Genomic DNA, 115,343 nt, shown 5'->3' with positions numbered 1-115,343 from the left:
GTATGTTCTCCATCGGGTAATTCTGTGTCTACTTCTGGGAGAGTAACTTCTCCTCCCCGGTTTAAAGCTACAAAACACAGAGAGTCACGATAGCGGCGTACATAACAGTAAATATCAGGTGTTAAGTATTTTTGCCAGTGACTACCCATTGAGATGGCTGGATTCAGTCGCCGTAAGCCAGATAGCAACCTGATGCAACGATAAATCTCACTCTCAGTATCCCAATTTTCCATCATCGGGCGGTTATACGGGTCGTTACCGCCATCGGTGTCGTCATGCAAATACTGTTCTGTACCGTAGTAAATGCAAGGAATACCGCGACATGTCATAATCAAGGCGATCGCCACTTTCAACATCGCTGGATCAGGATTCAGCGATTGGAAGCGGCACATATCATGGTTATCGATGAAGGTGATTAACTCTGTTGCCCCGTTGTAACGATAATCCTGGTCAAAAATGTATTGAATTGTTTGGAATCCCATTTCTGAACCTTGCCCTAGTGCGGCTCGAATTGCTACACACAGTCCAAAGTCTAGAAGTGTCATGCCTGAGTGATTGGCAAATTCTACGGAGCGATCGTCACTAGGATTACTGTAAATCCATTCACCAAAAATAAATACATCTGGTTTGTGATTGGTCATCTCGCCAGTGAATTCTTGCCAAAACCAGATCGGCATGTGCTTGACAGTATCCACTCGTAGTGCATCCACACCCCGGTCTAGCCATTGTTTAATAGCTGACTTAATATACTCCCGATATTCTGTATTGTTTTCATTAAAGGTTGCTAGACCAGCTAGTTCACAATTTTGCACTTGCCAATCGTCTTCCCAGTTTTGCACTTCACCATAGTGGTGATACCAATGATTGACATCATCATTGAAGTCAGCAATTTTCACACCATCATCAAATAATTCCCCTTTGCTACCGCTGGTATCAGGGCTGCTATGGTTGCAGACAATATCTAGCACCAGCTTCATATTGCGCTTGTGCAGTTCTGTAATTAACCGATCAAAGGTCGTATTTTTTTCTTCTTGGGTAGCATTTAAAGAAGGATTCTCTCCATCCGCAATGTAGCGAGGATTAATCCGTTTAAAATCTTTTGTCCAATAGCCATGCATCGCGGCATTGCTAATAAATAACTCTTCTACTTGCTCAAATAGTGGAGTCAGCCAAATGGCTGTCACTCCCATGTTTTTAAGATAGTCTAATTTGTCGATGACACCTTGCAAGTCGCCACCCCAGTACTTACCCCAATCTTGTCTATTTGGATCATACAGTTCTGAGTTTGCACCTTCGCTGTTATCTGGATCGCCATCATAAAAGCGATCTACTACAAGAAAGTAAATAGTTTCCTGACGAAATTCAATATCTCTGGTGTAAAGAAACTCTAAGTCAATCTCAGTTTCTGAGGGTGGGCTTTCTATAATAGCTTCTACTTTTTCTTGTGCAGAATCAACTTTGTATTGATCCGGTGAAAACTGGGATGGAGGGGTTTTTACCATAAAAAAACTCAAAATTTCATGTAATTCACAGTTGTAGAAACAACAGTACAACGTTTTGAGTATTGTGTGTCGCTACAAACTTCGGTATTGTGACATCCTGCCTACGGTGTAGGTATCTATCGTTAGCTAGTTTATAATTCTATCGGTAGACATAATTCATCTGCTAGAGGATAAAAACAAAGGAATATAGCAATTATTAACGGTAATCGCTTGATAACAAAAATTTACAATATCTAGTTAAAGTGACTTGTAGTAAATATTGAGCCTAGCTCGTGTTTAAGTGTACATTCGACAACAGATTTTAGAACATCTCAACCTTTCTGTGTTGAAACCAGAATTTGTACTGCCAAGTCAACACCTGGTTAATAACCTGATATAATGCAAACTCGATCAAGTTCACCCTGTCAATTACTACCATTTGAAAGACCCGATTAGCGGTCACTTGAATTACTATGAAATATCAGGCATCCTGGGCCCGGATTTCTCACTCATAGTGTGGGGAGTGTGGGGAGTAAGGACACCAAGGTTACTGCTTAGATTCAAGTTTTTACAAAAATATCGCGATCGCTTCCTGTCTGTCTCAAATCATGAGAGGGTAAGTCAGGAGTTTGTGGAGTGGATTACAGCAAGGCTTAATTGGCGCTGGAGATTAGCTGTCAACAAGGTTTCGTTACACCTGAACAATACCAAGTAAACCAGATATTAGCGAACTTTTTCTCTAGAAGATTTGCTTCATTGGTGAAGAGTGCTGAGTTAAAAAACCACCACGCCACTTGCTTATGGGGAAAACTCTCAAACCTTACTCAGCACTCAGCACTGAGTAAGGTAAACTGACCATTGTCACTTTCAATCTATTATTACTATCAACCCATTAATTTAGGTAGCAATTATGACCAAATATGACAAGGTTTTTAACTCACCAAAGACATCAAAAGAATCACTCAGTCCAGAAGAAGCGGTGGCGGCGATCGCAACTGTCACTGCGATCGCTGATTCATCCATTGAAGATGTAGATGCAGAAAGTTTAGCGGGTATCCTTTGGGAATTCGAGGTCTTTGAGGAATACTCAGAAGATGAAATCGCAGAAATAGTTGATAGACTCCTCGCCATTGCAGAAGAAGAGGGAATTGGGCCTTTGTTTAATGTCGCCAAAGTATCTCTTTCTGATGAATTAGTGCTGGATGGTTTTGCTGCTGGGGTAATCGTGCTTTTAGATGATGAACTTGCCATCCCCAAACCGAAACAAGCCTACCTCAAAAAGCTACAAGCAGCCTTGGAACTTGAGGATGAAGAAGCAGAGGAAATCATCAAGGAGGTAATTGCAGCCTTTCAAGAAGCAGAAGATGAAGAATATGCAGACGACGATGAAGACGAAACAGTGGTCATAGAGGATTTTAGTGAACAGATATATCAATCTCCTTTAGGTAATTTTACAGTGCCGATTCCAGTTGATCCGCAGCAAGGCGGTAGAATTCAAAGCCAGGAAGGAGTAGTTGGCTTTTCTGATGACGTTGGTACTTTGCTAAGAATCGATTATTATCCTTTCCCTCTAGAACAGTTAGAGGAACTGGAGTCTGTTGGACAAGAAGAATATTTACAAACAATCTTAGTAGACAAGTATGTACCCCAAGCGATTTTTGTCAATGTACCAGATGCTTCTGTGGAGTATACCGAATATCTAGAAAATACTTTGCGAGGCGCTTACTATGTGTTAATCGATATGCCCAAAGGTTCGACGATTTCTAAGCAAGAAAATAATGGAACTGCAATCAGATTAGATGCATATCGGGGATTGCTCACCTTTATCAGTGGTGAGTTTTTGTATATAGTGAGTAGTCAACACAGTTTTCTCAACGGCGAAACTCCCGATTCCATTGAAGAAGAAGCCGAAGACATTAAGGAGAGTATTTTAGAGTTTGTTGAAACTATAGAGTTCACTTAGTACAACATTTCATTAATTTGTCGCAAATCAAATTTGGCAATACTCTGCATTTTTAATGCATTTACCTGCATTAAAAACATTATGCTTGTACGCAAATTTCACCCCAAAAAAGGGCCAAAAATAGAAGAACATACTTTTAAAATCGGCGGTTATAAACCGCTTTTAGACAAGCAAAACCCACCTCCGTGGGTTTCAAACCCTTAATTTTTCCTTAATAGGTATTGAGAACGGATGGCATCCTCAATTCAAAGTCCATAACTCACCAACTTATCTGATGTACATTTGGAAAGGGCGATGTCTGACGACAAGCCCGGAGAAAACAGAAAATCTCTGGCTTCGCACTGGGTATCTACACTTGTAATTTTTCATGACAATAACCCTGCTGAACAATCGCTATCAAATTATCCAGGTTATCGGCGCTGGTGGGTTTGGCGAAACCTTTCTAGCAGAAGATGTCCACATGCCTTCTCGCCGTCGCTGTGTGATCAAGCAACTAAAACCGATAACCAATAATGACCCGCAAACCTACCAACTGATCCAACAGCGGTTTGAACGGGAAGCAGCAACCTTGGAATATTTGGGTGAAAGTAGTCAACAAATTCCGAAACTCTACGCCTACTTTTCTGAAAACGGGCAATTTTACCTTGTCCAAGAATGGATTCACGGTCAAACCCTGACAAAAATTCTCGAAGCCAAAGGATTTGAGAGTGAAGCTGCTGTCCGGGAAATTCTCTTGAGTCTGCTTTCAGTCTTAGATTATGTTCACAGTAAAGGCATTATTCACCGGGATATCAAGCCAGATAACATTATTCTCCGTTCTGTGGATGGTAAGCCAGTTTTGATTGATTTTGGTGCAGTTAAAGAAACAATCCGTTCAGTGGTGAATTCTCCAGGACAGCCGACGCGATCGCTTGTCATTGGTACGCCTGGATATATGCCTAGCGAACAAGCCGTTGGCCGCCCAGTTTACGCCACTGATATTTACAGCTTAGGCTTAACGGCGATTTATCTACTGACTGGCAAACACCCGCAAGAACTAATAACCGATCTGAAAACTGGGGAAATACTTTGGCAGCAACACGTCCCTAATGTCTCTTCCCAATTGGCGGCGGTACTCAATCAGGCAATTAAGCCTCATGCTGGCGATCGCTACAGTACTGCCAGTAAAATGCTACATGCCTTGCAATCTGGTGATAGTATACCTCCTGAGTTAGCTGCAAATACTCCCACAGTCAGTTTTTCTCCCTCTGCTGCATCGACTCAACAAACCCAGGCATTGTATTCCCCACAAAAAAATTCTGTGATTCCAGGGTCTTCTACTCCTGGAAACTGGCAAAAACCTGCTGTGATTGTTGGTACTTTGCTGGTAGGCAGCTTGCTTGGTGCAGTCGCCATTTCTAGTATGACTCGTCAGCAACAACCAGAAACAACTATTGCGACAAGTCCCACGCGATCGCTAGAATCTTTGCCTACCGATCCGGCATCTCCCGAACCATCTGTTTCTTCTCAAACTTCTCCAGTTCCAGTCGTACCCACTTCACCATCACGACAGCCAGTAATTGCCGATCCTTTGCCAATCTTTAATCCCCCAGTTGTATCTAAACCACAGCCAGAAAAAGAGCCTGTAACTTCAGATACACCAGCAGCAGAAGTGCGTTCTACACCACAGCCAGAACCAGAGAATATTACACCTCCCACACCAGAAGCACCTCCGCCACCACAGAAGAATGATGAGCCGCCGAGTAAATTAGCTGCCACTAACAGCAGCCAAAGTGTTCCCGCATTTCCTACAGGTACATCAAGAAGCACGGTAGAAGCTACTCTCGGCAAACCAAATCAAGATTTAAGAGGCGCATGGGGCAAGACTCGTGCCGTTGTTTACAAACTAGTGCCAAACAAAATTGACCTTGGCTACCTATTTGATCGTAATACTAAAGTGCTGCGTCAAACTGAGGTATCTTTTGCCCAATCGGTAGATCCACAGGTTATGGAGACTACCTTGAATGGAATGTTAAGTGGGCAAGCCACTGAAGAGATTAAGCAGGGACTCAAAAAGGTACAAAAGCGCCAGTCTGATAATTTTAGTTTTCAGAATGGCTCGGTTAAAGGTCAGATAATCCGTCAACAATGTGATTTTATTTACATCAGCATTTGGGATGAAGATTTACATGATTTTGTGAATCCATCTACAGGCAAAAGATGTTAATGTCCTGGGAAATACTGTTCTCAAAAGTTAGATTTTTGTATTCCCTAATACAGATTTAGGATTCAATATAGTTATTAGAAAACTGTCTTTATTGCTCTACAATAGACATCTTGCAAAAGTAACTTTTACAAGATGTTGGGGAAAGGTTAAAGGTTAAAGGGAAAGGGAAAATTCCATCCTTTCACCTTTCCCCCCTTCCCCTTTACCCACTTCTGCAAGAAGTCTAATCAAGACAGTTTCAGTCTTCACAATCACAAAAACCCAATTTTTAGAATTAGTGCATTTGTTTTCTAGGTTTTGCAACTAAACCCATGCCCAATGCCCAATGCCCGTTTTCCAACTAAGTTTTAAATTCTTAATCTTCATAAAGTTATAAATATGATTATTAAGTTTTTAATAATACTTGTCTCAGCTTCTACATTCATGTCGTAAAGTGCGATTGGAATTGTGTAATCTGAAGACAGCAAAGCTAAATTATTCAATTGAGGTCTGATGACTCCTACAATTATGCGTCAGCTTTGGTCAGTGGTTGAAACTGCCCAAGCCAAGCTCCTCTTGCAACTGGATGATGCTAGCTTGGTGCAGTGGTTAGTGAAACAAACCGAAACGCAAGTGTTGTTAGATTCTAACGAAACTGATTTTCTATGCAACTACATTCAATCTCGGCTAGTCCTTATACGTGATATGGCCCATGAACGTCAGTGTTCATGATGCCTACGGCGGGCTACGCCAACATAAAATCACGCTGAATTGATTGATAGTCAAGTGTTATTACTATTGACTATTGGCTTTTTGGGGAAAATAACCTTCTACTAAGCAGTCAGAGCCGACTACACGCCAACGAACACGTTCTAGGGACAACGCCTCAGTCATGGTGGTAAAACCTAAATCGCCCACAGGTGTGGGAGCAATGCTACCACCAATGATTTTCGGGGCGATAAATGCTAGAACTTTTTGCACTGCTCCTTGAGCGATCGCACTAGCAGCTAAAGTACCACCACACTCCCACAACACGCTACAAAAACCCCGTTCATATAAGTACGCCATTGCCTTATCTGGTGTAAGTGCTGTTAATTCCACCACTTCCACCCCCTGCTTGAGCAACAGTTTTTGGAAGTCGGGATTAGCACCCTCTTGTGTCAACACCAAAGTTGGAGCATCCGCAGTTTGCCACAGATGGGCACTTTCCGGTAAGTTGAGATGGCGACTCATCACCACCCGCAGGGGATTATGTGCCTCCACCTGATGGCTGGTTAAGTAAGGATTATCTTGTCTGACTGTGTTACCACCGACAATTATGGCATCGCAACCCGCCCGCAACTGATGTACTTCATTGCGGGCCTCTTGGCTTGTCACCCAAGCACTATGACCAGAGGTAGTAGCAATTTTGCCATCTAAAGTCATGGCATATTTTAAAATTCCCAAAGGTCGTTTGTAGAGGATGCGATGGACAAAAGCTTCATTTAGTTGACGACAAGCTGACTCTTCTACTCCTACCAACACTTCAATCCCCGCCGCACGTAAACGAGCAATTCCACCTCCAGCTACCAGGGGATTGGGATCAACCATACCCACTACTACTTTTGCCACCCCTGCTTCGATCAATCCTTCCGAACAAGGGGGAGTACGTCCGTAGTGATTGCAAGGTTCGAGTGACACATAGATTGTTGCACCACGAGCGCGATCGCTTGCTGCTTTCAAAGCAAACACTTCTGCATGAGGCTCACCTGCGCGGGGATGAAACCCTTCGCCGACAATCTCGCCATCCTTGACAATCACCGCTCCCACTAGTGGATTCGGCGAAGTACGCCCTAAAGCACGGCGAGCAAGTTCCAAACACCGCAGCATCATGCGAGAGTCAAAGTCACTTCCTACCTTTTCCTTCGGTGGTGAATTCGATCCAACTGCTGACTCCACTAGATGTATATTTTCCTGAGTGTGATTTGGTAAAGATGCATCTGCTTGAGCGACCACTGGGAAATTATCCATAATTTTAAGCAATACTGTAAATATTCTGCACGCGATCGCCCAGCCTTTCCACAGGAGAATCGCGTTTTAATCCTCCTGATATAAACAGTAATATCCAGACAGGAGTACGGAAAAGTGGAACAAATGCTCTCTACGAAAGGTTTCGCTATCGCCGCGTAGCAGCCATACCGTGTAGAATCTTGCGAAAAATTATTGTCTGCGACACGCTACGCGATCGCAAAATCTAAAATCCAAAATGGTATGAGATGGGTTACTTACTATGTTCGCCGATTAACCAGGGTAGCGCTAGCTTGGTCAACAGGCATCAGCACAACTTCATTAATATTGACATGGGGCGATCGCGTCACGCAGAAAAATATCACATCAGCCACATCATCTGCTGTTAGGGGTGTAACTCCCTGGTAGACTTTGTTGGCGCGTTCAGTATCTCCGTGAAAGCGCACCTCGCTAAATTCTGTTTCTACCATACCAGGATCAACGGAAGTTACACGTACCCGCGTTCCCAAAAGGTCTTGTTTTAAACCTTCAGAAATTGCTCTTACAGCAGCTTTGGTAGCACAGTAGACATTGCCACCGGGATAAGTTTGATGTCCAGCAATGGAACCTAAATTTACCACATGACCGCGATCGCGACTTACCATTCCAGGGACGATATAGCGAGTTAGGTAAAGTAAACCCTTAACGTTAGTATCAATCATTTCTTCCCAGTTTTGAAAGCTGCCCTCATGTAACTTGTCTAAACCGCGACTTAGACCAGCATTGTTAATGAGAATGTCGATATCAGACCAGGCGGGGGGTAGAGTAGCAATGGCTTCTTCTACAGCGCTGCGATCGCGCACATCTAACTGTAATAAATGAATTTCAGTACTAAAATCTTTATTGAGAGTATCTGCTAGCTGCTGCAAACGTTCCAGCCGTCGTGCGGCTAAAATAAGTTTTGCACCCGCACCAGCGAAGATTCTCGCACAAGCAGTACCAATACCACTACTTGCACCAGTAATCAAAATGATTTGATTTTGTAGGGAAGTCATTGTTACTCAATATTCAAGAGTCCAGTGTTAATTTAAATACAAAATTTAGCAATTTAGCAAGTTACTGAGTCCTATATTTGTTTTTTGGTGAGTTTAATCTTACCAACATAACTTCTTATATTTATCGAACATAATTCAGGAGTCAAAAGTCAGAATTCAGTTGGGTATTTTGACCGAAAAAGCGGTGCTTCACAGCACTAGCGAGTATTTTCGAGTCGCGTCTGAATAACCGGCGTTTTTGCACCCCCAGCAAATCTACGATTGGGTGGTCTTGATTTTGATTCCTGAATTCTTCAATATATCTGCTTTAATTTCTGTGAAACGTGGGTTTAAAAACAGTTATACAGACGTTGAGTTACAACGTCTGTATATCCAGATTCATCTCTCGATTCAGCAATACCCAATTATTGTATAACCTATAAAAAATTCCATTATATATTTTAAGGTGAAGTAACGCCTAATTGCATTCTTTTTAATCCTCCTTCACTTGTGCAGTCTTCCATTTCGCCAAGAAATTCTGGATAATATTCTGTATTTCTAATTAACCAGTCACCGCTACGGACTCTAGCATTAGTCTGAAATTTACCAGACACCGATGATAGTTCATTTTTTTTAATTGAAAGAAAACTTTCTACTCTGCCTGAAATTCTTACATTACCATTATTTCTATTGATAATTTTAAATCCAGACATTTTCGTAATTGAAATACCTGGGTTTAAAGAGCAAGCAGAGCCACTTTGCATATTCGCAGCGATCAATAGTTTTTCACTAGTAATAAAAAACCTCATGTTTTTACTTGTTGAATCTGAAACTTGAGCATTTGCAGAAAATGATGATATGGTGAGGCTTGCAAGAGCAATAGAAATGTTTAATAATCTTTTCATTGTCTTCAACACAAGCTTCTTTTTTAGTTCTCTCATAATCATTGATGTAAGATTGATTGTTAGTCGTTTAGCAGCCTATTATTTAACAAGTTATAAAAGTTATGTTTTATAACCACTCTTCTAATATCCATAACTTTAACTGTTAGTACAATGGCAGAATCAACGATATGAACATCAAGATTTTATAAAGAGAAATGCTATGGCGGTTCTCAATTACATAGAATACATACCTAAAATCAAGATTTTTAGTACGCTAGGGGTAGCGTAGCGCACTAACTTCCAACTCCTAACTACTTCTTCACCACTTGCAGCCGTTGAGTTACCATCGTCATCCCATTACCTCGTAGAATGACGGCAGAAACCCATTGGCTACCAGGGGTAGATGGTGCTTGTCCAACTTTAAACAGTCCACCAGATGTTAGTAGTTGCAAATCCACAGATGTCGGGTTGAGAAATTTATCTGGTTTGATGGGTTCCTCTAGCGCTGTTCCTAGTAGAAAATCATCACCAAGTGGCTCTTGGACGATCGCATCAAAACTATACTTCTGACCAACTTGTACCTGTTGTGGTAATTTGATATCAATTTGGGGTGGCTTACTGCCAGAGGTAAGTAGGGTGCGTTCCGACAAAATGTCTTGGCGGACGATTTTGCCGCCTTGAATGCGCTGACGCGATGTAATCGTGGCATTGAGAGCCAACTTATTACCGTTACCGGATGGTAAACCAGTTATCTTCGTTTCTGTTTCAGCAATAATTCCATTGCCTTCAGGTTTTGAAGAGAGCAGTTTCGTACTGTATTGCAATTTGGGATATCGTTGCCAAAGTGAAGTCAAAGATTTTTCCAGGGTTTGGAGGTTTAACCCATCCCCATGAGTGAAATTGGGGCTGTAGAATTGCAACACCCCTTTGACATCGCCCCGGTTGGCAGCTGCATCAACTTGTGTCAACAGATTGTTCAAATTGGTTGGTGCATTTTGGGGTGTAGTGGCTTGGGATAATTGCTGCGGTGTCGTAGCTTGAGTGCGTTGCCAACCACTTGTTAAACCAAGGGTTAGCAGGAACGTAACCAGCCAGATATTTGCTGTAAATTTGAGTTGGCGTCTCACTAAGGTGCTAATAATGTTAGTCATTGGTAAGAATTTACTGATTTGATTAGAGAAGGTAAGGAAATTGTTTTATCTTAGTTAAGCTAGACGCTAAACGGTAGAGGTTTGATGGCAAACGCACCGATACGATTATTAATAGCTGCCAGTGGGACTGGTGGACATTTGTTTCCAGCGATCGCACTGGCACAAAAACTGCCAGATTATCAAATAGAATGGCTGGGAGTACCCAATCGGCTCGAAACTCAACTTGTTCCTCAAGAGTATCCCTTGAATACTATTGCAGTTGAAGGGTTTCAGCAAGGGTTTGGACTCTCCTCGATTCGGATTTTGGGTAAACTCGCCCTTTCGATTCTAGAAGTTAGACGAATTCTCAAACAGGGGAATTTTCAAGGGGTATTTACCACGGGGGGTTACATTGCCGGGCCAGCAGTGATTGCGGCACGTTCTCTCGGTTTACCTGTGGTTTTCCACGAATCTAACGCCTTACCAGGTAAAGTAACTCGCTTTTTTGGCCCTTGGTGTAGTGCGGTAGCCTTGGGATTTGAAGTAGCTGCTAAGTATTTGCCCCGTGCTAAAAATGTCTGCGTTGGCACACCAGTAAGAGGGCAATTTCTTGATGGGGCAATTGATGCACCACTGGATTTAGCTATTCCTGATGGTGTTCCTTTAATTGTCGTCTTTGGTGGTAGCCAGGGTGCAGTTGCGGTCAATAAGTTGGTGCGTGAATCTGCAAAAGCTTGGTTTGATGCTGGTGCTTACATAGTACATTTAACTGGCGATCGCGACGAGGAAGCAGATACTCTCAAACATCCGCAGTACATAGCCTTACCTTTTTACAACAATATGGCGGCGTTGTTGCAACGAGCAACTCTTGCTATTAGTCGTTCTGGCGCGGGTAGCTTGACAGAATTGGCGGTGTGTGGGACACCCGCGATTTTGATTCCTTACCCCTTTGCCGCAGAAGACCATCAATCTTACAATGCAGACGTATTTACAAAAGCTGGGGCGGCGTTAACACTGAAGCAATCGGAGTTGACGACTGAAGTATTGCAAAGTAATGTGTTGAATTTGTTGCAATCACCGGATGAGCTAGCAAAAATGGGGGAAAACGCCAAAGCGATCGCAGTTCCCGATAGTGCCGAAAAATTGGCGCAATTAGTGCGTGAGGTGATAGAAACTTAAAAGATTCAAAATTTAAGATAGTAAAAGACAATAGGAATTTATTCTCCAGGTTATGAAAATTTTATTTAACCAAAAATTCCGCCTCACAGTAGGTTGTGTGGCCTTATTACTTGCAAGTTTAGCCAGTAGCTATCTATATAGTCAGTCAAAAACTAAACAGCTAGCCCAACAAGATCAGTCTTTGACTGAGCAAGAAAATTTTGCCCCACTTCAATCACAAATTTCCCTCACCTCAAATCAATTTGTTGATCAACAAACATCTGATGAAACCATAGGCCAGGAAAATGCTTTTTCATCTCAGCAGGATTTGTTAGCAGCATCTACAGCTTATCCAGTTGTCGATGAATTCAAAAAATATAAATTTAGTATTAATGGCAGCCAGGTTGTTACTCCAGTCAAACTGCCAAGTAGTAAGGTGAACTTCAATCAAGGAGATTTATTAACCGTTCTCGTTAATACTAGAAAATATTTTCAAGATCATGGTTCAAAAGACCCAGATATTCTGCGTACAGGAATACTTGCTACTCAAGGAGTTACTGTAGCAGATGTTCTCAAAACTTTGGACTTCATGATTGTTGTTTTAAAGGAAGATATTGCTAATAATCGAGCGACTCGGTTACAAGACCCGAAGTTTATTAATAACAATTTTAGAGTTATCAAGTGGACTGCCCATAACCCAAAAAACAAAAAACAAAAGCAATTACGAATTACCAAATATGCTGTATTTACTCACACTGGTTCTCGCAAAAAAAACTCTACTTACAATACACCAATTTATAGCCTAAAAGAAAACTCAATTACTGATAAGTTCTATACTAGATATACAAAACAGGATGTTTTATCTGGGATTTACGAACCAGGTGGTAGAGAATTTGGTAAAGTTCAAAGTCTCGCTTATCTAACCAGAACTGGCTTAGAAGAGGCACTGATGCAAGGAACAGTTCTGATTAACTTTACAGATGGTTATAAGGCATTTTTTAATGTAGATAGAAATAATGGAATGTCTTATATCCGCGGATTGAAAGCAACAGCACAAAAGCGTTATTGGTATTTTAGAGAGGTTGATGCCATTAAAGGCTATGGATACAAAATAGATGCAAAAATCTCCATTAAACCAGGAGTAACCTTTGCTGGAGATGTGCTGAATATTGGTTTAGGTAAAGTGATTATTATTGAACATACTAAAGGTGGTCGCAAACATCTGCAAATGGGAGTTATGGCTGATACAGGTGGAGCCTTTTTACCCAATCTTTATCAACTCGATTTTTTGGCAGGTATTTTTAAGAGTCAAAAAGAATTTAGCCAGAATATCAGCCAATTGCCTGAGTATGCTACAGCATATTTTTTAGTAAAAAAGTAATGCATTAAAAATTCGTAATACTCGTTTGTGGCAAGTATTACGAATTAGTAATTATTTGGTCAATAATTCTAAGTTATGACCATTGGGATCATAAAAATAGAATCCACGACCTTCCTTCCTGTGGTTAATTTGTCCTTTATTCTGATGCATCGGGTCGCTACTGTATTCAATACCCGCCTCTTTAATGCGTGTAAAAATTGCATCAAATTCCTCATCGCTGACATGGAACGCATAATGATGCGACTCGAATCTTTCAGCGTCAGCGAAGTCTAGCGTCAGCACATCATTAATATGTACAGCAGCAAAGTGACCAACGGGAACCTCGACCTCTAAGCCAAAAATTTTTGCAAAGAACCTTGCTGATGCTTCTTTCTCATGTGCGGGCACTATGGTGTGATTTAGAGTAATTGTCATGCACACCTCCCCTCCTTATTTTGGTAGTAATCAACATCAACTCTTTATTCAGAGTTAATAACAATAATGTTCCTTTCTATTTTATCTTTTGGGCGCTAACACCAGAGAGTTAAATAAGCAAAACTAATAACTCACATCAGGTTTACTGAAGTAATAAAACTTGATTACAAATTGTAAAGCAGTGTAAAGTAGTTCCACAGGCAAAGACGAAACCGCCTGATTCATAAATAACTAACCGCACTTATAAAACAATGACAACAACCTTACAACGTCGCGAAAGCGCCAACGTATGGGATCGATTCTGCGAATGGATCACCAGCACCAACAACCGGATCTACATCGGTTGGTTCGGCGTAGTAATGATTCCAACCTTGCTAGCCGCAACCGCTTGCTTCGTAATCGCCTTCATCGCTGCTCCTCCCGTTGACATCGATGGTATCCGTGAACCAGTAGCAGGTTCCTTAATCTACGGAAACAACATCATCTCCGGTGCAGTAGTACCTTCCTCCAACGCTATCGGCTTGCACTTCTACCCAATCTGGGAAGCAGCTTCCTTAGATGAGTGGTTGTACAACGGCGGTCCTTACCAACTAGTAGTTTTCCACTTCCTGATTGGCGTATTCTGCTACATGGGTCGTGAATGGGAACTATCCTACCGCTTAGGAATGCGTCCTTGGATTGCGATCGCATACAGTGCTCCAGTTGCAGCAGCAACCGCAGTCTTCTTGGTATACCCAATCGGACAAGGTTCATTCTCTGATGGTATGCCCTTGGGTATTTCTGGAACATTCAACTTCATGATCGTGTTCCAAGCAGAACACAACATCTTGATGCACCCCTTCCACCAACTAGGTGTAGCTGGTGTATTCGGCGGAAGTTTATTCTCTGCAATGCACGGTTCTTTGGTTACATCTTCCTTGGTTCGTGAAACAACCGAAACCGAATCACAAAACTACGGTTACAAATTCGGTCAAGAAGAAGAAACATACAACATCGTTGCAGCCCACGGTTACTTCGGTCGTCTAATCTTCCAATACGCTTCTTTCAACAACAGCCGTTCACTGCACTTCTTCTTAGCAGCATGGCCTGTAATCGGCATCTGGTTCACCGCCTTGGGTGTAAGCACAATGGCGTTCAACTTGAACGGTTTCAACTTCAACCAATCAATCATTGACTCTGAAGGTCGTGTGATTGCAACTTGGGCAGATGTAATCAACCGCGCTAACTTGGGTATGGAAGTAATGCACGAGCGTAACGCTCACAACTTCCCTCTAGATTTGGCTGCTGGCGATTCTGCTCCTGTAGCTCTTACCGCTCCTGCTATCAACGGTTAATCATAATCTGAGATACTCTCTTCATCCTTATCTATAAGTAAAAGACGCTCTCCCGAAAGGGGGGCGTTTTTTTATTGGGTTAGTTGATACGTTGAACATGCCACTGAAAAATTTTTTTGAAGTGCAAAAATATTGATAATCAAAATTAGACCGCTATAGTTGAAAATTGAGGGAATAATTATCAAAAAGTAAATTTTACGGGTAAAAATTACTCACAGCGCCGATAATTGCCTCAAAGCTCAAGTATAAGGAGAAGTCGAGAATGATTTTACATCGTGGGCGGAGGGTAGTAGCTGCTTTGTTGCTGTCAGTCATGTTACTGACAACAGCCTGTGCGCCAGCAACACCTGGACGTTTTGACCAAGCGCAAAAAGAAAGCACTCAACAAAAAAGAGGTCAATCGGTAGCTAAAACCGCAACTCAGGGTAGCGAATTTAATAAATTTTTCCCAAATGCGGGTGATGGCTACCAGCGCGTCTATACCCAAGAGAAAAAAGGCTTTGCGGAAGCGAAGTTGAAAAAAGGCGGTAAAGATATAGCGGTGCTGTCTATTTCTGATACTACCAGCACACCTAGTGCAGCAGCAAAGTTCTCGAATAGTACCAAAAAAATTGGCGGTTATCCCGCAGTAGAAGTTGGTAAGACGCAAACTGCAATTTTAGTAGGAAAGTACCAAGTAAAAGCACTTTCCCGCGATCCGTCATTTACAGCTAGCGATCGCGCAGATTGGCTAGAGAAGTTTAATCTTAATGGTCTGGCTAAACTGAAATGATTTGCACTACGAACATTCAGATAACAAAACCTAAATAAGGAGATTTTTATGGGCAAATCGATTGTTGAGTTGGTTGATCAATTGCCAACTGGCGGCTTGACTGTTTCTATGTTAAAATCACTCGATTTTGTTGCTCCTGGTCAGTGGCAAAATACTGTTGGCTTTGTCAACACCATTAAGACTGTCACTGGTGAAGACGACGAAGATTTAATTCAGCAAATTGGCGAAAGAGCAATTTATCTATTCAACGACAAATCCCAAGGATACCAAACAGCTTTGTGGCTTTATCAAACCGTTGATGCTACAGATAGAGCGCTTGGTGCAGCAGCTTTAGCTAACAAAGTTGGCGAGAAAATTCCTTTATTAGGTTTTTTAAACTCTGTCACTCCCAAACCTGATAAAGCCCAAACCATCGATCTGACATTGAAATTAGTAGCTGAGTTAGTAGCCTTCTGCCAAATTAACGGCATTCCTGGAGATAGCATTGGGGATTTTGTCGCCTCTTTAGGTGAGTATAGTGGTGAGTCACTCATCCGCATGGTGGCATTAGTTTGTGTTGATGGTTTGATCCCTTTGGGCCCAGACTTCATCAGCAAAGCAATATCTGGGATTAATCAAACAAATCCACAGGAGTTAGAACAAAACTCGACTTTCCAAAACATCAAAGACGTAATTCCAGGAAACAATGCCGGTAGTAAGCTTAACTTTATCGGTGAGAGCTTTGACTCAGTTAAAGGTTGGATGAGTGGGTTAGTTAGCGCTAATAATTTAACGCCACAAAAGGTAGTTAGCAATTTGCAAAGTTTTGTCGATATTGCTGATGACAAGTTAGACTACCTCGCGGCGTTCCTGGATGTATCAACAAATTATTATGAACACACTGGTACGCAAACTTTGGCACATCGCTTGATTGAACGAGCGGTAGCTGAGATTTAGGTTGATGGGTGATTGAAGAAGGTTACAGGTTACAGGGGACAGATTATTCCCTATTACCTGTAACCTGTAACCTCCTAACCCAAGGCCTATTGGGGTAAACGCAGATCAGATGCGATCGCATATAAGTAAGGTTGAAAAATAGCCAAGTTTTCCAGTTTTTCAAATTTACCTGTTTGCGTACCTGTGTCAAATGCAGTGGTAATTACGTAAAGTTTACTGCCATCAAAGGCAACATGACCGATGTGTTGCTCTTTTACTCCACCTTGTTCCTTGAGTCCAGCGAACCCATAGCGGATTCCCTGAAGCTTACCAATGGGTACTGGTTGCGGTGGGTAGGCTGAGAAAGTAATCTCTTTGCCATATTCACCCTGACGATCTTTCGCAAACGCAGTATAGTGATCTACAACCCAAGTCTTAAGTACTGGTAATACCTGGGTTTGGTATTTGGTACTTTGGTAGTCCACTTGGGAAGCAGTTGGAATACCCGCTGCTACGAGTTCATTTCGGAAATCCTCATTATTTGCTAGTGGGTAAATGTTAATCTCAACTGTACCCAAACGTTTCCCTTTAGAGGAGACACACAACAGGGGTGCATTTCCCTCACAAGCAGAAACTTGCCAGTTAGTTGGAGCAGTAGTATTTCCCAGGATTTTCTGCCAGATATTTCCCTCATTCTGATTAGGAAGTTTTGTAACGGCAGAGGATTTTATGACTTTAGGTGGAGAAAATTGGGGGAGAACAAATTTGGCTCCCAGCGGTATTGACACCAACAAAATAGAACCTAGTAATAAATGATAAAGTCGTAACATTTTTTTTAAATCCAGAGCCAACTATCGCAGACGCACCATATCTACAATACTTTATCGGTATGGAGTAACATAGATATATTTATATTGCTACAAGTTCCACAAATGGAACAGAGGGTATGTTTAATTATGCCTAGTAGCGCTGAAAATTAATACAGCGCTACTACGAACAGTGTTATTTATTGATTGATGTTGATGTATGCCTAATTACTTGTGACTTGGCAAAGATATGGCAACAATGAAGAGATGCTGGCTAGATGTGAAATCGAAGGGCAAATTTGCTTGGACTTTTTAATTGAAGCGAGAACGTTGTTGACGACGTTGCTTGTGCCTAGCAATTGCTTTACGCTTCTCTTTTTCTATCGGCGTCTCGAAGTGACGCTTTTTTCTCATATCTTGGAAAATTCCTGCTTTAGAAACTTCCCGCTTAAATCTTCTCAAGGCTGATTCAATACCTTCATTCTCCCCTAAAACTACTTGTGTCATTCTCATTCCTCCTTAATATGGATGAATAGTGGATGAATAGTTCAAGACTAGATACCAAATAAAATATTCCAGCAGAGTGGAGCCTTTGGCTTTATCTGCTGGAGACTCTAAATGTGAAACTTTAACGAATCGACTTAGTAGCGATCATTGTTGCGGCGGGCATTACCGCCACCCCAGCTACCACGAGGAGAACTGCTTCTTTCCTCACGAGGTTTAGCTTTGTTCACTTTCAAGTCACGCCCCATCCATTCCGCACCATCAAGTGCATCAATGGCAGCTTGTTCTTGTGTGTCTGATTCCATTTCCACAAAAGCGAACCCACGCGGCCGGCCTGTTTCCCGATCTGTGGGTAGTTGAACACGATTTACTGTTCCGTATTCTGCAAAGGCCTGCTTTAGATCCTCTTCTGTAACCTGATAGGACAGGTTCCCGACGTAAATTGACATAGAAATCTCCGAATTCAGGGAGTGTAGAGAGTTAAATTCGGAGAGACGGTTTTTAGAAATCAAAACTAGTTACTCAACCGAAAATAATCTTTATGTCCATGAGTGTAACACAGCCTTTAGCCTTTGAATATCGTCTTATAGTGAATTTTATTCACAAATCAAACCTTTAGGGGAGGTTTGCAGACTTCTCCATTGACTGGCTTTTGTTGCTTGTACTATAAAAGTTACACTTTTAACAGGAAATCGGAATTAACTAGCGATCGCCCAGATATTTAGTGTTTTGAAAATTAAGCTGTGGACTAAAAGGTAAAGATTATTATCGGCAGTGGGGCAATTATACCATAACTAACTGCTTTAAAAGCAAATTCAAAAATATTCATCCTCAAGTGCGCGATTAGCTATGGTCAAACTGCGCTAAGATTCCTTCTGCTTTCTTACACAGTAATTCGTGATATTCACCGTTACTAGCGAACAAACCTCCCCATTGATTGATATCACCAGTGTTATACTGCAACGGAGCGCCGTCAAAGTGGGTAAATTTACCACCTGCTTCGGTTAATATAAGTTCTGGGGCTGCCATATCCCAATCTTTGGGCGCAGACTTGCCGGAAAGAGAAATGTAGATATCTGCCTGTTGCTCGACAATGGTGGCGATTTTGCAGCCTACACTACCCACAGATTTATGATTTTGACAGGGTAGGTGTTGTAGTAAGTGATCTAAGCGTTGGTTACGGTGAGAGCGACTCACGACTAAAGTTAAGTCCTCAACTCTTTTACCTGATGACACTTGCAAAGGAACAGATTTACCACGGGTTTCTACAAATGTCCCCCCGCCTTTGGTAGCGTAATACAATTTTTCCGCCTCTGGTACTGCCACTACTGCCAACACTGGGCGCATTTCCTTGACTAAAGCAATGTGAACCGCATAGTCTCCAGTTTTTTCGATAAAGTCTCGTGTGCCATCCAAAGGATCAATTATCCATACCCAAGGGGCGGAAGGCTGTGCGCCCGTAGTTGGCGATTGATAGGTTTCTTCACTGATGTAAGCAAAATCTTCATTACCCAAAGTTGCTTGTAGCTTCTGCAAAATGTATTGACTCACAGCTACATCGGCAACGGTAACAGGCTCATTCTGTTTATATTGAACTTCTAAATTAGGGTCTTTTGCAGTGCCGTGGTAATACGATCGCAGTATATCTGCTGCGCCCCAACCAACCTCACGAGCGATCGCTAATATTTCTTGTAAGTCTTTCATTAAATTTGGCCTATCTAAAAATATGTATAACGTGATTAAGGGCGCACAGCGATACTTAGTTTAACTAATTACGAATTACGAATTACGAATTACGAATTATCTTAAGTTCATCCAGCGCCGTGTGCCAAAAAATTTACATGAATCAGCAGCAATATTAGCTGCCAGTGCCAGCGCATCAATAAAACTTTCCCTTAAAATGTAATGACAGAAAGCACCGTGAAAAATATCTCCAGCCCCTAATGTATCAACTGCTTGAATCTGCGGCACATCTACGATACCAGTTTTAGTGCAACTCAAGTATTCAATTGGTTTTTGTCCGTGGGTAATGGCAATGTGAGGAATGTCAAATCCACTAAGATAGCTAAAAACGTCTTCTCCAGTCTGGCAGTTCGGGGGATAAAAATTTGCTGAACAGATAGCGTAATCTACAAATGGCAGAATTTGCTCAAATCCAGGCTTCCAACTACCACCATCAATTACTACTGGGATATTCTTAACTTTAGCCATTTGGGCTATAGGATAACTAATCGCCATCTGATGTCCATCAATGAGGACGATATCGACATTTTGCAAAATATCTGGCGGGATAGATGCGGTGCTGGCTTGAGTTTTGACAGCATTGATGGAAACCACCGCTCGTTCACCTGTGGTTTGGGTGACAATGATTGAGGAAACAGGCGGTGCTAAATCAGTGGTAGGCTCAAGGTCTGCGATCGCAACTTTGTAATTTGCCAAGTCACCTCGAATTAGCTGCGTCATTGCGTGAGAACCCACTATCCCCAAGACTGTGGCCTGATTATTACCTAAATAATTGAAGGTTACAGCCGCGTTTGTTGCTGGGCCCCCTGCCGCTACAGTATAGTCAATAGCGACAATTTTCTGATTATTCTGAGGAGGGGAGTCAGCAAGGTAGATTAAATCTAAGGTTATTAAACCTACAAATAACCCACGATCCGATTTTTGATTTTGAATTTTGGATTTTAGATTATCCATTTCTCATCTATATTTCGTAATTATTTTCAACTCTTGTACAGACGCGATTCATCGCGTCTCTCCTGCAAAGACGCGATGAATCGCGTCTCTACAAACTCCTATCCGATGAATCGCGTCTCTACAAAATCCTAATTTTCCCTCATGCAAACTGATCCAAAACCAGGAACACTTTATGTTGTCGGTACACCAATTGGCAACCTGGAAGATATAACCTTTCGGGCGGTACGAATTTTGCAAACTGTGGATATCATTGCTGCGGAAGACACCCGTCACACGGGAAAACTGCTACAGCATTTTCAAGTTAAAACTCCCCAGGTGAGTTACCACGAACATAATCGTACCAGCCGCATCCCAGAATTATTAGAGCATTTAGTTAACAATAAAGCGATCGCTCTGGTGAGTGATGCTGGAATGCCAGGTATTTCCGATCCTGGATATGAACTGGTGAAAGCCTGTATTGAGGCGGGAATTCCAGTAGTTCCCATTCCTGGCGCTAGTGCAGCAATTACCGCTTTGAGTGCAGCTGGATTACCAACGGATCGGTTTGTTTTTGAAGGCTTTCTCCCAGCTAAAACTCAACAGCGACAAGAACATTTAGAATCTCTGCAAACAGAATCTCGGACATTGATTTTCTATGAATCGCCCCATCGATTGCGAGATACTTTGCGAGACTTAGCAGAAGTTTGGGGAAGCGATCGCCAAATTGTGCTAGGGCGGGAGTTAACAAAATTGTATGAGGAATTTTGGCGAGGGACAATTGCCGATGCGATCGCTCATTACAGCCAACGAGAACCCCAAGGTGAATATACATTAGTTGTGGCAGGAATTCCAGCTAGTCAGCCCCAATTGACAGAAGAGGAACTGAAAGCCGAATTGAGACAGTTAATTAGTCAGGGAATATCGCGATCGCAAGCTAGTCGTCAATTAGCAAAATTTACCTCCCTTCCTCGTCGCCAACTCTATCAACTAGCTCTTTCTTTAGTCCTGACTCCTGAATCTTAAATATCTAATACCGCTTTTTAAAACTTCAAAATCAAAAACTAAATTTCAGGTATGTAAATAATTAAATATTTTTCTGATTACTTATTTTAATAAAATAAAAATAGCGGTTCTCGTTTGTATGCAATACATCTTGATCTCTCTCCAAACCTCTATCCTAAAAGAAGAGAGGCTTTGAATCTTACTCCCCAACGCTAGAAGGGAAGGGGCTGGGGTTAGGCGTAGTTTTTTCCAAAATACAACTGGTTATATGCAAAATAATCTGATTACAAACAGCTTCCAAAAATCGCCAATCTTTTTTTTGTTAACTCTAGCTATAGCTATCAGAATTTATAATATCAATTCGCCCATTATCGGTATTCATTCCTGGCGTCAGTCAGATACAGCAGCAATGGCCAGAAATTTTTATGAAAATGGTTTTAATTTATTTTATCCTCAAATTGATTGGGGAGGTAATTCTCCTGGCTATTGTGAAACCGAGTTTCCAATTTATTCGTTTATCGTTGCTCTTATTTACAAAGTTTTTGGAGTCTCAGAATTTTGGGGTAGACTATTATCAATTATTTGTTTTTTGATAGCATCCTACTTCTTATATCAATTTGTTAGCAAGATTCTAGATAAGAAAGTTGCATTTTGGTCTTGCTTATTTTTTATAATTCTACCTTTAAATACTTATTACAGTAGAACTTTTCAGCCAGAGTCTATGCTGCTGATGTGTTCAATTATCGGCATATACTATTTTAATAATGGGCTTGAATCAGAAAAATGGCGAGATTTAATCCTATCAGGTAGCTTTGTAGCCTTGGCATGTCTAATCAAAGTTTTACCAATAATATATTTAGGAATTCCACTTTTTTACTTAGCGTGGACTAAATTTGGTATCAAAGTTTTTTCTCAACTATCTCTGTGGATTTATAGCATATTGATCCTAGCATCTGTAGTTTTATGGTATTACCACGCTCATCAACTATTCTTGGAATATGGTAATACTTTTGGCTTTTGGTCAGGCTCAACAAATAGATATAACTATAATATTGTACTCACCTTACATTTCTGGACAGAAATATTATTTAGAACTGCTGTCAGGCATTTTGCTATTTTTGGCTTACCCATATTTTTACTAGGATTGTTCATTACTAGAAAAAGTTCAAAAGAATATGTATTAGATATTTGGTTAGTTTCAGTAATTTTAACTTGGATTTTAGTACCAGTTACTAGCTTAGTACATGAATATTACCAACTCCAATTTATGCTTCCAGGAGTGATATTTATGGGTAAAGCTTGTAGTCAATACTTCGATAACAATGCTCAAAAATTGAATCAGAGAAAAATTATAGTAGTCTTATTATGTCTAACTTTAGCTGCTGGTTCTGTCATTTACAGTATTGATTATATGTTCAAAGAAAGAATAGATAAATCTGCTGTTTTTCAACTGGCACAGCAAGTAAAACAAAATACTGCACCTGATTCGCTAATAATTGCTACTACAGGGAGTGATCCAACATTACTCTATTTATCACATCGGAAAGGATGGCTGGTTAGCCACAATGATGTAACTGAAAACACTATTTTATCTAGAGTTAATTTGGGGGCTAAGTATTTAGTAGGAAGCTTTAATTTTGTCGAAAGTTATAATTTATTTGTAGATGATAATCAAAAGCAAAAAGTTAATAGCTTTCTCCAGAAATATCCTAATACTCTCAAAGATCCTATGAACTTTATCGCTAAATTACCATAAATTAGACAGCTTTTAAGAAGAATACAAAATACAAAATTGATAACAAGAAAATGGGGATAACCTCTGCGGTAAGCAAGCGATAGACATTTGTATAGCCAATGCAGCAATTGGATTGCTAGTAGCTTCCGAATTCTCTATGGCTTCCGTAACGCAACACCAGTCTGCTCAAGTTGGGAAACCCACCTACGCGGCTGGCTCCCCTACATATACTTAGATTTTTTCAGAAATCAAATCGGATTGCTAAAAAACTTAGTACATATTTAGTTGGCGTTATTTCTTATACAAGTAATATGAGGAATCCAATCGAGTTCCTAATCGTTCCTAATATTGATCCCTGAATACGGCATAATGAATATTCAAATGATATCTAAAGATTTTTGATATTAGTTCTCTAGATAGATCAGGAATTTTGCAGGCAAACTTTAAGATGAAATAGTCAAAAGTAAACAAAGTAGGTTCTCACGAAGGAGAAATTCACATGACTAATATTATTGCTTGGCTGGTTTTAGGTTTAATTGCAGGTGCATTAGCTAAGTTATTTTATCCAGGAACTCAAGGTGGTGGTATTCTCTCCACAATTATATTAGGAATTCTTGGAGCCGTAGTTGGGGGTTATTTGGGTCAAGCTTTGCTAGGTAGTAGTTCAGCCGCCGCTGCATCTGTGGGAGCATTATCTCTAGGAAGCATCTTATTTGCTGTTCTTGGTGCTATGCTACTGATTTTCCTTTGGGGTTTGCTGAGTCGTCGAGCTGTATAATTAGCTCAAATTAACAGTTTTGGGAATCACTTCTAGCTGCAATAAACCGATAAAATGACATTAGAAAAAGAGCGAAGAACTATAGGAGTTTTCGCTAGATGTTCGGATGCACAATTGGTACTTCAGGAACTAAAAGCTTCTAATTTTCCAATGCAAAAAGTTTCTGTAATTGCACGGAATGCAGAAGAAGAAAGTGATATTGCTGGTGTTGATGTTAAAAAGCACACTGGCAATACATCTGAAGAAAATGCTGCTGGAGCCTTTACTAGTAGTACTTTAGGCGGTCTTGATGGTTTAGTATCCGGTCTAGCTCTCAGGGCAATTCCTGGTATAGGCTCAGTTATGCTAGCCGGAGCAGATGCAACTGCGATCGCTACTACTTTAACAGGTGGTCTGCCTAGTATATTGCTAAGTTTAGGGATTTCTGAAAATCAAGCACAGGGTTACAGCGATCTTGTCTGTAAAGGTTACTATTTGGTGATAGTAACCGGCATAGATATAGAAATTCGTATTGCTAAGAGAATTTTTAATCGCTGTGATACTCAACAGTGGAGCGTTTCTGAGCCATACTCGACCCCAAATAGTCGCTATAAATACGCAGTTGGTGTTTTTAATACGCGCCAACATGCAGAAAGAGCGCTGACTGAACTAAGAACCGCTGGCTTTCCCATGAGTCAAGTATCAATAGTTGCTCAAAATACAAGCTGTCTAAGTGATATTCTTGAGGAAAACATTAGCAGTTCCCAAGATAACTATACTAATTTAGGAATTCCTGATGATCTAGCCGGATATTATGAACATCAGGTGACTCTTGGCCACTACTTAGTAGTCATCAAAGGCACTGATATTTACATAGCAGGTGCGAGAGCTATTTTAGAGAGTAACAATATCCAACATTTGAGTATCTATAGCCAATCTGAACTTGATGTGTCTAGGAGCGATCGCCAGGTTATTACGAACTTATAGCTAAACGTCAAGTTAATATCAAGATTACAATGGCATTGATGTAATACAAGTAGTCAGACACAATTAAATTCATTGGTGGAGATAGGGAACAGGTTACAAGAAAAAACTTGCGTAATTAATTCTGTCTGATTATTTATAACAGCAAAAGCCACTATATTTAGTGTTTCTAGAAATTGCGTTTTTTCGATAAACTTAATTTTTACTATCCAGCCTTTTTATTAAGTACAAAATTTGTTTAACCTTGAATAAGAATTTATAAATCAGAATTCAGGAGCGGAGCCGGAGACGTTTCTGTTAGCTCCGGTCAGAATTAAGACGTTCTCTACGAGACGCTAGCGCGAACGCGGACTCGCTAAAGCTGCGCTATCCGCCACTCGTACAAAATTCATTCTGAATTCTGACTCCTGACTCCTGACTCCTAAATTCTGTTTCGATCACAATAAAATATTAAATATGTGTTGATTTTTTGATAAAAATGTCATGTCAACATAAAACCTAAGCGACAAGATGGTAGTCTTCGAGTAAAATAATATCTGTTTCAAATAGTAAAATAGTAGCTTCATAACCAATCCTACCCATTTCTGGTTCTGAACCTATTTCCATTTCTATAAGATTTGAATACCTGCCTGGAATAATGTTGAACCGTTTGAAGATTGGAACCAAAATTGGAATAAGTTTTGCCCTGAGTTTGGCCACTCTGACCACTATTGGTCTAATCTCCTACCATAGCACCAATGAGTTAATTGAAACTTCACGCAAAGAAAACCATACCTACGAAGTTTTGAGTCAGCTTGAAGACCTCAACTTACAACTTACAACTGCTGAGACTGGGCAACGCGGTTACATTATTACTGGAGAAAAGCGCTATTTAGAACCTTATAACGCTGCTCTTGAATCACTAAATCAAAAAATTAAGGAACTTCAAAATTTAACAGCAGATAACCCCAACCAACAAAATCGGCTTGATATGTTGCAGCCATTGCTAACGCAGAGAATGGCTGTAATGAAAGATGTCATTGAAATACGGCAAAGCCAGGGTTTAGAAGCTACCCAAAAAGCTGTTTTGACAGACGAGGGTAAGCGGCTAATGGATCAAATCCAAAAAGTTATTCAGGCGATGAAAACTGAGGAGAGCGCACTGCTGAAACAGCGCTCTGAGAAGGCACAAGCAGCTGCCCAGCAAACGCTCGGCAGTATTGTCTATAGTATTCCCTTATTTTCCGTAATCTTAGCTTTAATTGGATTTTCCCTGACCAGACATATCTCAGTACCGCTGAAACGAGTTTCTGATTTAGCAGAAAAAATGGCGGATGGGGATTTATCGGTAAGTTTACCAGATAGCGATCGCCAGGATGAAATTGGTGTGTTGACGCGCACCTTCAACCAGATGATTATTAATCTGCAAAACACAACTAAAAAAAATGATGAGCAAAACTGGCTAAAGTCTAATTTGGCTGAATTTACCCAAATGCTCCAAGGAAAGCGAAATCTGGAAAGTGTATCTAGCCTAATCTTGTCGCATTTAGCACCACTGGTTGGAGCATCCCAGGGCGTTTTTTATGTTATGGACTCCGTAAACGACCAGCCAATGCTGAAGTTATTGAGTAGTTATGCTTATAAAGCCCGCAAAAACTTGGCAAATCAGTTTCGCTTGGGCGAAGGACTAGTAGGACAATCCGCTCTCGAAAAACAAAGAATCCTCCTCACAGAAGTTCCTAGTGACTATATCCGCATCAGTTCTGGCTTGGGAGAAGCACCGCCACTAAATATTATTGTGTTGCCCATACTATTTGAAATGCAAGTAAATGCCGTAATTGAACTTGCCTCTTTTGGGCCTTTTAATGAGTTGCACCTAAAATTTCTAGAGCAATTGAGTGAAATTCTTGGTGTATTTTTAAATAATATTGCTTCCCAAGTGCAAACCCAACAACTACTTGAAGAATCTGTTGCTTTAACAGAAGAACTGCAAAGCCAGCAAGAAGAACTACAGCAGAGCAATCAACGCTTAGAAGAACAGGCGCACGAGTTACAAGAATCACAATTTCTTGTGAAGCAGTCTAACGAAGAATTGCAACAACTAAATGAGGAATTAGAAGAAAAAGCAGAATTGTTAGAAGTGCAAAATCGGGAAGTTGCCCGCAAGAACCAAGAAGTTGAACGGGCGAGACAGTCTTTGGAAGAAAAAGCGGAACAATTGGCGTTGTCTTCCAAATATAAATCAGAATTTCTCGCGAATATGTCCCACGAACTGCGGACACCGTTAAATAGCCTGTTAATTTTAGCAAGGCTGCTAGCAGATAACTCTCTTAACAACTTGACCGACAAACAGGTAGAGTACAGCCGGACTATTTACTCGGCTGGAAACGATTTGCTGGAGTTAATTAATGACATTCTAGATTTGGCAAAAATTGAGTCGGGTACTATGTTGCTCGATATTGAGCAAATTGCTTTAGTAGATTTGCAGACATCTCTAGAGCAGACTTTCCGGCAACTTGCTCACAATAAAGAACTCAGTTTTACTATTGAATTAGATGAGAATTTACCACCAACAATTTATAACGACTCCAAACGCCTGCAACAAGTGCTGAAAAATCTTCTAGCTAACGCCTTTAAGTTTACAGAACAGGGAGGCGTGAAGTTACAAATTAGCATGGCAGATGAGGCAGCCCAAGTTGATAATTCTATGATTGCTTTTGCAGTTAGCGACACGGGTATAGGCATTCCAGCCGAAAAGCAGAAGATTATTTTCGAGGCATTTCAGCAAGCAGATGGCACTACCAGCCGCAAGTACGGAGGAACTGGCTTGGGCTTATCCATCAGCCGCGAATTGGCTCAACTGTTGGGTGGAAGAATTGAACTAATCAGCCAACCAGAACAGGGAAGCACCTTCACCCTCTATTTGCCCAGGCGACAGGAAAAGAATGCTAAAAATCCTCTCACTACACCACCCCCTGAGCCAACTACCTCTATTAGTGCAGCATCGACCATAAAAGAAGTACCAATGGTCGAAAAAAGATCCACAAATGTGGATACTTCAGCATCCGCGAAAGTACTTACCACTTTCCCCAGCGAAATTCCAGATGACCGGGAAATTATTCAACCAGGCGATCGCGTTTTGCTAATTATTGAGGATGATGATAAATTCGCCCGCATCTTACTAGATATGTCACGTGAGCAGGGTTTTAAAACCATTGTTGCTTTACACAGCAAACAAGGTCTAGCACTAGCAGAACAGTTTAAACCCAATGCGATTATGCTAGATATCCACATGCCAGAGATGGATGGTTGGACGGTGTTGGATCGTCTGAAGCATAAACCAGATACCAGACATATACCAGTACACATACTTTCTGTTGATGAAAGACAGCAACGGGGATTACATCTAGGGGCGATTACCTATCTACAAAAACCTGTTTCTCCAGAAGCGCTAACTCAAGTATTGACTGAGATTAAAGGCTTTATTGAACGTCAGGTGAAAAATCTCCTCATCGTAGAAGATGACCCCGTACAAGCTCAAAGTATTATCGAACTGATCGGTAATGGCGATGTTCAAAGTACAGCAGTGGGTACGGGAGCAGAAGCCCTCTTGATTTTGCGATCGCATCACTTTGATTGTATGGTGTTGGATCTGGGTCTGCCCGATATGAGTGGGTTTACACTCATTGAGCAGATAAAACTTGAACCCAAGCTTTTGAAACTGCCGATTATCGTTTACACCGGCAAAGAACTCAGCCGCCAAGAAGAAACCCAACTGCGGGGGCTAGCAGAGACAATTATCATTAAAAATGTGCGATCGCCAGAGCGGTTGTTAGACGAAACTGCCCTATTCTTACATCGCGTACAAGCAAATTTGCCGCCACCAAAGCGTCAAATGCTAGAGCAATTACATCAAACTGACCCGGTGCTGGCTAATCGGAAAATTTTGATTGTAGATGATGACCTCCGAAATATTTTTGCTCTCACCAGCTTTTTAGAAAGTTATCAAATGCAAGTGCTATTTGCCGAAAATGGCAGAGATGGCATAGAGAAGCTGCAAACTAATCCTGAGATTAATATAGTTTTGATGGATATCATGATGCCGGAAATGGATGGTTACGAAACCACCCGCGCCATCCGCCAGCAACAACAGTTTCGTTCCTTACCAATAATTGCTTTAACTGCCAAAGCTATGCCAGGTGACAAGGAAAAGTGCATCCAAGCTGGAGCCTCTGACTACATTACCAAACCTGTAGATACTGAACAACTGCTTTCACTACTCCGGGTTTGGCTGTATCGGTGAGGAAGCAGGTAATAGAGTTCGGTTAAAGGGGAAAGGGGAAAGGGGAAAGGGGAAAGGTTTTAAATACATCCTTTACCCCTTAACCCTTAACCTTTTCCCACAATCATCTTCTCCAAAGCAACCTGTAAATCTTTTGTCAAATCGCTCACAGCTTGTCTAGACGCGAGGCGATCGCCCTGACAATTGCGAAAGCGTTCCGTAACTAAAATTGGCTCCCCCACGGTGATTTGTGCCTGTCGCAAACCTAACCGAGGTCGTCCCGGAAGCGTTGTATCTTGAATTCGGGAAAGCATATCGAATATAAGCAAAGCTGTTTCCGCAAACCGTTCCGTCGTCGGTTGTTCCTGAATATAGGTAGCTGTGACTGCAACAAAACTTTCCACTATTCGCATGTGCCGCATTCGCAAGTCTGCTTCCTCTGCAATCCAGTCTGCTAAACCGCGTTTAAAGGGTGCTAAAGCATTGATATCTGGCAAATCTTCCCGATAAATGTAATTCCAGCCAGCTTCTTCCAAGCGGCGACAGCGGTCAATAAAATTACCCTGCGCCTGAACTCCAAAATATTCCTCGGTAACTTGTAATGCCTTATCTAGCAAGCGATGCAGTCGGGCAATTAATACCTGATTAGGAGTAGCAGATTCATCAATTGAGATGGTTTTTGGGATGTCTTGATGATAGAAACGACGATAAAACTCTTCCATCTCGGTAATCAGATATTCAGCTAACCTACAGAGGCGCTGATAGTAAATCTCTTCACGATTGCCCGAATCAATTTCCTTTACTGGTAAGCCACTATCAGCTTCCAACTTACTCAACAACCAATCCAGTTTAGACCAGGGTGGCTCGGCGTAACGATATTGAATAGCGATCGGCAAAATGATCACAGTCTCAGTCCGATTAGCTTTTTGCAAGTCTTCTACACACCAGAACCCCATTTGAGCAACACCTGGTTCCAGTGGACTAACAATACCACTATGACCATTAGTACCGCCTTCCGGTGCCACTGCGATCGGTAGTTCGCCATTAGCAAACAACTCTCGTGCAGTTTGGATAGCTTGCCGATCTAGTCGCCTACCGCGATGAACCGGCACACCTCCCAGCCGAGAGAACAACCAACCTAGCCACTTTCCAGCCCAAACCGTCATACCCCGATCATAGAGAAAATAGCTGTGAACCAGTGATTGTAGTGTAATACCTTCCTGACGAGCGACTTGTGGCACAATGCGAGAAAGCAAATACAGCATACAGAGGGGATCTTCCACCTCTGGGTGACGAAATGCCAACAAAAAACGAATTTTTCCAGCCTGGAATTGTTGATAAAGTTCAGCTAATACCTCAACATTCGTGGCTTCAATCTTGACAATTCCAGCTGGTAGCCAAGGGCGAGTGCGAAACCGTAGTGCGATCGGCAATAACCACCGAACAATCTGGAGTACCAGCGGGTTCAATCGTTGGGGAATAAATTTCAGTGGTGGTTGAGTAGAGTGAATCGATCTAGGCAAGTCGCTCTCCAGATTGTATTTTTAGCGATTGTACAACGTGGGGTCTTAGTTTTGCGTAAACCTGGAGCTTCTTAAAAGAGTGGGCGTGTTTCTCTTGGACTAATGAGTAATAACTAATGACTCCGCGCAGTGGTTTGATTTTTAGGAAAATTTCGGAATAAATAGCCAAACACAGCTAAGTTCAACACAAAAATAAACATTTTTATAGGAGAGATACCCTGAATTAATTCATAAATTTCTGGTGGAATACTGATACCGACAAGTCCCAATACCAAGACATGGGCCCAACGTTTTTCGTACCATAAACCAATGGCTTCAATAGTGGTAACAATAGCATATATTCCTGTTCCAATACCGCTAAATGCCAAGGTTCGAGGATTTAAGTTAATAACTTTCTTTAAAAGCCAATCAATAATCATCGACTTACCTTCTAAAACATAATTTTCTGAAAAAGCCTCTAGAGTTTGATAATTTTTTAATGTCAATAATAAAGCAATCGAAGTAATCATAAGCAGCAAAGCGGCAAATGATTTGTAGAGAACAATTGCTACTAATCCCAATGGACGCTTTTTCAAACAACCCCCTAAGTATAGATAAATCAAAATTTGATTAACTAGTTATGGATGATGCTAACTAAGACGCTTATTGTAGCAGTACTTAATCGCCCTATCTTTCCACTTTTCCCAAGAAGTCAACTAGGGAAACTTCAACAATTGAAGAAGAATTCAGAAGTCAGAATGGGCTAAACGCCCCGCTACCGCTAACAGGAGTCAGAATAAAGACGCGACGCTCGTTCGCCCTTGGCGTCTCCCCTTGGGAGAAGACTCGCTAACGCGGACTCGCTAACGCTGCGAAGCACCGCCAGTCATACAGAAAACATTGCTGTTAGCGGATAGCTAAGGTTTAGCCCATTCTGACGACTGACTCCTGAATTCTGTTCGATAAATTACTACTAACTACTTGTGGGATGGGCGGAAAAGCCCGCGGAGTTCACAGGAGAGGTGAGACGCCCATCCTACAATAAATATTGGAATATTTTATTACTTGGAAGGCGCTTGTATATGCGTAGGTGTAGCCCAACCCAGGCATCACACATTTCAATAAACATCTTCAATGGAGGTTAGCGGACTCGAACCGCTGACATCCTGCTTGCAAAGCAGGCGCTCTACCAACTGAGCTAAACCCCCGTAAAATTAAAATAGTAGGTAACTTTGATTGCCGTTGTTATTGTAACTTATATTGTTCCATTATCAAAGGGATGAAGCCAGAAAATATCCAAGTTGTTGCAGCACTGTATAAATTTGTCAAGCTGCTAGATTTTGCCGAGAAACGAGATCCTTTGCTGTCTTACTGCCAAGCCCAAGGTGTCAAGGGGACTATTTTGCTGGCACAAGAGGGCATTAACGGTACAATTGCAGGTTCGCGTCAGTCCATTGACTCAGTTCTCCGGTTTTTGCGTTCTGACCCTCGTTTAGCAGACCTAGAATCTAAAGAGTCCTATACCGAAACTCCGCCCTTTGAGCGGATGAAGGTGCGGTTGAAGCCAGAAATTGTCACTTTAGGGTTGCCGGAAATTGACCCAAATGAGCAAGTTGGTACTTATGTCAGTCCCCAGGAATGGAATGATCTAATTTCTGATCCAGAAGTAACCGTGATTGATACCCGCAATGATTATGAGGTAAATATCGGTACTTTCCAAGGCGCAGAAAATCCCCAAACTGGCTCATTCCGAGAATTCCCCGATTATGTGCGTCACCATCTCGACCCAACTAAACACAAAAAGGTTGCTTTGTTTTGTACAGGCGGCATTCGCTGTGAAAAAGCCTCATCTTTTATGCTTGCCCAAGGTTTTGCAGAAGTCTATCATCTCAAAGGCGGCATTCTCAAGTATTTGGAGGAAGTTCCAGCACAAGAAAGTTTATGGCAAGGCGAATGTTTTGTCTTTGACGAGCGGATAACTGTTAGTCATGGATTAGAAGAAGGGAGTTGTGAGCGGTGCTTCTGTTGTGGGCGTCCGATTTCTGAGGAAGATAAGGTGTCTCCAAAGTATGAGCAAGGTATCTCTTGTCCCTATTGTTTTGATAGCCTCACCGAAGAGAAAAGAGCGCGTCAAGAAGAAAAATGGCGTCACTACCAAAGGGAACAGGGAATAGGGAATAGGGAATAGGGAATAGGGAATAGGGAATAGGGAACAGGGAACAGGGAATAGGGAATAGGGAATAGGGAATAATTAAGAGTTTTATCTCTGGGAGTAAGATAAATATGTAACTAAGCACGGGCTGTTTTAGGTGTGGTCTAATTCCTCTTTTCTATTACTTTCCGTTCCTTCTTTAAATAGCTTCAGTCAAGGATAATTCGGAATTTAAGGGCAAAATTACTGTAAATTTAGTACCGACTCCAACTTGACTTGTGACACTGATTTTACCCCTATGAGCATCAACGCACCTTTTAACGATTACTAACCCCAATCCAGTACCCTGAATTGATTGGACATTTGAGGCTCGGTAGAATGATTCAAAAAGTCGAGTTTGGTCTGCTTCGGGAATACCCATACCTTGATCTTGAATATAAAAAATTGCTACTTTCTCAATCGGGTCGCATATTAAATCAAACTGAATGTTGCCTCCTCTGGGAGAATATTTAACCGCGTTTGAAAGTAGATTTACTAACATATAATGTAGGAGTCCTTGATCCATTACAGCAGATGTGTTTTCACTATGACAGGTAAAAACAATTTCACACACGCTAGTTTCAACAATAGAAAAATCTTCGACTAACTCTCGACAGAATTGCTGTAAGTTAAGTGGAGTAGGGTTATATATGAGTTTTTCTGCTTCCGCTCGACCCATAAATAGCACTTCTTCCATAAGTTTTTCTAAAGATTGCACAGCACCTTGAATTCGCTTTAAATAAACGCCTTTTTTTGCATCTGTTAAATTTGCTCCTTGCATTTCGATGAGTTCTACTGCCGTTTGAATAACAGTTAGCGGATTACGAAACTCATGAGATACGGTAGAGATAAATAGTGATTTGAGACGGTTAAGTTCTTGCTCCTTCTCTAATGCTTGCTCTAGCAATTTTGTTTGGCGTCGTTCGCTAAGATCCCAGAAAACAACTACTACACCATTTATCTGGTCAGATCCTCGTTTTAGTGGTGAAGCACTATCGCCAATTGGAATTCTTTTTCCGTTTTTTGTAATCAGAGATGTGAATTCCCCTAAATAAACAACTTGTTGCTCCCGTAGCACTTTTGTCACAGGGTTTTCTAATGTAGTCTCTGTAACTTCATCGACAATATGAAAAATTTTCGTCGCCTCATTTCCTAAAGCATCTTCTTGCTGCCAGCCAGTCAGCGCCTCAGCTGCGGGATTCATGAATGTCACTGCTCCCTGCTCATTGGTCGCGATGACAGCATCACTCATCGAATTTAAAAGGGTTGCTAACTGATCTCGATTCTCTCGCAGGTCACGTTCTAACTGGTGTTTTAAAAGACCGATCTCGATCGCTATTCTTAAATCTTTTGTAGTAAATGGTTTAACAATGTATCCGAAAGGTTGGGTAAGTTTGGCTCTTTCTAAAGTATGATCATCACCATAAGCAGTTAAAAAAATTACAGGAACGTCTAACTGCTCACGGATCTGACTAGCGGTAGCAATACCGTCCATCTCACCTTTAAGAATAATATCCATTAATACTAGTTCTGGCTGAGTTTCCGATGCTTTGGCAATGGCAACTTTTCCAGATGAAGCTGTACCCGTAACAATGTATCCTAATTGAGTGAGTTGGCTAGCAATAGTTCTAGCCACAATCACTTCATCTTCAACGACTAAAATCCTAGCTTGACCCATTTGATATTTATTGATGCAAAGTTAACTGCGTGAATTGAATTTTGAATCCTGTTCCATGATTTCGTTCTAGAGTAATGTCGCCTTCGAGTTGTTCTATAACCAAGTCATATACTAACGACAGACCCAAAGAATCAGTATTTTTCCAATCTAAATTATCTGGTAAACCAATCCCATTGTCTCGGATGGTCATCTCGATGCTATTACCGATATTGCGTAGAGCAATGCTGATTGTGCCTGCTTGTTGGTTGGGAAAAGCGTGCTTGAGGGCATTGGAAATTAATTCATTAATAACCAATCCACAGGCAATAGCTTGGTCAACATTCAAACTCACTGAATCTATATCAGTTTCTAAACCGATTCTACCAGGCCATATTTGATAGGAAATTAGTAAGCTTGCTGCTAAATTATGGATGTAGTCAGCAACATCAATTTGCCCAATATTAGCGGAAGTATACAAATTTTTATGAATTAGAGATATTGATTCAATTCGGTTCTGACTTTCTCGAAGAACTTTGATTACTTCCGGATCTTTGAGTGTTTGAGACTGAAGTTGTAATAAGCTGGAGACAATTTGCAAATTATTTTTAACTCGATGATGAACTTCCTTTAAGAGAACTTCTTTTTCAGCCAAGGCATTTTTTAATTTCACTTGAGCTTTTTGTCTTTGAACAAGTTCAGTTTGAGCTTGCTCAAAGATGCTGGATTGTTGAATTGCGATCGCTAATTGGACTGTAAGTTGATCGAGCAAATCTAATTGATTTTCTTCCCAATCGCGGAAACCAGAGCATTGGTGAGCAACCAATAAACCCCAAAGGTGAGAGCCGGGGCTTTGAGAGCCTACTTCTAGCAATATGGGTACAACTAAATTTGCTTTGACTTCAAACTGTTCTAACAGGCGAACATGACAATCAGTGAGTCCAGCTTCGTAAATATTAGCGATCGCTCGTTTGCGTCCCTGATAATACTCCACTCCTGCACCTGTTTGAAAACACGTATCATGAATCTCTACACCCAAAGAAACTGTCCATCCAGGTTCCACCGATTCAGCCACAATTGTGCCGATCATCTCTGAGTCAAACTGATAAACTACTACTCGATCAACCCCAAGTAAATCTCGCACTTCTTTAACTGTTGCATTCAAAATATCTTGGAGATTCAAAGATTGACGAATCCGTTGAGCAACGGTTCGCATCAATTGCTCCCGCTCGGCTTGAGCTTTTAAAGCAAGTTCAGTTTGCTTACGTTCTGTGATATCTTGTCCAATACCAATAATTTGACCATTTGAAAGTTTAATATTAGTCCAAGAAGTATCCAATAAACGACCATCGCGCACCTGAGTTCTAAAGTCACTCCAATTGCGTTGTGCAGACTGAACAAAACTTATTACATACTGTCGATATTCAGAATTAGGATATAACGCTTCCAAGACATCATGAGTTTGGCAATCTTGAAGTTTCCAACCGAGAATATTTTCCCATTCTTGGTTCACCCACTGAAGTTTACCATTGGGAGCAATGAGGGCAATCATTAACGGTATATTCTCAAAAATTCTCCGTAAAAACTCATTTTGCTCTTGGAGTTTTGTCTCAGCATTTTTTCGGTCATTAATATCATTAAATACTGTTAAAATCGCTGACTCATTGTTAAAATTTAAATATTGTAGTGAAGCGATCGCCCAAAAATAAGTTCCATCTGCTCTTTTTAATTGAAGTTCATAATTATGAATAAAACCATGTTGATTAAGAAGTTTTAATAGCACTTCTAAATCTGCCAGATTATGATATAAATCTAATAAGTTTTTGTGATTGACCAAATACTCTGTAGAGAACCTAAATGTTTGAAGCAACTCTGGGTTAGCGTATAAAATCAAACCATCAGATGCACGAGAAATAATTAATGGAACAGGAATAGCTTCAGAAACAACTTGAAATCTAGCTTCACTTTCCTGAAGAGTTTTTTCTATTTGTTTATGTTGTGTAATGTCTCGGATATTAGCCAAACGAGCTTGGTGACAAGCATAGTCTATTAAATGTGTGACAATTTCAACATCAATAATCTGTCCATCTTTTTGCCGATGTCGCCATTGTCCAGTAAAGTGTAAGTGAGAGTAATTTTGTTCTAAATATTCCAAGAAGATAGGCATATCTTCTGGAGGGCAAATGTCAGTTATTCGCATTTGCAAGAACTCTTTTTGTGAGTAGCCGTAGTGGACAACAGCAGCTTCATTTACATCTAAAAATTGTAGATTACTCTGGTTATATATCCACATTGGATTGGGATTTTTAGAAAAAAGAAGATTAAAACTCCTTTGACTATCATCAATAAGTTTTTTCCGATGTAATTCTAAATACCTGATTACTTGTCGAGCTAACTGTTGTAAGGCTACTTGCTCTTTAACACTCAAGTTTCGCGGTGCAAAATCAATTACACAAAGACTACCTAATGCAAAGCCACTTGAGGTAATGAGGGGAATTCCCGCATAGAAGCGAAAATAATTATTTGATGTTACCAGGGGATTTGTAGCAAACCGTTCATCTTGCAAAGCATCCGGGATGATTAATATTTGACTTTGCAAGATAGTATAGCTACCAAAAGAAACGCTGCGAGGAACTTCTGATATAGTTACTCCAATTTTTGACTTGAACCATTCTCGTTTTTCATCAACTAGACTAATCAGGGCGATTGGTGTTTCACAAAAGTTAGCAGCTAGTTGAGCTAGTTCATCAAAAACTTCTTCTGGTGGCGTATCTAAAATTTGATATTCATTAAGTATTTGTAGACGTTGGCTTTCATTTTCAGGAAATAGCATTAGTGGTTATGTGAAAAAAATTTTATTAAATATCAGATTTAAGCAAAATAATTAAAATCTACGGAATGAAAATTGTGTTTTTCTTAACGTTTTTAATGCCAGATTACATTAGCTAAAGCCTATGCTGAAGTTAATCAATGTTTTTACTCTATAAGATTGTTAAGATATTTATTTTTTGTAGGAATAATTTCCTCCATTTGAATGGGTATTTGGGGTTGCTTAAGGGTGGTTTTCAAAAAATAATATGCACCATCAGTATTTTTATCAAACTATAGGCAGTTTTTGCAACCTCATCAATAAATAAATTTAGCAAGGAAGTTCACTTGGTAATACTAAGAAGTTATAAAATAAGTAATAACACGGAAATATACGGAGATTGATAATTCCACTCCCAACTCCTGAGCTAAATTTACGATAGTTTACTACAGCAAAGCTTCAAGAAGTATTTTCCGAAATTAAACCACATCGAACCCAAAAAAAAGTTGACAATTTACGTCAACACTGAAGTAATGATTGTACCACCGTACAATCATTCTATGAGGTAAGATTTTTTACAGAATATATTTACTGGCAAAAGTGTAGGTTAGGAAATGAACCGCATACTTCTACGGCAAGATACGCGTAGCTTCTCGCAGATAAGAATCTTTGTGGACTTGGTGTTATTTGCGGTGGTCTGCACTATATTTTATCTTGGGCGTCCTAATGTAGTGATATATAAAACTGCTTCATCACTAGGGATACCCAAAACTTCATTTACTTGGTCATCAAAAAATCCACCGATACCACTGACACCTACATTCAGATGCATTGCGGCTAAATTCAAGCGCTGTCCTAAATGACCGGCATCCATGTGTAAGTAACGGTAAACGCGATCGCCATATTGTGCGATCGCAGCTTTCAAATCCGCTGTATGAAATAACACCGCTGCGGCATCCCGCCCTAATTCTTGCCCTAAACAGAGAAAATGTAACTCTCGCCGAAAGTTTTTAAACCGAATTTGGCGTAATTCTTGGGCTTTGGGTGCGTAATAGTAACAACCCGCCTCCAATCCTTTAACTCCGCAAACAGCAATAAATGTTTCTATTAAATTCAGATCAAAGTAGTCTGGAGAAATATCTAAACTTTGGTCGATGTAATTTTGTGGTTGGTAAGTGAAATCGAGTAAACTTTTCAACTCATCGAAGCTTAAATCATCACCATTATAAGCGCGGGTAGAGCGTCGCTTGTACATAGTGATTTCCAGTTCTGACAACTTTTTTCCCCAGTTTATAGGTGCGGTGGTGGTGGGAATTTTCAAACAAAAAGGAAAGTTGTATTTATCCTCCAAAGATTTTTCTTGTTTGATAACTGGTAGATTGAGATTGCCAGTTATACCTGATTGGATTTGGGTGTGTCGATGGAAATATGTCAGCAGTTCGCCATCGGGGATTTGGGGATAACTAGTTTCGGTGGCGGAAGGTAAAGCAGTACATCCCAATGGCAAATTTTGATTAACATCTAACAAGTCTGCCAGAGGTAAGACAGCGATCGCACCTTCTTGTTGCGGATCAACATAAAGCAGATCGTTAACTGATTCATCCACAAAGCCGCCGATTAAATGGGGACGATAATCAGTAATCGCAGCAGCTAACTCGATATTACCCAACAAGTGTCCCGTATCTAGGAAAATCCGACGATAAGCCCGATCTTCATAGCGCCACGCAGAACGATAGAATACCGCAGTGACAATAATTGCCAGTTGGGTATTTTCTAAAGAAGGATGCCAGAAACAAGCTGCTTGGAGAGTTTGCCAAACATCACTTTCCCAATAGTGCATGAGAGAATGAGTCCGACACTGGTAGTTATATAGACCAGGCGGCAATAACGACGTCCCACGGGAAACCACATACACTTCGGCAGGGTATAATCCGCCTGCACTGGGAGCAGCGCGTAAATACACAGCACTACCCATAGAAGGCATTTTCGCCGTCAATCCATAGCTGCGAAACAACAGCCTTGAGAGTCTTTGCCACCATTGAGCATCTGGATTATTAGCATAAGCCTCTGCTTTTTCTTGGATATAGGGTTTGAGATCAAAAGTAGAGCCGATTTTGTACTCTTTAAAGGGCACTGGCTGTTTAGTCCAGTCTAACCGCTGATTTTTGGAGGCGAGAGTCTCAGGATTGTATTTAGTCCGTTCGTGATAATGCTGGGCAATTGATTGGTGTAATTCTGGCATAGTACTTTCAATATCCTTGGGGCATCCTTTATTTTTGATCTTGGCATTCATTAGCCTCATTGTTTCGTGTCAATTGGTACAATCCTCAGAGTCATAAAGTGGTAATTGGTAACAATTGATTGGGGAGTGGGGAATGGGGCATTGGGCATTGGGCATTGGGCATGGGGCATTTGGGTATTAGTTATTTTTGTCTCCCTTGTCTCCCTTGTCTCCCAGTCCCCAATCCCCAATCCCCAGCCCTTCGCAGTACCATATAAACGCAAAACTATCTACAGCTGGATGTGTAATGATGCCTGTGCGTCAAACTTTATCAAAGCCTGATATCCAACTTTCTTATTTGGAGTGGAACCAAGGTAAAGAACCTTTACTGTTATTACATGGTTTAGGCGACCATGCTCTGGTGTGGTCTAGTTTAGGAGATTATTTGGCGGCAGACTACCACATAGTTGCACCAGATATGCGCGGACATGGCCAAAGTAGCAAGCCAGAGATAGATTATAGCTTTGAGAGTGCGATCGCAGACCTTGAAGCACTCATGGATCATCTTGGATGGACTTTTGCCCATATTGTCAGTCACTCGTGGACAGGCAAATTAGCCGCCATCTGGGCAAGAGAAAACCCAAAGCGGTTGCGGAGTATAATTCTGGTCGATCCGATTTTCATCTGGAAGATGCCCAGTCTTCTCAGGGTAACTTTTCCAACGTTGTATCGCTTCTTGCCTTTTCTCAAAAGCATGGGCCCCTTTGCCAGCTACGAAGCAGCTGAACAACAAGCACAACAGTTAAAGCAATATCAAGGATGGAGTTCCTTACAGCAGCAAGTCTTCCAAGCAGGAATAGAACAAAAACCCGATGGTAGTTGGGGCAGCAAATTTACCATAGCCGCCCGCGACGGGATTTTTGAGGCAGTAATGCAAGTGCCAGGTTTTACAATTCCCCTTGACACTCCTGCCCTATTCATCCAGCCAAAACAAGGACTGAACCGCCAAAATTGGCAAATCCAACCCTACAAAACCCACCTTAAAAACTTACGCATCTGTCAAGTTCCCGGCAATCATTGGCCATTTTTGACACAACCAGAAGCATTTAACCAAACAGTGGCAGCTTTCTTGGCAGAACACAGATAGAAAATCTCATGATTATTTAGACGGGATTATCATACGGCAACAGAAGAATTAATAGGAGCAATGTCTAGGGAGATTGGGCATGGGGCATTGATTATTCCCCCATCTCCCTCATCTCCCCCATCTCCCCCATCTCCCTCATTCCCCATTACCCACTCATGAGCCTTTGTATCAATCCCGTTTGCCCTCAACCAAATCACCCGAATAATCATCAAAACCGCTTTTGTCAAAGTTGTGGTTCCCATCTAGAATTGCTAGGGCGTTATCGAGTGGCGTGCCTGTTGAGTGAAAAAACAGGGTTTAGTAAAGTTTATGAGGCATACGAACAAGATACCCCCAAAATCCTCAAGATACTCAAAGAGGATCTATCAAGCGACGCCAAAGCAGTAGAACTATTTCAGCAAGAAGTAACCGTGTTGGGACAACTCAAGCATCCCGGCATTCCTAAAGAAGATAGTTACTTCCAGTATCAAACCCGAAATGGTTTAGTGTTGCATTGCATAGCAATGGAAAAAATCGATGGCTACAACTTAGAACAGTGGCTAAAGCAGCAGAATTGCCCCATATCCCAAGAACAAGCCATAGATTGGTTAAGACAATTGCTAGAAATTTTGGATGTAGTGCATGGTAAACAGTATCTACATCGAGATATTAAGCCATCTAACATCATGATTAGATTTCCCCTTGATAAGGGTTGCAGGAATCTAGTACTGATTGATTTTGGCACGGCCAGTGAAATTACTAAAACCTACCAAGACCAACTAAGCAACAGCGACAAAATGACAGCACTTATGTCATCTGGCTACAGCGCCCCAGAACAAATGAATGGTCAAGCAGTACCGCAATCAGATTTCTTTGCTTTGGGACGCACATTTGTATTTTTGCTGACGGGATACCATCCTTTGGATATGTATGATGTCCAGCACAATTTATTGCACTGGCAAAATCATGCAATTCATATTTCACCCTTACTGTTGAATTTAATTGATTGGCTAACAGCATTGGATATAGAAAAACGTCCTGCCAATACCCAGGAAATTTTGCATTCCCTAGAAGAAATTGAAACTCAACTAACGGAGCCGACTCCTATAGATATTAATATACTAAATCTTTCTCAAATTGAAAATTTACCTCAGTCTGTTAATGACAACTTATTACCTGTAAATAAACAACCCGAAAAAGTGCCCATATTGACTTTTTTTGCACTGCTGCTAGTGGCGTTAGGATTGCTTAGTATACTGGCTTTAGCAACACGAAAATCAGATTTTTCTGGAATGTCAAATTACAGACAATATCCAGAAAAAAAAGGTAATATTGATTATTTTGATTATAAAGAAGGTAGAGATAGTCAGGGAAGGATAGCCGAATTTAATATAGCTATTTTATCACTAGAATATAAATGGCTTGCAGGTAGTAATTTTCAAGTTAAATATAATGATGAAATTATTAGTGTTGACCTTTTAAATCTGAATTTACAACAAGAAACTATAGAGAAGGTAATGGAAGATTCCAATGAAATCATCTCCGTGGGCACAGCTTCTTGTAAGGGTGATACAGCAGTTCAAGAACGTGTGGCTTTAGAACGTTCCAAACAAATACAAGTTTTAGCTAAAAAACTATTTATTAATATACCAAGCATTAAAAGTTATCGCTTATTGAATTTGGGTCAATTTCAGCGAAGTGATTGTCAGAAAAATCAGAATTTAACTACATATCAGAGAAGTGTAATAATCATTGGTGTTAAAAGAGAATCAGCAGGTGTGATTCTGGATGAGGCGCTACGCAATAGGTTAGAAAAAAAGCCTTTTGCTGATTTTAAATTAGAAGATTATTCTTTGGGGTCGGCACAGAAATTTAAGACGATACCGGGTACTTTATAAAATCTCTAGCAAAGTAGATCAGTACATCGGCGTAGCCCTGCCACTTGAGCCATAAACTACAACTATGGTCATCTACATCTCCTATGGCTAAAACAGCAGATATTAGCACTAAGCGATTAATCAGCCTCGCACCCGAAAATTGGGTAAAATGGGTAACACAGATTCCCGATATTGCATCTGGAGAAATTATCAACTCCGAATTCCAGTGGATTAGCCGTGAGAGTGATGTATTAGTCCGCGCCACCAGTCCCCAATATGGCGAATTTATAGTACTTAACGAGTTACAATTACGTTACAAGCCTGAAATGCCCAAACGGATGCGGGCTTATGCAGCACTGGCAGAAGAAAAGTACAATTTGCCCACATATCCAGTACTGGTTAACATCCTCAAAGAAAGTGATGTTGAAATCCCCACCAGCTATGAATCGCAATTTGCAGGTTTACATGCGCGTCAAGACTACCGCGTTATAAACCTTTGGGAAGTCGATGTGGACATCGCTTTTACTCAAGCTGTTCCCTCCTTGCTTCCCTTTGTCCCAATTCTCAAGGGAGGTGCAGAAGAATCGACTGTGCAACGGGCATTGCAAATTCTCCGCGCCGATGAGCAATTGAGCCAGTTAGAAACCGTTATGGCTTTTTTTGCTACCTTCGTATTAGACAGCGCTATAGTTCAGCAAATCATGAGGTGGGATATGGCAGTGTTACGCGAATCTCCCTGGTATCAGCAAATTTTGAGAGAAGGGGAAGAACGTGGGGAAAAACGTGGGGAAGAACGAGGACGGCGAGAAGGACGGCAAGAAGAGATACTGTCAGGTATTGAACTCGCTTTGGAGATAAAATTTGGCGTTGAGGGATTGCAACTGATGCCAGAAATCTCTCAAATTTTAGATTTAGATAGATTAAAAGCAATTCAGCAGGGAATTAAGAGCGTGAATACTCTAGATGAATTACGGCAATTAATTTGAAGAAGAATTCAGGAGTCAGAATTCAGGAGCGGAGCCGAAGACGCTCCGCCTCCGGTCAGAATAATGAGTGGAGGATTCCCACCCACCACTACGTTATCCGCCAGTCGTACAGAATTTATTCTGACTCCTGACTTCTGAATTCTGTTTGGATAAATTGTTCATGCTCCCATCCCAGAATACCGCTTCAAACCCGCACGCCAAAGCAAGCGATTCACACCCAAAAATACTAATATCCAACCCACCATTGACCAAAATCCCTGCCCTAAATTCACGGGTAGCCCTACCAAAAGACTTGCGGGAAAATCAATCAAATAGGGAAAAGGCGTAAACATAACTATTTTCCGTACAGGTTCAGGAAAGACTTCTAAAGGTGCTATCAGACCAGATAAAAATAAATAAAATAAAAACCAGAAATTTTCTAAAGCGCTAGCTCGTTCTGTCCAAAAGGCAAACATAGCAAAAGTGTACTGAATCAAAAACCGCAAAGTAAAAGCTAGCCCCGCAGCCAATGTAAAGAGTAAAAACCTATCCAAACTTGGTATCCAAAAAGCTTGGGGATAGAGAATGAAAAATAATCCCACTAATAAAAAAGTAAACATTAGGCGGGCAAATCTTTCAGAAATATGCGCCGCAATATGATGCCATACTGGGTCGAGTGGTTGTAGCAACTTGGGCGAAAGCGTGCCTTCCACGACTTCTTTTTCAAAGTCCCAAATTACCCAAGCAACTGTAAGTTGTCTGACAACGAAAACCGTGATAAAGTAACGAGCAAAATCCACAGGTGATAGCCCAAACTGTCCTCCTTGTGAGGCTTGTATCCAGACACCCATAAGGATAATCGGCAAAGATCCAGCTAAAACCCATAAGATTAGTTCTGCCCGATACTCAACCATATAGGCATAGTATACTGACAGCAAAGTTAAGGCTTTTCTGATTATCCGCTTCATTTATTCACTTCCCGCTACAAAAATTACCCACCGACTCAGAATTCCCCACTCTTGTAGAGACGCGATTAATCGCGTTTCTACTCCACAACACCTGCCTGAAAAACTCTTCCAATTACTTCTTCCACAGGCGGTTCGGTGACAGTTAAATCAATTACCTCCAAATCCGCTAAAATCTGAGATACGGTGCGGGTGAGCGCCTCTCGTGATACCATAAAACGCACTGCTCGCCCTTCTAAGAGTTTCACATCACCATAGGTCATAAGTTTTTCTATTGGTAGAGGTTGGGCTAACTCTATATACACTTCTCGGTAAGGAGCAAAACGTTCTAGCAGTCCGTCTAAGCTACCGTCATACATCAGTCTTCCCTGGTGAATCAACAGCACCCGTTGACACAAAGCTGTGATGTCAGCCATGTAATGACTGGTTAATAGCACTGTAGCTTGATAACGCTGATTGTATTCGCGTAAGAACTCGCGCACCGCAGCTTGAGCATTTACATCTAATCCCAGCGTTGGTTCATCTAAGAACAATACATGGGGATGATGCAAAAGTGCTGCCAACAATTCCGCCTTCATTCGCTCACCCAAAGATAGCTTCCGCACTGGTTGGGTAAGTTTACCTTCTAGGGAAAGCATCTCTGTTAATTCTCCTACCCGTCGCTGGAACTCTCTATCAGAGATGTTGTATACAGCGGCATTAATTTTCAAAGAATCAAGTGCTGGTAAATCCCAAATTAACTGCTGCTTTTGCCCCATTACCAAGGTAATTTTTTGCAAAAATGCTTCTTTACGCTGAAATGGAACTTGTCCAGCTACTCTGACTGTACCGCTAGAGGGGTGAATCAGCCCCGTAAGCATTTTGAGTGTGGTGGTTTTACCAGCACCATTTGGGCCTAAAAACCCCACTATTTCACCAGGGGCAATTTCAAAGGAAACATCCTGAACTGCTTGAATTGAGCGGTAGGTGCGACGGAAAAAGTGGGTGATTGTACCTTTAATACCCGGACTTTTAACTGCTACTGGATAAGATTTACTCAGATTTTCAGCGATGATAATTGACATACTTTTTATATTAGAACCACAGATGTACACACAGAGAAGCCTGAGTGGCGGCTTCCGCGACTCAGAACTTCGATGGTAAGGACTGGGGACTGGGAAAACATTCTAAAATTGGGGAGGGGTTAAAGCCCCGAACATCATTTTTCGTTTGATAACCCAATCCCCAATCCCTAATCCCCAGTCCCCAGTCCCTTTTACTTTTAGATTTTAGATTTTTCCTTCAATTCAAAGTCCAAAATTTAAAATGGTTTTACCGTAAACGTCCCGATCGCAATGTACTGATAATTAACCACAAACCCAATAAACTGGCGACTGCAAACAGGATGGTGCTTAAAAAAGATAGCTGAGTTGTCTGCGCTCTGGTAGAAATTATTGCCGCACCCATAATCAGCGAACCCACTAATATACTAAAAGATAGTCGGTTGGCGGCATCATCCATAGTGCGCCGCACACCATCTAACCCCCGCAGCGATAGATTCCACTGTAAGGTTTCTGAGGTAACTCGGTCTAATAACAGTTCTATTTGACGGGGAGATTGGAGAGAGAGACTTTTAATATCTAAGGCTGTTCTTAGGAGCGATCGCACTGGATTATCCCCTATTAACTGGCGTCGAAACAAGTCTGTAATTAATGGTTTGACTTCATCAAAAAAATTCAGATCCGGGTTGAATGTCCGCGCTACACCCTCTAAATTCGCTATGGTTTTGGCATACAAACCCATATTGCTAGGCAACCTAATTTTATTGTTGCGGGCAACTTGTAAAACTTCATAAATGATCTTACTGAAGTTTATTTGCGTGAGGCTGACGTTGTGATATTTTCGCAACATGCGATCGTAATCATTTTCTAACCGCGACAAAATTACTGGTTGGGCGGAATCTGATAGCTGCAAAGTTAATTGAGCGCACCTTTGAGCATCTAAATCAACGATCGCTAACAACATCTCTGTTAATATCTGCTGTGTACGGGGATCAAGTCTTCCCACCATGCCACAGTCTAACAGCGCAACACGACCATCTTTGAGATAAAACAAATTCCCTGGATGGGGATCAGCGTGAAAAAAGCCATCAATATATAGTTGCTGAAAAAATACCCGAAATAACAAAGTGGTTATTTCTTTACGCTCTACAGCCGGATCTTTACCATTATTGTTGTTATTCAAATCCGCCGAGAGGAACGGCACTCCATCCAGCCATTCCATCACCAGTAATTTTTCTGTGGTCAATTCCCAGTTAATTTCCGCAACCACTATTTGCGTGGGATCAAACCAACGGCTTTTAGATAAGTTGCGCCGCAGTTGGTCTGTAAAACCCGCTTCCCGTGTAAAGTCTAACTCGGCTTCTAGCGCTTTGGTAAATTCTTCAGCGATGGACTTGATTTCATAGGTTTGCCCAAACTCAGTCCGCGCCACTAAATCAGCAATACCTTGAATTAAAGCAATATCTTGGGCAATAGTAATATCAATTCCCGGACGTTGCACTTTCAGAGCGACTTCTCGACCGTCTGCTAATGTCGCGCGATGTGTCTGGGCAATTGATCCCGCCGCTACTGGGATCGGGTTAACTGTACTGAAGGTTTCTGCTAGCGAACGTTTTAATTCTTTACGGAGGATTATTTCGATCTCTGGCCAGGGAACTGGCGGTACTTCGTCTTGTAGGGTTGATAGTTCCTCAATGTAGGCTGCACTTAGTAAATCTGGACGGGTAGAAAGTAGCTGGCCAAGTTTGACGTAAACTGGACCCAAGTCTACCAGAATATTTTTTAAAACCGCAGGTGTCGGTAGCTGTGGTTCATCAGCTTTGCCACCAGTAAGCAACCTTCGCATATAGTCCCAGCCATTGCGAAGGAATACTTCCAGGATTTCTCGTTGACGGGGAACAGTTTGGGTGAGGAACATTTTTGTAAAGAACTGCAAAGATGCAGAGGAGTTAAAGAGGTAAACAGCAGGGGATGACAATACAACGGAAGTCGGCTCTAGCTTTGGTACTTGTTAAAGTTTTGCTAGCTGCGGCACAGTCTTTGAATCTTTTTATGGATGATTGTACGGCTTCGTGGAGCTTCTGTTCACTCAGCATCCGTTTGACGTAATTAGAGCAGGAATCCCCACCATGTAATAGGCGATGGGAACAACTAAATCCTTTGGACGGAGAAATATATTTTTGATAGGCAGTAATAGAATCAATGGCCATTGTTTTGGCAAGAGGCTCAAAGCTAATAATGTCCATAACTGTCAGATAAAATAACAGACAGTCAAGTTATAATAGGAAAATAGACTTTTTCGCCTCTGCCAAGGGTTTTAATTTTTACAGCAGGTCGGTAAATCGGGAATCGCTTTGAAGAATTTTGAGGATCTGCTTAATTTCCTGGGTACGGTCTTTTTTAACAACGAGAGTGACATTGCGATCGCGCACAATCACCACATCCTCTAAACCAATAGTAACAACTACATCTTCTGGATTTGAGGCATAAATAATCGCCCCCTGCGTATCTAGCCCTACATGAGTAGCGAGTTCCACATTGGGATTCTCTTCTGTCTTCAGTAAGCGTTCGATCGCATTCCAATCTCCTAAATCATCCCAACCAAAATCAACTGGCAAAACGTATGCTAGAGTTGTCTTTTCCATTAGCGCATAGTCTATACTCTTCTTAGGCAACTGGGGATAGATATCAGGGCCATGTTGTTCTAAAGGTTCGATAATTTCTGGAGCATGGGTATGTAGTTCCTTGAGAACAACCCCCGCCCGAAAAACGAACATTCCACTATTCCAGCTAAAACGTCCCGTAGATAAAAAAGTCTCTGCCGTTTCTCGGTCGGGCTTTTCAGTAAAGCGGTTCACGTGATAAGCTGGCAACTCATTAAAGCTACCTATTTTTTCACCTTGTTCAATGTAGCCGTAACCGGTTGATGGAAAAGTAGGCTTGATCCCCAGTGTAACGATCGCTGCTGTGCTTGTTGCCAATTGCGTAGCTGCATTTAATGTGTGTGCAAACGCTTTTTCGTCAGCAATCCAGTGGTCAGCAGGGAAAAAGCCAATCACAGCGTCTTCACCATAGCGCTGTTTAATTTCTAAACTTGTCCAAGCAACGGCTGCGGCAGTGTCTCGGCCTTCGGACTCGATCAATAAGTTTTCAACTGGTAAATCAGGTAATTGTTGTCTAACCCCTTCAGCTATCTGACTCGAAGTTACGACCCACAAGGAATCCCAACTGCCCGCGAGTTCTAACAAGCGATCGGCGGTTGCTTGTAATAAACTTCTAGAGCTACCATCTAGACTTAAAAATTGCTTGGGTCTGTCTTTGCGACTCAGGGGCCAAAAACGTTCACCTTTACCACCAGCAAGGATTACGGGGAACAATAAAGTATTCATGTTGTCATACACGCCTACCGAAGAACATTACAAGTTTACAGTGAGCTTTTCCACTGGCAATATTTGTAGCTTGGATTAACATACTTTTAGGGAGTGGTTGAGTGGGGAGATAATTGTGATAAAACAAGTCGAATGGTCGGAAAATCCGGTTACATCTCAGCAAGTAGTAGAGTTTGAAAGTGAAGTGCGATCGCAGCCACTTCAACGAACGGAAAATCAAGTAACACCTGCACCAGTAGCAGATTTAGAGGAGGAGGATGTCGAACTAAACCCGCTAGCGAATCCCAACCGTAGCGTCGCCGAATCTGTGGGTGCAATTCCCAATCAGCTTTACGAGAGACTGGGCTTAACCATGCCTCGATGGCTGTTGTGGATTATGACGGTTGTCATCGGCATTACCTTATCTGGACTGCTGGTATCAACGTTAGCGCTGTGGACTCCTTTGTGGAGCAACCTAGATCGAACAGATGAAGATTTAGGAACTGCTGGTAAAGACGAGGTAAAAATCCCACTCCCAGGCGAGTTATGGAGCAAACTCTCCCAATACCAGCTTTCACGACCGATGAATATTTTAATTATGGGGATTGAACCAGTCAGCGGTACCGTTGATGGTTCACCAGAAAGCTTTGCTGGAAAAAGCGACTCCATGCTGCTGGTACGTCTTAACCCTAGTGAAAAATCTGTACGGGTGCTTTCCATTCCCAGAGATACGATGATTGCTATCCCCGAAAAGGGAGAAAAGGGATTAACTAAGGTATCTGATGCCAATGCCCAAGGCGGCCCAGTCTTGGCAGCACGGGTAGTTAGCCGTACCTTAAACAACGCCCCAATCCATCGCTACATCCGTATTTCTACCAGTGGCTTAAGACAGTTAGTCGATCAGTTAGGCGGAGTAGAAGTCTTTGTTCCCCAATCAATGGAATATAAAGATTCCAGCAGTCGGCTGTCGATTAATTTAGTTAGTGGTTGGCAAACCCTCAACGGCGAACAAGCAGAACAGTTTGCCCGATTCCGCGAACCAGGTTTGGGAGATTTGCCAAGAGTGCAGCGCCAGCAAGCACTAACAGCAGCATTGCTACAACGTCTCAATAGTCCTACTATCTTACCCAGGTTGCCTCAATTAACTCGCTTGATGCGAAAATACTTTGATACCAACCTGAAAATGGAAGAGATGATGGCGTTGGTGAACTTCGGCCTCAACCTAGATCGGGATAACTTCCAAATGACCGTGTTGCCTGGTACTTTTAGCCGTTTTAGCAAAGACCCTGATAGCTATTGGCTAAATATGACTGGACAACAGAGCCTGTTGAATGATTATGTTGGGGTAAATGTACCTGGTCTGAAGCCAGATATGCGTCAGGTTCCTAACCTCAAAATTGCTATTCAAAATGCTTCCAATCAACCTCAGCTAACTGAAAAAGTTATTGCTTATCTGAAACAGAAAGGCTTTACTAATATTTACAAAGTGCCTGATTGGCCAGATACCCAACGTCAAACTCAGATTGTTGTCCAAAAAGGCAACCGGAGAGTTGGAGTTGATTTGCAAAAAGTCTTAGGCTTGGGTCAAATAGAAGTGTCAGCGATCGGTGATTTAGAATCTGATCTCACAATTCGGATTGGTAAAGATTGGAAATAGCCAAGAGTCATTAGTCATTAGTCATTAGTCATTGGTTAAATGACAAAGGACTAATGACCAAGGACTACTGACAAATAATAAAGTTATGAAAAAGATTTTACTGCGTTTTTTTGGTTTGATAGCGATTTTGATACTAGCCTTTTTGTGGATAATACTTAATTCCAAACCGGCGTTTGCTCAAATCAACACAATTAATTACAACAATATAAATTTAGAAAATCGTGACTTCTCTCATACTGATTTGGCAGGTGTGACTTTTGTAGCAGCAGAAATGCGGGGGACAAATTTTCAAGGAGCAAATTTAACCAACGCAATTCTTACTAAAGGAGTTTTGTTAAAGGCAAATTTGGAAGATGCGAACTTGAGCGGCGCTTTAGTAGATCGCGTCACTATGGATGGTGCTAACCTGAAAAATGCCATCTTTACAGAAGCCACTTTGACCCGCAGCCGCTTTTTTGATGCTGATGTCACTGGTGCTGATTTTACCGACGCTTTAATTGACCGTTATCAAGTGTCGCTGCTGTGTGAAAGAGCCGATGGCGTCAATCCAGTTACGGGTGTGTCAACGCGAGATAGTTTGGGTTGTAGGTAAAGAATCTCGACGTTGAGCATAAATGCTTATCCTCGTTTCCTTAATTAAAATTGACTGAGAGTTATCAAAAATCAGTCGCCTTTAATTACCATTTGGAATTTCAATCAAAAACTCTGTTCCTTCTCCTGGTTTAGAAGAACATTTAATCTGACCATGATGTTTTTCAACTATTATCTGATAGCTAATAGACAATCCTAACCCTGTACCTTTACCTGGTGCTTTGGTGGTGAAGAAGGGATCAAACATGTGCGATCGCACCTCTTCTGGAATCCCAAGACCATTATCAGCTATTCTAATTACAATCTGGTTATGAACAGCTTGCGTACTAATCCAGATAGTTAAAGGTATTTTTGGACACGTTTGCAATAATTTCAAATACCTTTGCTGTATAGTGTTAAATTTTTCCTCTAATGCATCAATACTGTTACTCAAAAGATTCATAAATACTTGATTTAATTGCGCGGGATAGCATTCCAGCAAAGGGAAATCATCGTATTGTTTAACAATCTCAATAGCTGGGCGTTCAATATTATTTTTGAGGCGATGCCCTAAGATTAACAAAGTACTATCCAAGCCTTCATGAATATCTACTGGCTTTAATTCAGCCTCATCTGTACGAGAAAAGTTACGCAGCGATAGCACAATCTCACAAATCCGCTCTGTTCCTACTTGCATTGATTCAAGGGTTTTGGGTAAATCTTCGATGAGAAAATCTAAATCAGTCTTGTCAATTTGCTCTTGGACAGTTGGCGACAATGAGGAATTTTGTTGGTAAAGTTTCACTACCTTTAGCAGTTCTTGAGTATATTCATTTAAATGAATAAGATTGCCAAAAATAAAACTGATAGGATTGTTGATTTCATGGGCAACTCCAGCCAGTAGTTGTCCTAATCCTGCCATTTTTTCACCCTGAATTAATCTAGTCTGAGTTTGTTTTAATTCTTGCAAAGTTTGAGTAAGCTCTAAGGTTTGACGTTTAGTTTGTTCTAATAATTCCGCTTGCTGAATCGCTATTCCCAATTGCACCCCGACTTGAGCCAGTAAATTAATTTCTTCCTCTTTCCAATAACGCGGTTGCGAATTTTGATAAGCAACTAATAATCCCCATAATTTCTCACCTTCCCGAATCGGAACAAAGGTTTCGTTACGCGGAAGTTCGTTATCGTCGTCTGTATCCTCAAAAGTTTCTATAATCATTGGTTGGGTTTGTACAACAGGTTTCCAACCATCTTTAAAAGAATCTGCCACAAATTTACCACTCCAATCAGGGTTGAAGCGGTAAATTGCAACTCGCTCGACTTCGAGCAACTCTCGCACAGCTTGAGTAGTGGTTCTAAAAATAGTTTTAATATCGAGTGACTGGCGAATTTTATCAATAGTTGCAGCCAGCAATTCTTGTCGTTCCATTGCTTTCTCACGTTCAGTGGCTTCTGCTAACTGGACAACCTGCATTTGTACTTGCTTTAAATAAGAATCCTGTTTTAATGCGACTCCCAATTGCTCGGCTATTTGACTGGCAAATTCAATTTCAGAGGGTTGCCAGTAACGAGGAGCGGTGCATTGGTGAATACACAGCAATCCCCAAAGTTCGCCTTTTTTCAATAGAGGTGCGACCATATTTGCCCGCACTTGAAATTTTGCTAGGATTTGAACGTAGCAACCTGGAAACTTTCCTTGATAAATGTCAGCGATCGCATTTACTCGACCTTGAGCATAAAGAGGTGCAAAGTTTTCACCGAAGCAATAATCATAAACTTTTTCTGCTATTACCGAGTTACATTCAGGTACAACATCCTCAGAAATAAATTCTCCTTCCCAATCTTTTTGAGGGTCAAAACGAAAGACTGCTACTCGGTCTGCTTGCAGCATTCGCCGGGACTCAGTGACAGTAGTCTGGAAGATTGTCTCTAAATCTAGGGACTCCCGAATTCGAGTAATCACGCTAGTTAATGTCTTTTGTTGCTCTGCTTGATACTGAGCGTATGCCAGCAACTTATGGTGTCGCACTGCCACACCAATTTGTGTGCCGATTTTGGTCAGTGATTCGACTTCATAAGATTGCCACTGTCTGGGTGAGGCATTTTGGTAGGCAGCGATGATTCCCCAAAGTTGATCTCCTTGGAGAATAGGGGCAGTTGCAAAGGCTTTTGCTTGGAATTGCTCCAACAGCGTTATATGGCAGTCTGTTAATCCGGCTTGATAAATGTCATTAACTGTAAATGTCTGGTTGTTAACATAACGTCCGCCTTGCGTCTGTTGTAAATAAGTATCAGCGATCGCAGGCTCAATGCCAACTAAGGGAATCCAGTCTTCCGCAAATGATTCCGCAACAAAGTGACCACTCCAATCTGGATTGAAGCAAAAGATGGCAACTCGATCAGCTTGCAGCAATTTGCGGATTTCTTCAGTTGTGGTTTTAAAGATAGTTTCAATATCAAGAGGTGAGCGAATTTTATCAACAATCTGAGCAATTACTTGGTCGCGTTGAACCGCTTGAGCTAATTTTGCTGCTTGCAATTGGACTTCATGGAGATGCTTTGCTTGTTGAATTGCAACGGCAAGATGGTCAGCGATTTGACGAATAAATTCAATTTCCGATTCTTTCCAGTCACGAGTCTCACTGCACTGATGAATGCAAAGCAATCCCCACAGTTCCTTCTGGCGCGATAGAGGGACAACGAGGTTGGCCTGTACCTGAAATTTACTCAAAATTGCCACATGACAATCACTCAGTCCCGCCTTGTAAATATCTGCTACTGCTTGGACTCGACCTTGTTGATAACTGGCAGCAAATTGTTCTCCAAAGCAGTGGTCATAAACTTTTACTGCCATTGCTGAGTCCCAGCCAACTGCAACATCCTCAGAAACAAATTCTCCTTCCCAGTTTTGTTCACGGTCGAACTGGAAGACTCCTACTCGATCAGCATTTAGCAACTGACGCACTTGTGTAACGGTCGTTTGAAAAATTGTTTCTAAGTCAAGAGACTCCCGAATTCGGACAATTACACTTGCCAAAGCCTTTTGTTGCTCTAGTTGCTCTTGAAGTTGAGCGCTTGACAAGAGAAGTTGATTTTCCGTGAAATTTGAATTGGGTTCCATTGCTCTGGGTTATGTCGTTTTTATACAAGGGTTCCTCACACCAAACTTCATAGGGTTAAAGGATGTCAAAAATATGACAAGCTGCAAATTTTTACAGTGTTTAACTATTTCCCAGAAGATGGTTATCAGAGAAGGCAGGAGGCAGAAGTATTACCCAGTTTAAAAAGAAGATACTGGTACGAGACGTGTAGCACGTTTGCGACAGCGTCTCGCAGAGAAGTGTGATATAAATCTAAAGCTTCCACAGCTTAAGTCCCACGTTTTTAAGAGTGGGTTACTCCTGCCTTCTGATTGTTATAGTTCCCCTTTCTTGATCTATCCTCGTAATAAGTTAAAAAATAATTTTGGCTTGTACACAACAAGGAGATGACTAAGTTAGTATTGCCGGGACAAATCAAAAAAGCGATCTTACCCTTTTTGAATCGTTAACTAACTAACTTGCAATTCGCTGTATCATAACAATCTCAGGAATTTAATTTTGGGCGTAAGCGTAGCCCAACCTAGCCCTCATTTCTCACAAGCTTCAGGCGTTTGATAGAGCAGAGGGGCGGAGGGGCGGCTTTCAAGGGTAGGTATTTAATAAAGGCGTATTTTTGCAGGTAAAATACTATCTAGCTTTTATCAGCAGAATTACTACGGGTGCAGGAGGGTGAATGCAAGTAGGAAAAAGCGAGGAATTAAGAGAATGGACTAGAAAAGTAATTGAAAAAATGCCAAATCTCACAAAACCTCAAGCTGTTGTACTGGCAATGTGGACTTTTGGGATAGTAATGACCCAATCAAGTGGACTGACAACGGTTTCAGTATTTTTAGCAGAACTACTGGGTAAAAAGGAGAATACTATACGTCAGCAACTGCGGGAATGGTATCGAGACGCAGAAGATAAAACAAAAACTGGTCGAACTTCATTGGATGTGACATCTTGTTTTAGTCCACTACTATCTTGGATTCTAAGTCTTTGGCCTAAAGGTGAAAAACGTCTAGCATTGGCAGCAGATGCTTCAACTTTAAGCGATCGCTTTACTGTATTAGCAATTAGCATTGTTTACCGTGGCTGTGGAATTCCAATTGCCTGGAAAATAGTTGAAGCTACCATTCCTGGAAGTTGGAAACCTCACTGGGAAGAATTATTTCGCCATATAGACAAAACTGTACCACCAGATTGGTTTGTAATTGTCACCACAGATAGAGGGCTTTATGCTGAGTGGTTGTATCAACAAATCTTGAACTGTGGTTGGCATCCTTTTATGCGGATTAACCTTCAGGGGCAGTTTCAAATTAAAGGTACTGTTTCTTGGCTACCTCTAAATACTCTTGTTCGAGAAGTTGGTCAGTCATTTGAGTCATTGGTAACTTGTTTCAAAAGTAACCCGATTGAATGTACATTGTTAGCCCGTCATGACGAGGGCTATGCCGAACCTTGGTTAATTCTCACCGATTTACAACCCGAAGTTGCGGATGCTTGTTGGTATTCGATGCGCTCTTGGATTGAATGTCTATTTAAAGACGGTAAAAGAGGTGGTTTTGCTTGGCATCAAACTAAAATGACAGATACCAAACGAGCCGAGAGACATTGGTTAGCGATCGCAATCGCTACTTTATGGCAGGTTAGTGTTGGAGGTGCTATTGATGCCAATTTGCCTATTAGTAGTTTAGACGAATTACCACAAACCCACGTTGCACGACGCAATTTGAAAAATAGTGTCTTCCATCGTTGTCTCTCATGTTTCCGTCGTGGATTTTTAGTGATTAAGGCTGCCGTTCTTAATCGTCTTCCCCTACCTCAAGGTAGCTTTTTCCCTGAACCTTGGCCTTCCTTGACTCCACAACTCCATGTCTCTCAAATCACCCTCTCTACTGCCTGATTTTTAAATACCTACCCTTGAAAGCGGAGGGGCGGAGGGGCAGAGGGGCAGAGGGGCAGAGGGACAGAGGGGCAGAGGGGAAAGAACTTAGTATTTGAACTCTCCCCCTGCTCCCCTGCTCCCCTGCTCCCCTGCACAAGCGCAGGCTTTGAGAGGTGTGGTGAGAAATCCGGGCTAGGCATCGCTTTGCCAATGCCAAGAGCGAAGGCATTTAAAATTACTAATTTGTCAAAATTTACCTGACAGACTACGGGATTTCAGGTTAAATGTTTAAAAGTATGCACTCTGCAAGAGTTGTCGGGTATTATTCGTGACACAACAAGACCAAAAACCCTCTCGTTCTTTCGCTGGAATTGCTGGCATTGTTGCCGCAGCCACATTAATTAGTAAAATTTTCGGTTTAGTGCGGCAGCAAGCGATCGCTGCGGCTTTTGGTGTTGGTGCTGCTGCCACTGCCTATAGTTATGCCTATGTTATCCCTGGCTTTCTATTAATATTACTCGGTGGCGTAAATGGGCCATTACACAGTGCAATTGTCAGCGTTTTAGCGAAGCGTCGACGAGAAGAAGCGGCTCCCCTTGTGGAAACCGTGACAACGTTGGTAGCTGGATTGCTATTGGTGGTAACAGTCGCTCAGATTTTGTTTGCGGATACGATCATTGATTTAGTTGGTCATGGCTTGGAGGCGACAACCAGAGCGATCGCTATTCAACAACTCCGCATTATGGCACCGATGGCTTTATTCTCAGGATTAATTGGTATTGGCTTCGGTACTCTCAATGCAGCTAATCAATATTGGTTGCTCTCCATCAGCCCTCTGTTATCTAGCATTACCGTTATTATCGGCATTGCTTTCATGACGATGCAAGTGGGCAAGGATATTATCAAGCCAGAATACGCTTTAATCGGTGGTATGGTCTTAGCCTGGGGAACCTTGGCAGGAGCAATTCTCCAATGGCTGGTGCAGCTAATTGTTCAGTGGCGGTTAGGATTAGGTACGTTACGCCTGCGGTTTGATTTTAAATCCCCAGGTGTTCAAGAAGTGATTAGAATCATGACTCCGGCAACAATTTCTTCCGGGATGATGCCAATTAACTTTGCTACTGTGCTTTACTTTGCAAGTCCCATCCCTGGTGCTGCTGCTGGCTTTAACTATGCCAATTTGCTAGTGCAAACTCCTTTAGGGATTATTTCTAATATCATTTTGCTGCCTCTGTTACCAATATTCGCCAAACTTGCCGAACCAGAAAATTGGGACGATCTGAAAATACGGATTCGTCAGGGACTCCTACTTAGTGCTGTCACCATGCTACCTCTAGGAGCGTTGATGGTAGTGCTATCTGTACCCATTGTCCAGGTAATATATGAGCGGGGTGCTTTCAAGCAAGATGCTACGCAGCTAGTTTCCGAGTTGCTAATTGTTTACGGTATTGGGATGTTTGCTTATTTGGGGCGTGATGTCTTGGTGCGGGTATTTTATGCCTTGGGTGATGGGCAGACACCTTTTCGCATCAGTACCTTTAACATCTTTCTCAATGCTGCGCTCGATTGGATTTTGGTTGGGCCTTTTGGTGCCCCCGGTTTGGTGTTAGCAACAGTGGGTGTAAATTGCAGTTCCCTATTGATGCTGTTATGGTTGCTCGATCGCAAACTAAATGGTTTACCTTGGCGTGAGTGGAGTGTGCCAATTCTGGGTTTGACTGCTGGTAGCGTGGTAGCTGGGGTGGCAAGCTATGGAACTTTAGTTGCGACACAACAGTTTTTAGGTAAAACGGGTTTAGTGGTTCTGCTGTTGCAGTTATGTATATCTGGCTTCGTGGGAATTGCGGTGTTTGCTGCGATCGCTTCATGGATGAAAATACCAGAGGTGAATATTTTCATATCTCGTTTACGTCAACGCTTTTTAAAAAAAGAACTTTGAATTGTTCAGTGTGTACACCCAAGTAGGTGAGAAATAATTCAACCAATTGGGTGAGCCAGGTGTGCGAGGTTACATTTTGTAAAAAAAGAGATTCTAGTACTAGAGAACATTGACTTTAACTAACTCTGGTGAGAAGAATCCTATGAAACTTACAAAATTAGCTGCCTCTGCACTTGCTGTTGCTTCCATTGTCCTTTCAGCCGGTATTGCATCTGCTCAAACAGCTGGTACTAACGGTACTAATGCTAACTACATTGGTGCTGGTGTTGCGGCTGGTGCAACCAGTGGCGGACAAGGAAACGATGGAGCACAATTCGGTGGCAATATTCAGGGACGTTACGCCATGCCCAATGCGCCTGTTTCACTACGGGGTTCTGTGCTGTATGGTGGTGATGCTGCTGCAATTATGCCCATAGTGACTTACGATGCGCCCATCGCCAGAAACACTAACGTTTACTTCGGTGGTGGTTATTCTTTTGTAACTGACGAAGGTCAAAGAACCCCATTAGGCAATCAGAATGCACCTGTAGTCACCCTTGGTATTGAATCAGAAGTTAGCAACAATGTCATCGCCTATGGCGATACTAAATGGGGCATTGACGCCTACAGAAATAGTGATGCTGATGCCGTCAGCTTCCAAGCCGGATTAGGCTATCGCTTCTAGTGATTACGAGCTAGGAAATAGCTGATTCGGAAACGAAAGCAATGATGTTTGCCAGCCGTAATAGTAATTCATTCTTTCATGCCTGAGTATAAAAACTCAGGCATGAATCATTTTTATTGATGATTTTGATAAAAAATTATATTGGCTATTCTCAATAGTTTTTCTTACAGTGAAATTACCAATTTTGAATATGTGTAAAAGATATTACTCATGGAAAAGATTAATCCCATTCCCGAAATACTTGGTGAAACAACTGACGTAGAATCTTGGCTGATTCGAGCAGGGCTAAGATTTTCAGACTTAGGTGATGATGCCGCCAGCATAGCAATCCGCAAGCAATGGCGAGAGTACCAAGCCGCAGTTCAAAGATGCTGTGTAACCCTACACCAACCACCTTCACGTGTTCAACTAGGCGGCGACTATGCCAACCTGAGAATACCTGGCGGTGGATCAACCAATTGTGCGATCCGCTGTTGAGTCGTCCCAAGTTCTTAGACTGGGCAAAAAATAGAAAATTTATTCAGCAAGACCTAATTATCCTGTTGTACGCCGCCCACTACTGGCTTAATTTCCGAAAATGGATCAGTGCCGCCACCCCAGTTAAAATCACTAATTCGGAAGCTGATGCCACCTAACTCCAACACCGGATTGTAACGTAAGGTGATGCCATAGGTACGACGGCTATATTCCAAAATGTAATCGGTGCTACTTTCTCTACCAGTATCCAAGTTCACAGATGTTTGAAAGCCTAAGCGAAAAGGGCCGTAGATTTGCTGTGATATTCCAGCGGTCAACACTTTGTTATCAACAGAGCGGTCAAACAAAAAGGGTGATAATCCGCTATTTAAGCCTTGAGAGAAACTGACATTAAAGGCGGTATAGTCGAAAAAAGGTCGAGAAAAATGACCAATTTGCCCTTGTAAGCCAATTGTACCAGTTAGGGTGCTTTGGTTATCACCATTACTGTAATGACTGGTAGTGCCTGTAAGGCTAGCGATCGCTAGCAAGTAAGGAACTACAGGGGTAGCTGTGTATCGCAATCCCTCACTGGCAGTGGGTGGTAATGGTTTTCCTTGCCACAATAACAGCCCTCTACTGAGGGTAGCACTTCCTTGTACACGACCAAGTGAAATGCGATTGTTTTCCCGCACTGGTTCTAGCAAGTCTAGGCGATCGGTGTTGGCATCAATATACTGGGCACTTGCCTGATAGTTGAGGTTGATGCCACTTTTTCCTAAAGGAATTACAGGAGAGCTAATAATGCCGCCAAAACTGCTCTGGACAGTTTGAAAACCCAGAGTACCGTTGTAGAGACGATCGCGGTAGTTATATTGCACATTCAATGTGTGGGGAAGAGAAGTGCCTAATGTCTGGCGCAATCCTAAATTCACTCGCAAATTTTCTTCCACGTCATTCAAGTTAAAACTAGTTAACTCCCCAGTTCCCTGAATTATCGTTCGTGGACTCAAAACAGAATTTATCTTGGTCTTCACTGCAAAGAGTGCGCCTAAGTCACCCGTGCCTTCTTGCACAGCTCTCTGTAATAATAACTGGGGCGTGATCGTCCATCGTGTCTGCTCTGTATCGATTAGTGGAAAGCCACGCTCAACATACAAACCTCCCCGATCTTCTCCATCGTAGCCGGGGGAGACGATTGCAGGTGTAACGTCCCGCTCTCGGCGGTCAATAGTACGCTCATTCAGGGGAATTGGCAAGGAGACTGTTTGATCCAATACCAAACGCTGCCCCTGTGTCCTGATCCGGTCTACCAAGGGTGATTCTCGCGTCAAAGTTACTGTATTTGCGCGTAATTCTAATTCTGGAGGCGAAAACGGATCGTTGGTGATGCGGACATCCCTTGCTTGCCAACCTTGCGGATAAAAGTCAATTTGTTCAGCTTCAAATCTGAGCCGATTGACTGCACCCCCAGCTTTCGGTGGCGGGATGTTGCTAGCGTCTGACTGACCACCAATTGTCACATCAATTCCTCCAGGGCTACTGACACCGGAAAGGGGTTGATTGGCTCTAATGCGATCGCTCGGCGGACGTTTTGAAACTCCACCAGCACTTATAGCCGTGGGTGAAAAAGCAAAATCTGTTTGTGCTGAGGGTACATAAATTTCTCCTCTACCATTTTCCAGTTCCCCACTATCTTGAACAAAGTTATAGGTAAAGCGTTGTCCGCGCAGTATTTGATCGCCCCGTGTTAACGTTACATTGCCCTCTCCCGCAGCAATCAAGTTATCCAAATTGACTTGCAGGCGATCGGCATCTACCACTGCCCCATCAAATCGCACAACTACATTCCCTACAGCTGTAATAATTCGCCTTTGCTCGTCATACTCTTGGCGATCTGAAGTGACTTCCACAATTCTCGGCCCGGTTGGCGGCGTGGTAGCTGGTGCGGTTGCACCAGATGGTTGACCTTGTGGCTGATTAGTGGTACTCGCCTCTGGTGTCGGCGTTGGTGCTTGGCTTAGTTGCTGAACTTGCGACTTGAATTCTACAGTGATGGGCACTGAGAGTTGGTTTGTCGGGTTGCGAGATGTGAATTTTATAAAATTTTGTACTGATTGAGAACTCGGCGCAAGATCAGCAGCAGATACAGAGATATTGTCTCTAACAGGAGACTGTTGTGCAGTAATATCAGTTTGCTGTTTTTGTGGAATTAACTTCTCAGCTAAAATTTCCGCCTTGGACTCGACTAATTTGTTGTTGGTGGGAATTGGAGGAATTTGAAGAGGGCGCGGAGATTGGGCAACAACAGGAATAAAGCTACCAGAGTCCAAAAAGGTTTGTTTTTTTCCACTAGAGTTGGAAATTGGCGTAGACGCAAAGCGGCTTGTCGTTAGATATCGCTCACCGAGTTTTTCAGAAGGTTTACCTTTTGCGTCTAGATGGGAAGCCTCCGCTCCAACTTTTTTTGGCAACTCAGTGACTTCTCTTTCTATCTGCCGTTTACGCAGCGCCGATCTTAGAATTTCCGAGTGCCGAACGCCGACGCTCGAACTTATCTTTGTGTCTTCTTTCTCTTGGCGATTAGAGGTTTTAACCTCCTGCGTGGGATGACCAACGACGAGTGACTGCCCCAAAAGTGCGGCGGTTCCAGAATCGGTAAGTGGGGAAGTTTCTGGTGGGAAGATTTCTGGTGAATTAGGTACAGAGGAAGTTTGGGCAACTACCAACTCATCCTGAGTTGAGTTTATCGGAGTTGGGAATTGCGGATCACTTTTGGTGTTATCCGCAATTCCCAACTGAGCCAAAAGCTTGGGCTGCTTGGATTTGTCAGTCTTTTCGTGTATTCCAGTATCTACACCTGAAAGAAACTTTGTATGACTAGCAGATGAGGTGGGATTTACAGGTTGTAAAGATTCGACGATAGGAGGCGGATCGGGTGGCAGAACTGGATGAAGCATATTTGAGCAAAATCGGGCTAACAAACAGCCAAATGACGAAGGAAAGGTTAAACATACATTTTGCCTTCCGACTGTCGCCTTCTGCTATCTACAGCAAGCTACCTGGAGGAAGAAACTTACTAAGCGTAAATTAGTAAGTTTCAGTGGCGTTTAGTATTTTCCGCCTTCCAAAGTCGCGGATGATTTATCGCCCTTTTACTCTAAATCCCGACGGCCGGGGTTACGAGCGGGATCGTTCGACAAAAATCCGAAGATGAAGATAGTTACGAAGAAGGCAACAACAATATAAACAGCGATTTTTAAAGTCAGCATAGAAATATCTCCAACGGGTAAAACAAAGAAAGCTTTTCTTTCGGTATCTGCCATGCAGAAAAGATAGCTACTTTATATTACCCAAATCTCGTCCCTTTTTTAGAGGACTCTGGGGACTAGGGATTGGGATTGGTAGTGTCTATCCTATCCTACGCTTATTGAGAATAGTGCAAGATACTCAGTTGTCTGACTTTCAGATGCCCTTAGGAAATAACTTAGAGACTGTTTACTCCTGTGACGTTGACTAACGGCAAAAGTTTCTAAAAAAAAGGGACAGGTTACAGAGGAAATAATTACTATCCCCCCCCCAGTCCCCAATCCCCAATCCCCAATCCCCTATTTCTCAGCTTGAACCTTTGCTATATCTTTGCCAATTCGGTTTTTGATTACTCGTGCAGGTATACCGACAGCAACGGAGAAAGGAGGAATATCTCTATTGACAACTGCTCCCGCACCAATAACACTGCCTTTGCCGATAGTAACGCCATCTAATACTGTTACTCCATGTCCTAGCCAACAATCATCCTCAATTACAATTCCCTTGCGAGTAACACCTTGGTATTTAATTGGCTTCATCGGATCAGCAAAATTATGATTATTGGCATATATCCCCGAATGGGCAGCAATCAAGCAGTGTTTACCAATTCGGATGTCTCCTGGCCCCTCAATACACACATTGGGAGCAATGAAAGTGTCTTCATCAATATGTATATACGTGTCTTCCAAAGACCCTATATCGACGTTACGCTCAATAGCGACTCTATTTCCTAGATGAATTCTATTATTCTTGTGTCCTCTAGCATCCATCCGCACACCCTTGAAAATATAGACTCCACTGCCTATCTCAATACAAGAAGTACCGTTAAATTCAACCCCATTTTGAATATATACTGGGCTGCCTATCTGGGAAAAAATACTCCGATATCCCAAATTACGCAACTTTGGCCCCAGAATAAGTGTCGGAATATCTCCTAACACCGTAGTTACTAAAAGTTCTTGCACGCGCTGCAACTTTGAAAAATTTTGCTCGTTATGCATGGCTGTATATATTTTCAATCAATTGTTGTTGACAGGTTTGAAATTTTTTTGGCTGTATCCTAATCTTCTGCCAATACCAACAGCGTTAGTATTTATTGACACAGTAAGTAAGTTGGCAGTATTACCAAAATTCCCCAATATTTTTAGATGGTTTTTCCAATACTTGAAAAACCAAAGTCTGGCTTTGACTATGTGAGCAATTCTTGCAGTTAGGTGTATATAATCACTCACCTTATATGCATAATTGTGTTAATTCGCTAGAAGCTTTTAGACTATATGTAGGTAAAATTGGGCTTCTTTTTAACCAGTTCAATTAACAAAACAATTTAAGTGCATTGCAGAATCAAAACTCAGACTATTAAATTGTCTGATGGGAGAATTTGCTGGTTTAGATAGGCTACTGTTTTGGTTATCTGGCAAAGTTGAAAAGCTTGTTAAGCAACTAGGGATAGAGTTATTTGCCTTGAGACTACTTCCTCTCAAGCGATTTTAGTATTTTGAAACAACTCAGTTCCACAAGCTATTTTGCAACAAAAAATACATTTAACTAGACTATATTCAAAGTTTAGATAAAATTCTGCCTAGCATAAATATGTAATTATTGTTGGATTTTTCTGGGTATTTTTGCCCAAGTAAAATCCAATTAAGGTGGATTATCTCCCACATCAGCCATCACATTGAAGTTAACCATCGGTGCAAACAAGTAAGCGCTTCCCCGACTGCTATGACGGCTTTCTTGCAACGAATTTCTAGAGTATGCTGCTCCAATCATGTTGCACACGGATGATTTACAGACTAGCCAATTCACATTTGTAATTAAATGAATTGCCTTTAATAACAATTGTTTTTAACGATAACACATTTTATTTTTAGTGGAACAATCTCATAAAATAAGTTGATTTCTAGGCTGCTTGTTGATGAGAATGGTGGAAATAAGTTAACTTTTTTACGAGAGCGATGCCTGCTGCGGGCAAAGCCTACGCTACTCTAAAATAATTTTATACACTTAGATACAATCCATTGAAGATAGTGAATTTAAAAATGCTGTAAGTGGTTAATTAGGATTTTTGTCTATATTTCTACCCTTACTTATGCAAGTGATTTTATGATTGGGTGTTAAACTCAGGATGATATCTACTATACTTATGAAACTCTATTCTGAAACATCTAAAAATTTTCCTCTTCCCTATTACTGATATCTAAAAGTTTGTAAATCACCCATTCGGGTGAGCCAAGCGGGTGATGCGTCCTTGGTACTACTTGTTATAAATTTTATTGAAAGAAAGCTAAAACGTAGCTTATTTTCTAGGAGAAGTCCACAAAAGAACATCAAATTGCCCCAATTGAGGTATCGGTTTTAACTCACACACTTGGTTCAAATTATGGCTTTAATTAAAGAAATTGTGCAACAAGCTCTAACTAGCGGCTATCTAAGTGTTGTAGCCGAAGACCAAATCCGATCGCAGCTTCAAAGTAATTATGACTCAGAAGACCTAGATGCCTGGATCATTTTACAGCGAGCGATTGCAGCAGGTGATGTAAAACTTGAGTCGCGCCGAAAAAAAGCTTCCATCTCTCCTAAAGCCAAGGACGCTTCATCGAGTATTAAGCTTGCTTACCAAATGGCAGCGGAGATGGCTTATGCAGCAGCTTTAGCTCTCACTATGACAAAGAATACTAAAGATCAGCCTTCATTAGGTGCATAAGATAACACCCTACGTAAGTTATTTTCCTGGTTTAGTGTCAATATTTAATACCAAGTAGTTAGCGTAGGCGTAGCCCGCCGCAGGCATCGCTTTTCCTGCTTAACTGCTTGGTACAGTTTTCATCCGATTATTTATGGCATTTACGTTCTGCCTTATCTACAACACGCTGCGCGATCTGCCTCTTGCCTTCTTACAGAGCTTTTTTAATTAGTGCCATTTTATTAAGAAATAATTAAAACTTTAACTTTCCTGGACACAGCTATGAGGAATTTTCACCCTCAGCTAAGACCCAATAATTGATCCCCGAAAGCAATACTAAAATAAATATAAATTATTTATTGAAAACTAGATTTTTTTTAAGTGATACATGCCAGTAAATGATTAAATTTTAATATACCAAGTACATGGCTGAGGGTAACGCATGGAATTAGAAACACCTTGGTGTAAACTTTAGCAACGAGGTTAAAAAAAATTCTCAATGCTTAACAAAGTCATCGCTTTTTCACAAACTACTGTATAAAGAATTGGCAACATTGGTAAAGAGAGTAAACAATAACCATAGCTAAACTTGGAGTTTTGCCAACCTATGCAGCCAATTCGTACATTTAACGTATCTCCCTCATTACCACCGCGACTCGAACCACTGCGGCGGCTAGCATATAACTTGCACTGGGATTGGAACGTTGATACTAAAGACTTATTTCGTCGCTTAGACTCTGACCTGTGGGAGTCTAGCCATCATAACCCGGTGTTAATGCTGGGTACCATATCTCAATCGCGGCTTCTGGAAGTTGTCGAAGATGAAGGCTTTCTAGCGCAAATGGATCGAGCTGACCGTCAGTTAGACGATTATTTGCAAGAGCGCACTTGGTATCAGAAACAACGGGAGCAAAAACCCAAAGAATGCTACGCCTATTTTTCGGCGGAATTTGGACTTGTAGATTGTTTGCCCGTCTATTCTGGAGGCTTGGGCGTTCTGGCGGGGGATCACCTCAAATCTGCCAGTGACCTTGGGTTACCACTTGTCGGTGTAGGTTTACTGTATCAGCAAGGCTACTTTGCTCAGTATCTCAATGCTGATGGCTGGCAGCAAGAACGCTACCTGATGAATGATTTTTACAATATGCCCTTGCATCTAGAGCGCAATGCCGATGGTTCAGAACTGCGGATTGCGGTAGATTATCCAGGGCGTAAGGTATATGCCAGAGTTTGGCGCGTACAGGTAGGAACAGTCCCCCTGTATTTGATGGACACCAATATTGAACCGAACAACACTTACGACCACGACATCACAGATCAGCTGTATGGTGGCGACATCGATATGCGTATCCACCAGGAAATTATGCTGGGGATCGGTGGTGTGCAAATGCTCAAAGCTTTGGGGCTGAAAGTCACCGCTTACCACATGAATGAAGGCCACGCCGCCTTCTCTGCCCTAGAACGCATCCGCTTGCTGATTCAGGAAGAGGGGCTGAATTATCCCCAAGCTAAACAGGTAGTGGCTTCTAGTAATATCTTTACTACCCACACACCAGTACCAGCGGGAATTGACTTGTTCGCTCCCGACAAAATGCTGCACTACTTGGGGTACTATGCAGAGATATTTGGGTTGCCCAAAGAGCAATTTTTAGGACTGGGGCGCGAGAATACAGGCGATTTATCTGGGCCTTTCAGTATGGCGGTACTGGCGCTGAAGATGGCAACATTTTCTAACGGTGTCGCACAACTACATGGTGTGGTATCGCGGCAAATGTTTCAGGGCTTGTGGCAGAAAGTGCCAGTAGAGGAAGTACCGATCGCAGCAATTACCAACGGTGTCCATGCTCGGAGTTGTGTGGCCAAATCGACTCAAGAATTGTACGATCGCTACCTCGGCCCAAATTGGTCATCAGCACCACCAGATAGCCCATTGTGGGAGCGGATGGATGCCATACCTGATGAGGAATTGTGGCGCAATCACGAACGCTGCCGTTTGGATATGATTTTGTATGTGCGAGAGCATTTGGTCAAGCATTTGACCGATCGCGGTGCTTCCGCCTCCGAAATTATCCAAGCCCAAGAAGTTTTAGATCCTTACGCTTTCACCATTGGCTTTGCTCGTCGCTTTGCCACTTACAAACGCGCTACCCTCTGGATGCGTGATTTAGATCGGATTAAGCGGCTTCTGCTGGCTAACAAAGACCGGAAAGTTCAATTTGTGATTGCTGGTAAGGCACATCCCAAGGATATACCCGGTAAAGAACTGATCCGCGATATCAATCACTTTATCCGCGAACAAAACTTAGAAAAGCAGGTAGTGTTTGTTCCCAATTACGACATTCACATCTCCCGGTTGATGGTTGCGGGTTGTGATATCTGGTTAAACACACCGCGTCGTCCACGGGAAGCCTCTGGTACTAGTGGGATGAAAGCCGCAATGAATGGCTTGCCGAATCTAAGTGTACTAGATGGCTGGTGGGATGAAGCTGATTACGTCCGCACAGGCTGGGCGATTGGACATGGAGAGAATTACGACGATCCTAACTATCAAGACGAAGTAGAAGCAAATGCGCTCTACGAGTTGTTAGAGAAAGAAGTTGTACCATTATTTTACGAACATCGCGATAGTGATGGCTTACCCCGTCCGTGGGTTGCCAAAATGAAGGATGCAATTCGGTTGAATTGTCCCTTCTTTAATACAGCGCGGATGGTAGGAGAATATGCACAACGGGCTTATTTTCCGGCTAGCGATCGCTATCATACCCTGACTGTTGATAACTATGCCCCAGCGAAAGAACTAGCTGCTTGGAAAGAAAAACTGAGCGAACACTGGTTCAATATCAGAATCAAAGATGTTGACGTATCAGCAGCTTCAGACATTGAGGTTAATCAAACCGTTGCTGTCAAAGCCAAGGTTGACTTAGCAACTTTGAGCAATAATGATGTGCAGGTGGAATTATATCAAGGTGCGATCGATGCCAATGGTGATATTGTCAACGCTGTACCAGTGGTAATGGATTACCAAGGTGAGGATGGACAGCAATTGAGTATTTACACTGGTAATATCACCTATACCGCTTCTGGTTTACAGGGCTTGTCTTTGCGTGTATTGCCGAAAAATCAAAATCTAGCTAATCCTTATGAACCAAGGTTGATTGCTTGGGCAGAGTAAGAGTGCTGAGTAGTTATTGAATACTCAAGAATAGGCGTTGCTGATTTCAGTTTAGCAACGCCTTTTATTTTAGACATTTTCAGGCAGATAATTAATATCTAGTATTTGTTCTAAGGTATAAATACAATACTGAGGTAAGTTATCTAGTTTCCCCTCAGTTTTCTCAATTACATACCCTAAAGCATCATCATAAATTGACGCTAATTCATTTTCTAAGTATTGATATAAATTCGTTGTCAAGTTACGTTTTAATTGATTTCTAAAACTTCTGATTTCTGCCTTCCAATGTCCATAATTATATTGAGTTTCTTCTGTCCAATATTGCAGCAATAAAAGATGTCTAATAATTTGTTCTAATAAACTAGCAACCTTGGCTTTGTCTCTCCGACCCAAATTTTCTAGCTCCTCAATTAAATTTTCTAAATCTAATTCTTCTAAATGGTTAGCTTTCAATAGCTTGATTGTTTCCTCTAACCAGAGATGATCATCAATTTCATAAATCTCTTTTAAACTCAAATTAGAACTAACTCCTTGCATAAAAACTCCTTGAGTTAAATCTTAAGATATTACAATTTTAGGATAATATTCTCTGAGGGATGATAATGTAGCCAGTGGTGCGATCGCCTAATACGAGATTACGCTGTTCTCCCCAATACCACCAGTATGCAGCAACATAAGCGCAAATTAAACTATCTAGCTTATCTTCAGTTGCTTTGAGAGCCAAGCCTGTGGTAGGAATTTCGGAAGTAAACGTAGACGCACCAGCGGCTTGCCGTAGGCTACCGCAGAGGCGCAGAGGAGGAGAGAAGGAGGGGAGGATATTGAGGAGATAATTTTGGAGTTTAATTAGTTCTAGGCGACGCTCATTAAGCCGTCCTTTTTTATATTTAAGGATGCGTTCTAAGTTGAATAGGTTAACGATTGCTGGGTGGGGAAAGACTTCTATTTGATATCTGCTGAGTTTTTGCGGTTCAATGGTGGGTGCGTGTGCAAAACCGCGTGATTCTAATTCTAAGCCAAAGTTGATGGTGCGCTCTGCAAAGGGTAAGTTTTGATTAGCTGGGTAGCATCCCGCATGATATTTACCAAAGTATTTGTGGCTAAGTTTATCGGGGAGGCGACTCCCGGTAGCGTTGGGTATGAGGGTAGGTGCATCTACGGCGATGATGGCTGGTTCCTCTGGTTGTACACTTTGGTCGATCCAGGTGAGGATGTCTGCAATGGCTTCTTTGCGGTCTAGATCGAGTAGTTGTAGTTGTCCATCTACCCATTCTAAACAGCATAGTCCACTTGGTTGCGATCGCCAGCCTAAATCAATGCCAATAAATTTCATGGTCATAACACGAATTTGCGATTATTTTCGCATTTTCGGGCAACCATTTACCTAAATTTACTTGCTAAAAATAGTGATAAATAATCTTATAATCTTAAACAGCTTGTCTTAATTTATTTTATCTGGTACTGAAGAAGAATTCAGAAGTCAGAATAAATCAGTCGGGGATTCAGACCCGCGACTGATAGCAAAGCGTTAGCGAGTCATACAAAATTCATTCTGAATTCTGACTCCTGACTGCTGAATTCTGTTCGATAAATTAATCAAGATTATTCCAATGAAAATTTTATTTTTGCATCCCAATTTTCCCTCACAATTTCGCAATCTAGCGATAGTTTTAGGTAAAGATCCTAATCACCAAGTTGTCTTTGGGACAAATCGTCGTGAAGGGGAAATACCTGGCGTTTATAAAGCTATTTACACTCCTTCTCGTGAAGCGGCTCCCCAAACCCATCATTACGTTCGCAGCCTGGAAAACGCTGTTTTGACTGCTCAGGCTGTCTATCGCGTAACAGAAAAATTAAAAGCTGAGGGTTTCGTTCCAGATATAGTTTATGGTCATTCTGGTTGGGGGCCAACTTTATTTATGAAAGATATTTTCCCGAAAGCAGAATTATTATGTTATTTCGAGTGGTTTTACCATGCTCACGGTTCGGATGCTGATTTTGATCCCAATGAACCACTGAATGCTGATGATGAATGTCGTATCCGCGTAAAAAATACGCCGATTTTAACTGATTTATACAGTTGCGATCGCGGGCTTTCTCCGACGAATTGGCAACGGCAGCAGTTTCCCAAAGAATATCATAGCAAACTCACTGTAATTCATGATGGTGTTGATACCAATTATTTTGTTCCCAAACCAGGTGCAAAGTTAGTTTTACCAAGAATCAATCTTGACCTTTCTCATGTGGAAGAGTTGGTAACTTATGTAGGAAGAGGGATGGAACCTTATAGAGGTTTTCCGCAGTTTATGGAAACGGTGGCGCTACTTCAACAGCGAAGGCCGAAATGCCACGTAGTAGTTGTGGGAGAAGATCGGGTGGCTTATGGGAAGAATCTCCCCGATGGTCAGACTTACAAACAATTAATGTTGGAAAAATTATCTTTAGATTTATCGAGACTGCACTTTACAGATAGGCTTCCTTATAATGAGTACCTTCAAGTTTTGCAAGCTTCTTCTGCTCATATTTATCTAACCCGTCCTTTTGTTTTATCCTGGTCAATGTTGGAAGTAATGGCAGCAGGATGTTTACTAGTAGCTTCTAAGACTCAGCCAGTATTGGAAGTCGTACAGGATGGGGTAAATGGATTGCTGGTAGATTTCTTTTCTCCTCAAGATATTGCTAATAGGGTTGAAGAGGCGCTGAATCATCCTCAAGAGATGAATGCAATTCGGGCGAATGCACGAGCAACAATTCTGAAGCGTTATGATTTAGCGAAACTGTTACCACAGCATTTGCAATGGATGTTCGCTGGTAAAAGTTCTGAGAGTTTGAAAAAGCGTCCAAGTTCTAAAGGGTTTGGTAGGAGTCATTAGTCATTAGTCATTGGTCATTGGTCATTTGCATAAATATTTTTAATTTCAAGTAACAGTGTGAATAAAAACCTGAAAACAACGCTTCTGCAAGAAATATATTAATTATTAGTTATTGCTCACTCACAAATGACAAATAACAAATAACAAATGACCAATGACAAATGACAAATAAATACAAAAGTGATATTTAAAATGCGAATTATTTTTACTATTGCCCATTTTTTCAAACCTAGCAGTGAGGGTCGTCATGCTTCTCAACATAAAGACCCGCAACCGCGTTTGCAAGCGTTAACTAAAAGCCTTAGCGCTTTACACCAATTATTTGGCAAATCTCAAAGTATCATTAACATTGCTCAACGACTAGCTTTTCCTGCTAACCAACCGCAGTCTCACGAACTAGATATTGTTATTTGTACAACTAAAGATAATCATCTTCTTAATCAGCTTCCCTTACCATCCCATTTATATAAGCATCATTCTACTAATGTAGAACCTCTGCTTTTAGGGTTTGAATGCCAAGCTGTTCTGCAAAGTTGCCTCGGTCAGTATGATTACTACTGCTTTCTTGAAGATGATCTAATTATCCATGACCCTTGGTTTTTTATAAAATTAAATTGGTTTACCCAACAAGCGGGTGATTTAAATTTGCTCCAGCCAAATCGTTATGAAGTCTCCCCCCACGGTTTGGTTAACAAAGCTTACATTGATGGGGATTTAGCTTTACGAGTAACTGCTCCTTTTCAAAATGTGCAAGAGCAACAGGAACTCAATGGTGCAATTATGAATGCACCAATTACCTTTCGTCGCGCCCTCAATCCTCACGCAGGCTGCTACTTTTTAAATGCAAATCAAATGACTTACTGGGCTAATCAAACCTATTTTCTTGACCGGGATATTAGCTTTGTTGGGCCTTTAGAAAGTGCTGCTACTTTAGGAATTATGAAGACATTCCGAATTTATAAAACTTCCGCAGAACAAGCAAGCTTTTTGGAGATTCAGCACTTTGGAACAGGATTTCTGGGGTTAATTGGAGGAAAGGTGGGTTTGGTTGAAAGGTAAATCGAATTTAAGAGTTTGGTTTTTGTGAGCAAAATTAATGCGATCGCTAATTTATTTTTATAAATAGCGATCGCTCGACATTCAATTAAAAGACGCGATGAATCGCGTCTCTACAAATAGACAATTTGCCGCATTATTTTTTCAAATTGGTATAATCTTAAATTGTGACTAATGGTTTTTCAACAGGGGTAGGCGTGGTTAGCGGATCAAATCCTAACTGCTCAGTAATCCGCTCTCTGGCTAAAAGGCGGTATTCCCAAAAATGCTCCCCAGCAGCACATAAACCCAAATACATATTCACAAATTGCGGCTTGGTACGGAGAATAGCCCAAAGCTGTTGCCAAAATTGACCCCGAATTTCCTGCCGTTGCCAGCCTTGTCGCCAAAGTAATTGTGCAAGTAGTCGCAGTCCTTTGCCAGGAGGAAAATACATCGTCTGCTGTAGTTGGGGATTAGGTGTAATCTTCAGGCATTGTTCAAAACAACGTCGGAGATAGTTTTTGGGTTCGTACATTGTCCAAATTGCCTCTAAATATTCTTTAGCAACTTCAGCTATCGGACGGGTAGGAACAAAATTCATTAAGGAATTCTGATCCCCCACCTCCGTACCTCCAAATCCTTCTAATAATCGCTCCTCTCGTTTTAGTCTTTCCCAGAGGGCAGTATTGGGAATAGCTTGCAGTATACCTAGCATCGGTTGAGGAATGCTGGTTTCTTCAATAAAAGCTTGAATTCGCTCCCCTGCGCCAGCCTTTTCTCCATCAAAACCAATGATAAATCCTGCATAGATTAACAATCCAGCTTGATTGATGGTACGACAGGCTTCTAACAGGGGATTGCGGGTATTTTGAAACTTGCGAGTGACTTGCAGGCTGTCTTGATCTGGTGTTTCAATACCCAAAAAGACTGCATAGAAACCAGCTTTAGCCATTAGTTCTAATAGCTCAGTATCTTCTGCTAGGTTGACGGAAGCTTCTGTCAGGAAGGTGAAGGGATAATTGCGTTCCTGCATCCACGGAATTAACTCTTGTAAGAGGCGTTTCACATTGCGTTTATTGCCAATGAAGTTATCATCCACTACGAACAGAGATCCACGCCAGCCTAAGTCATAAAGGGTTTGGAGTTCTGCTAGAGTTTGACTGGGTTCTTTGGTACGTGGTTTGCGACCGTATAAATTGATGATGTCACAGAATTCGCATTCAAAAGGACAACCGCGAGAAAACTGGATTGCCATCATTAAGTAATCATCTCGCTGGAGTAAATCAAAGCGAGGGATGGGGCTTTGGGTTACATCTGGTTTTTCAAGAGCGCGAAAGGTTCCTTGTTCTTCACCTTTAGCGATCGCATCTAAAAATTGCGGAACTGTAATCTCTCCTTCATCTAAAATCAAATAGTTAGCTCCTGCTTTTTGAGCCGGTTCTGGCACCGAGGTTGGATAAGGGCCACCTACAGCAACTTTTTTCCCTAGTTGCGCTGCTTTGTGAATTTGGGCAAGAAAGTCTTCTTTCTGTGCAAGCATCGCAGAAAGAATCACCATGTCGCACCATTGCCAATCAGCATCCGTTTCTTGGTTAACATTGCGATCGTAAAACCGAACTTCCCAATCTGTTGGTAGCATAGCGGCAACAGTCAGAATCCCTAGCGGTGGAATAAATGCTTTAAGTCCCGCCATTTTCATGAATTCGTCGTAAGACCAAAAGGTTTTGGGAAAGCGGGGGTAAAGTAAGAGTACTTTCATTGCTGTAGTCCTCTAATTAAATTTTGGTTGAAAGATTTTTTACTTTTGATAAATCCGTGTTTTGGATGATCATTGCAGAGATGATGCTACGATCCCACTACCCCTATTCTTTCTCTATCTGTCTTCAGATAGACATTTGGATTTGCAAAGGTGATTTTTTAGTCAGTTGACAGCATTACCGCCGTTGTAATGTAGCCATTTTCAATCCGGCGAGGTACTGCTATGCCAATAGACCTAACCCCCTTCCTGCTTCGGGAAGGGGGAAAAATTCAAAGTCTCTCTCCTTTTAGGAGCTACGGTGTACACACAAGTCTGAAATAGTTTACTCACCTGGTTTTCGCGTCAGTTTTACCCCACCCTAACCCTCCCCGATGCATTGGGGCTACGGTGTATACACAAGTCGAATTACCCCCTCTAACTCCCCCTTGCAAAGGGGGAGAACCGGATATTTCCCCCCTTTGCAAGGGGGGAAACCGGAAAATCTTGTTCCCTCCCCTTTGCAAGGGGAGGGCTAGGGTCTTTCAAGGGTAGGGGTTTAAAAATCAGGCAGTAGAGAGAGTGATTTGAGACACATGAAGTTGTGGAGGGGAAGTGGGCCAAGGCTCAGGAAAAAAACTACCTTGAGGTAATGGCAGGCGATTGAGAACAGCGGCCTTAATGACTAAAAATCCACGACGAAAACAACTCAAGCAACGATGGAGGACACTATTTTTAAAATTGCGTCGTGCCACATGAGTTGGTGGTAAGTCATCTAAACTACTAATCGGTAGATTGGCATCAACTTCTCCACCAACGCTGACTTGCCACAGAGTAGCAACAGCCATCGCTAACCAATGTCTCTCGGCGCGTCTGGGGTGAGTAATCTTGGTGCAATGCCAACAAAAACCGCCGCGTTTACCATCTTTAAAAAGACACTCAATCCAACAGCGCATAGAATACCAGCAAGCATCCGCAACGTCAGGTGGTAAATCGGTGAGAATCAACCAGGGGTCAGTGTAACCCGCGTCATGGCGAGCTAATAAAGTACATTTGAGAGAGTTAGTCTTGAAACAGGTAACTAAGCCAGAGAAAAACTGACCAACTTCGGACTGTATTTTCCTTTTTTCCCAATAGCTCTGCTAAGAATACTGATACTGTTGTCAGTCCGCAAGATTGGGTCATCACTATCCCAAAACTCCACATTGCTAGTATCAATGCTTGCGACTTAGACAGATGCGGCATCTTTTCTATGACTTTCCTCGTCCATTGCCTTAATTCCTCGCTTTTTCCTAAAAGCATTTTCCCCCCACACCCTGACATTCTTCACCGCATCTGACTTGCATATTTTTGCGGTCTGACAACAGTTGTGTATTTTACCTGCTTTTCTCCCTCTTTCTTAAACCCCTACCCTTGAAAGAGGGCTAGGGTGGGGTAAAACCTTGGTTAATCAGCTATTTCAGACTTGTGTGTACACCGTAGCCTTTTAGAACAGAGGTTTTCCAGATGCCGTGAAAAGTCAGGTCGTTTTCCTTGGTGAAGAGTTTCCATAGCAATCGGAGTTGAGTTAAAATCTCTCGGCGAGTTGCCCTGGAAAATGTCAAAATTAAATGAGTTTTGCGTAGGCGCAAGCGACTTGTCGCCAGACATCGCCACTTTACACAACGCGGATTTGAGATAATTAAGTTGGAATTTATGGGCAAGCAACGTGTTCTTTCTGGAATTCAACCAACCGGCAATTACCATCTAGGTAACTACTTGGGAGCCATTCGCAACTGGGTAGAAGGTCAGAGCGAATACGAAAATTACCTTTTTGTGGCTGATTTGCACGCAATTACAGTGCCACACAAACCAACACAGTTGGCAACTGATACCTACACCCTTGTTGCTCTCTATCTAGCTTGTGGTCTTGATTTAAATCACTCTACCATCTTTGTACAATCCCACGTTTCGGCCCACAGTGAACTCACCTGGTTGCTCAACTGCATTACACCTCTAAACTGGCTGCAAGACATGATTCAGTTCAAGGAAAAGGCCGTCAAGCAGGGAGAAAATGTCAGTGTCGGCTTATTGGATTATCCTGTGCTGATGGCAGCGGATATTTTGCTTTACCAAGCGGATAAAGTGCCAGTGGGTGAAGACCAAAAGCAACATTTGGAATTGACACGGGATATTGCAGCTCGGTTAAATCATCAATTTGGTAAACCAGATCAACCAGTTCTGAAGTTACCAGACCCTTTGATTCGCAAGGAAGGGGCAAGGATAATGAGTTTGGCGGACGGTACACGCAAAATGTCAAAGTCCGATCCTTCAGAGTTAAGCTGGATAAGTTTGCTAGATTCACCAGAACAGATTCAATACAAGATTAAGCGTTGTAAAACTGATCCGATTCGGGGACTGACTTTTGACGATCCAGCGCGTCCAGAGTGTAATAATTTGTTAACCCTGTATACATTGCTTTCTGGTAAAACGAAGGAAGATGTTGCAGTTGAGTGTCAGGATATGGGCTGGGGACAATTCAAGCCATTGTTGACGGACACAATTATTGAGTCTCTCAAACCAATCCAAGAAAAATATCAGGCGGTAACGGCGGATAAAAGCTATTTAGAGTCTGTGTTGCGGGATGGAGGGGAAAAAGCTAGAGCGATCGCAAATCAAACTTTATCACAAGTAAAAGCTGCTTTAGGCTACTCTCTTCCTCTCTAAGTTTTCCCTTTTAGGTGTGATTTGCTATACCATTTAAGAAATTGAAAGTCTTAATTTTATGCATCACACCCATAGCCACACAGCCTTTCGCAGAGCTGTACAAGCAGGTGAATTTCTAGTTACCGCCGAGGTAGCGCCACCGAAAGGGGGAGATCCAGCGCACATGATTCAAATGGCGGCGACTCTTAAGGGAAGGGTTCATGCTGTCAATGTTACTGATGGTAGCCGCGCAGTATTACGGATGTCTTCGTTAATGGCGTCAGTGATTTTGTCACAAAACGGTATAGAGCCGATTTGTCAAATTGCTTGCCGCGATCGCAACCGCATCGGTTTACAAGCTGATTTGATGGGCGCTCATGCTTTGGGCATACATAACATTTTAGCTTTGACTGGCGACCCAGTAAAAGCAGGTGATCATCCAGATGCCAAAGCGGTGTTTGATTTAGAAGCTGTGCGACTGCTGCAACTGATTCGGAAGATGAATCAAGGCGTTGATTGCAATGAGAAACCCTTGACTGATGGAGCGCTAGATTTATTTGTTGGCGCAGCAGTAGATCCGCAATGTAAGAGTTGGTCAGGTTTGCAAAGTCGATTTGAACGCAAAATTGAAGCTGGAGCGCAGTTTTTTCAAAGTCAGTTGATTACAGATTTTGAGCGGCTAGAAAAGTTTATGGATACCATTGCCGCTGGTTATAAAAAACCAATTTTGGCAGGAATTTTTCTGTTGAAATCGGCAAAAAATGCCCAGTTTATTAATAGATGTGTTCCGGGTGTAAATATTCCCCAACATATTATTGATAGATTGGCAAAAGCCAAAGACCCTTTTGAGGAAGGGATAAAAATTGCCGCCGAGCAAGTGCAGATAGCGCGGCAATTGTGTCAGGGTGTACACATGATGGCGGTGAAACGCGAAGATGCGATCGCGCCAATTTTAGATTTGGCTGGGGTTGCTCCAGTTAATCAGTTGGTATCTAAGTAAATAAGATAATAAATCTTTTATGAAAGCAGATGGTTCCATCTGCTTTTTTAATCCTGAATCAGACGCGTCTACACGATTTTTGATAGACTTTCAATATCCAATTTTTGCTTCACTAAATCCAGGTGAAAACTGACAAAATATTTTATAGCTTATTTCAAGCTTTTCCTAGCATCTTTTTTGCAATAGTTGGCGATAATACTGTTGATGTAAACGCCTATAAATTTGTTTCAGTTGAAGTAAAAGAAAATGCTTTTAGGATTGATGGGGTATTTATCCCCACAAGTGAAACTACAAACCAGCCACTTTACTTTGTTGAAGTCCAGTTTCAATTAGACTCAACTTTTTATAGACGCTTCTTTGCTGAAATCTTCACTTACTTTCGTCAAAACGAATCAGTCAATTTTTGGCGTGCTGTGGTTATCTATCCCCAAAGGAGTTTAGATCCAAGCGATCGCTTACCGTATGAGTTGCTTCTAGACAGTTCACAAGTGCAACGCATTTATCTAGATGAATTAGATACGGGGGAGAACTCACTGCAAGTTGCGATCGTTAAATTAATTATCGAAAAAGAAGAGACAGCCATTGACAAAGGTAGAGAATTGATTTTACAGGCTAGGCAACAACTGGCAGATGAATCTACCAGGAAGCAAATTGTAGAATTGATAGAGACTATTCTGTTGTACAAATTTACCCGGTTAAGCCGAGAGGAGTTAGCAGAAATGTTGGGTATAGATGACGAATTCAAAAAAACAAGGATGTATCAATCAATCAAGGAAGACGGCTTAGAAGAAGGTCGCCAACAAGGTCGCCAAGAAGGTCGCCAACAAGGTAAGCAGCAAGCTAAGTTAGAAGCTATTCCCCGGTTGTTGGCATTGGGATTGAGTGTAGAGCAAGTGGCGGTGGCTCTCGATTTAACGGTGGCACAAGTACAGGAAGCAACCCAGAATTCGTCTGGCTAGATTCTGGGTGCTACTTGCGATCGCACTTCAAACCTGGGTTACATCTTACCGTGTTGCATCACTTCTTGTAGATGGCGGCGAACCTCTTGTGCTTGCTCAAGATCAGATTGCCGCAATTTTTGGAACAACTCTACACAAGGCTGAGAACCTACTTGTTGTGCATCTTTGATGTAAATATCATAAGCTTTGACGGCTTCTGCCTTGTTGTGCAACACGGTGACAAAATCGTACTCCAAGTTGCTAATTGGTTCTTGAGACTGTCCGTTACCTGTATTTTTAGCCATTGTTTGAACCTCTTTTAGGATTTCTAATTAACTTTATACTTACCCTTAAAGAGCGATTCATCTTCCAAAAAGAGTATATTTCAATACGTCGGAAGTACCTTACGAGGGTAGGTTAGTAAATTCGTAATTCGTAATGACGCTCTCTACGTTCGCGCAGCGTGTCGTAGACAGACGCTACGCGAACGAATACTCGCTAACGTAATTCGTAATTAATAGCCGTCACTCTATAAATACGTCAGGAGATAGGACAGACAAGGGAGAAAATTCAACCTCATCTCCCCCACTCTCTAATTTCATAACAATTTATCCAAGCGGTTGCTTCTCATCACATTGACGTGAGTACTCGAATTCAAACTCATCATTTTGCCGTTCCCTACCTCCTCTATACACAACCGGACAAAACTTAGTGTTAGCACTCATACAATCCATGTGTGGCGTTTTAGCACACACCACAAGTAGTCCACCCAGAACAAATAACAAACCACAAATTGCCAGCGTATTAACCCAAGAAATTTCCAGCGCTCCGTGAACTACTACCTCTCGCAGTAGAGATACAATCGTTACCTCAACTGCTACTCCTACAGAGATACTATGTTCTTGCAAGTAGACCATTAATAGTCGGAATAACTCGACTAAAATCAACACAAATAGTATTTTTGCAGTCACATATTTATAATCTAGTGGCTGCATGAGGGCCATAAGTAACCCCCACAATTGGATCAGCATGACGGCAAACAAACCCAAACACAAAACAATCACAATTAAGTCTTGAAAGGCTTCCATGTTGCGAACAATTGATTGCCGATCAAGCCAGCGATCGCTAAATAAAAATCGACTTTTCTGGCGCTTTTGCATGTACATTCATTCCAATCGGGATAAGTTCAGACAACACCAGCGAGTCAACCCAATACTTTTATGTTATGCAATATTAAGCTGTTGCGCCTCAGCGAGGTTGGTAATTTAAATTTTGTGCTTGTTGCAACAATTGCTCGGCATTTTTCGCCCATTGGGGATTTCCCTGAGCATTGTATAAATCTCTAGCAAATTGCAATACTTGTACTGCATCTCCATATTGCTGTAACTGCATAAAAACTAACCCAGCACCATAATAAGCATTGGGATAGTTAGAGTTAGCTTCGGCTGATTTTCTAAAAGCCTCTAACGCCTCTTGTAATTTGCGTTGCTGAAACCAAATTGAGCCGAGATTGTAATAAGCTTCTGGATACTTCGGATTAATTTTTACTGCCTGATTAAAGGCATCTCTTGCTTGATCGAGTTTGCCTTGTTGGAGATAACACATCCCCAGATGGTAAGGAGGTTCTGGTGCATTTTTGCTATATTCTATGGCTTTTCTAAAAGATGCGATCGCTCGGTCACAATCTCGTTGCTGTTCTTGTACCAACCCTAAGTTATAGTGGGCAAATCCTAGTTTGGGATCAAGTTCTACGGCGCGTTGCAAGTAATCGTTAGCTAACTGTAAATTATTACCTTCTAACAATGCACCGCCCAAATTGGCAAAAGCTGGAGCAAACTTAGGATCGGCTTGCGTCGCTCGATAAAATGCATCCGCAGAGGGTTGTAATTGTCCCGTTTGTCTGAATGCTAGCCCTAAATTATAGTGCGCTGGTGCTAATGCCGGATCTAACTGGGTTGCTTGTTTAAAGGCTGCGATCGCATCTTGTACCCTTCCCGCCTGAATTGCCTGTAAACCTTGGTTTAACCAGTCTACAGCACTTTTAGGGTTAGATTGTGCCACCTTTAAGGCGATAGGAGAAGATAGAGCAAGAGAGGGGGAGGAAATACTAACAATCAGCAAAGTTAAACTTACTAACCCTGCTATGCGATATTTAAAGAATGATAATGCCATTGATTTTCTGACTCGCAACAATTTCAGTTAACTTTACTTCATCAAAAGTTTTTTACAAAAGTTTTTAATTTGGCATAAAAGTTTGTGATAATTAACTTTTCTTAAGCTAAATCTTACGACAGGCTACAATTTTTTTAACTTTCGATTAAAGAGAGGATAATAACAAATTAAAGAAGGGGTAATTTTGACTCCAGAGAACCATTTTTTTATCAAATAGAATTCAGGAGTCAGGAGGAGGCAGTGCGGTCTTCTCCCAAAGGGAGAGGCTAGCGCCAAGGGGGTTTCCCCCATGAGCAACTGCCGTACAGAATTCAGAATGAATTCTGTACGGCTAGTGAATGAAGAAATCAGTTGAAGACGATTGCGGACTCGCTACTGTCTTGACTCGGAATCCCGAATTCAGAATAGCTGGATTCTTCTTTAACCCTTCATATATACGGAATCATGCGGTTAGGAAAAACTTACCGCAAGGGAGGTTTTATGAACGAAAAAGTAAAATCGGGTTCGCGGAATGTTGCAATTGTCGGGCCTTATTTAAGTGGAAAAACCACTTTACTAGAAAGCTTGTTATTTGTCACAGGGGCAATTTCCCGCAAAGGCAATGTTAAGGACAGCAATACAGTGGGAGATAGTGCTGCCGAGTCGCGCGATCGCCACATGAGTGTAGAAGTCAGCGCTGCTAGCACTGAGTATAACGGCATTCGCTTCACTTTTATTGACTGTCCGGGAAGCGTAGAATTTGCCCAAGAAACGTACAATGCTTTAATCGGAGTCGATGCAGCAATTGTAGTTTGCGAACCCATCCGCGAACGAGTCCTCACCCTCGCCCCTCTATTTAAATTCCTCGACGATTGGGAAATTCCCCACCTCGTCTTCGTCAACAAAATGGATCGGGCAAATATTCACGTTTTGGAAACGTTGCACGCCCTAAAAGCAGTATCTAGCCGTCCCCTGGTAGCGCATCAATATCCCATCATGAACGGGGAACAACTCACCGGCTTTATTGATATGGTGAGCGAACAGGCATATCAATATCATCCAGGCGCACCTGCTGACCCCATCCCTTTTCCCGAAAGTTTAAAAGAAGAAGAACACATAACACGGGCAGAAATGCTCGAAGCCTTAGCAAATTTTGACGACCATTTACTCGAAGAACTTTTAGAAGACATTGAACCACCCCAAGAGGAAATTCTCAAAGATTTAAAAATGGAATTAGGGGCAGATTTAGTAGTGCCCGTTTTCTTTGGTGTAGCAGAACAAGATTATGGTGTTAGACCTCTATTAGAAGCCTTGTTACGGGAAGCCCCCGAACCAGAAACCACAGCAGAACGTCGTTTAAAAAACATCAAAGGTGATACACCTTTAGCGCAGGTATTAAAAACTTACTACACTCCCCAAGGTGGTAAACTCTCTCTCGTGCGTGTTTGGCGAGGCAAATTAACTGATGGTATTGTCCTCAATGGCATTCGCACTGGTGGAATTTACCGCCTCATGGGACAACAGCAGCAGATAGTTAACCAAGTTAGTGCTGGTGAAATTGTCGCATTGAGCCGTTTAGAAGGAATCAAAACAGGCGATACAATCTCTACAGAACAGCAATCTGCAATAGAATTGCCTAAAGCTGTACAGTTGGAACCTGTGTATGCCCTCGCTATTACACCAGAAAAGCGCAACGATGAAGTTAAACTCAGCAGTGCTATTACCAAGTTATTAGAAGAAGACTGCTCACTTGCTTGGGAACAACATGGCGATACTCACGAAGTAATCCTGTGGGGTCAAGGCGAAATTCATTTGCAAGTCACCCTAGACAGACTGCGCCGCAAATATAACTTGCCGATGACAACTCATTTACCGCAAGTGCCTTACAAAGAAACCATTCGTAAGACAGTGGCTTCAGTTCATGGGCGCTACAAACACCAAAGCGGTGGTCACGGACAGTTTGGTGATGTTTTTCTTGAAATCAAGCCTTTACCACGCGGTACAGGTTTTAACTTTAATGAAACCATTGTCGGCGGCGTGGTTCCCAAACAGTACATTCCTGGCGTGGAAATGGGCGTGCGGGAATTTCTGACACATGGGCCTTTGGGCTTCCCAATAGTGGATGTGGCGGTAACTCTGACTAATGGTTCGTATCACAACGTTGACAGTTCCGAACAAGCCTTTAAACAAGCTGCCCGATTGGCAATGCAAACAGGGATACCCCAAGCAGAACCTACGCTGTTAGAACCAATTCTGCGAGTGGAAGTGACAACTCCTAGCGAATTTACCTCCAAAGTGCTGCAACTATTGAGTGGTAGACGGGGGCAAATTTTAGGCTATGAGGGGAGAAACGATTGGCAAGGCTGGGATAATGTCTCTGCATACTTGCCACAAGCAGAGATGCAAAATTTTATTGTAGAACTGCGATCGCTCACCTTGGGCGTTGGTTCCTTCCATTGGGAATATGATCATCTCCAAGAAGTGCCTGAAAAGCTTGCTGAACGTGTCATTCACAGCAATGGTAATGGTGGTAACGGCAACGGTAAGTAATTTTGGATTTGGAATTAATCTAGAGTAGCGTAGGCAATGCTCCAAGGCTGAGATTCCTGACTTCTGAGAAAAGTCGGGAATCTTTTTTAATCTGTAAAAGGATTCGTAAATAACTAGGACTTACGCACTGTACAACTTAATCATGGTATGCATATACGAAAATGGGTCGTTTCAGCCTTTTATTAATCGTTCTTCGATGGTCATCTGTAGGGGTTTAGCAATGCTAAACCCCTACGACAGACGTGCTTTTTCAAAGAACCCATATTTGGTATTTTCTGTCAATGCGTAAGTCCTAATAACTTGTGTGAAATGGTATTAGTTTTATAAAAGCCTTTGGGAATTATGTGATTAAGTATATTCGTCTTAACTACACAGAAAAAACTCATGGGCTTTATAGTCTCTCTTGTCACTAGCCTAATTGCAATTCTCGTCTATCTCAATACACATAGCATCTCTGGTGAAAGGTCACGTTTAGCTATACGCACAATTATGATGTTGATTGGCAGTATTGCAGTACTGAATTCTTTTTCTAGGTTTTTGGTGATTGTCCCACCTGGTAATGTCGGTGTCGTCAATTTATTTGGTGAGGTTCCTGAAACTACTCTTAATCCTGGTGTCCACTTGCTGAATCCCTTTAGCAAGGTGCTGAATTTTTCTACTCGCCTTAAGGATATAAAGGAAAATATAGATGCGACATCCCAAGAAGGTTTGAGCCTAAATCTTGATGTTAGTCTTCAGTACAAGCTAGATCCGCAAAAGGCAGCTACAGTCTATAAAACAATTGGAACTGATGAAACACAACTGGTAATTTCCAGATTCCGCTCTACTGTCCGCGCTATCACGGCAAACTACCCAGCCAATGCTATTTACTCTACCAAACGCCAAGAAATTGCCCAAAAAATTGACCAACAACTCACCCAAGAAATACCGGCTTTGGGTTTCATCGTTGAGGAAGCTCTTTTACGAAACATCAAAATGCCTGATACTCTACAAGCTGCAATTCAAAACAAACTCAAGACAGAGCAAGAAAATCAGCAGATGAAATTTGTTTTAGAGAAAGAGCGTCAAGAGGCAGAAAGAAAGCTTATCGAAGCGCGAGGTATAGCTGATTCCCAAAAAATTCTCTCAGGTGGACTTACAAACCAAGTGCTACAATTACGAGCGATTGAAGCCACAGAAAAGCTAGCTCAATCTAATAATTCTAAGTTGGTAATTATTGGTTCGGAAAAAGGCGCAGTGCCTATTATGATTCAGCCAGAAACAGGAACCTCAAAGCCCTAAAATTTTTCATCGGGTCAATGTCTTGACATAATGCTAATTTTATGAATATACACTATGTAGGGGTTGCTAGTGAGGTGCGTAGGCTTTGCTCGCACTTCGGCTGCGCTCAATGACCGCCGTAGGCATCGCTCCAAGGCTGAGATTCTTGATTTCTGAGAGCAGTCGGGAATCTTTTTTAATCTATAAAAGGATTCGTAAACCGCACGCCCTCAACCGTCGCACCTGATGCAAAGTCCTCAGTATAAACTTCTTCAATTTGGTTGAGTCGCGCCGTTGCCCAAATTTGCGCGTCCCAAAACCCGAAGTAATGGGTTTCCACACCGCGAATCGCTTCTAGGGAAATGAGCCGTGTAATATCAACGACATGGCAAGCAGCTAAATAGTTACGCATTCGCACCAGCGCCTCAGCAGGAGTTAAAAGCAATCGCCGAGTCCTGGTTGTGGCCATAAAAAACTCTCCCAACACCTGGGTACTAATTACTGCCTTCCCAGAACGAATCAATTGGTCAGTAATTGCGATTGCTCGTTCCTGTTTCACTATATCTAGTGGGTCGTAGATATAAACGAGAATATTAGTATCCAGTAAAACCCTACCGTTCATAAAGGTCTTCACGCTGCCAATCCCGACCTCCAAGTTGAGCAGGTCGAGTTTTGATTTGCTCAATAAATTCTCTTTCGGCTTCCCACATTGCAAGATTAGTTTGAGGTGGAGTTATTTCACCAAGATGAAGATCAATAGCTTGGCGAATAATCTCTGCTTCACTTACACCCGCCTGTTGAGCGATCGCTTTTAGCAAATGTTCTTGACGTGGTTCAATATAAATTTGCTTGCGAATTTTACTTGACACAATTTAAATTTTATATGATGTATACATTACATTATACGTTATATGTGAGTACGCATTAGCCGGGTGTATTCGAGTAAGCTGGAGGAATTGTTTTTTCCATCTGACAAAGAGATTGACGATCGCTCAAATCTGGATACTTTTGCAAATAATCTTTTATCCACATACAACCATAGTGCAATATCTGGTTACTATCTAAAACGCGATTGAGTTGCCAGAGAATCACAACATCATCTAACCCGGCAGATGCTAGGATTGCTCCTTGATTCTGGGTAGCGGGGTAAAAGGCAACATTCAATGCTCGCTGTTCATGTCCTTCCAGAGTAGCGCGGAGGATGCCATCTAGCGACCAAAGTTTTACTTTATTATCCCAACCAGCAGAGGCTAAGACAGTACCCCAGTTGTCGGGGAGTCCAGAATGGGGGGGAATGAAGGTGATGCCATTTACCCGATCTGTGTGGGCGGGAATGGTGCGAATTAATTTACCTTCTAACGACCACAGCTTAATTGTCCTGTCCTCGCTGGCTGTAGCAACGAACTTTCCATCAGGACTAAAGACGACATCCCAAATAGTATCGTTATGACTTTTGAGGGTGAATTGTGGCTGAGATGGAAACTTTCCCTTCGCGTCCCGTTGCCAGAGGCGAAGAAACGTATCTCGACCGCCGATCGCTAACCACTGGTTATCATGGCTAAATGCTCCAGCATTGAGGCGATCGCGGTTTTTAGGTAGGGACTCACTCAGGGTTTGGATGAAAGTACCATCCCGCTTCCAGAGTTTAGCAGTGCCGTCCCAACTGATGGAAGCTATTTCTAGCCCATCGGGACTAAACACTACATCCCGCACTGTTGCGTTATGGGCTGAAATCGTTTTTAAGGGTTTTCCCTGCATCGTCCATAAAGTCAATGAACCATCGTCGCTACCTGCGGCGATCGCCTTCCCGTCTGGGCTGATATCCACCGACCAAACCTGTCCCGGTGGCGGGGTTAAGGTGTTGAGCAGTTGTCCGGCTCGACTCCACAGCTTAATGGTACCATCAGCACTAGAGGAAACGATTGTTTGCCCATCAGGGCTAATGGGCGTGTGCCAAACAGAGGCACGATGACCCCGCAATACCGTGAGAATATCGCTTTGCAGCTGCCACAACCGCACCAAGTTATCTTCACCAGCGGAAATCAAACGACGGCCATCGGCACTGAAAGCTACTTCCCATGTACCGTTAATATGGGCATACAGGGTTTGATTGACAGTTCGATCGCTGTTCCAAAACTTAATTGTGTTATCCCAACCAGCTGAAGCGAGGGTTTGTCCATCGGGGCTAAAGGCGAGAGTCACCACACTGCTGTCGTGTTCTGTGGCAGTTTCCAATAAAGTGCCAGTGACAGTCCACCAGATAACATTACCAATCCAGTCTCCAGCTACCAGAGTTTGTCCGTCAGGGCTAAAGGTGACGCTCATCAGACGGTTTTTGCCTTTTTTGGATGCGATGGGATTATTCAGTGTCCGAATTTTCTTACCCTCCAGATTCCAGAGGATGAGAGTATTATCATCACTGACCGAGGCTAGGATGTTAGCATCAACAGGACTAAACGCCACCTTTGAAACTGCATCGCTGTGTCCCTTAAAAGTGCGAATCAAGCTGCCGTCGATGCGCCAAAGTTTTACTGTCCTGTCGTTACTAGCCGAGGCAATCCATTGTCCGTTAGGGCTAACGGCGAGCGATCGCACCCAATCTTGATGTCCGTTGAGTGTTTTAACCAGTGTGCCGTCCAGCTTCCACAGTCGCACCGTGCCATCTTGCCCAGTCGAAATTACTCTATCGCCTTTGGGAGTAAAGGTGACATCAAAGACTTCTCCTTTGTGACCGCTAAGTACTTTTACCAATGTGCCATCGCTTTTCCACAGAGTAATCTTACCCTGTTGGTGAGCAGCAGCGATTGTCTGTCCGTCGGCAGTGATGGCAATACCCCGCACTTTTCCCTGTTCACCGTTTAGGCGGTTGCGTTCAATGACTTGAAAGGTGGCACGGCGCAATTCTCGATCTACCTTGGTAACTAACTCAGCAGGCACTCCCGACAATTTGCTCAATCGAGTCTGCGCTTTGATGGCACTGACTAAAGCATCTAATCGATTCCCAGAGGCAAACTGAGCTTCCGAGACGTTAGCGATCGCTTCAATTTCTCGGAGAGTGGCTTGATGTCTTTGAGCAAAGGCATACATTCCTAAAGAACTGGCGACGACGAAAGCAATACTAACAGTCCCCAGTAACCACTTTTGCAAGCGACTGGCACGTTTTTCTTGTTGTAGTCGCTTTTCAACTTCTTGCAGTCGCCGGAATTCTTCTTGTCGTTTCAAATCATCTAAGTCGGTGCTGGTGCCAAACCATTTCACCACCTGTCCGCTTCCATCCTTGATGGGAATTGCCTGATTGAGAAACCAGCGATAGTTTCCCGCCACATCTTGTATTCTCAGTTGCACTTCATAGGGTGAGTTGGTTTCTACAGAATGTTTGCAGGCGGCAAGGTTATTAAGGCGATCTTCAGGATGAACCACATCCAGGCTTTTCCAATTTGTCACCTCCGAATGCGATCGCCCCAAAAAGGTACTTAAGTGCTGGTTGGTATAAGATAGCCTACCATCTGGCTCTACAATCCATACCATTTGGGGCATTGCTTCTGCTAGTTGCCGAAAGAACCTTTCGCTTTCTTGCTGCGCCGCAAATTGCCGCCGGATTTCTTGCTGTTCTGCATCCTGACTGGCAGCAAGAAACTGGTAATCTAAATCGCTGAGGCTTTTGTTTTGCGCCCACTTTTGGGCATCAATCAGGGCTTGTCCCCGTAAAAGTCGAGATGTATCCTGTTTTTGAGAAGCAATCCAAGCTGATAGTGTTTCCGAGTAAGGACGTAATTGATTTAATTGTTCCTCTACCCATTCCCAATTGAAAACTTCTTGATATATGCGATTGCGGATTTGCAGATATCCTTGAGATTTGACTACCAAACCAGAAAGCAGCAGTTCTATGTGTTCTCTACTGTCGTCGGCTGCTACAGGCATAGCTTGTAAAAGTTGCTGATAGATACCCAGTAATCTACTAACGCGCTGGCTATTGTAAAGTAAGCGATTGCGAATTGTGCGTAAATGCTCTGGTTCGTCCTGAGATTCCCAATTTTTAATGATTTGCGATCGCACTAAACACTCTATCCAATCTGCTTCCTTACCTGGTGTAATCTCCAAAGGTGGGCTAGTTTTGACGTTGCTACTTTCTAGATTCATCCCTTGGCTGTAATGCTGTTGCTTGGTTATTACCACCAACTGACATAATTTTTGCGTTAGAAATGGCTGTCCATTAGTCCAAGCAATAATTTCTTTAAATACCCTTTGGGGATTGTTCACAACTTGCTCTAATCCCACTACCAGAGGTTGAGCTTCTGCTAATGTAAACCCTTCTAAATTAATAGCAACACCGATATTAAAAGGTGTTTTGAGTTTATCTTGAATTAAATCAGAGGGAGTTGCAACGCCAAATAAAGCAAAACCCAGTCGTTCGTATTCAGGATTATGGACTCTTTGTTGATAGCAAGCCCGAATCCAGGCATAGAAATCATCTATGCCAAAGCTTAATTGCAGCAAGCTATCAATTTCATCAATGAAAATAAAAATGCGATTGTTACTCAGATTGACTAGCAAAATATCTTCGATAAAATTGCCCAAGCGTTGTATGAGTGAAAACTCAGTTTGTTCTTGCCACCAAGCTGCAAAATCGATTTTTTTAGCTAATCCAAAACTATGCAGCAAGCGGACAATTATCCCTTTATAAAATTGTGTCGGGGTGAGTTCTTGGCTGCGTATCTGCGTAATATCAATGTAAGCACAACTAAAGCCTTCATTTTGTAATCGTTGCTTGGTATGTACCAGCAGTGAAGATTTGCCTATTTGACGACAGTTGAATACATAGCAAAATTCCCCTGCTTTCAGGGCTGTATAAAGCTCAATATCTGCTTGTCTATTAACATAGTTAGCAGCATTAGCATTTAGACAGCCACCAACTTTATAAATGCTTTTGTTCATAATAGCAAATCATCATTTGCTTAACTTTGTTGAATTACGACATCAGATATTTTTTCAAGAAGCCTTGATATAATTGGCAACTAATTACCCATTTTTGTTGCTGCAACTGAATTAACCCCATATTTTCTAATTGGTAGGCAGTTAATATATCTAAATCGATATTTTTATCTTTTGTTAAAAAGATTTTCATAGTATCTAATAATTGGGTATTTTTTTGTAATTTATTTAATAAATTTTGTAAATGCTGACGATAAATTCCTACTTCTGTGATTGCTGTTTGCAAAATTTCTTCTAAGGTTAATTTATGATAGAGCAGGTGATAAAGAGTAATATTTAGCAATGCGGGATGTCCCCCGATTAATTCCATTAATTGCTGCACTTGCTTGTTTTGTTGCCAATCAATTCCATAGCGGTTTGCTAACTCAATTACTTGCTCAGAAGTAAATTCTGATAATTTCAATGGTAGCCCAATGTTAAAAGGAGATTGATTAATTTCAATAGAAAGACAAACATCTGTTGAATAAACAATCACCAAACGCAGCTTTGTCCATACTTCATCCTGTTGCGCTTCTTCTTGCCACGAACGTAACAGAGGTAGAAATTCATTGGCTAGATCGGGATATTCAAAAATATGCTGAACTTCGTCTAATACTAATAGTAAAGGTTTTTCTAAAGGTGCAAGCAAACATTCTTTTAGATAAAGAGTGCAGCTGAGTTTACTACCTATTTCTTCGTCCCAATGTTTATCGACATTAAATTCCCTGCCTAGTTGACGAGCAATACTAGCAGCTAACCATTGCATGAATAATTGAGGTTTTCGCAAAACATCAATATCAACTTGAGCGATATTGATTTTTGCAGTTTCATACCCTAACATTCTGGTATGAGCTACAATCCGCAACATCAGAGAAGTTTTACCCATGCCTCGACAACCTTGAATGCGAATGACGCATCCCGGTTGAGTAATTTCTTGATATGCTAGTTCTTCTAATGGAGGACGAGGAATATAGAATTTAGAATCTAAAGATAAAGGAGCACAGGGATATTTTATATATTCACTAATCTTTGTTCCATCGTTGTAATCGCTTTGTTTATTGAGTGTCATTTCACTCTTAATTTTCTCTTCGTCGAGAAAGACGGAAACAATTTGAGATGGTGCAGTATTTGGTGTGATTGTTTGTTGTTCCCCCGACAATTCACTTTCTGGTAATAAATCTGCATTAGCTGAATTTGCAGATAAATCTCGATCTATCAGTTGTCTATCTTCTGACGAATATTCCCGCAGAAAATCCATATCATTGGCATCATATAGGGTGTAATCATCTTCATGCAACACTAAATCAAAAGCACTAAAGCAGATTCGCATGGTACGCGGATCTATCCTCGAATTCAAAGACCATAAACGGCTTAAACTAGAGGTAGAAATTCCAATGCGATCGCTTAATTCTACTTGGGTAAAACGTTTACTTCCTCTTTTTTGTCTCTCTTCTTCTAAAATTGCAGTTTGCAATCTCTTCAACCCAACAACAGTCAGAACTGCTCCTCTTTTTCGCAGTGATTTATTTTTGTCTGCTTTCATCTCTAAATGAGATTTTTTAGTTGTTTTCATATTAATTTTTATTAAAAGGGTTCTTTCAGACTTAAATGACGTATGTGATGTTTTAATTGCTGTAATCTAGATATCAACAGATATATACTACACCTTAACTGATGTAAGTGAGGTTTTTGAACTGCACAAACCTCAATTGATTTTTTAGTCGTGGCAAAATAAAACAGTATTAAAAAATCTTTAGAGGTATACGTAAGCAAGTAGTTAATACACGTATATAAAAATACAAATATTGTTAGTAAATGAAGTACACCTTTGCTCAATCCTTCCATTGTCAAAGCTACAGACTATACACGAGTGTTTTCAGCTAATTTGCGGGCAAGTTAGGTTAACTGATTTATCTGCGCTTGAAGTAAATAAGAAAATATGAAAGATTTAAAGGCAGTGCCAATTATTTCTTGCAATATGCTGTTCAATTAAGAGTTCGATTTGTCGAGGTTAAATAGAACGACTTGAAAAAAACAAACTATGTGAAGTAATGTAAAAACTTTGGTATTTAGTTCGTAGTAAGGACTTCAGTCTTCACTACAAACCTTTAATTATTTACACCGTTCTACTTACTGTTGAAGAAGCTGACAACGCAAATGAAAGTCATCGTGTTTTGGACATACAAGAAAGGTGCAAAAACGCCGATTATCAAAACAGAATTCAGGAGTCAGAATTCAGAACTCAGAATTGAATTGGAGTCCGACTGGTGAATGAATAAGCGGCGTTTTTGCACCCCTGCTAAATCAATGATTTAGCGGTCTGCAATTAGTGGCGGGTCAGAATCACCCACTAAATTGATTCTGACTTCTGAATAGGCAAAATCATAATGTTTTTTACTTAATTTGCTTGTTTTTGTATGAAGCTTTTAAATCCGCTTTGGGTAATCGCCATGAAAAGCATCAATAAAAAATTCGTTGCTCTTTGTTTTATCACTGCTGGCAGTCTTTTTTGGAGCATGGAGGGGCTGGTTAGCTCTGCCCAAGCTCAAAGTTTTGAACCTGTTTCTACGATCATTTCCCAATCTTCTAAACCTGTCACCTACATGACAGTACTGGACAAAAATACAATCGTCATCCAAATTACGGAGGGCGAATTTAACTTCCACGGCTATCTGGAGAGGACATCTGGCAATACATTCATTGGCGAAAACGAGCAGGTGCGCGTCATCTATGATCGAGGTACTAAGCAGGTTGTGGTGATTAACAAAAAGACGGGGACTGAGTTTTACAACTACTACTTCTCTGATACCAATGAAGGGGCGCTTTAGGTTAAAGCAATCCAATTTGTAATAATTCCTAAGATTATTTGCACTCTTGAGAAAACAACATGAAAATAAACCGTTTAATTCCGATCGTTATGAGTTCCCTAATCATCACGATCGCCCTCAATGCCCAGGCTCAAAATGCTGGAGATCCCGTTCGCGGAATTCAAGATTTAGTGAATGTTCGCGGACGAGATGGAGAAGCCATACTCCAGAAGCGGGGCTATAGGTTTCGCTGGGCTGAAAAATCTGATGATTCTACTTATAGCTTTTGGACTCAAACTAAAACAGGTCGGTGCATTAGTGTGAGGACAGAACAAGGTCGCTACGTTTCTCTGGTTGATACCGGAACTACAGCAGATTGCGATCGCGGAGATAAGAAACGTCCTCAAAATACAGGCAATTCGTCTTCCCGACCCTTGCCAGACCTAGTAGGAGCGAGGGCTGGTCAAGCAGAACGTGAAGTGCGGCAGCGGGGATATACCTATCGCCGTAACGAAAAAGTGTCAAATACTTCTGTTGCTTCCTTCTGGGTTGAAGGCAACTCAGGTAAGTGTGTAGAAATCGTTACCTCAAACGGTCGCTATCAAAACATCTTTTACGTTGATTGGCATCACTGCCATAGATAATCTAATCCCGTTCTTGTGTCTAAACCGATTGACACTGGCGAAATTCTCGATGGTAGAGTTTCCAAACAAATTCATCTAGACTCTATGCAACTAATGAAAAGCTTACGAACATTAGCCCCTACTATTGTGGGTTTATTAACTCTGACAGTCACTCATCCTGTTAACGCTCAACCAGCGATCGACACTTTAGACAACGGTAATCTGAGTGTGACTGGTATGACACCAGGAAGAGGCTGTACTGTCCTTTTTAACCCTCAAGGAGAGATCCTTCAACAAGGTCGATCCTGTAATTCAACAGAAATCCGTAAAGCCCAGACAGCGATCGATAGCTACCTGCGGGAACAGCGCACATCTGACAATCACAATAGCAGTTCGTCGCGCCAAAATCTGACCTTGATCTGCTATGGTGAGGGTCGCAAACCGACTGTCACAAATAGCTATGGATATGAATGGAACGATCGCCGCAATCGCTACGAAGCAAGTAATCGCATAGAGTCAACGACTACCAACTTCGATTCCGAAGTTCAGGTCGAAATCCGCGATACACAGGGAAAAATCCATCTCGGTGGAAGGCTCATCCCGCCGATCCATTCGGGCGGTGACAATGGATGGTGGACGCTCGAAAACCTTCAGGTCTCCCCCGATAAAATTACGGGAAAATACAGGCTAAACGGGCTAAATAAACCGCGTGTCAATATCGACCGGCGCAGCGGCAGGATCGCCATAGATGGGATTGAAAAGTTTCGGGGCGAGTGCAACTCAGGCGATTGGGGCGATAGCAGAACCCGATTCTAGTTTGCTGTATTGTTGGGTTTCGTCAAGACAAAAACAAAACCCATGTCTTCGCAGTTGAAAACTGGTTTGCTGATTAATTAGAACAATAAACAATGAATTGTTTGCGACGGAGAAACTATCACATGGAAAACTCTGCCTTGACTCTTATTCGTAGTGTTTTAGCCGCCTCGGTTATCACCACATCGCTCACATTTAGCTTCACTGCACCGTCGTTAGCTCAGGCTCATACGACAGTACGGTTTTCCGCTGGCAACGATAACACTTTTATGCGGTCTTCGATCACGGGCAACCACTACCACGACTATGTTCTGAATGCGCGGGCAGGGCAGAGGATGTCGGTTTCGTTGATTACCAAAGGATCAGCATACTTCAACATTCTCCCACCAGGCAGCACAGATCGGGCAATTTATAACAGCTCAATATCGGGTAACGACGGAAACGTTCGTTTGTCACAGAGTGGTAACTATACAGTTCGTGTGTATCTAATGGGTGGCAGTAAGGACAGAAATCGAACGGTTCCTTTTGAACTTTCAGTCGGTATCTTGTGATGGTTGCTTTTCAATACTAGAGAAAAGCTTGAAAACTGTTAGAAGCGATACGTTTATCGCATCGCTTTTAACAGTTTTCTTGATCGCTGGAAGTGCAACAGTCTAAACACCTCCAACAGCGTATTATGTGCGGGATCTTAGGCAGAAATTTTCTGCCCAATATAAGGGAACTCCAAAAAATAAATTATCCAATTTTCGGAATCACAACGACTTTTCCTCCCCCTGCTCCCCTGCCTGTTTAGCACCGCAAAAAGGAAAATTGTATGTCCCCCCTAAGAAACGAAGCCGCTGTACCGGTTGAATATCGGCTGTTTGGACTCGATCGCCGGCTCATTTGGCCGACGGTGAGCGTTTATCTTGTGGTGTTTTTATGGTCGGGAGTCATGCCAGCCATCAACGAGGCTGTTCATAACAAGGAGGTTTTAGCAGGGACAGCTTATAATGTCGGTTCCGTAAGTTTTACGCCAACCCAAGGCTGGGTGCTAACTAAGGCCCCATTCCCTGCCGGGAATTCATCAACCGCAGAGGTCTTCAAAGATGGTGTCACGTTTAGCGTCAAGAGCGGCGTCTGGAAGGGAACTGCCGAGGAACTCCTCAACCAGATCGTGAAAGACCAGAATGAATTTGTTGTCGAGGGTAAACCAGTTCCCATTACAACACTGCAAAAGGTTGCCGGAGTAGCTAAGAGAATTAATAGTCCCAACTATACTGGTCTACTGCTCGCATACGTCGATCGCAAGGGTCAGGGAGTCGAAGTGATTGTGAAGGGCCCGGCCGCTACTTCCACACAACTGGAGCAACCGATCGCTGACATGATTAAGAGCATCACATTTAAACCAAAGGAGGGTTAGTGACTAGCACGGCAAAGAGTGAGGACACAATCCGCAAGGCTGCCATTGCTCGTTCAGGCTGGAGCTATCCCGTCCGATTTTTTCAGCCGCACAACCCGGCGTGCTACCTGTATTGGTTGCTCGTGCTGAAAGGCACCTATGTTTTCAGCGGACTTTTGTTGAGCAGCGCCATCTATCCCACCGCTCTGTTCATCGCCCTCTCGTCTCAGGCATTGTATTGCCTGCCTTGGATCTGGTTTCTCACGCACAAAGATCGCTATGAACGCGAGCCAGCCAAGCTCGCGCTGCTTGGCTTCCTCTGGGGCGGACTAGTAGCGCCGTGGGTCATGGCGCTCCCTGGCAATGGTGCAATCCTATCCCTAATAGCGAAGCTGGCCAGCTTCGACTTTTATAGCCATTGGAGTCCGCCCATCACGGCACCCATCGTGGAAGAAAGCTCCAAATTCGTCGGGCTTATCATGCTCTCTTTACTAGCACGCAACCATGTCCGCAACGCCTACGACGGGTTTCTGCTTGGTGCGTTTGTGGGTCTCGGCTTTCAGGTCTTTGAAAACGTGTCTTACATTGTGGGCGCACCCGACGCAAGTTTCGGATCGCAGCAGGTTGCTGATGCGTTCCAGGTATTGGTAGGGCGCACATCTGTCGGTTTCTGGAGTCACTCGCTCTTCACGGCGGTTGCGGGTACGGGATTTGGCTACTTCCTCGAAGCGAAAAATCGCTCGTTCGGCCATCGGCTCGCGGTTTTGGTAGGTTTCTTTCTGTTGGCTTGTCTGGCTCATGGCTGTTGGGATGCCATTATTGGGTTGATCGGCTTCGGGCTCATCGGCATCGTCATTGGAACGGTTGCGATTTTGCTTGCGTGGCGGTTCTCCGAGCAGCGTCAGCGCAAGTTTGTCCGCGTCCTGCTGGCTGACGATGTTGCAAACGGAATCGTGACAGAAGCCGAACTGGATGCGATTTCTAACCGACCGAGAAATCGGCGAGCTTACCTAAAAGAGATCAAGTCCTCATCCGGGTCTGAGGCGGCAAAACGCGCTGGGTTAATACTTGATGCGGCGATCGATCTTGCAGCGGCAATTGCATCTACGGACAATCTCGATAGTCCGGCAGCCAAAGCCGCGCGTGCGGAGATTGCAAGGGTGCGCGGTGCAGCACAGTTAGGTCGATTAGAGTAGATTCCAGCGGAAATGCCGAGGCGATCGAGAGTGCCTGATACAGTAGAGCATGACTCCAAGATCGAGTTGCTCAATCACTTTACCAGAGATTATGTTCCTGTTTAATCGCTTCCTCCATTCAATAATTCGGTTTGTGCTAGTCAGTGTGATGACGATCGCAATAGTACTTGGTTGGAGTGCGATCGCCCACAGTCAACTATCCTCGTCACCCACCGCCGCTTCTAACGATCCGCACAAACCGCCTAAAGGCGTCACCCGTCTCGGTGAATATGAAATTGCCAACGTGAATTCACCACTAGACAAAAACCTTTTATTTAAGGTTGTCTCTCCCACTGTTTTTAATCGCGACGAACCGCCAGAGGGAAGTCTTCCTGTGGAAGTACGTGCTGAAGAAATTACGCAACGGCTGATGCGAGCGCTCGATAGAGCCAACAAAGCCAAACAAACTCCCATAATTTCTGTTGCCACCCTGAATAACCGCCTAATCCTCCAGCTCAATGACGATCAAACGTCCCGTTCTTTAAGGCTGGTGACAGTGACAGAGCCAGATGGTGACTACTATGGGAAAACACTGGAGGAATTGGCCCAGGAGTGGCAAAAAATATTACAAGCAGAAGTGGAACGCATCGAGCGACTCTTCTCACCTAATGTATTGTCTCAACGGGTTGGGCAGGCACTACAAATCAGCATCGGCTTGGTGTTGGGCAGTGTTGTGTTATGGTTCTTGCGGCGAACTCTAATTCGCAAACAGACGGTATTGCAAGCTCGTTATCAAGAGCATATAGCTGAGGCAAAAGAGGCTGCGGTCAAACGCTCTCAGGCAGAAACATCGGTCAATATTCAGGCAATCGACACCAGCGAATCAGAGGCACACACCATCGCCCATCAGCGATCGCAATTTCTAGAAATCATCCAGCGACAGTTCACTCTCAAGCGCCAACTGGGGATCTATTCTTTTCTTACCTTGCTACTGTTTTGGGCGTTTATTCTCGGATGGTACATCGGCATTGTGGTCATCATGTCTCGCGTCCCCTACCTGATGAGATGGTGGAGTGAAGCTTTAGCCCGTCCCCTCGCGCTGCTGATTATTTGGTTTTTCACTAGTATTGTCATTCGTATTGGCAAAAGCTTAATTGACTACATCATCGATGTCTGGACAACCCATCCCTCTCTCCCTTTGAGTGAAACTCAACGGATTACCCTGCGATCTGCAACAGTTTCCGGGGCACTAAAAGGATTAATCACCTTTGTTTTCATTACCTTCGGTATCTTGCGGACTCTAGACATTTTTAATGTACCCACTAGTTCAATTTTGGCAGGGGGTGCTGTCATCGGTATTGCAATTTCCCTTGGTTCCCAAAGTTTGATGAAAGATTTGGTCAATGGCTGCTTAATTTTGATGGAGGATCAATTTGCTGTAGGAGATGTGGTTGAGATTGGGAATAAAAGCGGACTGGTGGAAAATCTCAACCTACGCGTGACTCAACTACGCAATGGCGAAGGTAAGTTAATTACCATTCCTAATAGCAATATCACTGATGTCAACAACTTAACCCGCCTTTGGTCGCGGGTAGACTTTTCTATTGTGGTAGCCTATGAAAACGACCCGAAGCAGGTTTTAGAAATTCTCAGGCAAGTCTCCCAGCAATTGTATAGCGAAGTGGAATGGCGCGATCGCCTGCCAGAATCACCCGAAGTCCTGGGCATTGATGACCTCTCCCACACGGGTATGCTAGTGCGCGTTTGGATTAAAACGGCACCGATGGAACAATGGAATGTTGGGCGAGAGTTCCGTCTACGAGTGCGCCTAGCCTTTGAAGCAAACAATATCCAGATTGGCAGACCACAATGGATTACTTACAACACAGATAAAGAGTAAAGGCTTTAAACCCTTACCCTTTGCTCTTTCCCTAATCTACACAGGTCAATATTTGTGTGTTGAATTACTACTTACCATATCTTCACGCGGTCTTTTTCATCCAACCACATAGGATCGCCCGGTTTGATGCCAAAAGCTTTGTAAAATCCATCCTCATGCTGAAAAGGAGCAAAGCCACGATAAGAGCCTGTAGCATGGGGATCGGTTGCTGTCTCTTGGCGAAGAATTCCTTCATTGGTTTTCATAGCCCATAACTGAGACCAGGCAATAAAGCAACGCTGTTCGGGTGTGTAGCCATCGATTTTTTGATTAGCTTGGGGATTTTCTTGCAAATATTTTTGTAGCGCCTCATAAGCTAGACTGACCCCACCAGCATCAGCCAAATTTTCTCCTACGGTAAGTTTTCCGTTCAATTTCAACCCTGGAAGCACTTCAAAAGCATTAGCTTGTTTCACCAATTTATCGGTCTGGGCTACAAACTTAGCAGCATCTTCATCAGTCCACCAATTCTGGAGATTACCTTGAGAATTGTAAAGTCGCCCTTGACTGTCAAAACCGTGAGTCATTTCATGACCAATTACAGCTCCCATAGAACAAAAATTCACGGCTGCATCGCCCTTGCTATCGAAGTATGGTGGTTGTAAGAAAGCCGCAGGGATCTCAATTCCGTTTTGGCTTGGATCGTAGGCTGCATCTACGCTGATAGGCAATGTGGCTTCTGGGTCGTTGAACTCATCACGGATTACTGATTTGCCCAACAAGGCCAAATTGCGACGGGAGAGAAATTCTTTGATCCGTATCACGTTGCCAAAATAGTCATCCCGTTGAATATCAATACTGGAGTAATTAATCCATTTCTCTGGATACCCTACTTTGATAACCATACGGTCAAGTTTTTCCAGGGCTGATTTACGGGTAGGCTCACTCAGCCAGCGATTCGCTGCTAACCGCGCCCTGAACACCGATTTAATCTGTCCAATCATACCTTCTACCCGTTGTTTGGATTCGGGAGAAAAATATTCTTTGACATAGAGTTCAGATAGAGGATGACCTAATAATTCAGGAATCTGGCCGGATACAATCTCAGCACGGGGCGGAAGCTGAATTTTTCCATAGCGACTCTGAGCATAGGCAAGCGCAGGCTCGTTAAATGCAGGAGTCAGATAGTGTTTGGTTTGCAGCAATACCACCCAACGGAGATAGGTCTTGATGTCTTCTATCGGGTATTGCTTGAGTATCTGGTTTAGCTCTGCCAATGCCTGAGACTCGACAACAATGACATTTCCCTTGGTCGGTAATCCCAACTTTTGAAAATAGGTCTTGACATCGAAGTTGGATAGCAAAGACTCAAGCTCTGCAAACGACATCCTTTTGTATCTGCGGTTGGGGTCTCTTTTTTCTACAGGGCTAAGTTTTTTGCTGGCAAGGCGAGTCTCTATTTCCAGAATCTTCTTAGCTGTGGCGGCTGCTTTTTCAGGAGAATCGCCAGCGATTTTTAAGTTGTCTGTGATGAACTTTAAATAGGCACTGCGGATAGCAGCCGTGTCTTGATTCAAATATTCTGCTTGACTTAGGAGGGACAGTTGGCGATCGCCCACATAGACACTATTGATGGTTCTATTCTGGGTATCTGCTCCAATCTCAACCCTAAACATCAAGGTATCATCTCCACTGAATATGACTGACAAATCGGCGAGGGTTGCCGTTAAAGTCTGAGGAGAGTTGATAGCCTCAACACGGTCAAACATTGGCTTCAGAGGAGAAACCCCCAAAGCTTTCAGCCGCTTCTCATCCATGCCTGAGCTATAAAAGTTACCAACCTGTTGCAACGGGCTTCCTTTAGATGCCTTAGCGCTTTGAGCAGCTGCTTGTGACACTATTTTTTGCACCTGCTGGGAAACCTGCTTGGCTAAAAAGTCATTATCAGACACTCGCAGAAGGTCTGGAGTAAGTTGAACACCATCGAGCCATTTGCCTGCTGCAAATTTCTGGAAATCCTGCTTGGGGTCTACCGTGGTGTCTATTTTACTTACCGAAAAACCCAGAGGAAACTTAGTATGAGAAATTTGTTCGGCTTTGCTGCTATTGGATTGATTACTGCAAGCGGTAGTGTAGGGTATGGTGGAAATTCCCAGAATTAAAAAGATACTGCTGGTTAACCGGGGAATGGCAGAAATTTTATGATTGTTTTTCATGTTTATCAAAATAGAATTTAGGAGTCAGAATGGGCTAAACCTTAGCTATCCGCTAACAGAATGAATTGGAGTTCGACTGGCGGATATCGTAGTGTTAGCGAGTCTTTTCCCTTGGCGCTATCGAGCGTCTTGATTCAGAATTCTGAATTCTGAATCAATGCCAGTTTGTTAATTTCATTAAATCTTTGACTGGTTCTGGAACTGAGATTGAACATAGTGTTTATTTTTAGTCTTTGAAAAATTTATCTTGGTTAATTGCTTCATTTTCAGCTAGATTTGACTTTGATATTTTCACAAAATTATTAAAATTCAATAGCTATTCTCTCATAAGAGTTTGATTTCAAAAATAAATAAATACAAAATTTTTGTGTATACATGAAATCGAAAAATATCCTTAAAGTACTTTGCTTGTCGATTTACTTACTCAATGGAGTATAGTCTGTTGGAGCTATCTGAAAAAAGTCAGATGCTCGTAAGTAAGTTTCTGACCTTAACTGATGTATATGATGTTTTGAATAAAGTAATTTATCTCTTAACTGATTTAAGTGATATTTCTCTAACTGTAAGTAAATTCATGGATATTTTTTGATAAAAAAATAAAATATACAACGTATATTAAAGCTATTTTAAGAAAAATTTTAGGTTTACCTCCATAATTAAATATCAAAAAATTAGTAATAAAACCTTGTAAAACAAGAGTAAAAATATAACTTTCTGACCAGTTTAATCATGATGGTGCTTTGGGCTAATTTGCCTGTAAGTAGATTAACTGATTTATCTGCACTTGCAGTTAATAAGAAAACATGGGAAATTTAAATCTATCTAAAAATTTTAGGGATTCTGTTCTCTATCTTTGTTCCAGGATGGGTAAATTTGACGAGCAAATCCGAAAACAAGCTACAAAAGCTAGGTCAAGTTTAATTTGTCAATATTTAGGCGAACAAAAATTATGAAACTTAAAACATTACTTGTTACTACTGTTGTATCTTTAGCATCATTTGTTGCGACTTCTCCAGTGAAAGCAAATATTTCTCACGGACGAGTGCAAGGAATTAATGATGTTTCTGTAACCTCAAATTCTTCTGTTGTAAATCAGTTAAACCAGCCTTATTTCATCGCTAGAACTAATTGGGTGACACTAGCTGGAGGACGGTCAAAAAGAATTAACCTACGTACAAGACCAACTATCAATTCATCTACTAAGGGCTACGGGTTAGGTGGCGATCGCGTCCAAAACTTACAATGCGTTCAAGACAAAGATAGAGGTGGTCGTAACCGTAACTGGTGTCGAGTGAAATTCCCGAAATCGGGAGCAATTGGTTGGATTCGTAGCGACAACATTATTTTCAGCGATGGTGGCGAATAAAATTGCAGTCGTACACCATAGACACTGGACGATGACTTTGAGTGAGTCTATTGCCGTTCAAGAATCGCTTAATTTGTAGTGTGAAAAGTTTGTGAGTTTTTAGTTTTTGAAAGATTAAGGTGTTAATCAATGGAATATATTGCTTATTCATCTATGTTCGTGGCCTACGAAGAGGCAAACGGTCAGGCAAAATCTATCGACTATGAATTTCCCAAGTTTGACTTAGATTGGAAGAAATCTCTGAAATCTTCTGTTTGGTTATCGTTAGCTGGTTTTATAGTATTTTTTACAGCTATTACCCAAGTGTCAGCAGCATTAGGCGCTTATGTCAGAACTAACGGCAGTTGTCTTAACGTGCGTGTAAGCCCCTACACTAGTTCTTCAGTTGTAGACTGTATTCCCAACGGTACTAGAATTACCAGCACTGGTAGAGCCAATGGTTTTGTTCGCCTATCCAGAAATAGATATGTAGCTGCAAGATGGGTAGGTGATACGTATAACTCTCGTTCAAACAACCCAACCTCTGCTGGAGTAGGTGGACGCATCACACTCAGTTATGGTTCTAGAGGTTCTGCTGTATCACAAGTACAAAGGCGTTTAGGGATTAATCCTACAGGTTATTACGGAAATACGACTATTGGGCTAGTCCGGCAGTTTCAAGCCAACAATGGTTTGCGTGTCGATGGTATAGTCGGCCCCCAAACTCGCAGTACTTTATTGGGATCGTATAGCACTGTAGATGAAGGATACTTATAAACATAAGTAATCTAGTAGTTCGCCAAGTGAACTTGGCGGGGTAAAGGGTAAGGGGGAAGGGGGAAAGGGTTTAAATCCCTTAACCTTTCCCCTTTTCCCTTTCCCCAGTCCTCACTTAGCATTTTTGGGTTGGCAGACTACTAGGAATGACCAGAAAGAAAAAGGTACAATCCCCTTAAACAGCACTCAATGTTTCATAACCCACACTCAACGATCCGCATTAATCAATATGTCTGAGATTCAAAACAAGGTGGTAATCATCACCGGAGCCAGCAGTGGTTTAGGTGAGGCGACTGCGAAGCGACTTGCAGCTAGTGGAGCCAAGCTGATGCTGGCTGCCCGCCGAGAAGATCGGCTCAAAGAATTAGTTGCAGCGATCGCTAAATCAGGAGGGACTGCAACCTACCGAGTGACAGATGTGATAGATCGCGCACAGGTAGAAACTTTGGCGAAGGAAACTTTGAGTACTTATGGCCGTATCGATGTGCTGATCAATAATGCTGGCTTGATGCCGCTTTCTCCCCTCGACCAAGTAAAAGTGGAAGAGTGGGATCGGATGATTGATGTCAACATCAAGGGCGTTCTCTATGGGATTGCTGCCGTGTTGCCGATTATGCGTCAGCAAAAGTCTGGTCATATCATTAACCTATCGTCAGTGGCAGGACATAAGGTGTTTCCGGGGGCAGCAGTCTATTGTGCTACCAAATACGCAGTACGAGCAATTTCTGAAGGACTGCGGCTAGAGTCAAACGGTGAAATCCGTTCAACCAATATCTCGCCAGGAGCCGTTGACACTGAACTGACTACCACGATTACCGATCAAGACACAGCAGCGGGAATTAATCAACTTTATGCGATCGCCATTGATGCAGACGCTATTGCCCGTGCGATCGCATACACTATTGAGCAGCCTAGTGATGTTGATGTGAATGAAATCATCATCCGTCCAACACGTCAAGAACTTTAGTTGATATCCTCACTGTAGCTTTAGCTTTTTTCTTGAATCTGTGGATGACTTCATCCCATTCGCTGATGAGCGAGTGCAACAGTGAAGAAATGAGGATTTTTTAATTAAAAATAGTATTTCATAGACAACAGAAGACTCTATGATCAAAAAAGGAGCCTAACTTAGGCTCCTTAATCAAAAAGTGGTAAGAGAATTGTGACTACTTGATAGTTACCTTACCGCCAGCTTCTTCGATCCGCTTCTTAGCATCTTCAGCGGCATCCTTAGCAATACCTTCTTTAATTGCCTTGGGCGCAGCTTCCACCAAGTCTTTCGCTTCTTTGAGACCCAAACCGGTCAATTCGCGGACAATCTTCAGGACAGCAATTTTCTTATCAGCTGGGACTGATTCGAGAAGCACTTCAAACTCAGTTTGCTCAACAGCTTCTTCAGCAGGAGCAGCACCACCAGCACCAGGCATCATCATCATGCCACCAACGGGTGCAGCAGCACTCACGCCGAAAGCTTCTTCAATTTGCTTAACTAACTCAGAAGCTTCCAGCAAAGAAAGGGTTTTTAGTTGTTCTAAAATTTGATCGGTTGCAGCAGACATTGATATAACTCCTGTAATTTTGATTATTTATTTTGTCATCGGTCATTGGTCTTTAACTATAGACTTTTGACTTTTGACTGATGAACCACGAAGTCTATTCAGCAGCAGTTTCAGTACTACTATCAGCTTCAGTCGCGGTTTCGATGCCGCTATCTTGTACAGCAACAGTTTCGGTGCTACCACCACTCTGCTCTTGGTCGGCCACAGCCTGCAAAGCACGAGCCAATGAACCAGGAACTTCGTTGATACCCACAGCAATCTTGGTAGCCAAAGCGTTGATAGCCCCAGCAATTTGTGCAATGAGTTGTTCCTTAGATGGCAAGTCTCCGAGAGCCTTGACATCTGGTTCTTTGAGTAGGCGACCTTCCATAACACCGCCACGAAGTTCTGTCTTCTTGGTGGCTTTTTGGAAGTCTTGGTAAGCCTTAATTGCAGATGAAAAATCTTCTTTGACCAGCAAAAAGGCTGAAGAACCTTTGAGTAGTTCTGACAATGGCTGCCATTTTTCTTCACCTTCAATAGCAATGCCCATCAAAGTATTTTTAGTTACTTTGCAGACAGCACCACTCGGACGTAGCCGCCGCCGTAAATCGGTAATCTCAGCAACAGTTAATCCTTGATACTCTATTACCAGTGCCAGAGTTGACTCACTCAAAGTTTCTTTGAGGTCAGCTACTATCTCTTTTTTATTTTCTAGTGTTCTACCCATTCCAATCTCACCTCCTTAAAACAATCGGGGAAGTGCCCTACTTGTACGTTTTTTCTCAACCTGAACCAAACAAAACAACAAACCCCAGCTAACATAGCCGGGGTTGAGAGTAAGACTCGTGATGCCATAGTTATTACACCTTCATAGGTGGTAATTCTGACAATTAGAGTTTCAACCTCGGCAGGATATTTAAGCTATTAGCACCTGCTGTCTCCGGCTTTGTCTATTTAATTTTGTCATTAGTCATTTGTCCTTTGTCTTTTGCATTTACAAATGACTAATGACTAATGACTAAAAATCAACTTGCTTCGCTCAGTTTCAAATCTCGTAGGGCGCTGATATCAACTTTAATTGATGGCCCCATTGTGGCTGACACATAAAATGTGCGCCAATAACGACCTTTAGCTCCTGAAGGACGGTTACGGTCAATCGTCTCCTGCAATGCCTTCAGGTTGACTAACAAATCTTCAGGCGAGAAAGTTGTCTTACCAAACATAACATGGACAATACCAGTTCGATCAGCTCGGAATTCTAATTTACCAGCTTTGAATTCTGCGATCGCACCTGCTAAGTCAAATGTTACGGTTCCACCCTTGGGCGATGGCATCAAACCACGCGGCCCAAGCAACTTACCCAGTTTCGCTACCTGTGGCATCACATCGGGTGTGGCAATCAGTTTGTCAAAATCCATTCTACCTTTCTGGATTTCGTCAATCAGTTCTTCTGACCCTACTAAATCAGCACCAGCGTTGCTTGCTTCGTTTACCTTTTCGCCTCTGGCTATCACCGCCACTCGGACGATTTGTCCTGTACCTTTGGGCAGTGCTACCGTTGTCCGCAACTGTTGGTCTGTATACTTGGGGTCAATTCCCAGCCGGATATGGGCTTCAGCAGCTTCGGTAAATTTAGCTGTTGCTGTGTCTTTAAGAAGGGCTAAAGCCTCTAAAGGATGATAGTCTTTGTCTTCTACTTTTGCTTGCAATCCCTGCAAACGACGCGATATTTTTGGCATTTTGTTCTCCTGGGGTAATTCCGAAGCTTCGCCTCTCCCCCGATAATTTTTAGTTATTTGTCCTTTGTTATTTGTCTTTTGTCCTTTGTCCTTCGTCAGTTATCAATGACTAATGACTAATGACCAATTGACTAATGACCAATGACTAATCCGTAACCGTTATACCCATATTTTTAGCCGTTCCTGCCACAATCTTCATTGCCGCGTCGATGTCGTTGGCATTGAGGTCAGGGAGTTTGGTTTGGGCTATTTCTTGCAGTTGTGCTTTGGTAATTGACCCAACCTTCTTTTTGTTGGGTTCATTTGAGCCTTTCTCAACTTTTGCCGCCTTCCGAATCAGCACTGATGCTGGTGGCGTCTTGAGTACAAATGTAAAACTCCGGTCTTCAAAAACCGAAATTTCTACAGGTATTACCATTCCAGCTTGGTCTGCTGTTTTGGCGTTGTACTCTTTACAAAACATCATGATGTTGACACCATGTTGACCCAATGCGGGCCCCACTGGCGGTGCTGGGTTGGCTTTTCCAGCATTCAAGGCCAGTTTAATGACCGCCACTACTTTCTTCGCCATTTGTATTTAGCTCTGTTTCTCTACCTGATTAAATTCCAATTCAACTGGTGTATCCCTACCAAAAATTGAGAGCAAGGCTTTAAGCTTACTCCGCTCTGGAGAGACTTCAATCACCTCGCCTTCAAAGTCTTTAAATGGACCAGAAAGCACCATTATCTTATCACCAGTAGCCATGTCAATTTTGACAACAGCTTCTTGTTCGCTGGTTTGTTTGAATATACGTTCTACTTCTGAAGAACTCAGTGGTATGGGATGCACGTGACCGCGACCCTTACTACTACCACGTTTTTGTTCTGAACCGACAAAATTAATTACATGGGAGGTGTTTCGTACCACCTGCCAGGTATCATCATCCATCATCATCCGCACCAACACATAGCCAGGGAAAACCTTTTCCTCTGTATGCTGGCGACTGCCGTCTTTGCGGATTTTCACCGCTGGCGTTTGCGGAATTTCTACTTGGATAATTTTGTCAGCTACATCAAAAGTTTGAATGCGTTGTTCTAGGTTCGTCTTTACACGTTTTTCACAGCCTGAGGCCACTTGCACTGCATACCAGCGTGCTTCTTTTGACGCTGTTTCTGCTGCTTCTGCTGTGTCTTCCGACTGGAAGGTTGAGTTGCGAGGTTCGTCTGTTGCAAAAGTCATCAGAATACCTGTTTGGCTGCCCAAGCAAACAATCCATCGACCAAGTATATCAAAGATGCGGAGAGTGCCACCATTAACAACACAGCGGCGGACTCGCTCACTATCTGTTTCCGACTGGGCCAAACTACTTTTTCAAGTTCTTCTTTGGTTCCCTGGATGAAGTTGCCAAAGCTAAACCCATTTGTGGTTTCTGGCAATTCTGCTTCATTTTTTTTGGCCACGACCGATTATCCCCCGTTTCTTACTCAATTTTGGATTTGGGATTTTAGATTTACCCCATGCTTTTAGGCAAGGGTACTCAACTTCAGATTTTGGGTTGTCAATTTATTTAGAGTTTTTGTCAATCCCAAATCTCAAATTTAAAATCTAAAATTTGTTCGTCCAGTTTTGCAGTTTCGACTCTATTTCACTTACTGGAAGCAAAACAACTACAAACACAATAAGTTTACCCGAAATTATTATCGCTAACTGCTATATTAACAGTTGCGTAATTATTTCGGGCTTAGTTTTTGCTCTTGAGCGCGCCCTGGAGGACTTGAACCCCCGACATCAGGTTTTGGAGACCTGCGTTCTACCAACTGAACTAAGAGCGCACAAGCTGTTTTTGATTCAGTGATTGCGCTGAACTAAATTTTAGTTTAACGCAATATGAGATTTATATCATACCTTAATTTTGTCTGAAAAACAAGTCAGCGGCAGATGCCGCTTGAGATTTCTCCCATCATGATTGAAGGACGAATCACAAAGGGCGGTCAAACCGTTGCTTGATTCTGGTTGCCTTACCTACGCGATCGCGGAGATAATAGAGTTTAGCACGGCGTACCTTACCGCGACGTATGACTTTGATGCTGTCAATCCGGGGAGAATGCAGCAAAAATACCCGCTCAACGCCCACGCCTTGAAAAACCTTACGGACTGTAATCGTTTCGTTGATGCCACCATTACGCTTGGCAATTACTACTCCCTCGTAGGGTTGTACGCGATATTTTTCGCCTTCCTTGATTTTCACTCCCACTTTTACAGTGTCGCCCACGTAAATGTCGGGCAGATTCGATTTTATCTGTTCCGCTTCAATGGAGCGGATAATCTCTTGAGCATTCATAGTCTTTCTGTCTGCTTAAAAAAATCTCACGATCATCAATGATAAATCGATAATCCTATTTCAGTCTACTTGTTGGGATTGATAATTTTACTGATACAACGGTCTAAAGATCAAAGCTATATTGCAGAATGCTGTACCACAGGGGTAAAATTTATGAAATTTAGCGTCGTCATCAGTACCTATAATCGCTTGAATCTGCTGCAAAGAGCAATTGACTCGGCTCGGAACCAAACAATCGAGTGCGAGGTGGTTGTTGCCGATGATTGTTCATCTGATGACACCCAAACCTATCTTAAAGGCTTAGGCGACAAGGTTGTTTATCATCGTAATGAAGTGAACCTTGGTCATGCAGCAACAGTAAATGCTGGAGTTGCCAAAGCTAGCGGCGACTGGATTAAGTTTTTAGATGATGACGACTATTTAGCGCCTAACTGCATAGAAGAGATGGCAAAAGCGATCGCACTTCGTCCCGATGCTGTAATCTGCTCTTGTGTCGCGGCTCAGGTGGATGATAATGAAGTTGAACTCTCTCGCACTCCCCAAGTTGGCCCCGGTTTAGCTTTTTATATCCCCCAAGCCGATATTCACTACGGTATGCTTTTAGAACTTGTACCTTTTGGCACACCTGTACAAGTAGCTTGCCGACGTGATGCTTTCCTGCAAACTGGTGGTTGGGACTCTACACTCGATGCTAACTGTGATGACATCGATTCCTGGATTCGGATTGCTCAATTTGGTGATGCTATTTTCTTCAACCAGTGTCTTGCTTACCGCACTATCTGGCCGGGTGCGTATAATCAAAAGTTTTCTTTGTCTCGGCGGTTGGCGACAAATATTTTGATGAAGGAGAAAATTTACGCTTTGGTAAATGAGCAGCATCGCTCAAAGATTCCAGTCTTGCAGGATATAAAAAATTACCTGAAACTCCATTGGATTTTAGTAGCACTGAAGCAAAAAAATATCAAGAGTTTTCTTTCAATGATCGATCCGTCTATACTTTCTCCTCAGTCTTGGAAGTTTTTGCTAACTGCTGCTTCATCACGCCGCTCTCAAGGAAACAATTCTCAGGTTCGCAAACTTGTATTAATTGCGTCGTAGCTTTTTAAGCGTTGGCAGTACTTTCCCTTATTGTTTATACCAATTTTCTAAGAAGCTGCACAGAATCAGCCTTGGTGAGACAAGTTGCTCAGAACAACTGCTTCTATAGCAACCTCACAAGTAATTGGTATTAGCAACTATGCATTAGTCACACCTTTCTTAAAAAGGTCAAAACCCTTGTTGCAAATTTGTTTTATGACTTTATAAAAGATACATTATATCAATAATCATGAATTGATTATTGATATAATGCCTATATTATTGACATTGAATCACAAATTCATTACCTGTAAGCGATCGCACTGGCAAAAAGTAATGGATAGCCTTAACAAAGGGAGGGTGATCGTGTAAATGCTAGACAAAGACGTTTGTACCAACTACCAGATTTGTAGCAGTGAAATTATTCAAAGTCACAAAGGTGTTAAAACTTTCAATACCACCAAAACCATCGGGGTCAATCTGAACTTGCGTAGAAGTACCCGATTGTACAAACTGCAAGTATTGGTTGATGCCAGGAATTCCACTGTCGTCTAGACTTCTGAATAGATCACTTAAATCTAACTGATCTTCGCTCTGATTAAAATCAGTGATCGTATCACCGATGTCATTCAAGGCTTGGTAAACGAACTGGTCATTACCGCTACCGCCAGTGAGAATGTCATTACCAGCACCAGCAATGAGGATATCATTGCCACTACCACCAATGAGGGTATCATCCCCCGCACCACCACGCAGCAGATCGTTTCCACTCTTGCCATCAATGCGGTCATTACCCCCCTGACTGCTGATCACATCGTTGGAGTTGTCAAGACCGTTGACATTATTGTTCAGGTCGTTAAGGAAGGTGACTCTATTTTTACCAAAGACGGTGCTTTGGGTAGAGTTTGCATCGAAGACATCAAAGCTGTCTTCAATGCTGGTTTGCCCATCAAACAGGATATTACCCAAATCTACGCTGGCTCCAGTAGATTTGCGGAGATTATCGAGTTTTTCTAGATCAAAGTTTTGCAGGATGACGTTTGGACTGTTCGCCAAGTTTTCAAAGGAGACTAACAGATTGCTACTATTCTGGGTGAGCAGCAGATTTCGGGCAGTTAAGCCAGTACCCTCAAATTTAAGGGTATCAGCTTCGGCAATCACCGCATTTGTTGGGTTTGTTCCTTTACCCACACCACCGAAATTTGTGATAATCTGCGTTCCCTCGTTGAGGCCAATCACAAATTTGTTTTGACCGCCATCGCCTGCAAAAGTTTGGACTTCATAGGCACCAATGTCAACTTTACTGCCAGATATCCGATCAAATCCAGCGCCACGTTGGTCAGTGGTGACACCAACAGGAATTAGGGCATTATTGCCAGCATTAATAGCAGGACTACCCACAAGTGGAGCATTAGTTAAGGTGACACCACCATTATTTTCTAGTGGCCCTAGTTTAGAGTCGATGGGGTTGACGCTGTTACCCACAATGCTGTTGGTAGTAAAGCCAGTGCTACCTGTGTTGTCACCAATCAGGTTATTGCCGACATCAGTGAAGTTGCCAGAAACGTCAAGCTTGAGGATAGAGGATTCAGAAGAGTCATATAAATTTTTGTTGAAGTTGCCTGCAATGATGGTGTTGCCAGCGATAACAGTACCATCTGAGTCATTAAAAATGCCTCCACCATCGGCATTACGAACGTAAAAGTCTTGTGCGTTGTTATTGGTAATGGTGCTGTTGGCGAGGGTAAGACTGCCTGAGTTAGAAATGCCACCGCCGTCGATGTACCCCCTATTGCCAGAGATAGTACTATTGCTCAGGTTGAAGATGCCTGAGTTATAGATGCCGCCACCGCTTTCGGCTGTACTATCAGAGATGGTGCTATAGTTCAGGTTCACGGTACCTGAGTTATAGATGCTGCCACCGTAAGATGGCAAAGGGTTAGGGCCGCCGCGCTCAAGACCACTAGCGATCGCAATATTATTAGAGAAAGTACTTCCCGTTATGCTGAGGTTACCTGTATTGAAGATGCCGCCACCGTAAGCAGGGTCGTATTTGATCGAGGCAATGTTATTAGAGATGCTGCTGTTAATTAGGCTGAGATTGCCTGTGTTAAATATGCCGCCTCCTAGTGACGACCCCCTATTATCCGAAACAGTGGTGTTAGTCAGGCTAAGGCTACCTCTGTTAAAGATGCCGCCTACAGACCCAGTACTACCAGAGACAGTGCTATTGGTCAAGTTTAAGCTGGCATTGCTATTGAGAAAAATACTACCAAAGTTATTACTAGCATTAGCAATTTTCAAGCCATTAATGCTAGTATCTGTCCCTGTTCCTGATATCTCAAATACGCCTGATGAGTTATTGCCGCTGATGCTGAGGTTTGATGCCCCAGTCCCTAAGATTGTCAGATCATCGGTAATTGTTAATTTCCCAGATGTGAGAGTGATGATATCTGGGGTGTCATCGGTGAACACGCCCGCAAAAGTAATCGTATCCGCCCCAGCAGTCGCATTGGCATTGAGAATAGCCTGTCGCAACGATCCTGCCCCAGAATCATTGGTGTTAGTTACTACTGTGTCAGTATTAATAGGTGGCTGGCTAGTGAATTGGACTTCATAAGCACCAATATCAACTACACCGTTAGATATTCGGTCAAATCCAGGGCCTCTTTGGTCTGTGCTGGCGCTAACTAGGGAATTATTGCCTGCATCAATGGCGGGACTACCCGCAAGTAAAGCTTGAGTTAATGTTGCACCACCATTATTTTGTAGAGGGCTGAGTTGGGGATTAATGGGGCTGGCGTTGGTGCCCACTAAGGTGCTGGTAGTCAAACCAGTACTACCAGTATTATTACCAACTAGGTTATTGCCAGAGTCGCTAAAACTACCAGCCACATCGGGCGTGATGTTGCTGGAGGTGGAGTTGTCGAAGTTACCGGCAATGATGCTGTTCCCAACGGTTATAGTCCCACCATCGTTGAAAACGCCGCCACCGTCGCCAGTCCCATCGGCGTTAGAGTCAGCTGTGTTATTAGTAATTGTAGTGTTGATGAGGGTGAGGGCGTCGTTGTTATAGATGCCGCCGCCCTCAGTAGTATTTGTATTCCCGAATACAGTACTGTTCGTCAGGGTAGCTGAACTGGAAGAAAAGATATATTCATCTTGGATAGATAAGTTAGAAATGCCGCTTCCTGTATTGTTTGAGACAGTACTATTGTTAAGCCAGAGAATGCTGTCTCGGTTATAGATCCCAGTTTTCGTATTACCTGAGACAGTGCTATTTGTAAGCCTGATGTTACCAGGATTAAGTATGAACGGAGGAATACCAGTGATGGTGTTGAAGATGCCGCTTTCAGTATTGCTAGAGACAATGCTATTAGTTAGACTGACTGTGCCTCCTTCGTTAAAGATGCCGCTTCCCGTATTTCCAGAAACAGTGCTGTTAGATATACTTAGGTTACTATAGCCTCCGTTAAAAATGCCGCTTCCTGTATTGTCAGAAACGGTGCTGTTAGTTAGACTGACGTTGGTATAGGTTTCGTTAAAGATGCCGCTTCCTGTATTGTCAGAAACGGTGCTGTTAGTTAGGCTGAGAATAGCATTGTTGTTAGTTTTAATACCGCTATCATTACCATTAGCGATCGCCAAACCATCAATGCTAACATCTGTTACTAATCCTGATATCTCGAACACCCTGGAAGCATTATTTCCACTCACGGTAAGCAAAGATGACCCAGTGCCCAAGATGGTGAGATCATCAGTAATCGTCAGTTGCCCAGAGGTCAGGGTAATTACATCTGGTGTGTTATCCGTGAATACACCCCCGAAAGTGATCACATCATCCCCTGGAGTAGCATTAGCTAAGTTAATTGCTTCCCGAAGTGTGGTAATGCCGTTGTTCGCATCACCATCATCTGCGTCTCCGGTATCATTCACCGTTATGGAATTTAATTGGAAGTTTGGAGTATGTGGAGTTAGCATTTTGTTACTTCAAGATAAGGTTATGAGGTCAACTCAAACTGACTGAAGCTTTATATTTACTAGGGTTTTCACACAAATACTAACAGTACTAACGAATTATTTATTACTATTTATTTCTTTTTTATCATCAGGCAAATTGCTGTTTTTGTAAAGTCATAAAAGTATTTCAGTAGTGGCCAAGAGAGGGAAATGGGGAATTCTAACAAGGACGATTTTGGAGTTTTACCCCGATTTATCGAGCCGTTATTGAATAACTCTTTAAGCTAAGTAACTAGTTAGAAACGCTTTTAGTCAGTAGTAAGTGGTCATTTTTACACACTACTGACTGCTTTTGAGTTGTCACTGAAGAACTCAATAATTATGTAGATTCACACTCAGTTACTTATCTTTATTTTTTATACACATCTTAAAGATTATGCGAATCATACATATTTTGAACCACGTTCAAGAAATAGGTAACGGGATTGTGAATGTGGCTGTGGATCTGGCTTGTCTACAGGCAAAATCTGGTTATGAGGTAGCGGTTGTTTCTGCTGGTGGTGAATACGAGACTTTACTAGATATTTATGGTGTTAAACACTACCAACTAGACCAAAGCCGGAAACCGATAAATATGATCAAAGCAGTTATGCGTTACCGAGCGATCGCAGCTGAATTTCAGCCAGATATTGTTCATGCCCACATGATGACGGGAGTGATATTAGCACGTATTTTTAAAGGAAACAAATATGCTTTAATTTCTACAGTCCACAACGAATTTCAACGTGCCAGTCTGCTGATGGGTTTGGCTGACAGGGTAATTGCTGTCAGTAAAGCTGTGCAAGATTCTATGTTTAGGCGCGGTATTCCAGAAAACAAGTTGCGGGTGGTATGTAACGGAACTTTGGGCAGTCCCCGCACTCGACAAATACAAGATTATCAACCTCTACCATTACAGCATCCAGCGATCGCAACTGTAGCCGGGATGTATCAACGTAAGGGAATTGCTGAGTTAATCGCCGCCTTTGAACAAATTGCCTCAGATTTTCCCCAAGCGCATCTTTATTTGGTAGGAAATGGCCCTGATAAGCAGCTATTTGAGGCACAGGCACAAGCAACTTCTGTAAAAGAACGCATTCATTTTGAAGGTTTCCAACCAGAACCTCAACGCTATCTGATATCTTGTGACATATTTGTGCTGGCTTCCCACCGTGATCCTTGCCCTCTGGTACTTTCGGAAGCTAGAGAAACTGGAACTGCGATCGTTGGTACTCAGGTAGATGGGATTCCTGAAGCTTTGGATAATGGGCAAGCAGGTCTTTTGGTGCCAGTAAAAGATAGTAATGCTTTGGCTGGGGTCTTAGTGCAATTACTGAGTAATGCCGAGATGCTGGACGAGTGGAAACAACGGGCAAATCAAAACCTAGAGAGGCTAAATGTTGCCCGTGTCCATCAGGAAACAATGATAGTGTATCGGGAGTTAATTACAAAATGAGGGCATGGGGCATTGGTGATTATCGGTTATCACCAGTCCCCAGTAACAGCTTTAACAGTGTAGCGATCGCTTTAGTTTGAAAGCTACCCCTAAAGCGCCAAAAACGAGTACACCCAAAACATTAGTTGATTCAGGAATGGCGGTGTAAGAAGCACCCACCCGGATCGGCCCATCTCTATCCTCTTGATCTGCTGGTATTGCTGGAATGATTCCACCACCTGGGGTTAAATCGGGTTTGGTAGAAAATAGATTGTAAAATATATCTCCGTCTCGGATTACGCCACCACTATAAGTGATCAGGTTGCCTTCAACGGTAACGTTTGCAAAGATATCCTCTAGACCAGGAATACTAGAGAAACCAATCTTTCCATCTCCATCAACATCTCCCCACTCTACCGGCTCATTATCAAATGATGGATTAGAATCGGCATTAGTATAGAACAGCGTTTGTAAGTCAAAAACGAAGCTTCCTATATTATTGCCAGTACCATT

The 115,343-nt window shown here is 42.3% G+C and carries 92 protein-coding genes, 2 tRNA genes and 1 other annotated feature (2 of these 95 only partly in view); of the genes, 43 read left to right on the top strand and 51 right to left on the bottom strand.

Annotated elements, in window-relative coordinates; translation table 11 throughout:
• Positions 1-1,502, bottom strand: partial view of an alpha-amylase family glycosyl hydrolase gene (locus tag RRG12_RS01080; protein WP_420758036.1) — the 5' portion only. 427 nt of this gene lie to the left of the window's left edge; 1,502 of the gene's 1,929 nt are visible here — the first part of the coding sequence; its start codon is at positions 1,500-1,502; its stop codon lies off the left edge, out of view.
• Positions 1,503-2,391: 889 nt separating this feature from the next.
• On the opposite strand from RRG12_RS01080, the gene RRG12_RS01075 reads away from it, so the two are divergent.
• The 3 genes from RRG12_RS01075 (at position 2,392) to RRG12_RS01065 (ending at position 6,361) form a co-directional block, all read left to right on the top strand.
• Positions 2,392-3,444 (top strand): hypothetical protein, encoded by a 1,053-nt coding sequence (locus RRG12_RS01075; RefSeq protein WP_420758035.1) that lies wholly within the window; start codon positions 2,392-2,394, stop codon positions 3,442-3,444.
• Between the two features lie 367 nt (positions 3,445-3,811).
• Positions 3,812-5,650 carry a protein kinase domain-containing protein gene (locus RRG12_RS01070; protein WP_420758034.1) on the top strand — a complete coding sequence of 613 codons (1,839 nt, stop codon included), beginning with the start codon at positions 3,812-3,814 and terminating at the stop codon, positions 5,648-5,650.
• A gap of 492 nt (positions 5,651-6,142) precedes the next feature.
• Positions 6,143-6,361 carry a hypothetical protein gene (locus RRG12_RS01065; protein ID WP_069073022.1) on the top strand — a complete coding sequence of 73 codons (219 nt, stop codon included), beginning with the start codon at positions 6,143-6,145 and terminating at the stop codon, positions 6,359-6,361.
• 63 nt (positions 6,362-6,424) lie between these two features.
• Here RRG12_RS01065 and ribD read toward each other — a convergent pair whose 3' ends face one another.
• From ribD to RRG12_RS01045, 4 genes are all read right to left on the bottom strand, one after another.
• On the bottom strand, positions 6,425-7,639 hold the full coding sequence (ribD, locus tag RRG12_RS01060) for a bifunctional diaminohydroxyphosphoribosylaminopyrimidine deaminase/5-amino-6-(5-phosphoribosylamino)uracil reductase RibD (protein ID WP_420758033.1): 1,215 nt from the start codon (positions 7,637-7,639) through the stop codon (positions 6,425-6,427).
• 257 nt (positions 7,640-7,896) lie between these two features.
• Positions 7,897-8,670: an SDR family oxidoreductase gene (locus RRG12_RS01055; RefSeq protein WP_069073020.1), complete on the bottom strand. Its 774-nt coding sequence runs from the start codon at positions 8,668-8,670 to the stop codon at positions 7,897-7,899.
• A gap of 440 nt (positions 8,671-9,110) precedes the next feature.
• On the bottom strand, positions 9,111-9,590 hold the full coding sequence (locus RRG12_RS01050) for a hypothetical protein (RefSeq protein WP_420758032.1): 480 nt from the start codon (positions 9,588-9,590) through the stop codon (positions 9,111-9,113).
• Between the two features lie 254 nt (positions 9,591-9,844).
• Entirely contained in the window at positions 9,845-10,684 is an 840-nt protein-coding gene (locus RRG12_RS01045) for a nuclear transport factor 2 family protein (protein WP_420758031.1), read from the bottom strand.
• Between the two features lie 84 nt (positions 10,685-10,768).
• Between RRG12_RS01045 and murG the strand changes: the two genes are divergently transcribed.
• Both murG and RRG12_RS01035 read left to right on the top strand, forming a co-directional pair.
• Complete coding sequence (murG, locus tag RRG12_RS01040) at positions 10,769-11,842, top strand: undecaprenyldiphospho-muramoylpentapeptide beta-N-acetylglucosaminyltransferase (protein ID WP_069073017.1); 1,074 nt, start codon at positions 10,769-10,771, stop codon at positions 11,840-11,842.
• A gap of 52 nt (positions 11,843-11,894) precedes the next feature.
• Positions 11,895-13,202: a hypothetical protein gene (locus tag RRG12_RS01035; RefSeq protein ID WP_420758030.1), complete on the top strand. Its 1,308-nt coding sequence runs from the start codon at positions 11,895-11,897 to the stop codon at positions 13,200-13,202.
• 51 nt (positions 13,203-13,253) lie between these two features.
• Here RRG12_RS01035 and RRG12_RS01030 read toward each other — a convergent pair whose 3' ends face one another.
• Entirely contained in the window at positions 13,254-13,616 is a 363-nt protein-coding gene (locus RRG12_RS01030; protein ID WP_420758029.1) for a VOC family protein, read from the bottom strand.
• A gap of 251 nt (positions 13,617-13,867) precedes the next feature.
• Between RRG12_RS01030 and psbA the strand changes: the two genes are divergently transcribed.
• The 3 genes from psbA to RRG12_RS01015 all read left to right on the top strand — a co-directional run bounded on the left by psbA (position 13,868) and on the right by RRG12_RS01015 (position 16,658).
• Complete coding sequence (gene psbA, locus RRG12_RS01025) at positions 13,868-14,950, top strand: photosystem II q(b) protein (RefSeq protein ID WP_069068940.1); 1,083 nt, start codon at positions 13,868-13,870, stop codon at positions 14,948-14,950.
• 262 nt (positions 14,951-15,212) lie between these two features.
• The gene (locus tag RRG12_RS01020; protein ID WP_420758028.1) at positions 15,213-15,722 is read left to right on the top strand and encodes a hypothetical protein; all 510 of its coding nucleotides are present in this window, start codon (positions 15,213-15,215) and stop codon (positions 15,720-15,722) included.
• 48 nt (positions 15,723-15,770) lie between these two features.
• Positions 15,771-16,658 carry a hypothetical protein gene (locus RRG12_RS01015; protein ID WP_069073013.1) on the top strand — a complete coding sequence of 296 codons (888 nt, stop codon included), beginning with the start codon at positions 15,771-15,773 and terminating at the stop codon, positions 16,656-16,658.
• An 86-nt stretch (positions 16,659-16,744) separates the two neighbouring features.
• On the opposite strand, the gene RRG12_RS01010 is transcribed toward RRG12_RS01015, so the two are convergent.
• From RRG12_RS01010 to RRG12_RS00990, 5 genes are all read right to left on the bottom strand, one after another.
• Entirely contained in the window at positions 16,745-17,467 is a 723-nt protein-coding gene (locus tag RRG12_RS01010) for a hypothetical protein (RefSeq protein ID WP_420758027.1), read from the bottom strand.
• 288 nt (positions 17,468-17,755) lie between these two features.
• Positions 17,756-17,950 (bottom strand): 30S ribosomal protein S21, encoded by a 195-nt coding sequence (rpsU, locus tag RRG12_RS01005; RefSeq protein WP_069073011.1) that lies wholly within the window; start codon positions 17,948-17,950, stop codon positions 17,756-17,758.
• Between the two features lie 134 nt (positions 17,951-18,084).
• Positions 18,085-18,396, bottom strand: a complete 312-nt coding sequence (locus tag RRG12_RS01000) for an RNA recognition motif domain-containing protein (protein ID WP_069073010.1) — start codon at positions 18,394-18,396, stop codon at positions 18,085-18,087.
• 394 nt (positions 18,397-18,790) lie between these two features.
• A complete protein-coding gene (locus tag RRG12_RS00995; RefSeq protein ID WP_420758026.1) occupies positions 18,791-19,651 on the bottom strand; it encodes a 3'(2'),5'-bisphosphate nucleotidase CysQ family protein in 861 nt (286 codons plus the stop codon).
• A gap of 96 nt (positions 19,652-19,747) precedes the next feature.
• Positions 19,748-20,644, bottom strand: a complete 897-nt coding sequence (locus tag RRG12_RS00990) for a sugar kinase (protein WP_420758025.1) — start codon at positions 20,642-20,644, stop codon at positions 19,748-19,750.
• 141 nt (positions 20,645-20,785) lie between these two features.
• Here RRG12_RS00990 and rsmI point away from each other — a divergent pair, with 141 nt between their 5' ends.
• The 5 genes from rsmI (at position 20,786) to RRG12_RS00965 (ending at position 29,383) form a co-directional block, all read left to right on the top strand.
• A complete protein-coding gene (gene rsmI / locus RRG12_RS00985; protein ID WP_420758024.1) occupies positions 20,786-21,646 on the top strand; it encodes a 16S rRNA (cytidine(1402)-2'-O)-methyltransferase in 861 nt (286 codons plus the stop codon).
• Positions 21,647-21,893: 247 nt separating this feature from the next.
• Positions 21,894-23,381 (top strand): ArnT family glycosyltransferase, encoded by a 1,488-nt coding sequence (locus RRG12_RS00980; protein ID WP_420758023.1) that lies wholly within the window; start codon positions 21,894-21,896, stop codon positions 23,379-23,381.
• A gap of 478 nt (positions 23,382-23,859) precedes the next feature.
• Entirely contained in the window at positions 23,860-24,138 is a 279-nt protein-coding gene (locus RRG12_RS00975; protein WP_069073005.1) for a GlsB/YeaQ/YmgE family stress response membrane protein, read from the top strand.
• Between the two features lie 54 nt (positions 24,139-24,192).
• Positions 24,193-25,104 (top strand): hypothetical protein, encoded by a 912-nt coding sequence (locus tag RRG12_RS00970; protein WP_420758022.1) that lies wholly within the window; start codon positions 24,193-24,195, stop codon positions 25,102-25,104.
• A gap of 634 nt (positions 25,105-25,738) precedes the next feature.
• Positions 25,739-29,383 carry a response regulator gene (locus RRG12_RS00965; RefSeq protein WP_420758021.1) on the top strand — a complete coding sequence of 1,215 codons (3,645 nt, stop codon included), beginning with the start codon at positions 25,739-25,741 and terminating at the stop codon, positions 29,381-29,383.
• A gap of 86 nt (positions 29,384-29,469) precedes the next feature.
• Here the strand turns inward: RRG12_RS00965 and RRG12_RS00960 are convergent, their stop codons facing one another.
• From RRG12_RS00960 to RRG12_RS00950, 3 genes are all read right to left on the bottom strand, one after another.
• Positions 29,470-30,885 (bottom strand): lysophospholipid acyltransferase family protein, encoded by a 1,416-nt coding sequence (locus RRG12_RS00960; protein WP_420758020.1) that lies wholly within the window; start codon positions 30,883-30,885, stop codon positions 29,470-29,472.
• 113 nt (positions 30,886-30,998) lie between these two features.
• Entirely contained in the window at positions 30,999-31,460 is a 462-nt protein-coding gene (locus tag RRG12_RS00955) for a DUF2127 domain-containing protein (RefSeq protein ID WP_069073001.1), read from the bottom strand.
• Between the two features lie 539 nt (positions 31,461-31,999).
• Positions 32,000-32,072 (bottom strand) — tRNA-Ala (locus RRG12_RS00950).
• Positions 32,073-32,143: 71 nt separating this feature from the next.
• Here RRG12_RS00950 and RRG12_RS00945 point away from each other — a divergent pair.
• On the top strand, positions 32,144-33,052 hold the full coding sequence (locus RRG12_RS00945) for a rhodanese-related sulfurtransferase (protein WP_069073000.1): 909 nt from the start codon (positions 32,144-32,146) through the stop codon (positions 33,050-33,052).
• 163 nt (positions 33,053-33,215) lie between these two features.
• Here RRG12_RS00945 and RRG12_RS00940 read toward each other — a convergent pair whose 3' ends face one another.
• The 3 genes from RRG12_RS00940 to RRG12_RS00930 form a co-directional block, all read right to left on the bottom strand.
• On the bottom strand, positions 33,216-34,733 hold the full coding sequence (locus RRG12_RS00940) for an ATP-binding protein (RefSeq protein ID WP_420758019.1): 1,518 nt from the start codon (positions 34,731-34,733) through the stop codon (positions 33,216-33,218).
• Between the two features lie 7 nt (positions 34,734-34,740).
• Complete coding sequence (locus RRG12_RS00935) at positions 34,741-37,542, bottom strand: PAS domain S-box protein (protein ID WP_069072998.1); 2,802 nt, start codon at positions 37,540-37,542, stop codon at positions 34,741-34,743.
• A 685-nt stretch (positions 37,543-38,227) separates the two neighbouring features.
• The gene (locus RRG12_RS00930) at positions 38,228-39,760 is read right to left on the bottom strand and encodes a SagB/ThcOx family dehydrogenase (RefSeq protein WP_420758018.1); all 1,533 of its coding nucleotides are present in this window, start codon (positions 39,758-39,760) and stop codon (positions 38,228-38,230) included.
• A 289-nt stretch (positions 39,761-40,049) separates the two neighbouring features.
• On the opposite strand from RRG12_RS00930, the gene RRG12_RS00925 reads away from it, so the two are divergent.
• Positions 40,050-40,886 carry an alpha/beta fold hydrolase gene (locus RRG12_RS00925; protein ID WP_420758045.1) on the top strand — a complete coding sequence of 279 codons (837 nt, stop codon included), beginning with the start codon at positions 40,050-40,052 and terminating at the stop codon, positions 40,884-40,886.
• A 29-nt stretch (positions 40,887-40,915) separates the two neighbouring features.
• Here the strand turns inward: RRG12_RS00925 and RRG12_RS00920 are convergent, their stop codons facing one another.
• Positions 40,916-41,128, bottom strand: coding sequence for a hypothetical protein (locus RRG12_RS00920; protein ID WP_420758046.1), 213 nt, complete (start codon positions 41,126-41,128; stop codon positions 40,916-40,918).
• On the opposite strand from RRG12_RS00920, the gene RRG12_RS00915 reads away from it, so the two are divergent.
• Together RRG12_RS00915 and RRG12_RS00910 are read left to right on the top strand one after the other, a co-directional pair.
• Complete coding sequence (locus RRG12_RS00915; RefSeq protein ID WP_420758017.1) at positions 41,042-42,763, top strand: protein kinase domain-containing protein; 1,722 nt, start codon at positions 41,042-41,044, stop codon at positions 42,761-42,763. The genes RRG12_RS00920 and RRG12_RS00915 overlap by 87 nt on opposite strands.
• An 83-nt stretch (positions 42,764-42,846) precedes the next feature.
• The gene (locus tag RRG12_RS00910; RefSeq protein WP_420758016.1) at positions 42,847-43,728 is read left to right on the top strand and encodes an Rpn family recombination-promoting nuclease/putative transposase; all 882 of its coding nucleotides are present in this window, start codon (positions 42,847-42,849) and stop codon (positions 43,726-43,728) included.
• 158 nt (positions 43,729-43,886) lie between these two features.
• Here RRG12_RS00910 and RRG12_RS00905 read toward each other — a convergent pair whose 3' ends face one another.
• The 5 genes from RRG12_RS00905 to RRG12_RS00885 form a co-directional block, all read right to left on the bottom strand.
• Positions 43,887-44,675 (bottom strand): ABC transporter permease, encoded by a 789-nt coding sequence (locus RRG12_RS00905; protein WP_069072994.1) that lies wholly within the window; start codon positions 44,673-44,675, stop codon positions 43,887-43,889.
• 77 nt (positions 44,676-44,752) lie between these two features.
• Complete coding sequence (locus RRG12_RS00900; RefSeq protein ID WP_420758015.1) at positions 44,753-45,736, bottom strand: ABC transporter ATP-binding protein; 984 nt, start codon at positions 45,734-45,736, stop codon at positions 44,753-44,755.
• 247 nt (positions 45,737-45,983) lie between these two features.
• Positions 45,984-47,630: an ABC1 kinase family protein gene (locus tag RRG12_RS00895; protein ID WP_420758014.1), complete on the bottom strand. Its 1,647-nt coding sequence runs from the start codon at positions 47,628-47,630 to the stop codon at positions 45,984-45,986.
• Positions 47,631-47,661: 31 nt separating this feature from the next.
• Positions 47,662-47,958 (bottom strand): membrane protein insertion efficiency factor YidD, encoded by a 297-nt coding sequence (gene yidD, locus RRG12_RS00890; protein WP_084227296.1) that lies wholly within the window; start codon positions 47,956-47,958, stop codon positions 47,662-47,664.
• 78 nt (positions 47,959-48,036) lie between these two features.
• Positions 48,037-49,101 carry a mannose-1-phosphate guanylyltransferase gene (locus RRG12_RS00885; RefSeq protein WP_420758013.1) on the bottom strand — a complete coding sequence of 355 codons (1,065 nt, stop codon included), beginning with the start codon at positions 49,099-49,101 and terminating at the stop codon, positions 48,037-48,039.
• A 115-nt stretch (positions 49,102-49,216) separates the two neighbouring features.
• Between RRG12_RS00885 and RRG12_RS00880 the strand changes: the two genes are divergently transcribed.
• Both RRG12_RS00880 and RRG12_RS00875 read left to right on the top strand, forming a co-directional pair.
• Positions 49,217-50,737 (top strand): LCP family protein, encoded by a 1,521-nt coding sequence (locus RRG12_RS00880; protein ID WP_420758012.1) that lies wholly within the window; start codon positions 49,217-49,219, stop codon positions 50,735-50,737.
• 85 nt (positions 50,738-50,822) lie between these two features.
• On the top strand, positions 50,823-51,329 hold the full coding sequence (locus RRG12_RS00875; RefSeq protein ID WP_420758011.1) for a pentapeptide repeat-containing protein: 507 nt from the start codon (positions 50,823-50,825) through the stop codon (positions 51,327-51,329).
• Positions 51,330-51,410: 81 nt separating this feature from the next.
• Here the strand turns inward: RRG12_RS00875 and RRG12_RS00870 are convergent, their stop codons facing one another.
• Positions 51,411-54,428, bottom strand: a complete 3,018-nt coding sequence (locus RRG12_RS00870) for a GAF domain-containing sensor histidine kinase (RefSeq protein WP_420758010.1) — start codon at positions 54,426-54,428, stop codon at positions 51,411-51,413.
• Between the two features lie 653 nt (positions 54,429-55,081).
• Between RRG12_RS00870 and RRG12_RS00865 the strand changes: the two genes are divergently transcribed.
• The 4 genes from RRG12_RS00865 to RRG12_RS00850 all read left to right on the top strand — a co-directional run bounded on the left by RRG12_RS00865 (position 55,082) and on the right by RRG12_RS00850 (position 59,355).
• Positions 55,082-56,293: an endonuclease gene (locus RRG12_RS00865; protein ID WP_420758009.1), complete on the top strand. Its 1,212-nt coding sequence runs from the start codon at positions 55,082-55,084 to the stop codon at positions 56,291-56,293.
• A 310-nt stretch (positions 56,294-56,603) separates the two neighbouring features.
• Positions 56,604-58,214 carry a murein biosynthesis integral membrane protein MurJ gene (gene murJ, locus RRG12_RS00860; RefSeq protein WP_420758008.1) on the top strand — a complete coding sequence of 537 codons (1,611 nt, stop codon included), beginning with the start codon at positions 56,604-56,606 and terminating at the stop codon, positions 58,212-58,214.
• A 142-nt stretch (positions 58,215-58,356) separates the two neighbouring features.
• Positions 58,357-58,878: a hypothetical protein gene (locus tag RRG12_RS00855; RefSeq protein ID WP_420758007.1), complete on the top strand. Its 522-nt coding sequence runs from the start codon at positions 58,357-58,359 to the stop codon at positions 58,876-58,878.
• 210 nt (positions 58,879-59,088) lie between these two features.
• Positions 59,089-59,355, top strand: coding sequence for a hypothetical protein (locus RRG12_RS00850; protein WP_069072986.1), 267 nt, complete (start codon positions 59,089-59,091; stop codon positions 59,353-59,355).
• Positions 59,356-59,408: 53 nt separating this feature from the next.
• Here RRG12_RS00850 and RRG12_RS00845 read toward each other — a convergent pair whose 3' ends face one another.
• From RRG12_RS00845 to RRG12_RS00830, 4 genes are all read right to left on the bottom strand, one after another.
• Positions 59,409-62,294: a DUF3769 domain-containing protein gene (locus RRG12_RS00845; RefSeq protein ID WP_420758006.1), complete on the bottom strand. Its 2,886-nt coding sequence runs from the start codon at positions 62,292-62,294 to the stop codon at positions 59,409-59,411.
• Positions 62,295-62,489: 195 nt separating this feature from the next.
• Entirely contained in the window at positions 62,490-62,606 is a 117-nt protein-coding gene (locus RRG12_RS00840) for a photosystem II reaction center protein I (protein WP_041566417.1), read from the bottom strand.
• 336 nt (positions 62,607-62,942) lie between these two features.
• Positions 62,943-63,644, bottom strand: coding sequence for an acyltransferase (locus RRG12_RS00835; protein ID WP_069072984.1), 702 nt, complete (start codon positions 63,642-63,644; stop codon positions 62,943-62,945).
• A gap of 643 nt (positions 63,645-64,287) precedes the next feature.
• On the bottom strand, positions 64,288-64,416 hold the full coding sequence (locus RRG12_RS00830; RefSeq protein ID WP_256091202.1) for a hypothetical protein: 129 nt from the start codon (positions 64,414-64,416) through the stop codon (positions 64,288-64,290).
• A gap of 610 nt (positions 64,417-65,026) precedes the next feature.
• Here RRG12_RS00830 and RRG12_RS00825 point away from each other — a divergent pair.
• A complete protein-coding gene (locus tag RRG12_RS00825) occupies positions 65,027-65,350 on the top strand; it encodes a hypothetical protein (RefSeq protein ID WP_069072982.1) in 324 nt (107 codons plus the stop codon).
• Between the two features lie 586 nt (positions 65,351-65,936).
• Positions 65,937-68,501 carry an alpha-glucan family phosphorylase gene (glgP, locus tag RRG12_RS00820; RefSeq protein WP_069072981.1) on the top strand — a complete coding sequence of 855 codons (2,565 nt, stop codon included), beginning with the start codon at positions 65,937-65,939 and terminating at the stop codon, positions 68,499-68,501.
• A gap of 69 nt (positions 68,502-68,570) precedes the next feature.
• On the opposite strand, the gene RRG12_RS00815 is transcribed toward glgP, so the two are convergent.
• Both RRG12_RS00815 and RRG12_RS00810 read right to left on the bottom strand, forming a co-directional pair.
• Positions 68,571-69,038, bottom strand: a complete 468-nt coding sequence (locus RRG12_RS00815) for a DUF29 domain-containing protein (protein WP_420758005.1) — start codon at positions 69,036-69,038, stop codon at positions 68,571-68,573.
• Positions 69,039-69,075: 37 nt separating this feature from the next.
• Positions 69,076-69,834, bottom strand: coding sequence for a DUF429 domain-containing protein (locus RRG12_RS00810; RefSeq protein ID WP_069073027.1), 759 nt, complete (start codon positions 69,832-69,834; stop codon positions 69,076-69,078).
• A 277-nt stretch (positions 69,835-70,111) separates the two neighbouring features.
• Here RRG12_RS00810 and RRG12_RS00805 point away from each other — a divergent pair, with 277 nt between their 5' ends.
• Positions 70,112-71,374 carry a glycosyltransferase family 4 protein gene (locus tag RRG12_RS00805; protein WP_420758004.1) on the top strand — a complete coding sequence of 421 codons (1,263 nt, stop codon included), beginning with the start codon at positions 70,112-70,114 and terminating at the stop codon, positions 71,372-71,374.
• A gap of 192 nt (positions 71,375-71,566) precedes the next feature.
• Positions 71,567-72,433, top strand: coding sequence for a calcium-binding protein (locus tag RRG12_RS00800; RefSeq protein WP_420758003.1), 867 nt, complete (start codon positions 71,567-71,569; stop codon positions 72,431-72,433).
• A gap of 157 nt (positions 72,434-72,590) precedes the next feature.
• Here the strand turns inward: RRG12_RS00800 and RRG12_RS00795 are convergent, their stop codons facing one another.
• The 3 genes from RRG12_RS00795 to RRG12_RS00785 all read right to left on the bottom strand — a co-directional run bounded on the left by RRG12_RS00795 (position 72,591) and on the right by RRG12_RS00785 (position 75,751).
• Positions 72,591-74,171 carry a B12-binding domain-containing radical SAM protein gene (locus RRG12_RS00795; protein ID WP_420758002.1) on the bottom strand — a complete coding sequence of 527 codons (1,581 nt, stop codon included), beginning with the start codon at positions 74,169-74,171 and terminating at the stop codon, positions 72,591-72,593.
• A 542-nt stretch (positions 74,172-74,713) separates the two neighbouring features.
• Positions 74,714-75,154, bottom strand: coding sequence for a hypothetical protein (locus tag RRG12_RS00790; RefSeq protein ID WP_176727102.1), 441 nt, complete (start codon positions 75,152-75,154; stop codon positions 74,714-74,716).
• 447 nt (positions 75,155-75,601) lie between these two features.
• The gene (locus RRG12_RS00785; RefSeq protein WP_420758001.1) at positions 75,602-75,751 is read right to left on the bottom strand and encodes a hypothetical protein; all 150 of its coding nucleotides are present in this window, start codon (positions 75,749-75,751) and stop codon (positions 75,602-75,604) included.
• A 91-nt stretch (positions 75,752-75,842) separates the two neighbouring features.
• Between RRG12_RS00785 and trpS the strand changes: the two genes are divergently transcribed.
• The 3 genes from trpS to RRG12_RS00770 all read left to right on the top strand — a co-directional run bounded on the left by trpS (position 75,843) and on the right by RRG12_RS00770 (position 78,791).
• Positions 75,843-76,853: a tryptophan--tRNA ligase gene (trpS, locus tag RRG12_RS00780; RefSeq protein ID WP_420758044.1), complete on the top strand. Its 1,011-nt coding sequence runs from the start codon at positions 75,843-75,845 to the stop codon at positions 76,851-76,853.
• Between the two features lie 58 nt (positions 76,854-76,911).
• Entirely contained in the window at positions 76,912-77,832 is a 921-nt protein-coding gene (locus RRG12_RS00775) for a methylenetetrahydrofolate reductase (protein WP_069073684.1), read from the top strand.
• 122 nt (positions 77,833-77,954) lie between these two features.
• A complete protein-coding gene (locus tag RRG12_RS00770; RefSeq protein ID WP_069073685.1) occupies positions 77,955-78,791 on the top strand; it encodes an Rpn family recombination-promoting nuclease/putative transposase in 837 nt (278 codons plus the stop codon).
• A gap of 38 nt (positions 78,792-78,829) precedes the next feature.
• Here RRG12_RS00770 and RRG12_RS00765 read toward each other — a convergent pair whose 3' ends face one another.
• From RRG12_RS00765 to RRG12_RS00755, 3 genes are all read right to left on the bottom strand, one after another.
• Entirely contained in the window at positions 78,830-79,075 is a 246-nt protein-coding gene (locus RRG12_RS00765) for a hypothetical protein (RefSeq protein ID WP_069073686.1), read from the bottom strand.
• Positions 79,076-79,378: 303 nt separating this feature from the next.
• Positions 79,379-79,936: a phosphate-starvation-inducible PsiE family protein gene (locus tag RRG12_RS00760; RefSeq protein WP_420758000.1), complete on the bottom strand. Its 558-nt coding sequence runs from the start codon at positions 79,934-79,936 to the stop codon at positions 79,379-79,381.
• A gap of 82 nt (positions 79,937-80,018) precedes the next feature.
• Entirely contained in the window at positions 80,019-80,942 is a 924-nt protein-coding gene (locus RRG12_RS00755; RefSeq protein WP_420757999.1) for a tetratricopeptide repeat protein, read from the bottom strand.
• Positions 80,943-81,422: 480 nt separating this feature from the next.
• Between RRG12_RS00755 and RRG12_RS00750 the strand changes: the two genes are divergently transcribed.
• Positions 81,423-83,471 carry an elongation factor G gene (locus RRG12_RS00750; RefSeq protein ID WP_420757998.1) on the top strand — a complete coding sequence of 683 codons (2,049 nt, stop codon included), beginning with the start codon at positions 81,423-81,425 and terminating at the stop codon, positions 83,469-83,471.
• Between the two features lie 384 nt (positions 83,472-83,855).
• Complete coding sequence (locus tag RRG12_RS00745; protein ID WP_420757997.1) at positions 83,856-84,752, top strand: SPFH domain-containing protein; 897 nt, start codon at positions 83,856-83,858, stop codon at positions 84,750-84,752.
• A gap of 175 nt (positions 84,753-84,927) precedes the next feature.
• On the opposite strand, the gene RRG12_RS00740 is transcribed toward RRG12_RS00745, so the two are convergent.
• The 4 genes from RRG12_RS00740 to RRG12_RS00725 are packed head-to-tail and all read right to left on the bottom strand — an operon-like array spanning position 84,928 to position 91,275.
• Complete coding sequence (locus RRG12_RS00740) at positions 84,928-85,353, bottom strand: PIN domain-containing protein (protein ID WP_069071572.1); 426 nt, start codon at positions 85,351-85,353, stop codon at positions 84,928-84,930.
• On the bottom strand, positions 85,343-85,600 hold the full coding sequence (locus RRG12_RS00735; RefSeq protein ID WP_069071571.1) for a hypothetical protein: 258 nt from the start codon (positions 85,598-85,600) through the stop codon (positions 85,343-85,345). Before RRG12_RS00735 ends, RRG12_RS00740 begins: the two co-directional genes overlap by 11 nt.
• 55 nt (positions 85,601-85,655) lie before the next feature.
• Entirely contained in the window at positions 85,656-89,666 is a 4,011-nt protein-coding gene (locus RRG12_RS00730; protein ID WP_420757996.1) for an AAA-like domain-containing protein, read from the bottom strand.
• Positions 89,667-89,700: 34 nt separating this feature from the next.
• Entirely contained in the window at positions 89,701-91,275 is a 1,575-nt protein-coding gene (locus RRG12_RS00725; RefSeq protein ID WP_420757995.1) for an AAA-like domain-containing protein, read from the bottom strand.
• 844 nt (positions 91,276-92,119) lie between these two features.
• Between RRG12_RS00725 and RRG12_RS00720 the strand changes: the two genes are divergently transcribed.
• The 6 genes from RRG12_RS00720 to RRG12_RS00695 all read left to right on the top strand — a co-directional run bounded on the left by RRG12_RS00720 (position 92,120) and on the right by RRG12_RS00695 (position 98,401).
• Positions 92,120-92,530, top strand: a complete 411-nt coding sequence (locus tag RRG12_RS00720; RefSeq protein WP_420757994.1) for a hypothetical protein — start codon at positions 92,120-92,122, stop codon at positions 92,528-92,530.
• Positions 92,531-92,589: 59 nt separating this feature from the next.
• Positions 92,590-93,153, top strand: a complete 564-nt coding sequence (locus RRG12_RS00715; protein WP_420757993.1) for a hypothetical protein — start codon at positions 92,590-92,592, stop codon at positions 93,151-93,153.
• Positions 93,154-93,168: 15 nt separating this feature from the next.
• Positions 93,169-93,948 carry a hypothetical protein gene (locus RRG12_RS00710; RefSeq protein WP_420757992.1) on the top strand — a complete coding sequence of 260 codons (780 nt, stop codon included), beginning with the start codon at positions 93,169-93,171 and terminating at the stop codon, positions 93,946-93,948.
• An 811-nt stretch (positions 93,949-94,759) separates the two neighbouring features.
• Positions 94,760-95,347 (top strand): hypothetical protein, encoded by a 588-nt coding sequence (locus RRG12_RS00705; RefSeq protein ID WP_420757991.1) that lies wholly within the window; start codon positions 94,760-94,762, stop codon positions 95,345-95,347.
• Entirely contained in the window at positions 95,347-96,522 is a 1,176-nt protein-coding gene (locus RRG12_RS00700) for a PrsW family intramembrane metalloprotease (RefSeq protein WP_420757990.1), read from the top strand. The genes RRG12_RS00705 and RRG12_RS00700 overlap by 1 nt, the downstream gene beginning before the upstream one ends.
• Before the next feature lie 49 nt (positions 96,523-96,571).
• Complete coding sequence (locus tag RRG12_RS00695) at positions 96,572-98,401, top strand: mechanosensitive ion channel family protein (protein ID WP_420757989.1); 1,830 nt, start codon at positions 96,572-96,574, stop codon at positions 98,399-98,401.
• 71 nt (positions 98,402-98,472) lie between these two features.
• Here the strand turns inward: RRG12_RS00695 and RRG12_RS00690 are convergent, their stop codons facing one another.
• Positions 98,473-100,596 (bottom strand): M13 family metallopeptidase, encoded by a 2,124-nt coding sequence (locus RRG12_RS00690; RefSeq protein WP_420757988.1) that lies wholly within the window; start codon positions 100,594-100,596, stop codon positions 98,473-98,475.
• 949 nt (positions 100,597-101,545) lie between these two features.
• On the opposite strand from RRG12_RS00690, the gene RRG12_RS00685 reads away from it, so the two are divergent.
• The 3 genes from RRG12_RS00685 to RRG12_RS00675 all read left to right on the top strand — a co-directional run bounded on the left by RRG12_RS00685 (position 101,546) and on the right by RRG12_RS00675 (position 103,685).
• Positions 101,546-101,962, top strand: a complete 417-nt coding sequence (locus RRG12_RS00685) for an SH3 domain-containing protein (RefSeq protein ID WP_420757987.1) — start codon at positions 101,546-101,548, stop codon at positions 101,960-101,962.
• A gap of 129 nt (positions 101,963-102,091) precedes the next feature.
• Positions 102,092-102,718, top strand: a complete 627-nt coding sequence (locus RRG12_RS00680; RefSeq protein ID WP_420757986.1) for a peptidoglycan-binding protein — start codon at positions 102,092-102,094, stop codon at positions 102,716-102,718.
• A gap of 229 nt (positions 102,719-102,947) precedes the next feature.
• Positions 102,948-103,685 carry an SDR family oxidoreductase gene (locus tag RRG12_RS00675; RefSeq protein WP_420757985.1) on the top strand — a complete coding sequence of 246 codons (738 nt, stop codon included), beginning with the start codon at positions 102,948-102,950 and terminating at the stop codon, positions 103,683-103,685.
• A gap of 199 nt (positions 103,686-103,884) precedes the next feature.
• Here RRG12_RS00675 and rplL read toward each other — a convergent pair whose 3' ends face one another.
• The 8 genes from rplL to rplS form a co-directional block, all read right to left on the bottom strand.
• Positions 103,885-104,277, bottom strand: a complete 393-nt coding sequence (rplL, locus tag RRG12_RS00670; protein WP_069071561.1) for a 50S ribosomal protein L7/L12 — start codon at positions 104,275-104,277, stop codon at positions 103,885-103,887.
• A gap of 94 nt (positions 104,278-104,371) precedes the next feature.
• Positions 104,372-104,986, bottom strand: a complete 615-nt coding sequence (gene rplJ, locus RRG12_RS00665) for a 50S ribosomal protein L10 (RefSeq protein ID WP_420757984.1) — start codon at positions 104,984-104,986, stop codon at positions 104,372-104,374.
• 67 nt (positions 104,987-105,053) lie between these two features.
• Positions 105,054-105,221: a sequence feature (ribosomal protein L10 leader region), on the bottom strand.
• Positions 105,222-105,284: 63 nt separating this feature from the next.
• A complete protein-coding gene (gene rplA / locus RRG12_RS00660) occupies positions 105,285-105,998 on the bottom strand; it encodes a 50S ribosomal protein L1 (protein ID WP_420757983.1) in 714 nt (237 codons plus the stop codon).
• Between the two features lie 145 nt (positions 105,999-106,143).
• Positions 106,144-106,569: a 50S ribosomal protein L11 gene (gene rplK / locus RRG12_RS00655; protein WP_069071558.1), complete on the bottom strand. Its 426-nt coding sequence runs from the start codon at positions 106,567-106,569 to the stop codon at positions 106,144-106,146.
• Positions 106,570-106,575: 6 nt separating this feature from the next.
• The gene (nusG, locus tag RRG12_RS00650; protein ID WP_069071557.1) at positions 106,576-107,217 is read right to left on the bottom strand and encodes a transcription termination/antitermination protein NusG; all 642 of its coding nucleotides are present in this window, start codon (positions 107,215-107,217) and stop codon (positions 106,576-106,578) included.
• Entirely contained in the window at positions 107,217-107,438 is a 222-nt protein-coding gene (gene secE / locus RRG12_RS00645; RefSeq protein WP_069071556.1) for a preprotein translocase subunit SecE, read from the bottom strand. The genes nusG and secE overlap by 1 nt, the downstream gene beginning before the upstream one ends.
• Positions 107,439-107,737: 299 nt before the next feature.
• A tRNA-Trp gene (locus RRG12_RS00640) sits at positions 107,738-107,810 on the bottom strand.
• A gap of 146 nt (positions 107,811-107,956) precedes the next feature.
• Entirely contained in the window at positions 107,957-108,319 is a 363-nt protein-coding gene (gene rplS, locus RRG12_RS00635; RefSeq protein ID WP_069071555.1) for a 50S ribosomal protein L19, read from the bottom strand.
• 153 nt (positions 108,320-108,472) lie between these two features.
• On the opposite strand from rplS, the gene RRG12_RS00630 reads away from it, so the two are divergent.
• Positions 108,473-109,417 carry a glycosyltransferase family 2 protein gene (locus tag RRG12_RS00630; protein WP_069071554.1) on the top strand — a complete coding sequence of 315 codons (945 nt, stop codon included), beginning with the start codon at positions 108,473-108,475 and terminating at the stop codon, positions 109,415-109,417.
• 354 nt (positions 109,418-109,771) lie between these two features.
• Here the strand turns inward: RRG12_RS00630 and RRG12_RS00625 are convergent, their stop codons facing one another.
• Positions 109,772-113,377, bottom strand: coding sequence for a beta strand repeat-containing protein (locus RRG12_RS00625; RefSeq protein WP_420757982.1), 3,606 nt, complete (start codon positions 113,375-113,377; stop codon positions 109,772-109,774).
• A gap of 415 nt (positions 113,378-113,792) precedes the next feature.
• Here RRG12_RS00625 and RRG12_RS00620 point away from each other — a divergent pair, with 415 nt between their 5' ends.
• The gene (locus tag RRG12_RS00620; RefSeq protein WP_420757981.1) at positions 113,793-114,851 is read left to right on the top strand and encodes a glycosyltransferase family 4 protein; all 1,059 of its coding nucleotides are present in this window, start codon (positions 113,793-113,795) and stop codon (positions 114,849-114,851) included.
• Between the two features lie 51 nt (positions 114,852-114,902).
• On the opposite strand, the gene RRG12_RS00615 is transcribed toward RRG12_RS00620, so the two are convergent.
• Positions 114,903-115,343, bottom strand: the 3' portion of a protein-coding gene (locus tag RRG12_RS00615; RefSeq protein ID WP_069071550.1) for a hypothetical protein. Its footprint extends 222 nt past the window's final position; only the last 441 of its 663 coding nucleotides appear in the window; its start codon lies beyond the right edge, outside the window; it ends in the stop codon at positions 114,903-114,905.

It is taken from the genome of Nostoc sp. CALU 546 (assembly GCF_048836525.1).
The sequence above is the reverse complement of the archived record's forward strand: the minus strand, read 5'-3'. Positions and strand labels throughout refer to the sequence as shown.

Bases quoted from the DNA above. Each gene is read 5' to 3' on its own strand.
- RRG12_RS01075 (WP_420758035.1), top strand. From the start codon at position 2,392: ATGACCAAATATGACAAGGTTTTTAACTCACCAAAGACATCAAAAGAA.
- RRG12_RS01070 (WP_420758034.1), top strand. From the start codon at position 3,812: ATGACAATAACCCTGCTGAACAATCGCTATCAAATTATCCAGGTTATC.
- RRG12_RS01065 (WP_069073022.1), top strand. From the start codon at position 6,143: ATGACTCCTACAATTATGCGTCAGCTTTGGTCAGTGGTTGAAACTGCC.
- ribD (WP_420758033.1), bottom strand. From the start codon at position 7,639: ATGGATAATTTCCCAGTGGTCGCTCAAGCAGATGCATCTTTACCAAAT.
- RRG12_RS01055 (WP_069073020.1), bottom strand. From the start codon at position 8,670: ATGACTTCCCTACAAAATCAAATCATTTTGATTACTGGTGCAAGTAGT.
- RRG12_RS01050 (WP_420758032.1), bottom strand. From the start codon at position 9,590: ATGAGAGAACTAAAAAAGAAGCTTGTGTTGAAGACAATGAAAAGATTA.
- RRG12_RS01045 (WP_420758031.1), bottom strand. From the start codon at position 10,684: ATGACTAACATTATTAGCACCTTAGTGAGACGCCAACTCAAATTTACA.
- murG (WP_069073017.1), top strand. From the start codon at position 10,769: ATGGCAAACGCACCGATACGATTATTAATAGCTGCCAGTGGGACTGGT.
- RRG12_RS01035 (WP_420758030.1), top strand. From the start codon at position 11,895: ATGAAAATTTTATTTAACCAAAAATTCCGCCTCACAGTAGGTTGTGTG.
- RRG12_RS01030 (WP_420758029.1), bottom strand. From the start codon at position 13,616: ATGACAATTACTCTAAATCACACCATAGTGCCCGCACATGAGAAAGAA.
- psbA (WP_069068940.1), top strand. From the start codon at position 13,868: ATGACAACAACCTTACAACGTCGCGAAAGCGCCAACGTATGGGATCGA.
- RRG12_RS01020 (WP_420758028.1), top strand. From the start codon at position 15,213: ATGATTTTACATCGTGGGCGGAGGGTAGTAGCTGCTTTGTTGCTGTCA.
- RRG12_RS01015 (WP_069073013.1), top strand. From the start codon at position 15,771: ATGGGCAAATCGATTGTTGAGTTGGTTGATCAATTGCCAACTGGCGGC.
- RRG12_RS01010 (WP_420758027.1), bottom strand. From the start codon at position 17,467: ATGTTACGACTTTATCATTTATTACTAGGTTCTATTTTGTTGGTGTCA.
- rpsU (WP_069073011.1), bottom strand. From the start codon at position 17,950: ATGACACAAGTAGTTTTAGGGGAGAATGAAGGTATTGAATCAGCCTTG.
- RRG12_RS01000 (WP_069073010.1), bottom strand. From the start codon at position 18,396: ATGTCAATTTACGTCGGGAACCTGTCCTATCAGGTTACAGAAGAGGAT.
- RRG12_RS00995 (WP_420758026.1), bottom strand. From the start codon at position 19,651: ATGAAAGACTTACAAGAAATATTAGCGATCGCTCGTGAGGTTGGTTGG.
- RRG12_RS00990 (WP_420758025.1), bottom strand. From the start codon at position 20,644: ATGGATAATCTAAAATCCAAAATTCAAAATCAAAAATCGGATCGTGGG.
- rsmI (WP_420758024.1), top strand. From the start codon at position 20,786: ATGCAAACTGATCCAAAACCAGGAACACTTTATGTTGTCGGTACACCA.
- RRG12_RS00980 (WP_420758023.1), top strand. From the start codon at position 21,894: ATGCAAAATAATCTGATTACAAACAGCTTCCAAAAATCGCCAATCTTT.
- RRG12_RS00975 (WP_069073005.1), top strand. From the start codon at position 23,860: ATGACTAATATTATTGCTTGGCTGGTTTTAGGTTTAATTGCAGGTGCA.
- RRG12_RS00970 (WP_420758022.1), top strand. From the start codon at position 24,193: ATGACATTAGAAAAAGAGCGAAGAACTATAGGAGTTTTCGCTAGATGT.
- RRG12_RS00965 (WP_420758021.1), top strand. From the start codon at position 25,739: ATGTTGAACCGTTTGAAGATTGGAACCAAAATTGGAATAAGTTTTGCC.
- RRG12_RS00945 (WP_069073000.1), top strand. From the start codon at position 32,144: ATGAAGCCAGAAAATATCCAAGTTGTTGCAGCACTGTATAAATTTGTC.
- RRG12_RS00940 (WP_420758019.1), bottom strand. From the start codon at position 34,733: ATGGGTCAAGCTAGGATTTTAGTCGTTGAAGATGAAGTGATTGTGGCT.
- RRG12_RS00935 (WP_069072998.1), bottom strand. From the start codon at position 37,542: ATGCTATTTCCTGAAAATGAAAGCCAACGTCTACAAATACTTAATGAA.
- RRG12_RS00930 (WP_420758018.1), bottom strand. From the start codon at position 39,760: ATGCCAGAATTACACCAATCAATTGCCCAGCATTATCACGAACGGACT.
- RRG12_RS00925 (WP_420758045.1), top strand. From the start codon at position 40,050: ATGCCTGTGCGTCAAACTTTATCAAAGCCTGATATCCAACTTTCTTAT.
- RRG12_RS00915 (WP_420758017.1), top strand. From the start codon at position 41,042: ATGAGCCTTTGTATCAATCCCGTTTGCCCTCAACCAAATCACCCGAAT.
- RRG12_RS00920 (WP_420758046.1), bottom strand. From the start codon at position 41,128: ATGGGAACCACAACTTTGACAAAAGCGGTTTTGATGATTATTCGGGTG.
- RRG12_RS00910 (WP_420758016.1), top strand. From the start codon at position 42,847: ATGGCTAAAACAGCAGATATTAGCACTAAGCGATTAATCAGCCTCGCA.
- RRG12_RS00905 (WP_069072994.1), bottom strand. From the start codon at position 44,675: ATGAAGCGGATAATCAGAAAAGCCTTAACTTTGCTGTCAGTATACTAT.
- RRG12_RS00900 (WP_420758015.1), bottom strand. From the start codon at position 45,736: ATGTCAATTATCATCGCTGAAAATCTGAGTAAATCTTATCCAGTAGCA.
- RRG12_RS00895 (WP_420758014.1), bottom strand. From the start codon at position 47,630: ATGTTCCTCACCCAAACTGTTCCCCGTCAACGAGAAATCCTGGAAGTA.
- yidD (WP_084227296.1), bottom strand. From the start codon at position 47,958: ATGGACATTATTAGCTTTGAGCCTCTTGCCAAAACAATGGCCATTGAT.
- RRG12_RS00885 (WP_420758013.1), bottom strand. From the start codon at position 49,101: ATGAATACTTTATTGTTCCCCGTAATCCTTGCTGGTGGTAAAGGTGAA.
- RRG12_RS00875 (WP_420758011.1), top strand. From the start codon at position 50,823: ATGAAAAAGATTTTACTGCGTTTTTTTGGTTTGATAGCGATTTTGATA.
- RRG12_RS00870 (WP_420758010.1), bottom strand. From the start codon at position 54,428: ATGGAACCCAATTCAAATTTCACGGAAAATCAACTTCTCTTGTCAAGC.
- RRG12_RS00865 (WP_420758009.1), top strand. From the start codon at position 55,082: ATGCAAGTAGGAAAAAGCGAGGAATTAAGAGAATGGACTAGAAAAGTA.
- RRG12_RS00855 (WP_420758007.1), top strand. From the start codon at position 58,357: ATGAAACTTACAAAATTAGCTGCCTCTGCACTTGCTGTTGCTTCCATT.
- RRG12_RS00850 (WP_069072986.1), top strand. From the start codon at position 59,089: ATGGAAAAGATTAATCCCATTCCCGAAATACTTGGTGAAACAACTGAC.
- RRG12_RS00845 (WP_420758006.1), bottom strand. From the start codon at position 62,294: ATGCTTCATCCAGTTCTGCCACCCGATCCGCCTCCTATCGTCGAATCT.
- RRG12_RS00840 (WP_041566417.1), bottom strand. From the start codon at position 62,606: ATGCTGACTTTAAAAATCGCTGTTTATATTGTTGTTGCCTTCTTCGTA.
- RRG12_RS00835 (WP_069072984.1), bottom strand. From the start codon at position 63,644: ATGCATAACGAGCAAAATTTTTCAAAGTTGCAGCGCGTGCAAGAACTT.
- RRG12_RS00830 (WP_256091202.1), bottom strand. From the start codon at position 64,416: ATGATTGGAGCAGCATACTCTAGAAATTCGTTGCAAGAAAGCCGTCAT.
- RRG12_RS00825 (WP_069072982.1), top strand. From the start codon at position 65,027: ATGGCTTTAATTAAAGAAATTGTGCAACAAGCTCTAACTAGCGGCTAT.
- glgP (WP_069072981.1), top strand. From the start codon at position 65,937: ATGCAGCCAATTCGTACATTTAACGTATCTCCCTCATTACCACCGCGA.
- RRG12_RS00815 (WP_420758005.1), bottom strand. From the start codon at position 69,038: ATGCAAGGAGTTAGTTCTAATTTGAGTTTAAAAGAGATTTATGAAATT.
- RRG12_RS00810 (WP_069073027.1), bottom strand. From the start codon at position 69,834: ATGAAATTTATTGGCATTGATTTAGGCTGGCGATCGCAACCAAGTGGA.
- RRG12_RS00805 (WP_420758004.1), top strand. From the start codon at position 70,112: ATGAAAATTTTATTTTTGCATCCCAATTTTCCCTCACAATTTCGCAAT.
- RRG12_RS00800 (WP_420758003.1), top strand. From the start codon at position 71,567: ATGCGAATTATTTTTACTATTGCCCATTTTTTCAAACCTAGCAGTGAG.
- RRG12_RS00795 (WP_420758002.1), bottom strand. From the start codon at position 74,171: ATGAAAGTACTCTTACTTTACCCCCGCTTTCCCAAAACCTTTTGGTCT.
- trpS (WP_420758044.1), top strand. From the start codon at position 75,843: ATGGGCAAGCAACGTGTTCTTTCTGGAATTCAACCAACCGGCAATTAC.
- RRG12_RS00775 (WP_069073684.1), top strand. From the start codon at position 76,912: ATGCATCACACCCATAGCCACACAGCCTTTCGCAGAGCTGTACAAGCA.
- RRG12_RS00765 (WP_069073686.1), bottom strand. From the start codon at position 79,075: ATGGCTAAAAATACAGGTAACGGACAGTCTCAAGAACCAATTAGCAAC.
- RRG12_RS00760 (WP_420758000.1), bottom strand. From the start codon at position 79,936: ATGTACATGCAAAAGCGCCAGAAAAGTCGATTTTTATTTAGCGATCGC.
- RRG12_RS00755 (WP_420757999.1), bottom strand. From the start codon at position 80,942: ATGGCATTATCATTCTTTAAATATCGCATAGCAGGGTTAGTAAGTTTA.
- RRG12_RS00750 (WP_420757998.1), top strand. From the start codon at position 81,423: ATGAACGAAAAAGTAAAATCGGGTTCGCGGAATGTTGCAATTGTCGGG.
- RRG12_RS00745 (WP_420757997.1), top strand. From the start codon at position 83,856: ATGGGCTTTATAGTCTCTCTTGTCACTAGCCTAATTGCAATTCTCGTC.
- RRG12_RS00740 (WP_069071572.1), bottom strand. From the start codon at position 85,353: ATGAACGGTAGGGTTTTACTGGATACTAATATTCTCGTTTATATCTAC.
- RRG12_RS00730 (WP_420757996.1), bottom strand. From the start codon at position 89,666: ATGAACAAAAGCATTTATAAAGTTGGTGGCTGTCTAAATGCTAATGCT.
- RRG12_RS00725 (WP_420757995.1), bottom strand. From the start codon at position 91,275: ATGAAAACAACTAAAAAATCTCATTTAGAGATGAAAGCAGACAAAAAT.
- RRG12_RS00720 (WP_420757994.1), top strand. From the start codon at position 92,120: ATGAAGCTTTTAAATCCGCTTTGGGTAATCGCCATGAAAAGCATCAAT.
- RRG12_RS00715 (WP_420757993.1), top strand. From the start codon at position 92,590: ATGAAAATAAACCGTTTAATTCCGATCGTTATGAGTTCCCTAATCATC.
- RRG12_RS00705 (WP_420757991.1), top strand. From the start codon at position 94,760: ATGTCCCCCCTAAGAAACGAAGCCGCTGTACCGGTTGAATATCGGCTG.
- RRG12_RS00695 (WP_420757989.1), top strand. From the start codon at position 96,572: ATGACTCCAAGATCGAGTTGCTCAATCACTTTACCAGAGATTATGTTC.
- RRG12_RS00690 (WP_420757988.1), bottom strand. From the start codon at position 100,596: ATGAAAAACAATCATAAAATTTCTGCCATTCCCCGGTTAACCAGCAGT.
- RRG12_RS00685 (WP_420757987.1), top strand. From the start codon at position 101,546: ATGAAACTTAAAACATTACTTGTTACTACTGTTGTATCTTTAGCATCA.
- RRG12_RS00680 (WP_420757986.1), top strand. From the start codon at position 102,092: ATGGAATATATTGCTTATTCATCTATGTTCGTGGCCTACGAAGAGGCA.
- RRG12_RS00675 (WP_420757985.1), top strand. From the start codon at position 102,948: ATGTCTGAGATTCAAAACAAGGTGGTAATCATCACCGGAGCCAGCAGT.
- rplL (WP_069071561.1), bottom strand. From the start codon at position 104,277: ATGTCTGCTGCAACCGATCAAATTTTAGAACAACTAAAAACCCTTTCT.
- rplJ (WP_420757984.1), bottom strand. From the start codon at position 104,986: ATGGGTAGAACACTAGAAAATAAAAAAGAGATAGTAGCTGACCTCAAA.
- rplA (WP_420757983.1), bottom strand. From the start codon at position 105,998: ATGCCAAAAATATCGCGTCGTTTGCAGGGATTGCAAGCAAAAGTAGAA.
- rplK (WP_069071558.1), bottom strand. From the start codon at position 106,569: ATGGCGAAGAAAGTAGTGGCGGTCATTAAACTGGCCTTGAATGCTGGA.
- nusG (WP_069071557.1), bottom strand. From the start codon at position 107,217: ATGACTTTTGCAACAGACGAACCTCGCAACTCAACCTTCCAGTCGGAA.
- rplS (WP_069071555.1), bottom strand. From the start codon at position 108,319: ATGAATGCTCAAGAGATTATCCGCTCCATTGAAGCGGAACAGATAAAA.
- RRG12_RS00630 (WP_069071554.1), top strand. From the start codon at position 108,473: ATGAAATTTAGCGTCGTCATCAGTACCTATAATCGCTTGAATCTGCTG.
- RRG12_RS00625 (WP_420757982.1), bottom strand. From the start codon at position 113,377: ATGCTAACTCCACATACTCCAAACTTCCAATTAAATTCCATAACGGTG.
- RRG12_RS00620 (WP_420757981.1), top strand. From the start codon at position 113,793: ATGCGAATCATACATATTTTGAACCACGTTCAAGAAATAGGTAACGGG.